We start from the raw sequence: 114,122 nt of genomic DNA, 5'->3' as shown, positions 1-114,122 counted from the left end.
CTCGGCGTCGCGCAGCACGACGCCCGCGGCACCGTCGAGGTCGTCGACGCTGTTGCCCGCGTCGATGCGGCGCGCGAAGTCGAGGATGCCCGACCGGTTGCGGTAGTTGACTTTCAGCACCTCGCCCCGGCCCTGCACGGGGATGCCGGCGTCGGACAGGCGCCACCCACCGGGATAAACCTGCTGCTGGCCGTCGCCGACGAGCAGCAGCCGGTTCGGCCCGTCGCCCGCGACCTCGCGGAGCAATCGCAGGCCGACGAGCGTGATGTCCTGGACCTCGTCGACGACGACCAGCGCATACGGGTTGTCGAGCGGCCGTTCGACCAGCGAAGCGTGCGCCGCGGTGAGCACGTCGTTGTAGTCGTGCACCCCGCGCTCGACGAGATTGTCGCGATACGCCTCGTACAGCGCCCAGACCCGTTCACGGTGCGCGTCACCGAGCGCCAGCCGGCGGCCTCGGCGCGGGACCTTCTTGTACTCCTCGAGAGTCCGCAACCCTCGGCCCTTGATCACGCGGTCGACCTCGGTGCGCCAGTACTCGAAATCCGGTTCGATCTCCTCCAGCGCGGCGTGATGGCGCGCCCGTGCCCGGTTGAACGCGGTGTCGATGCCGCCGCGCTGCACGTTCAGCTCCACCCCGCGACCCGCGAGCAGCCCGCGAACCCACGCGTGCAGGTTCACGAACTCCGCGCGCCCCTCCAGCTCGGGTGCCAGCCGGCGGAACGCCGCCGCGTGCACCGTCGGCAGAGTCCGGACGAACGTGGTGAACAGCAGCGGGCCCACGCTCCGCCGGCCCACGTGACGCATGCGGTGCAACGCGACCACCGTCTTGCCCGTGCCGGCCGGCCCGCTGATCCGGGCGGGGCCGCCGTACTCGCGCGCGACGATGGCGTGCTGCTGCGGGTGCAAGAACGTCATCCAGCTCTCGAACGGCCTCTTCAACGCCGCCGTCAGCTGGCCTTCGGCGACGTCCTGCGCGGCCAGCAGCCCGGCTGCTTCAGGCTCGCGCTCGGGTGGCTTGACCGACAGGGCCGAGTACTCGGGCAACCGCTGGACCACGGCCGACGCCAATTCGGCCACCTGGCGACGGGTCAGTCCGCCGTCGCCCCGGCGGAACACCTTGTCCAGGTCCACCACCGGAAGGGCCCAGTACGGCCCGGCTCCGCGCGGCGACCGGGTGGCACCGCCGATCACCACGAGCGTGATGGCGGTCGGCGCAAGCAGGCGGCCTTGCGAACCGCGGATCGACGCGAACCGCTCTTCGGCGTGCCTCAGCACGGCCTGACCCGACTCGGGCGGCCGGTCCGCGACCACCACGGCGAACACCCCGGCCGGCCCCAGCAGGAACGCGTCGGCGGTTTCCGCCGGCGCGGGCAGATCCGACCGGAGCAGAACGTGCCAGCCTTCCGCCGTGTGCGCCACCAACTCGCCGAACACGTTGCGCCGCAACGAGTCCAATTCCGGAAAGCGCTTCGCCAGCAGCTCCGCCGCCTGACATTGGACCTGCCTCTTCCCGTGCGCGCTCAGCACCATTCGCTCCCCCTCCTGGTCACTGTCCGCGTTCGGATTATTGCCAGGAGAAACAAGGGGCGGGTGATCTTCGACGGCAATCACCCGGATGCAGCAGTCGCCGCGGAAGATCGAAATCAGCACGTCTGACGCGTCCGCCGACGACAAAGGCCGGGCAGCCGCAACGGGCTGCCCGGCCTTCAGCCGAACCGAAAACTACTTGGCCGCGGGAACCCGCAGCAGCAGCGCGTCACCCTGGCCGCCACCGCCGCAGAGCGCGGCGGCGCCCAGGCCGCCGCCGCGGCGGCGCAGTTCGTGGATCAGGTGCACCGCAAGGCGGGCGCCCGAGGCGCCGATCGGGTGGCCCAGGGCGATGGCGCCGCCGTTGACGTTGACCTTCGACGGGTCCAGGCCGAGCTTCTCGCTGGCGACCACACCGACCGCGGCGAACGCCTCGTTGATCTCCACCAGGTCGAGGTCGCCGACGTCGAGCTTGGCCTTCGCCAGAGCCTTGCGGATGGCGTTGGACGGCTGCTCGTGCAGCGACGCGTCGGGGCCGGCGACGACGCCGTGGGCGCCGATCTCGGCCAGCGGGGTGAGGCCCAGCTGGGCGGCCTTTTCGGGGCTGGCGACGATCACGGCCGCGGCACCGTCGGAGATCTGCGACGACGAGCCGGCGGTGATGGTGCCGTCGGAGGCGAAGGCGGGGCGCAGCTTGGCGAGGCCGTCGACGGTGGTGTCGGCGCGGACGCCTTCGTCGGTGGAGAAGACGATCGGGTCGCCCTTGCGCTGCGGGATGGTGACCGGCGCGATCTCCTCGCGGAAGAAGCCGGCCTCGATGGCGGCGGCGGCGCGCTGGTGGGAGCGCGCGGAGAACTCGTCCTGCTGCTCGCGCGTGATGCCGTAACGCGCGTTGTGCTTCTCCGTCGAGGCGCCCATGGCGACCTGGTCGAACGCGCAGAAGAGGCCGTCGTAGGCCATGTGGTCGAGCATGGTCACGTCGCCGTACTTGAAGCCGCCACGGGACTTCGGCAGCAGGTGCGGTGCCTGCGTCATCGACTCCTGGCCGCCCGCCACGACGAGGTCGAACTCGCCGGCGCGGATGAGCTGGTCGGCGAGCGCGATGGCGTCGAGGCCCGAGAGGCACACCTTGTTGATCGTGAGCGCCGGGACGTCCATCGAGATGCCCGCGGCGACGGCGGCCTGGCGCGCCGGGATCTGGCCCGCGCCCGCGGTGAGGACCTGGCCCATGATCGTGTACTCGACCTCGGACGGCGAAACCCCGGCCTGCTCCAGCGCGGCCTTGATGGCGATGCCACCGAGCTGCGCACCGGTGAAGTCCTTCAGCGAGCCGAGCAGCCGCCCGATGGGGGTACGGGCCGCACCCAGGATCACGGAACCGGACACGTCGTCCTCCCAAGAATTAGGAACACCTACAGTCTCACGACTGTACCCGGGCCCACGGCTTCTTGATGGAGCCAGTGTGAGGGGGCGCACGTCTTGGATGGAGTCCGTGGATTTCAGGGGGCTTCACCAGGGTGGTGGCCTTTATCCTGCCCCCATGAACACTGAGTCCATCCAAGCCGTGCTCACCCCGTTCGTGACCGCGATCGACCACGTCGGGATCGCGGTTCCCGACCTCGACGAAGCGATCGCGTTCCACAAGGAGCACTTCGGCCTGGAGGTCGCGCACGAGGAGGTGAACGAGGAGCAGGGCGTCCGCGAAGCGATGCTGCGCGCCCCCGGCACCGCGGGCACCGAAACGATGATCCAGCTCCTCGCGCCCCTGCGCGACGACTCGACCATCGCGAAGTTCCTCGGGCGCAACGGTCCCGGCCTGCAGCAGCTCGCCTTCCGGGTGTCCGATGTGGACGCCGCCGCGGCTGCGTTGAGGGAGCAAGGGCTACGGCTGCTGTACGACGAGGCCAAGCGTGGGACGTCGAACAGCCGGGTGAACTTCGTGCACCCGAAGGACGCTGGTGGGGTGCTGGTGGAGTTGGTGGAGCCGGCGGCGCACTAGGACTCGCGGTTTTCACCGCGCGACTGATCTCGCGCGGTGAAGTCGAGGAAGCCGGGTTCGAACGCCGGCTCGCCTCCGGCGATCCCGGATCGCCGGAGGTCACCGATTCCGAAACCGGCGTCCCCGCGGGATCGGATGCCGGCGACTCGACGGATACGTCCAGGCACGGCCTCGTCCGCGACGACGCTAGGACTCTTTCGCCTTCGCCGACAACGCGTTGGCCAGGAAGACGAGCTCGCCGTCGAACTCGGCCGGGAGGTCGTCGCCGGAGTGGCGGGCCGTGGCGTGGCGGTGGCTGACGGCGCGGGCGAGCAGGCCGGAGGCGCTGTCGAGGTCGGCGACGGCGAGGCGCCCGCCCGTGGCGGCCACGATCACCGCGCGGACCAGGCGCACGAGGTGCTGGAAGCGTTCTCCGAGGGCGTCGCGCACGACGTAGTGCGTGTCGGCCTCGCGCCAGAGCACGTGGGAGAGGCCGAGTGAGCCAGTGAAGCGGCGGTCGAGCTCCGAGACGAGCCGGCGCAGCGACCCGGCGAGGTCACCGGGCACCACGACGGCGGCGGGCTCGATGTTCTCGTCGGGCAGCCGCGCGACCAGGGCCGCCAGCAGGTCGGACTTGCGGCGGAAGTAGTAGTGGACCAGACCCTTCGGCACCCCGGCGCGCTCCGCGATGCGGGACGTCGGGGTGGCGTCGAAGCCGGACTCGGCGAAGAGCGCTTCAGCCGCGCAGAGGATCCGCTCCTTCGCCGAGTCATCTGTCATGTCAGCTCCTTCAGTGCGGCATCGCCGTCCGGTGGGCGGCGGTGGCCATCGGCATCGCGGCGGCGCCGGCGATGATCGTGAGCGCACCGGCGACCCAGGACGTCCAGGACGCCCCGTTGAGTTCGGTGTACCCCATCACCCACGGCGCGATGAACAGCAACACCCCGAGGACGACCTGGATGCCCTCGCCGTAGACGACACCTGGCGCCGCGAGCGATACCAGGCCGTCGATGGCGATCAGCGCACCGAGGATCACCATCGTCCACATCGTCATCGTGTCCGTGCTCAGCCAAAGGGGTGAAAGAGCGGCGACAATACCGATGACGACCTCGGCCCAGTCGTGGGGCCGGGTCCAGGCGCGCGTCGAGACTTCACTCATTCGTGCTCACCTCCGCAGAGAACCTGCTGTTCAGGAAGTTTCCCTACTTCGATCATGCGCCTTGGTTGGCCGGCCGGTCAAGATCTGTGGGTCACAGTTGCGCACAACCGGTTCCGGCGTGGTTTTCGGCCATCGGGCTACTGTGTTCGGCCGCTCGGCGCAGGCTCGTCCGGACACCGTGGGTGCTCACCCGTCCGTGACCCCGTAGCGGCTACGGTAGGGCCATGAGCCTTGGCGAGGAACGGGAGCTTGTGCCGCTGGGAGCCGGCTTCGACGTGGCGAAGCGCGGGTACAGCCGAGCGCAGGTCGACGAACATCTGGAACGGCTCGATGCCGACCTGAAGATGCTCACCGGCGACCGCGACGCCGCCATCGCCCAGGCAGGTGATCTGGCCCGGCAGCTGGAGATCGCGCGCGGTGAGATCGCCGACCTGCGCGGGCAGGTCGACCGGCTGGCGCAGCCGCCGACGAGCGTCGAGGGGTTGTCCGAGCGCCTGCAGCGGATGCTGCGCCTGGCGCAGGACGAGTCCGCCGACACGCGGGCGCGCGCCGAGGCCGAGGCCGGCCACATCCGCGCCAAGGCGGAGACCGACGCCAGCGCCATGCGCGCGCGGTACGAGCAGCTGCTCACCGAGCTCGACCTGCGCCGCAAGGAGATGGAAGCCGAGCACCGCAAGGTCCTCGAGGACGCCCGCGCCGAGGCGAAGTCGATCACCGACAAGGCCGAGGCCGAGCGCAACAAGCTCGACGCGGAGTCCGAGGCCCGCCGCACGCAGGTCGAAGAGGACTTCGAGATCGCCATGGCCGCCCGCCGCACCGAGGCGATGCGCGTGCTGGCCGAGCAGGAGGCCGCGTCGAAGGCCGAAGCCGAGCGCCGCGTGCGCGAAGCCGCCGAGGACGCCGCCGCCATCCGCGCCAAGGTGCTGGAAGAGGAAACAGCCGCCCGCGCCGACATCGAGCGCCGCCAGCGGGAGTCCGTCGCCGACGCGAACAAGCGCAAGCAGGACTCGATCACCGAGGCCAACGCCCGCCTCGCCGAAGCCGCCGACGAGGCCCGCCGCCGCGTCCGCACGGCCACCGACGAGTCCAACCGCCGCATCACGCAGGCCAACGAACGCGTCGAGGCGCTGCGCAACGTCCGCACCAGCCTCGCCGAACAGGTCCGCCAGGCGCGCACCGTGCTCGCCGAGGCCCACCACGTCCTCGGCGAGACGGACACACTGGTGCCGGCGGACATCAAGGCCTCCATCGAGCCGAAGACCCCGGTCGCGGCCGCTGCCCCCGCTGCTTCGACCGGCTCGGGTTCGGGTTCGAGCGCGGGTTCGAGCTCCAGCTCGGCTTCGGCTTCGGCGGAAGGCGACGTCGAGAAAACGGTCCGCCTCCGCACCAGCGACGTCCCCAAGCCGAAGCCCCAGCCCCAACCCGCCTCCGGCCACCCCGGCAAACCCACCGGCGACTGACCTCCGGGCGAAGGCAAGCACCCTCCAGACCCGGCCGAGCCGGGGCCGCGGCGAGCGCCGCGACCCCGGCTCCATCGCTCTCGCGGTTGGGCGCTCACACTGACCGCTCCCGACGGCGAAGACGCGAAGTTCTCCCCTTGAACAGCTCAAACACGCTGCGGGCCAACCCCACACTTGACCGCCGATAACGCGCGGTCTCGACCACCAGCCGCCGGCCCACTCAGCCTGGAGCAAGGCCACCGCTGGCACCCGCCCCCCGGCGGTCCCAGCCGCCGACACCCCAACCCACCTCGGCCGCCACCATTGCCTCTGCGGCTTCCCCGGATGCAGCCACCTCCGCCCTCGGCTGACGAGCCCGCGGCCACCAGGCCCCGCAGGCGACCAAAACGCAAGATCGCACCCACCTCGCCTCGGACCCTCCGGCCACCTCCCCGACGCAGCGGCACGTCCAGCCTCAACAGACAAAGCCGCCGGGACGATCAGGCCCTGAAGGCCACCACAACACGAGACCGCACCCAACCCGCCTCGGACCCTCCGGCCACCTCCCCGAGGCAGCCGCACATCCCGCCTCAACAGACGAAGCCCCGAACGACCAGGCCTTCAGGCGACCACCACGCGAGATCGCCCCCAACTCGCCTCGGACCCTTCGGCCGCCGTCTCGGGGTGCGAACTCAGCCGCCCTCAGCTGACGAAGCCCGCGAACGACCAGGCCCTGAAAACGATCACAACACGAGACCGCACCCAACCCGCCTCAGACCCTCCGGCCACCTCCCCGAGGCAGCGGCATATCCGGACTCAGCAGACAAAGCCCCCGAATCTCCAGGCCCTTCAGGCCGCCACAACACGAGACTCCACCCAACCCGCCTCAGACCTTCGGCCGCCGTCTCGGGGTGCGAACTCAGCCGCCCTCAGCTGACGAAGCCCCCGAATCACCGGGCCTTGAAGGCGACCACAACGCGAGATCGCGCCGGTGTTGGGATCGGGCGGTGCGATCGGCCGCCAGGCCGATCAGACCGCTCGATCCCGGCACCGGCGCAAAGGCGATCTCGCCCGCCCCGGCGAAGCCGGGGCAAAAAACACCAGCGAGCCCGCCGTTCGCCCCGGCGGAGCCGAGGCGAACGGCGGGCGAGCCAACTGGCGAGTAACCTTCCCCCGACAAGAGGGGCGGAGCTGCCCCGATTCGGGATCGCCGGGAGGTTTCGGATGGCTGTCTATCGGACCGTGGTGGTGGGGACGGACGGGTCGGACTCGTCGTTCGCCGCGGTGGATCGGGCGGCGGGGGTGGCCGCGGATGCCGAGGCGAAGCTGGTCGTGGTGTGTGCGTACTACCCCGCCAGCAAGCACGACGTGGAGCAGGCGCAGGACGAGCTGGGCGACGAGGCCTACCAGGTCGTCGGGTCGGCGCCGGCGGAGGACACGTTGCAGAGTGCGCGCGATCGGGCCGCGAAGGCGGGGGCGAAGGACATCCAGACCATCGCCGTGAACGGGGAGCCGGTGCACGCGTTGCGGAAGGTCGTGCACGAGACGTCGGCCGATCTGCTCGTGGTGGGCAACCGCGGCCTCAACACGCTCGCCGGGCGGATCCTCGGCTCGGTGCCGGCGGAGGTGGCGCGCAAGTCGGGTGTCGACGTGCTGATCGTGCACACGACCTGAGCCGTGGCCGAAACCCCTGAGGTGCAGCACCAGCTGGAGAAGCTCCTCCTCGGCGGGCCGCGCAAGTACACCCGGCTCGAAGTGGCCCGAAAGGCCGGGGTGCCCGAGGAACGTTCGCGCCGGCTGTGGCGCGCGCTCGGGTTCGCGGCGGCCGAGGACGACGAGGTGGTGTTCACCGACGCCGACGTCGAGGCCATGCGCACTGCCGACCAGCTCATCGCGTCCGGGCTCGTGGCGCGCAACCTCGAGGTCGCCGTGACGCGCGCGCTCGGCCAGCACCTGTCGCGCCTGGCCGAGTGGCAGGTGCACATGCTGTGGTCGCTCATCGCCGGAAACCCGGGCCTCGACGACAGCCAGGTCACCAAGCTCGTCGCGCGGCTGCTGCCCGAGCTGGAGCAGGTGCAGAACTTCGTGTGGCGCCGTCACCTCGTGGCGTACGCCGGGCGCGCCTTCGCGACCAACGAGGACCTGGAGGCGCGGCCGCAGGTCGTCGGCTTCGTCGACATGGTGGGCTACACCAAGATGACCCGCGAGGTCGACGAGGACGAGCTCAGCCACGTGCTCGACGCGTTCGAGTCACTGGCCGCGGGTGTGGTCGCCGACCACCGCGGCCGGATCGTGAAGATGATCGGCGACGAGGTCTTCTTCGTCACCGACTCCCCCGGCTCGGGCGCCGAGATCGCCCTCACGCTCACCGAACGCGCGTCGGCGTCGGACGACCTGCCCGCGGTCCGCGCGGGGCTGGCTTCGGGGCGGGTGCTGTCCCGCTTCGGCGACGTCTACGGCTCCGTCGTGAACCTCGCAGCGCGGCTCACGTCCGTCGCGCGCCCCGGCACGGTGCTGGTCGACCGCGAGCTGGCGGCCGAGCTGGAGCACCTGCCGGAGTACGACCTGCGGTCCCGCCGGCCCGTCGCCGTGCGCGGGTACAACCGGCTGCGGACGTCGGTGCTGCGGCGGGCCCAGGACGGGCCGTCCGGGAAGTTCGCGGAGGCCCAGGAACGCGCGGCCGAGGCCATGGGCCTGCCCGACACCACCCGCCCCGCCACCGAACCGGACAGTCCCGAAGACCTCACGCTGGGGTCCCGGCGCCGGCGCCGCAGGCGCTGATCAAGCGTCGTAGTCCACCGTCACGCGCTCGCTCGCCGGGTGCGACTGGCACGTCAGCACGAACCCCGCGTCCACCTCGGCCTTCTCCAGCGCGAAGTTCCGCCGCATGTCCACCGCACCGTCGGTGACGCGCGCCCGGCACGTTCCGCACACACCGCCCTTGCAGGCGAACGGCAGGTCCGGCCGGAAATTCTGCGCACCGTCCAGAATGGACGATTCCTGCGGCAGGCTCATCGTCGTCGAACGGCCGTCGAGGATGAGCGTGACCTCCGACGCGGCGCCGGCCACGGCCGGGTCGACGTGCTTGACCGGCTCCGGCGGCACGTCGTCCACGTAGAACAGCTCCTGGTGGACACTCGACTCCGGCACGCCCAGTGCCGTCAGCACCTCCTGCGCGCCGGTGACCATCCCGAACGGCCCGCACAGCCAGAAGTGGGCCACCGACTCCACCGGCACCAGCGAGCCGAACAACACGCGCAGCTTGTCGGCGTCGAGGCGGCCGGTGAACAGCTCGGCCTCGCGCGGTTCCCGCGACAGCACGTGGATGAGCTCCAGCCGCGCCGGGTAGCGGTCCTTCAAGTCGGCCAGCTCGTCGGCGAACATCACCGTGTCCGTGCGGCGGTTGCCGTACAGCACGGTGACGGTGGCGTCCGGCGTCGCGAGCAGCGACGCGACGATCGACAGCACCGGCGTGATGCCCGAGCCGGCCGCGATCAGCACGTGGTGACCGCCCGTGGTCAGATCCGGCGTGAAGGTCCCCGTCGGTGCGGAGACCTCGACGACGTCACCAGGGCGCACGTCCTGCACGAGCCACGACGAGAACACGCCCTCGGGAACCAGGCGCACGCCCACGCGTGGCCGCCGGCCGGCCGGAGCGCAGATCGAGTACGACCGGCGCTCGTCCCGGCCGTCGACGGTGCGGCGCAAGGTCAGCGACTGGCCGGGCGCGAAGGCGAACGTCTCGGCCAGCTCCTCCGGCACGTCGAAGGTCACGGCGACCGCGTCGTCGCACAGCCGCTCGACGTCGGCCACCCGCAGGGAGTGGAAGCCGGTGCGCCGGGAAATCGTGCTGGTCAACTCAGATCTCCTTGACGTGTTCGAACGGTTCCAGGCACGCGCGGCAGCGGCGCAGCGCCCGGCACGCGGTGGCGCTGAACCGCGACTGCTCCACCGTGTCGAGCGACCCGCAGTGCGGGCACGCGATGCGCGACACGGGCGGTGACAACGTGAGCGGCACCGGTCCACTCGCCCGCCGCGGGGCGGCACCCGGCGGCGCGATGCCGGCCTCGGCGAGCTTGCGCCGCCCGTCGGCCGAGATCCAGTCGGAGGTCCACGCCGGTTCGAGCACCGTGCGGATCTCGACGTCGGCGTAGCCGGCGCCCAGCAGCGCGTGCTCCAGGTCGTCGCGCATGGTGTCCATGGCCGGGCAGCCGGTGTAGGTGGGGGTGATGGCCACCGTCACGCGACCGTCCTCTTCGGACACCGACCGCAGCACTCCGAGGTCGGCGAGCGTGAGCATCGGCAGCTCCGGGTCGGTCACCGTGGCGGCCACGGCCAGCGCGGTCACCATGTCGCGTCCGGCATCGCCCGCGCCACGCTCTGCAGCTGCGCCAGCAGGAACCCCATCTGCTCCGTGTGGACGCCGTCGCGCCCGGTCCGGCCGGACACGCCGGCCACGGCACCCGAAGTCGGCCGCTCCAGCGTCGCCGCGGCCAGCACCTGGTCGAGGACGACGTCGAACTCCGGGCGCAAAGTAGCCGCGTCCACCAGCTCCAGCGGGTGCGTCTTGAACAGCTCGTCGACGTACGGCCACACCGCGTCGAGGCCCTCCTGCATGCGCTCGTGCGACAGTTCGGTGCCGTCGCCGAGCCGCACGACCCACTGCGCCGCGTAGTCGCGGTGGTAGGCCAGCTCCTTCACGCCCTTGGCCGCGATCGCCGAGAGCACTGGGTCCACACTGGACTCCGCCGACGTACTCCCTCCTGCGGAGGCGGCATCGGACTCGAGCTGCTGCAGCAACGCCAGCCGCCAGGTCGAGAACACGAGCAGCCGCGCCATCAGGTGGCCGAAGTGGCCCCCACCAAGCTCGGCGAGCCGGACATTGCGGAACTCGTGCTCGGCCCGCAGGAACGCGAGCGTGTCCTCCGAGCGGTCGGTGCCGTCGGCCTTGCCGGCGCGCGCCAACAGCAGGCGGGCCTGGCCGAGCAGGTCGAGGCCGATGTTGGCGATCGCCACCTCGTCCTCGAGCTCCGGCGCGTTCGTGACCCACTCCTGGAGGCGGTGGGAGAACACCAGCGCGTCGTCACCCAGCATCAGGCAGTACGCGGCCAACGCCGAAGCATCCAGCGAAGGCGGAACGGAAGTGTCCACACCGGACAGCGGGTCGGCGAAGCCGGTGCCGAAGGCCCACCGGGCGTCGTTGTCCTCGGTGATGGCCTCGTAGACGTTGTCGAAGGACATCAAGGCCTCACATGTGCGGAACGTTGTCGGGAATGTCGTAGAACGTCGGGTGCCGGTACACCTTGTCGCCGCTGGGCGCGAAGAACGGGTCCTTCTCGTCCGGCGAGGACGCGGTGATGTCCGAAGCGCGCACGACCCAGATCGACACGCCCTCGTTGCGCCGCGTGTAGAGGTCACGGGCGTTGTGCAGCGCCATCTGGTCGTCCGCGGCGTGCAGCGAGCCCACGTGCACGTGGTTCAGGCCGCGCTTGCCCCGCACGAACACCTCGTACAACGGCCAATCGTGCTTCATCGCGAACCTTCCTCTGTTTCCTGGGGCCGAGCCCCAGACCCCGGCCGGGGGGCGAGCCCCCCTGGACCCCCCAACTGCGATTTGGCAGCGTGTGCCACAGCGGCCTCACGCACCCAGGCACCGTCGTCGTGGGCCTGCTTCCGATGCGCAACGCGCTGCTTGTTGCACGGGCCGTTGCCCTGCAACACGTTCTTGAACTCGTCCCAGTCGACGGCACCGAAGTCGTAGTGCTCGCGATCGGCGTTCCAGCGCAGGTCCGGGTCCGGGAACGTGACGCCCAGCGCTTCCGCCTGCGGCACCGACATGTCGACAAAACGCTGCCGCAGCTCGTCGTTGGTGTGCCGCTTGACCTTCCACGCCATGGACTGCGCGGTGTTCGGCGACTCCGCGTCGGGCGGCCCGAACATCATCAGCGACGGCCACCACCAGCGGTTCACGGCCTCCTGCACCATATCGCGCTGCTGCTGCGTGCCGCGCATCATCGTCATCAGCAGCTCGTACCCCTGCCGCTGGTGGAACGACTCTTCCTTGCAGATCCGGATCATCGCCCGCGCGTACGGCCCGTACGACGACCGGCACAGCGGCACCTGGTTGCAGATCGCCGCGCCGTCGACCAGCCAGCCGATCACGCCGACGTCGGCGAAGGTCAGCGTCGGGTAGTTGAAGATCGACGAGTACTTCTGCCGGCCGCTGATCAGCTTGTCGGTGAGGTCCGCGCGGTCCGCGCCCAGCGTGGCCGCCGCCGAGTACAGATAGAGCCCGTGGCCGGCCTCGTCCTGCACCTTCGCGAGCAGGATCGCCTTGCGCCGCAAGGAAGGCGCGCGCGTGATCCAGTTGCCCTCGGGTTGCATGCCGATGATCTCCGAGTGCGCGTGCTGCGCGATCTGGCGGATCATCGTCTTGCGGTAGCCCTCGGGCACCCAGTCGCGCGGCTCGATGCGCTGGTCGCGCTCGATGGTGTGCTCGAAATGGCCGAGCAAGTCTTCTTCGGAAGCGACAGCGGTCACGGCTGCTCCTTCGAAACGAGCGTCAGCACGTCGTACTTCGCCACGGAATCGCCGGTCTGGTTCACGACGTCGGCGTCCCAGCGGACCTCGCCGTACTCCTGGTCGATGCGCGGGGTGATCTGCTTGGCGGTCAGCGTCACGGTGAGCGCGTCGCCTTCCTTGACCGGCGTGAGGAACCGCAGGTTCTCCAGTCCGTAGTTGGCGAGCACCGGGCCCGGCTCCGGCGAGACGAACAGGCCGGCGGCGAACGACACGACCAGGTAGCCGTGGGCGACGATCCCGCCGAACAGCGGGTTCGCCGCCGCGGCGGCCTCGTCGGTGTGGGCGTAGAACGTGTCGCCGGTGAACTCGGCGAAGTGGTCGATGTCGGCGCGGGTCACCGTGCGCGGGCCCGCCACCACGGAGTCGCCGACGCGCAGCTCGGCCAGCGACTTGCGGAACGGGTGGTCACCTTCCACGCGCGGCGCGCCCTCGATCCAGCGGCCGGTGACGGTGCTGAGCACCTTCGGGCTGGCCTGCACGGCCGTGCGCTGCATGTGGTGCAGCACGCCGCGGATGCCGCCCATCTCCTCGCCACCGCCGGCGCGACCGGGACCCCCGTGCACGAGCTGCGGCATCGGCGAGCCGTGGCCCGTCGACTCCTTCGCGTCGTCGGCGTCGAGCACCAGCAGCCGGCCGTGGTACGGCGCGACGCCCAGCACGATCGTCCGCGCGAACTCCGGGTCGCCGGTGACGATCGACCCGGCGAGGCTGCCGCCGCCGCGCGCGGCGAACTCGATGACCTGCTCGATCGAGGTGTAGGGCATCAGCGTGGACACCGGCCCGAACGCCTCGACCTCGTGCGGCTCCGAACGCTGCGGGTCGGCCTTCAGCAGCACCGGCGACATGAACGCGCCGGTCGACTCGTCGGCGCCGACCACGTCGACGTGCTCCAGGTCGCCGTAGACGACGCTGCCGGCGTCGAGCAGGGCCTTGAGCGAGCGGCGGACCTCTTCGCGCTGCTCCAGGCTGGCCAGCGCACCCATGCGCACGCCCTCGGCGGTCGGGTTGCCGACCACGACCTTCGCCAGGCGCGCGCTCGCGGCCTCGGCGACGTCGTCGAGCATCTCTTCCGGCACGAACGCGCGGCGGATCGCGGTGCACTTCTGGCCGGCCTTCACGGTCATCTCCGTGACCAGCTGCTTCACGAACAGATCGAACTCCGGCGTGCTCGGCCGCGCGTCGGGCGCGAGGATCGAGCAGTTCAGCGAGTCGGCCTCCGCGTTGAAGCGCACGGAGTTGCGCACGACCGCCGGGTGCGCGCGCAGCTTCTGCGCGGTGGACGCGGAACCGGTGAACGACACCAGGTCCTGCGCGGTCACGTGGTCGAGCAGGTCGCCGACGCTGCCGGCGATGAACTGCAGCGAGCCCTCGGGCAGGATGCCGGAGTCGATGATCAGCTCGACGAGCTTCGCGGTGAGGTACGCCGTCTGGCTCGCGGGCTTGATCAGGCTCGGCACCCCGGCGAGGAACGCGGGCGCGAACTTCTCCAGCGGCCCCCACACCGGGAAGTTGAACGCGTTGATCTGGATCGCGACGCCGTGCAGCGGCACGGCGATGTGCTGCGCAACGAAGGTGCCACCCTTGCTCAGTGGCTCCACCGCACCGTCGATGTACACGGTGTCGTTGGGCAGCTCACGCTTGCCCTTCGAGGCGTAGCTGAACAGCACGCCGATGCCGCCGTCGACGTCGAACTTCGAGTCGCCCAGCGTTGCGCCGGTGCGCGCCGACACCGCGTAGAGCTCCTCGCGGTGCTCGCGCAGGTGCGACGCGAGGGCCTTGAGCAGGGCCGCACGCTGGTGGAACGTGAGCTCACGCAGGGCGGGACCGCCCACACGGCGGCCGTAGTCGAGCGCGCCGGCGAAGTCGACGCCGGTCGACGAGACGCGCGCGACCTCCTCGCCGGTCGCCGCGTCGTGCAGCGGCGTCCCCTCGTCCGTCGCCGTGTGCCAGCCGCCGGAGACGTAGCTGCGGAGCAAAACCATGGGGCCCGACCCTCTCGCCGTGTCGCGCAGTGTGGCACCCGCGCGGAATTACCAACCGGACGTTCAGTAATTCCATCGTAGCCGCTCCTGGCTCTGATCGGAAGTCCTGCTGCTTGACAGCGAACCTGCCGCACATCTTTACTAACCGCAGGTCTTCATTACCGGCCATTCGGTCAGTTACTCACGGGGAGGTCGCCCGACGTGACGGCGCGCAACGCGGCCCACGCCATGTTCGACACCGACGAGGCGTCGAAGGGCCTGGGCATCGAGCTCGTGGAGGCCGCCGACGGGCGCGCGACCGCCACGATGAAGGTGACGGAGTCGATGGTCAACGGCCACGACATCGCCCACGGCGGCTACCTGTTCCTGCTCGCCGACACCGCGTTCGCCCTCGCGTGCAACACCCACGGACCGGTCACCGTCGCCGCCGGCGCGGAGATCTCCTTCGTCGCGGCCGGCCGCCTCGGCGACCACCTCACCGCCACGGCCACCGAGCGCACCCGCTACGGCCGCAACGGCATCTACGACGTCACCGTGCACCGGGACACCCCCGAAGGGCCCGAAGTCGTCGCCGAGTTCCGCGGCCGCAGCCGCGTCATCGAGAAGAGTCGGGAAACCCGATGAAAGACACCGCCGAAAAGCTCTCCGCGGACGAGCTCGCCGCCCTCCAGCTCGAGCGTCTCCAGTGGACACTGCGGCACGCCTACGCCAACGTGCCCTTCTACACCAAGAAGTTCGACGAGACGGGCGTGCACCCGGACGACTGCAAGGAACTCGCCGACCTCGCGAAGTTCCCGTTCACGACCAAGGCGGACCTGCGCGACAACTACCCGTTCGGCATGTTCGCCGTGCCGCAGCACGAGATCCGGCGTATCCACGCGTCCAGCGGCACCACCGGCAAGCCCACGGTGGTCGGTTACACCGAGCAGGACATCGACACCTGGGCGACCGTGATGGCGCGCTCGATCCGCGCGGCCGGTGGGCGCCCGGGGCACAAGGTGCACGTGGCCTACGGTTACGGCCTGTTCACCGGCGGGCTCGGCGCGCACTACGGCGCGGAAAAGCTCGGCTGCACGGTGATCCCGGCGTCGGGTGGCATGACCGCGCGCCAGGTGCAGCTGATCACCGACTTCCGGCCCGAGATCATCATGGTGACGCCGTCGTACATGCTCACGCTGCTCGACGAGTTCGAGCGCCAGGGCGTGGACCCGCGGGCCAGCTCGCTCAAGGTCGGCATCTTCGGCGCCGAGCCGTGGACCGAGCAGATGCGCGCGGAGATCGAGGAACGCTTCGCGCTCGACGCCGTGGACATCTACGGCCTGTCCGAGGTGATGGGGCCGGGTGTCGCGCAGGAGTGCGTGGAGACCAAGGACGGCCTGCACATCTGGGAGGACCACTTCTTCCCCGAGGTGATCGACCCGTTCAGCGAAGAGGTGCTGCCGTCGGGCGCGCAGGGCGAGCTGCTGTTCACGTCGCTGACGAAGCAGGCACTGCCGATCATCCGCTACCGCACGCGCGACCTCACGCGGCTGATGCCGGGCACGGCGCGGCCCGCGTTCCGGCGCATGGAGAAGGTGACCGGGCGCAGCGACGACCTCATCATCCTGCGCGGCGTCAACGTGTTCCCGACGCAGATCGAGGAGATCGTGCTGCGGACCGACGCCTTGAGCCCGCACTTCCAGCTGGTGCGCTCGACGCGCGGCCGGCTGGACCACCTGACCGTGCGGGTGGAGGCGCGGCACGACGCGTCGGCGGACGCCCGGACGGCCGCGGCGGCGGCGTTGATCGCGGGTGTGAAGGACGGCGTCGGTGTGACGGTGGCCGTCGACATCGTGGAGCCGGACACCCTGGAGCGTTCGGTTGGCAAGATGCGTCGCGTGATCGACGAACGAGACAAGACGTGACCACCTCTCCGGCCCGGCGGGGGCGGCCCGGATACGACCTGGAGTCCTTGTTGCAGGTCGCGGTGAAGCTGTTCAACGAGCGCGGCTACGACGGCACCAGCATGGAAGACCTGTCGCGCAAGCTGGGCATCACGAAGTCCGCCATCTACCACCACGTGCGCAGCAAAGAAGAGCTGCTGCGACTGTCGGTGGACCGGGCGCTCGACGGGCTGTTCGAGGTCGCGGCGTCCACGGAGCAGCTCGACGGGCGCGCGATCGACCGGCTGGAGCACCTCGTGCGCGGCAGTGTGCTGGTGCTCGCCGACCGGCTGCCGTTCGTGACGCTGCTGCTTCGCGTGCGCGGCAACACGAAGGTGGAACGTTCGGCGCTGGCCCGCCGGCGCGAGTTCGACCGGCTGGTGACGGATCTGGTCAAGCAGGCCGAAGCCGAGGGCGACGTGCGCCCCGATATCGACCCCGCCGTGGCCGCGCGGCTGCTGTTCGGCACGGTGAACTCGCTGATCGAGTGGTACCGGCCGCGCCGGGGTTCCTCGGGCGCGGAGCTGGCGGACGCGGTGTGCAAGATGGCGTTCGACGGTCTGCGCGCCTGAGCCGCGGCGCCGGCCGAGGTGACATCTGTCGCCGGAAAGTCCCACCCGGCGGCGATTCACTCCCCCGTCGTGGTCCTCGGCGGCCGGCGCGCCTGCCAGAGCATGGCGGCACGCAGCTGCTCGATCAGGACCTCGTCGTCCTCTTCGCTCGGTTCGGCGCCCAACGGGATCCAGCGTTCGCTGACGAGGGCACCCTGGTCGTAGTTGCTGATGACGATGCCGTCGTAGGACAGGTCCGCCGAGCACTCGCCCGGGCACTCGCCGGCGCAGCAGGATTCGTCCACGCGCACCTGGCGGTGCTGCAAGCGCACGCTGACCCAGCGCCCCGAGGGCTGAGCCGTGCCACCCTCCGCATCGCTCATCTGCTCCTACCCCACCGCGCCCGGCCCCCGTTCGATCCGTCGTCCCAGCGGGCGGCGAAGTTACCGGCCGGTTGTTCCGGTTCAATAACGGCCCAGGTGGACCGTACAAATACCGTCACGCGCAAGAGCGGGACACAGTCTTTACGTGCAGTAAACAACTTGTTGACAGCAAGACGGAGGACGACAAGGCTGGCACGATGAGCACCGGAACCCGGCCCACGCGGCGCCGGCTGGAACCGGCCGAGCGCAGGGCCGAGATCCTCGCGGTGGCGCGGCGCCTGTTCGGGGCCGGCAGCTACGCGTCAGTGTCCACTTCGGACATCGCGGCGGCCGCGGGGGTGGCGAGGCCCCTGATCAACCACTACTTCGGCGGCAAGCGCGAGCTGTACCTCGAGGTCGTGCGGCAGATGATGATCGTGCCCGCGCCCGTGGTCGAGTCGCTGCCCGAAGGCCCCGTGCGGCGCCGGCTGGAGGTCGGCATCGAGCGCTGGATCGACGTGGTCGACCGCAACCGCGACGCGTGGCTCACCGCGATCGGCCCGGAGTCCGCGGGCCGTGACCCCGAGATCGAGCGGATCATGCTGGAGGCGGACGACGTCGCGGCCGACCGCGTGCTGGCCGGCGCCCTGATGACCGACGTCACCGAGGGCCGTGAAGAGCTGCGCGCGATGATCCGGTCGTACGGCGGGATGTTGCGCGCGGCGTCTCGCGAATGGCTGATCCGCGGCACGCTCAACCGCGCCGAGCTGCGGACGTTCCTCGTGGAATCGATCATGGGCCTGCTCGAGGTCACCTACCCGGCCGTGCTCGCGGAGCGGAACGGCGCGCGTAAGCCGCCGGAGTCGTCCCCGTCCACCGCTTGAACGCGTAGATGAAGCTCGACGCCTCGGCGTAACCCAGGCGCAGCGCGACATCCTCGACGGACAACGCACCGGTGTCGAGCATTTCCTCGGCGAGCGTCTGGCGGACCTCGTCCACGAGCTGGCGGTAGCCGGTGCCGGCGTCGGTGAGGCGGCGGCGCAGCGTGCGTGGGCTGACGGCGAGCTGGCGCGCGATCTCGTCCATGCCGGCGTCGACTCCGCCGAGGCGCACCAGGCGTTCGCGCACGAGCTGGGAGATGCCGGACCGTTCGCGGCGGCGAGCCACGAGGGCGTCGCACTGGGCCGCGCACAGGGCCACGGTCTGCTCGTTGGCCTGGGGCAACGGCATCGTGAGGAACGCGGGGTCGAAGCTCGCGCGGTGGCGTTCGGCGCCGAACGCCGGCTCGACGCCGAAAGTGTCCACATAGGACTTCGTGGACGGCGGCGCCGAATGGCGGAACTCCAGGCCCCGTGGGGAAATCCCCGGCAGCAGGTCGCGCATCACGGTGTGGATCGCGGCGAGGTCCCTGAGCACAAGGAAACGCGAGACGTCGGCGGGTACGCGTGAATCGTCGAGCACGAGGCTGATCCCGTCTGCGTCGAGCTCCACGTGGGGGATGCAGAAGGTGAAGCTCAAGTCCAGGTAGCGCAACGCGAACAGCATCGCGTCGCGCATCGTCGGGCTGCTGATGCAGGCGAAGCCGAAGATGCCGAACGTCGTCACGCGGTAGCGGCGGCCGAGGTCGAGCGCGAGGTCGTCACCACCGCCGGCGTGCGTGGCGACGGCGCGCACCACGGCCAGCTCCTGCCGCGCGTCGACCTGGCGGTCCGGGCCGGTCAGCGCCTCTCGCGGGGTGCCGGGCAGCAGGTTCGCGGCGGGCACGCCGTGGTCCTCGGCGAAGGCGAGCATGAGCAGCACGCTGGCGGTGCCGCGGGGGAAATCCCAGTCGCGGACCGCGGGGGCTGCCAGCTCTGCCATGGCCGAAATTATGGATCAGGCTCGTCCGGCCGTGCTCGTTGAGGACGTGTTCTGTCCGCAATGCCCATTACGCTCAGGCCCATGAAGCTGAGCCTGCGAGCCCTCAACCGCGCGACGCTGGAGCGGCAGCTGCTGCTGCGCCGGGCGTCGATGCCGGCGCTGGCGGCCGTCGAGCACCTCGCGGGATTGCAGGCGCAGGCACCGTTCCCGCCGTACTACGCGCTGTGGGCGCGGCTGCACGGCTTCAAGCCGCACGACCTGGCGAAGCTGCTCCTGGACCGCAGCGTGGCGCGGATCGTGCTCATGCGCGGCACCGTGCACCTCGTGACAGCGGCCGACGCGCTGGCGTGGCGCCCGCTCGTGCAGCCGATCATGGACCGCGACCTCCGCACGAACACGCTGCACGCGGCGCGCGTGGCCGGCCTCGACCACGGCGACGTGGCGGCCGTGACGCGCGAACTGCTCGCCGACCGTCCGCACACGAGCGCGCAGCTGGGCGCAGCGCTCGCCGAAAAGTGGCCGGACCGCGACAGCGACGCGTTGATGCACCTGGCGCGATGCCTGCTGCCGCTGGTGCAGATCCCGCCGCGCGGCGTGTGGGGCCACGCCGGGCAGCCGACTTACCAGCTCGCGGACCGCTGGCTGGCCGGCACCGAAGCCGTGTCCTCGGCCGAACAGCTCGTGCGGCGCTACCTCGCGGCGTTCGGCCCGGCGACGGTGGCCGACGTGCAGGCGTGGTCGGGCCTGACGAAGCTCGGTGAGGTGGTCGGCGGGATGGACCTGCGCACCTACGTCGACTACGCCGGCCGCAAGCTCTACGACCTGCCCGACGCCACGCTGCCCGGCGAGGACGTGCCCGCGCCGCCGCGGTTGCTGGCGCCGTTCGACCAGCCGCTGCTCGCCTACGCCGATCGCACCCGGGTGATCCGCGACGAGCACCGCAAGCGCGTGATCAGCCAGAACGGTCTGGTCAAGGGCACGCTGCTCGTCGGCGGGTTCGTGAAGGGCGCCTGGGACCTCAAGACCACCCGCGACACGGCCACGCTGGTGCTCACGCCGTACGAACGGCTGCCGAAGCGCGACGCGGCCGCGTTGGAGAGCTCCGGCAAGCGGCTGCTGACCTGGGCCGAACCCGGGCTGCGCCACGACGTGCGGCTCCTGTCGGCGTAATTCCGCACTGGCCGGAATTCTCGATTTTCTGACCGTTCGTGTCCTTCCACCTCGGCGGACGCGTCGGTAACTTGCTCAGGATGGGTGACACGGCAAGGACGCCGTCGGTGCTGATCGTGGGCACCGGGTTCGGCGGGGTCGGCACGGCGATCGAGCTGAAGCGCGCCGGCTTCCACGACTTCACGATCCTCGAGCGCGCGAGCGAGCCCGGCGGGGTGTGGCGCGAGAACACCTACCCCGGCGCGGCGTGCGACATCCCGTCGCCGCTGTACTCGTTCTCGTACGCCCCCAACCCCCACTGGCCCAAGCGGTTCTCGATGCAGCCCGACATCCACGCCTACCTCAAGCGCGTGGTGGCCGACTACGGCCTCGGCCCGCACATCCGTTACGGCCAGGAGGTCACGGCCGCGACGTTCGACGAGGGCCGCTGGCGCGTCGAGACGGCGGGCGGCGAGACGTTCGAGGCCGACGTGTTCGTGCCGGCCGTCGGGCAGCTGTCGCGGCCGGTGCTGCCCGATATCGCGGGGCGCGACAGCTTCGAGGGTGTCGCGTTCCACTCCGCACAGTGGAACCACGAGGCGGACCTGGACGGCAAGCGCGTCGCCGTGATCGGCACCGGGGCGAGCGCGATCCAGTTCGTGCCCGAGCTGCAGAAACGCGCCGGCGAGCTCACGATCTTCCAGCGCACGGCGCCCTACATCATGGCCAAGAACGACACGCGGTACGCGCGCTGGCAGAAGCGCCTGTTCGAACGTCTCCCGGCGACGCAGCTGCTCGGCCGCCTGCGGATCTTCCTGCTCGCCGAGTACGCGACGTACGCGATGACGCGCCACCCCGTGCTGGCGAAGGCGTTCGAGCTGCGGACGGCACAGCTGCGGCACAAGTACATCAAGGATCGCGCGCTGCGCCGGAAGCTGACGCCGAAGTACCCGTTGGGCTGCAAGCGGATCCTGTTCACCAACGACTACCTGCCCGCGCTCGCGCAGCCGAACGTGGAGGTCGAGACCGGCCGGATCCGCGAGATCACACCGCGGGGCGTGCGCACCGAAGACGGCGTGGAGCACGAAGCCGACGTGATCGTGTACGGCACCGGCTTCAACGCCACCGACTTCCTCGGCTCGATGAAGGTGCTGGGCCTCGACGGGCGCAGCCTCGACGACGCGTGGCGCGGCGGCGCGCGCGCGTACCTGGGCATGACGGTGCCCGGCTTCCCCAACCTGTTCTGCGTCTACGGCCCCAACACCAACCTCGGCGCGGGCTCCATCATCTACATGATCGAGCGGCAGGCGCGCTACATCCGCCAGGCCGTGGAACAGCTCGCGCGGCCCGGGGTGTCCTATGTGGACGTGCGGGCCGAGGTGGAGGAACGCTACGACCGCGAGGTGCAGCAGCGGCTGGGCCACAGCGTGTGGAGCGCGTGCACCAGCTGGTACCGCCAGGCCGATGGGCGCGTGAGCACCAACTGGCCCGGCCTCGTGACAGAGTACGACCGCAGGACCCGGGTGCTCGACCCGGCCGACTTCAGGGTGGTGGCCTCGTCTTGAACAACCCGATCTTGAACAACCCGGTCTTGAACACCGACTACGACGTGCTCGTGATCGGCTCGGGTTTCGGCGGCAGCGTCACGGCGTTGCGGCTCACGGAGAAGGGCTACCGCGTCGGCGTGCTGGAAGCCGGGCGCCGCTTCGCCGACGACGAGTTCGCCAAGACGTCGTGGCGGCTGCGGAAGTACCTGTGGGCCCCGAAACTCGGCCTGTACGGCATCCAGCGGCTCACGTTGCTGAAGAACACCTTCGTGATGAGCGGCACCGGCGTCGGCGGTGGCTCACTCGTCTACGCGAACACGCTGTACGAGCCGCCGGACGCGTTCTACCAGGACAAGCAGTGGGCGCACCTCACGGACTGGAAGGACGAGCTGGCGCCCTACTACGACCAGGCCAAGCGGATGCTGGGCGTGGTCGAGAACCCGCTCACGACGCCGGCCGACGAGGTGCTGCGCGAGGTAGCGGACGACATGGGCATCGGCCACACCTACCGCCGCACGCCCGTCGGCGTGTACTTCGGCTCGGCCCCGGGTGAGGAGTCACCCGATCCGTTCTTCGGCGGCGCCGGCCCCGCGCGGCGCGCCTGCACGCACTGCGGCGAGTGCATGACCGGCTGCCGCGTCGGCGCGAAGAACACGACCGTGAAGAACTACCTCTACCTCGCCGAACAGGCCGGTGCGGAGGTGCACCCGTTGACGACGGTGGTCTCCGTGCGCCCGGTCGACGGCGGCTACGCGGTGGACACCGAACGCACCGGCCGCTGGGTCCGGCGCGGCCGGCGCACCTTCACCGCGCGCGAGGTCGTCTTCTCCGCCGCGGCCCTGGGCACGCAACGGCTTCTGCACCAGCTGCGCGACAACGGCACGCTCCCGGGCCTGTCGCCGCGGCTCGGCTTGTTGGCGCGCACCAACTCCGAGGCGGTGCTCGCCGCGCGTTCGCTGCGCAAGGACACCGACTACACGCGCGGCGTCGCCATCACGTCGTCGATCCACCCGGACGCGGTCACCCACGTCGAGCCCGTGCGCTACGGCAAGGGCAGCAACGTCATGGGCCTCATGGCCACCGTCCTCGTGGACGCCGAACCCGGCAAACGCCGGTGGGCGCTGGGCCTTCGCGAACTGGCGCGGCGCTGGCGGCAGCTGCCGCGCCTGCACAACCCGCGGCACTGGTCGGAACGCATGATCGGCCTACTCGTGATGCAGACGCTCGACAACTCCGTGACCACGTACACGAAACGGGGCCTGCTCGGCCGCCGCATGACCACCCGGCAAGGCACCGGCGAACCCAGCCCCGACTGGATCCCCGCCGGGCACGAGGTGACTCGCCGCGTCGCCGCGAAGATCGGCGGCCTCCCGCAGGGCGCCTGGACCGACCTCGCCAACACCCCGATCACCGGCCACTTCATCGGCGGCTGCGCCATCGGCGACTCCCCCGACACCGGCGTCGTCGACCCCTACCAGCGCGTCTACGGCCACCCCGGCCTCCACATCGTCGACGGCTCGACGATCTCGGCCAACCTGGGCGTGAACCCGTCCCTGACGATCACCGCCCAGGCCGAACGCGCCCTGGCACTGTGGCCGAACAAGGGCGAAGCGGATCCGCGCCCGGCTCTCGGCGAGCCATACCGCCGGATCGCGCCGGTGGCGCCCCACAAGCCGACGGTGCCCTCGACCGCGCCGGGCGCTTTGCACCTCCCGATCGTCGACGTCCGGATCGGGCGCTGACCACTCCCCAGCCACCACACAAACCGCCGTCGATCACCAAACACAACTTGACCAGCGGATTCAACAATCCCTCAACACATCCACCAACCACCACCAGGCACGCTTGCGACGTCGCACGCGCTCACCCCCCTCTGGGCACGTGCACTGGGGGTGTCTTGAAAGGAGCTCCCGCGACGACGCCCTCCCTGCCGTCGCGGGAGTCCTTCCAAGGTCTTGTCCGACAGCGCCCCTAAGGCAGATTCGTGAGCGCGGCTCCCACGGTGTTCGCGAACGCGTACCCGGCGGACGCGTCCCAGTTGATCGACCAGGTCATGGCACCGCGGATCGCCGGGTACGTGGCCGAGGGTTTGAAGCCGGCGCAGCTCGTGCCGCGGGCGAGGCAGTTGAGGGCCGCCACCACGTTCGACGGAGCCTGGTAGCCGCCGCCCGCCGAGCCGGAAGCCGGCAGGCCGAGCGCCACCTGGTCGGCTCGCAGACCACCCTGGAGCTGGATGCACGCCAGCGCCGTCAGGAAGTCGACCGTGGCCTGCGCGTAAACCTGCCCGTTGCAGCCGAGCATGGTGCCCGAGTTGTAGTACTGCATGTTGACGACCGTGAGGATGTCCTTGATCCCCAGCGCGAGCTGGAAGTAGCCGCCCTGCGTGGACTGCATGTCGATCGTCTGCGGCGCCATGGTGATGATCGAGCCGCCGCCGTTGTGGATGCTGCGCAGCGCCTGGCCCATGTAGGTGGCGTTGATGCCGTTCTCGAGGTCGATGTCCACGCCGTCGAAGCCGTAGCTCGAGATCAGCGACTTCACGGAGTTGGCGAAGTTGTTCGCCGACGACGAGTCGCTGACGTTGATCGTGCCGTTCTGGCCGCCGACGGAGATGATCACCTTCTGGCCGCGCGCCTGCACGGTCTTGATGTCGGCGCGGAACTGCGCGTCGGTGTAGCCGCCGAGCTGCGACGACAGGCCGGGGTCGAGCGTGAAGTTCACGGCGCCCGGCGTGCCCGTGGCGTCGGCGAAGGCCACGGCGATGATGTTGTAGCGCGTGGGCACGTCGGCCAGCCGCAGCGCCTTGGCGCCGTTGTAGAAGTTCTGCCAGTAGCCCGTGAGCACGTGCTTGGCCAGGTCACCGGTGGTGGGCGGCTGCGACGTGGTGGGCGTGGTCGGGGTCGTCGACGGCGTGGTGGGCGTCGTCGGCGTGGTCGGGGTCGTGGGCGGCGGGGTGGCGGGACCGTCGAGGTTGACGTCGTCGGCCAGGTAGGCCGGCTGCCCGTACCAGCCGTGCAGGTACACGGTGATGCTCGTGGACGCGCCGGTGGTGAAGTTCACCGAGAGCTGGCTCCAGCCGCTCGTGCCGGGCGTCCAGGTGCTGGTGTCGGCGCCGCCGGTGCCGGAGACGCCCAGGTAGACGTAGCTGCCCTGTACCCAGGCCGACAGCTGGTAGGCGGTGTTCGCCTTCACCGTCACCTGCTGCGAGCACTGGGCGGTGTCGGACGACGAAGGCGCGGCGCTCAGCGCCTTGGTGCCGCCGTGGGCGCCACTGGACACCACGGAGGCGGAACCACTGCAGGTCCAGCCGGAGAGGCTGCCGCTTTCGAAGCCGGGGTTGGCGAGGATGTTGGCCGCCGAGGCGCTGCCACTCAGGGCAACGGTGACACCGAGGCACGTGGCCACGGTGGCGATCAGGGCGCCGACCGCGAGTTTGGGTCTGCGGGACGGACGTGGGGATGGGGACCGTTTGGAGAACACAGCGAGACCTCCACGAAAGAGTGAGGCAGGTCACCACAAAGTGGACTAGACCAATCTCGGTGTCAAGGAACCGTTCGGGCGTCGCTTCGACGGGGCCATACGAAAGTCGCAGCGCGCCGGGCGGCAGAATGCTCGGCACGGGACACCGAGACGGAGCAGGAGCCTGGTTGTGAGCGTGCAGTCGGTCGAGGAACGGATCGCCGAAGAGCTGGGGGTGCGCGAAGGGCAGGTCAAGGCGGCCGTCGATCTCCTCGACGGCGGGTCGACCGTGCCGTTCATCGCCCGGTACCGCAAGGAAGTCACCGGGATGCTCGACGACGCGCAGCTGCGCACGCTCGAGGAACGGCTGCGCTACCTGCGGGAACTCGACGAGCGGCGCGTCGCCGTGCTGGAGTCGATCCGCACGCAGGGCAAGCTCGACGAGGCGCTCGAGGCCCAGATTTTGGCCGCGGACACGAAGTCGCGCCTGGAAGACATCTACCTGCCCTACAAGCCGAAGCGACGGACGAAGGCGCAGATCGCCCGTGAGGCCGGTCTGGAACCGCTGGCCGACGGCCTCATGAACGACCCGAACACCGACCCGCAGGCCGCGGCCGCGGTGTTCGTCGACGCCGACAAGGGCGTGGCCGACGCGCAGGCCGCGCTCGACGGCGCCCGCTCGATCCTCGTGGAGCGCTTCGCGGAAGACGCCGACCTGATCGGCGAGCTGCGCGAGAAGATGTGGACCGAGGGCCACATCGCGTCGAAGGTCCGCGCGGGCAAGGAGGAGGAAGGCGCGAAGTTCGCCGACTACTTCCAGTTCTCCGAGCCGTACACGAAGCTCCCCTCGCACCGCATCCTCGCGATGCTGCGCGGCGAGAAGGAGGAAATCCTCGACCTGTCGATGGAGCCCGAGGAGCCGGCCGCGGAGGACGCCGAGCCGCGCGTGGGCCCGACGCAGTACGAGCAGCGCATCGCGCAGAAGTTCGGCATCACACAGGAGGGCCGGCCCGCCGACAAGTGGCTCGGCGACACCGTGCGCTGGGCCTGGCGCACCAAGATCCTCCTGCACCTGGGCATCGACCTGCGGATGCGGCTGCGTCAGTCGGCCGAGGACGACGCCGTGCGCGTGTTCGCGGCGAACCTGCGCGACCTGCTGCTGGCCGCCCCGGCCGGCACGCGCGCGACGATGGGCCTCGACCCGGGCTTCCGCACCGGTGTGAAGGTGGCCGTGGTCGACGCGACCGGCAAGGTCGTGGACACGCACGTGATCTACCCGCACCAGCCGGCGAACAAGTGGGACCAGTCGATCGCCGAGCTGGCCGCGCTGTCGGCGAAGCACCACGTGGACCTGATCTCGATCGGCAACGGCACCGCGTCGCGCGAGACGGACAAGCTCGCGCAGGAGCTGATCAAGAAGCACCCCGAGCTGAAGCTCACGAAGGCCGTGGTCAGCGAAGCGGGCGCGTCGGTGTACTCCGCGTCGGCGTTCGCGTCGCAGGAACTGCCCGGGATGGACGTGTCGCTGCGTGGCGCGGTCTCGATCGCGCGCCGGCTTCAAGACCCGCTGGCCGAGCTGGTGAAGATCGACCCGAAGTCGATCGGCGTCGGGCAGTACCAGCACGACCTGTCCGAGGTGTCGCTGTCGCGCTCGCTCGACGCCGTGGTGGAGGACTGCGTGAACGCGGTCGGCGTGGACGTGAACACCGCGTCCGCTCCCCTGCTCACCCGCGTTTCGGGCATCACCACCGGGCTCGCGGAGAACATCGTCGCCCACCGCGACACCAACGGTCCGTTCAAGTCGCGCACGGCGTTGAAGGAGGTCGCGCGGCTCGGGCCGAAGGCGTTCGAGCAGTGCGCGGGCTTCCTGCGCATCCCGGACGGCGACGACCCGCTCGACGCGTCCTCGGTGCACCCCGAGGCCTACCCGGTCGTGCGGCGGATCCTCGACCGCACCGGCTCCGGCATCCGCGAGCTGATCGGCAACGCGCGCACGCTGCAGGCGCTCAAGCCGGCCGAGTTCGTGGACGAGACCTTCGGGCTCCCGACCGTCACGGACATCCTGACCGAGCTGGAAAAGCCCGGCCGCGACCCGCGTCCGGCGTTCAAGACGGCCACCTTCGCCGAGGGCGTGGACAAGATCGGTGACCTCAAGCCGGGCATGCGGCTGGAGGGCGTGGTCACGAACGTGGCGGCGTTCGGTGCCTTCATCGACGTCGGCGTGCACCAGGACGGCCTGGCCCACGTTTCGGCGCTGTCGAAGAACTTCGTGAAGGACCCGCGCGACGTCGTGAAGCCCGGCGACATCGTGAAGGTGAAGGTGCTCGACGTCGACGTGCCGCGCAAGCGGATCTCGCTGACGCTGCGCCTGGACGACGAGCCGGGTGCTTCGTCGCAGGACCGTCGTGGTGGCGGGGGCGGCGGCCGTGACCGTGGTCAGGGCGGCGGCGGTGGCGGCCAGGGCGGCGGCGGCCAGCGGCGGGGCCAGCAGGGCAATCGCGGCGGTGGCGGTGGCGGTCGTGACCGCGGGGGCAACTCCGGCGGGAGCGGCGCCATGGCCGACGCGCTGCGGCGCGCCGGATTCGGCAAGTAGCGTCAGCGGGTCCGCGACCAGCGGTTTTCGCCGTCGTGCCACTCGTCGGTGGGCGTGAGCCCGGCGGCGGTGGCCACGGCGGCGGAAGCCCGGTGCCCAGGGTGGATGTGGGCGAAGACGGCGGCCACGGGCTGCCGGGCGAGCCAGGCGACCAGCCCCTGGGCGGCTTCGGTGGCGATGCCCTGGCCTTGCCACGGCGTCCCCACCACCCAGGCGATCTCGGCTCCGGCGGAATTCACGGTCGCCTGGACCGTGCCCGTCAGGCAGCCGTCGCCGCGAAGCCGGATCACCCAGTTCAGCCAGGTCACGGCCGGGTCGGGAGAACCGGCGGTCAGGCGCTGGTAGCGCGAGCGCAGGGCTTCCGGGGTGTCCGGGGTGCCGCCGATGAAGGTGTGCAGCGCCGGATCGGCCAGGACCCGCGCCATCTCGTCGGCGTGTTCCACGAGCAGTGGCAACAGGTCCAGCCGCGCGGTGGTGATGGCCTCGGCTTCGAGACGGGGTGTGGTCACGGCGCGCCGGCGTAGCCGCGCCGGGTTCGCGGACCGGTCAACACGTGAGGTCCGCCGGCTCGTCCCGGCGATCAGCGCGCGCAGGTTGCGTCACTCCGCCATTCCCAGCAACGCGGCCTCGAGCGCCAGCAGGATTTCCGCGGTGGCCTTCGGGTCGCTGAGGGAGCGACCGGTGGCCGACTCGATCCGCCGCAGCCGGTGGCGGACCGTGTTGGGGTGGCAGAACAAAACCGCCGCGGCGCCCGACGCCGATCCCCCGTTGTCCCGCCACGCGGCCAGGGTTTCGAGGAGGACCTTGCTGTGCTCGACGGGCAGGTCGAGGATCGGCCCGAGCACGGCCTGCCGGACTCGCTGCATCGCGTCGGGCGCGCTGACCGCCGCGACGGCGAGGGGAAAGTCGTCGAACATCGTGACGCGTGGGGTGCCGGCGACCGTGCTCGCCAGGGCGATGCGCGCGAACCGCAGCGCGGCCGCCGTCTCCGTCAGCGTCAGGTACGGCGGGCTGACGCCGATCCGGCTGCGGGCCGAGTCCGTCAGGGTCGACGTGAGCGGGCGCAGGTCGGCGTCGTTCTCGAAACGGACGATGCCGATCTGCGCGTCGGGCGTCAGCCGCCAGGCCGACCCGATGCGTCGCGCCCGCAGGCGGTTTTCGATGCCGGGCAACGCTTCCTGGGCCAGTTGCACCGATTCGGCCGCGACCACGACGAACGGCCCGCGCTTGGGCAGGCGAAGCACGTCCGCGACTTCCCAGACGGACGTCTCGTGCAGCGGCCGTCCCTCCAGGAGGGCCCCGACGAGGGCCGACCGCTCGCCTTCGTTCCGCAGCACCAGCGCCATCGTCGCCTCGCGGTGCGCGGCGGCCATCTCCTCGGCGAAGGTGTCGTGGGCGGACCACAGGTCGGAGGCCGCGTCCACCAGCGCCTGGTCGGAGACCTGTTCCTGCGCGCGGGCGTGCAGCACGAGGCTGTGCCAGATCTGGCTGAACAGAACGCGGAACGCCGCCATGACCACCGACAGCGGCACCCCCTGCTCGGCTCGGAGGGCGCCAGTGGTCCGGGCCGCCGCGACGTCGGCGAACCGGTCCTCGTGCAGGGACCGCAGGACGTACTCGAGGTTGCCCTGCACGGATCGCCTCAGGTCGTCGGCCGAGACGACAGTGTGCGTGGAGTAGAACTCGACGCGGGCTTCGATCGCGGACGCGATCTCGTCCGCGAACCCCTCAATGGTGCCCAGCAGCCGTCCGGCGAGTGCCACGAGCTCCGGGTCGGGCCCGCTCGTGGCCTCGCGTCGCGTCACCTGGTCAGCTTAGAGCTACTGGCTCGTCTGGAAACGTTGATTACTCGGTGGCAGGTTCGGACGCGAACGCCGCCCGCGTTGCGCCATGGGGCGCTAGATTCGGGCGGGTGCGCAGGCTGATCGTCGCGGTGGTGCTGCTCGGGCTGGTGTCGGCGGCGTGCTCCCGGTCAGTGGTGCCCGACCAGGGACCGACGGTGGCCCCGGCCGGGTACTCGCTGCCCAAGGGGGCCGAACACGTGGTCAGTCCGGGGATGGATCCGGACCTCACAGTCGAGCTGCCGGTGGGCGGGTTGGTCAAGCTGGACGACGACACTGCCCAGCGCGCCCTGGACGCTCGGATCTGGTCGGTGCTCCGGCTGGCCCAGGTGTACGGCAAGACCTCGATCTACCAGGCGGTCGCGCCGGGCAAAGTGGCCTTGGTGATCGCCGCGCACGGCTACCCGTGCCCGCCGCGCGCGGTGGACTGCGCCGTGGACACCAAGGGGCCGTTGAAGCTGCTGGTGGTCGTCACCCCGACCTAGTGCCTCGTCGAGCACCGTTGATCAGGTGAGGCACCAGCTCTGCTTCAGGCCCCGGCAGCGGCGACGATCAAGTCGATCGTCTCGGCCGGTTTGCTGATCATCGCGACGTGCGAACTGGCGACCTCCACCGTCTGCGCTCCGGCGCGCTTCGCCATGACCCGCTCGGCCTCCGGCGGGATCGTGGCGTCGTCGGCGGCCACGAGGTACCAGCTCGGGATGGTCCGCCAGCCGGGCACGCCGGACGGGGTGGACAGGCAGGACAGCGCGAACCCGCGCTGAGCGACCGCCATGAACGCGGCAAGATCGGCGTCCACGTCGGCGCAGAACAGCCGGTGGAAGGGCCCCAGGTCGATGTACCCGTCGGCGTCGCCCTCGGGCGCGCCCGGGTACGGGCGCCGGACCAGGCGTTCCCCGAGCTCGGACGTCCCGCCGCCGAGCGCGAAGGAGTCGAGCAACGTCTCCCCCTCGTCCGGCGCGAACGCGGCGATGTAGACCAGCGCCCGCACGTTCGGGTTGCCCGTGCTCGCGTTGGTGATCACGCAGCCGCCGTACGAGTGGCCGACCAGCACGACGTCGCCGCCGATCGTCGACACGAAGTCCCGGAGGTAGCCGGCGTCGGCGGCGACTCCGCGCAGGAGGTTGGCCGGCGCGAAGACCGGATACCCGCGTTCGCGCAGGCCGGCGGCCACGGCCTGCCAGCCTGACGCGTCCGCGAAGGCGCCGTGGACCAGGACGACGGTGGGTAGTGCGGGAGCGCTCATGAGGAGCCTCGTTCCTGTGGTCGGGTGAAAAGGGTTGCCTGCTCACCGTGCAGCAGGGCCGGCGCGGAGGCGATGTTCCCGGCCAACCGGAACGAAGCTTTTTGTTGTCCGTGCGGACAACGGGTCCCTAGGCGTTCATCTCGTACGTCCCGGAGAGGTCGCGCACCACTGTCCACACGCGAGCGAAGTGGTCGGCGTCCACGACGGGCTTGCGCAGGGCCGCCAGCGCCAGCTCCTGCTGCTTGTCCGTGGAGCTCGCCTTGCCGTTGAGGTCCACGGCGGCCGCGCTGAAGTCCTGCACCAGCACGGCGAAGAGCTGGTCCACGACGTCGTCGGGCTCGCCCGCGAGCTCGGCCTGCTCCAGGATCAGCTGGCCGTAGACGACGAGGGTGAACAGCTCCGTCAGTGCCAGCCCGAAGTCCAGGTCGGCCTGCTGCGCCTCGTCCGGCGCGGCTTCGGTGAGCAGGCGCACGAGGTGCTCGGCCTGCTCGCGGAACAGCGCAACGTTCGGGAGGTGCGACGCCTTGGCGTAGGCCGTTTTCCAGTCGTGGAAGCGCACCTTCGACAGGCCGCGCGCCGGGCCCTGGCGGAAGAGGAACTCGTCGTCCGCGGCGTCGTCGCGGGTAGGCACCGGGGCGTAGTCCTGGGGCGCGAAGAGGTACGCGGGCATGAACTTCGCGATCAGCGCGAGGTTCACCGCCACCGTGCCCTCCAGCTTGGGCAGGCCGTCGATGTCGTTCTTGGCCATGGCGAGGTAGGTGTCGGCTTCGAAGCCCTTGGCGGCCACGACGTCGGCGACCAGGCCGATCACCTTCTGCGCCTGCGTGGTCACCTTCATCTTGGTAATGGGGTTGAACAGCAGGTAGCGGCGGTCGTCCGGGCCGGCGGAGCGGAAGTAGTCGACGGCGCGGTCGGAGAACAGCTTCATGCCCATCAGCCGCGCGTAGGCCTCCACGAACTCGCGCCGCACGTGTGGGAAGTCGGTGACGGGCTTGCCGTAGAGGACGCGGTTGTGGGCGTGGGTGATGGCCTCGTACAGCGAGTGCGTGGCCATGCCGATGCCGCCGAAGCACAGGTTGAACTTGCCGATGTTCACGGTGTTGAGCGCGGCGCTGAAGGCCTCCGCACCGACGTGGAGGAGGTCCTCGGCGTGGACCGGGTAGTCCTCGAGCCGGAACTCCGCGACGAACATCTGCGAGGGCACGATGTTCTTCACCACGTGGTAGTTCGGGTGCGTCGAGTCGGCGTAGAAGAACACGTACTGGTCCGGGCCCTCGACGCCGTCGATCCGGCCGAAGATCGACACCGTGCGGGCGACATTGCCGTTGCCGATGTAGTACTTCGAGCCGTTGGCGCGGTAGCCGCCCTCGCCGTCGGGCGTGAGCACGAGGTCGGAGGAATAGATGTCGGCGCCGTGGTCCTTTTCGGACAGTCCGAACGCGCCGACGCCGCCCGCGTCCAGCGCGTCGGCCGCCCGCTTGCGCGCGACCTCGTTGCCGCTCTGCCACACCGGGCCGAGCCCGAGGATGGTGACCTGCCACGGGTACCAGTAGTTGAGGCCGTAGAAGCCGAGGATTTCCGACAGCGCGGCCACGCGGCTGGTGTCCCAGCGCTTGTCCGGCGCGCCGTCGGCGGCCGCGGCGGGGGTGAGGAAGGTGGCGAAGAGGCCTTCCTTGCCGGCGAACTCGAGGAAGTCCGCGTAGAAGGTGCGGTTGTGGTAGTCCTCGGTGAGCTTGCGCTTGCCGCGTGACTCGAACCACTCGATCGTGGCCAGCAGCAGGCGCCTGGTCTCCGGGTCGAACGACTGCGGGTCGTAGGCCCGCGGGTTGAGCAGCGGCATGGCTCTCCTCCGTGATTACCGACGGGTAACTTAGCAAGGGGCCGGGGTGCGGGCAAACTCACTCGGCCCTTTGTGCACGTTGAGCTATACTGATCTTGCGGTCCGCTCAGTTCTGCCTCGGATCGTGTTGTCGACTACCCGTTTGTCTAAGACACAGCGCCGCGGCCCCCCGAGGTCTGCGCCGGGCAGGACAACCCTTCTCACGTATGGAGAACCGGGGCGTTTCGAGCGCCCGTACGCACTTATGACCACATTCACTGAACTCGGCCTGCCCAAGTCCCTGGTGGACGCGCTGGCGGCCCAGGGCGTCACCGCGCCGTTCCCGATCCAGGAAGCCACGCTGCCGCACACGCTCGCGGGCCGCGACGTGCTCGGCCGCGGCCGCACGGGCTCCGGCAAGACCTACGGCTTCGCGCTGCCCGTGCTGGCCCGCCTCGCCGCCGGCCCCACGCGCCGGCGCCCCGGCCGCCCGCGCGCGCTGATCCTCGCGCCGACGCGTGAGCTCGCCACCCAGATCGAGGCCACCATCGCGCCGCTGGGCAAGGTGCTGGGCCTGAAGACGACCACGATCTTCGGCGGCGTGAGCGCGTCTCCGCAGATCACGCGCCTGCGCGACGGTGTGGACATCGTCGTCGCCTGCCCCGGCCGCCTGGCCGACCACATGCGCTCCGGCGAGGTGAAGCTCGACCAGATCGAGATCACCGTGCTCGACGAGGCCGACCACATGGCCGACCTGGGCTTCCTGCCCGAGGTGCGGCGCATCATGGACCAGACGCCCGAGCGCGGCCAGCGGCTGCTGTTCTCCGCGACCCTCGACGGCGGCGTCGACGTGCTGGTCAAGCGCTTCATGCACGACCCGGTCACGCACAGTGTCGACTCGGCCCAGTCGCCGGTGTCGACCATGACGCACCACGTGCTGCACCTCGAGGAGACCCACCGCCTGCCGGTGCTCGTCGACCTCACGGCCGCCCCCGGCCGCACGCTGGTGTTCACGCGGACCAAGCACCGTGCGAAGTCGTTGACGCGCAAGCTGGTGGCCAGCGGCGTGCCAGCCGTCGAACTGCACGGCAACCTCGGCCAGAACGCCCGCACGCGCAACCTCGAGGCCTTCTCGACCGGCGCCGCACGCACCCTGGTCGCCACCGACATCGCCGCCCGCGGCATCCACGTGGACGACGTCACCCTCGTCATCCACGCCGACCCGCCGGTCGAGCACAAGGCCTACCTGCACCGCTCCGGCCGCACCGCGCGCGCCGGCGCGTCGGGCACCGTGGTGACGCTGATGACCGACGACCAGATCGCCGACGTCCGCGACCTCACCCGCAAGGCCGGCATCAGGCCCACGACCACGCAGATCGGCCCCGGCCACCCGCTGCTGGCCGAGCTCGCCCCCGGCGAACGCACCTTCGACGCCTCGCCGCGCCGCCCCATCGTCGACAACCGCCCCAAGAAGGTCACCGCCTCCGGCGGCGACGCCTCCGTCCGCAACGGCCGTCGCGGTGGACCGGCCCCGGAGAACCGTGGCGGCCAGGGCTCCCGCGCTGCCGCCTCGCGCCGGGGCGAGTCGGCGGGCCGCGGCGGTTCGAGCCGCGGCAGCCGCGGTGGCGCCGGCCGGGACTCGTTCGGTGAGGGCCGCGGCCGTGGTGGCGCTGGCGCTCGCGAATCGTTCGGCGAAGGTCATGGCCGCGGTGCGGCTGCTCGCGAATCGTTCGGCGAGGGCGGCGGCCGTGGTCGCGGCGGCCGCGAAACGGTTGCTGAGGGTGCCGGGCGCGGTCGCGGCGACGCCGGTCGTTCCGCCGGGTCCCGCAGCGGCGCCGGCCGCGGTGGCTCCGCAGCGGGCCGCACCGGCGGCGGTCGGGGTGCAGCCACCGCCCGCACCCAGGGCGAACCGCGCCGCGGCGGCTCCGGCCAGCCGGGCGCCCGCTCCCAGCAGCCCAGCCGCGCCGGCTCGGCCTCCGGCTCCAGCCGCGGCGCCGCGTCGTTCTCGGCCGGCACCCGCGCGGGCTCTCGCCGCACCGGGCGCTGACCGTCCACTTCAGACCGGCCCGCAGGCTCCCCGCCCGCGGGCCGGTCTTCGTTTCCGCACCACCCGCCCCCGCTCGCCCACCCCAATGCGGCGTTGGGTGCGTCCCCACCGCATCCGATGCGGCGTTCGGTGCGTTCAATGCGCCCCAATGCGGCGTTCGGTGCGTCCAATGCACCCCAATGCGGCATTCGGTAGGTCCCCAGCGCACCCAACGCGGCGTTCGGTGCACCCAGCGCACCCAACGCGAAGTCTCATTTGGTTGCATAGTTGTGACCTTGGCACCTGTGGCCAACCGATCGCTGGCGGCCCGCCTGCTACCTGTCGGGCTTGGTGGCAGGCCAGGCATCATGGGCCTCGTGAATGAGCCCCGTGACGCGGCTTCGCAGCAGGACGGCACGACGAACTACGCCGATCAGCTGCGGCAGCAGGCGGCAGCGTTTCGGTTGTGTGCCGAGAAGGAGGGCGGACACACCACGATGTTCGCGGGGCTTGCCGAGCGTGGCTTGCCTGGTGCCGCCGAGATGGTGGCTCTGTCTGAGCGTGCGGCGCGGATGCTGGGGCAAGTCGCGTCCGTGACGGCCGCGCAGGCACTGGCGTACGACGAGATGATCGAGGCCGGTGGCCCCGAAAACTCTCGCGCCCACGTCGAGTACGAGGCAACAACCCGCCGCCTCCACGCACTGTTGCCTACCGACGACCTCACGGACTGAGGTGCCGGACCGCACCGGGCCGGGTTGGGTCGCGGTGCCACAACCCGTCCCAGCCGTGGGACGGGTCCGGGTTGCCGTCTAGCAGGCAAAACGTCGGTGGGACGGGTGGGACGGGTCGTCGGGAAACCCGTCCCACCCTGCTTTTGGGCCCCCGATTGCGCATACAAGACAGGTGTCTCGCCTACCTGTCCCGGCCAGCCCGAGACGCTTCCTCACGGTTGGTTGGAGATCCGCGCTGACCGGACGGCGGCCGAGGCGAGCGCCATCAGGTGTTCCCAGCCAGTGAGGTGCATGCTCAGCTGGTCGAGACCGTGGTCCGTGATCCGCCAGGACGATCGTCGTCCGTCGGATGATGGCCGGGTGTCGAGGTAGCCAGCTGTGCGCAGGGTGGTCAGTTGCTTGGACAGTACGGGCGGACTCAACCTCAGCGACGCGTGCAGAGCGGAGAACTCGTGCCATTGCTGGTCAACGAGGATTGCCATTATGAGCAGCCGCACCGGCGGGACGAGGACTGGGTCAATTCCGTCGGCGAAGCCTTCGACGCGGACGAATCCCGCCATCAGGCGCCTTCCGTCAACTCGGGGACAAGCGGTGCCTGGCGTAGGCAGTCCGTGCAGGGCATGCCTCGTAGCGTGTCCAGGAGTTCGAGTTCGCCGGGGCCGAACTCCGCGCCGCAGATCGCGATGAGCCGGGGCGGTGTTGCGCCCGAGGGAGGAACGGCGAACAGGTGCACAACGCGGCGTGTTTCTCCGACTGTTCCGGGCAGCGGCCGGGCCAGGAACACGGGCCCGGTCACTGCGCACCGCCCGTGGCGGCCGAGGTTGTGGCGAGAACGCGCGGGGCACGTTGTCCCCTGTGGCGAAGACGTGACCACAGCGAGACCCTGCGGTGTCGAGTTCGTCGGGGCTGCCGCACTGGCAGCGGGAACAACATCCAGGCGGAAACGTAGGTCCAGCAAGCCCTGCACCGCGAGCCGGGCGCCTGCAGCATCGATCCCACGAGGACGACATGGCCGCAGACCGCCCGATAGCAGCCCTCGGAGCCGGTGCGCCGTCCCCGCGCGAACTCCTCATCGGTGATTGCGTGGTCACGTCCGTCACGGGCGCAGAGATGCCAAGCCACGTAGAGCCGGTGCTCGTCGGATGCCACTGTTCGGTCCCTTCCGCCGGCCGCACCGGACCAGCACCCCATCACCTGCTTTGAGCTGATATAAGCGTGTATGATGAAGCTATTTCAGCGAAGGCCATACGCGGGCCGGTGCAGGGCCATTGCGAGGACACGGGAGCAGGCATGGCGGCTAACGAACGCACGCGACGGCCTCGAACGCTGCTTGAGCAGCGGATCTGGCAGCGCAATCAGTCGCTTGCGGAGTTCACGGAGGAAGCAGAGGAGTTCGCACGCCGTTCTGGAGAATCCGGCACGCTCAGCGAACGGAACCTCAAACGTCTGGTCGCCGGGCATCGGACAGACGGCACGCGGATCGGACGCCCACGCCCGGCTACGGCACGGTTGCTCGAACGGATATTCGATACCGGCATCGACGAACTTTTAACCCCGCTCGAATCAACGGCCATCGAGGTAACAGGCGAGCACGAGCTGAACGCTGCCCTCGCCACTTCGCGCCGGGTCACTCCAGATGTGGTCGCCCTCTTGCACGGCCAGCTTGAGGCAGTGCGGCAGCTGGACCGGCGGCTCGGCGCCATCACCGCTTATGACGAGGTTGCGGTCAAGGTCGACCAAGTATCGCGATTGCTCTCGTACAGCTTGGCTGCCGGGACACGCAAAAACCTTGCCGCGCTGCTCGCGGAGTTGAGCGCCCTCGCCGGGTGGCAAGCCCTCGATCGTGGCCAAATCTCCACGGCCTGGGACCACTACGAACGCGCGAAGCAGGCCGCGAGTCAATCCGGTGATCCCGCCCTTGAGACGCACACAGAGGCCGAACGAGCTTTTGTTCTGCTGGATCTCGGGCAAGCGAGCGAGGCCGCCGAAATGCTGGCGACGGCCGAAGACCATGCGCGGAGAATCACCGGCCGCACGCTGCGCGCCTGGCTGGCTGCCGCGCACGGTGAAGCGCTCGCCGCGTGCGAACTACGCTCGGCAAGCCTGCGTGCCTTCGACCGCGCAGAATCGCTGTTGCCGCCCCGTCCAGCGCCTGATAGCGGCCCTTATGTCGTTCTTGATGACGTCCACCTCGCACGCTGGCGTGGGAACGCCCTCGCCCGCATCGGCGAGCCGGAAGCCGTCAATGTCCTCACCGATGCCCTGCATGAGCTGGACCCTACGTTCACCCGCGCTGAGGCTGGACTACGTGTCGATCTGGCGACCGCGCTTACCGCGACAAGGGAACACGACGAAGCACACACCCACGCTGCGAAAGCACGTGCTCTGGCCACAGAAATCGGCTCGGCTCGCCAGCTACGCCGACTCGGACGGTTGCCTGCGGTGCGAGTCTGACGTCAGGCTTGCAGGCCGCGCATCGTGTTGTCCAAGGTCCCGCTGATGTAGTCGGCGCTCCCGGGACCACAGGTGATCACGTCCTCGCCATCGGGGCCGTCCTGGAGAACTGTCAGAACACGCCCCTCGCTGATCGTGTCCACCACGGTCAGCGGAAGACTCGACGACCGCACCCCATCGGTCCTGTTGGCCACGTAGAACTGATGCACGGCACTGCGCGGGGCAGCCATCAGCGCGCGAAGCCGCTCAACCGGGTCGGGCGCGGTGTAGTCGCTCGTCACGTCCAAGTCGTACGAGTCGGCGACCCGGCTCGACCTGAACTCCGATCGCCGCACGGTGATCTCAGTGAGGCCGGCCGGGCGCACGTCGGGCAGTGTGCCGACGGCGGCCTGGCAGACTCGGCCGGTCGAGATCCTCGCCAGCGTCACCTGGTCATCGTCCACAGTGAACAGCAGCCCCGATCGGCCGGTGACGATAGCCAGCGCGGCCGACTTGCGCCCGCTGCGATCGCTGGAGATGCGATAGCACTCGGTATCGGCAGTGGAAACACCCCACAACACGTCCCGGAACTCGCCGGTGAGACGTTTGCGGCGCAAATCGTAGAACCCGGGTTCGGCAAGTGCCTGCCGGATCAGCTCGTCGAACTGGCCTGACACATCGTCTTCGAGCCACCACTCCACAACGCCCAGCACAGGATGTGCCGGACCTACATTCTCCCATTGCCACGCCCTGGCCAGCGCCACGCGCGGCACCGTCACCGGCTCGTCCATGAACATGTCGACGTCCGAAGGTAACTACTTGCCGATCACGGGTGGGGTGGCCTTGCCGTCGTAACCGAACAGCGCGTTCGGGTCCGGTTCCAGCAAATAGGAGGCGGACTTCTTTTCCTTGTCCTCTTCCTTGTTGCCTTTGCCGCCCCCGGCACCCATCGGCATACCGTTCGCGCCGCGAGAACCAGCAGCCCCGGTCCCGCCCCGTCCAGCAGGCGGCTCCTCCATCGGGCCGAGCCGGCCCGCGCCCGTCGACCGCCCTGGCCCGGCGAGACCGCCGGAACGCGAACCTGCCCCGGGCATCCCCGCGCCGCGACCACCAGCGCCCGATTCCCCCGAACCGGGACCACCGCTCGTGAAGCCACCGCCAAATCCGGGACTACCGAATCCGGGGCCAGTGCCCGGGCCATACGACGATGAGCCGCCACCCGGGCCGCCCGGAGTGAACCGTGTCGCGTCACCGCCACCCCGGAGCCCACCAGCCGTCGAGTCTGTGGACGGGACGAAACCGGCTGTATTGGTGCCATCTCCGCCAGGCGTCTGAGCGGCCGGAAGCTGCGCGTGGTTCGACGAACCGGAGCCGCCGCTGTACGGCGAGGTCACCGGGGCGCCGTACTGACCCGGCTGCGAGACCCCACCGTCGATACCACCGGAAGAACCCCGTGGCTGGAACGTGGAATGCTGCGCGCTCGTTGCATTCTGATTCGTTGCGGCAGAAGGGTTGCCCACCGTGAAGTCGCCTTGCGGGTCGGACATCTGGCCGTAGTCAGTCGGCATCCTCTGCGCGTGGCCGTCACTGGTGGACGTAAAGCCTTGGTAGATCTGGTTGTTCTGCTGGATCGCGGCGTTACGCGAGTTGATCTGGTCCTCAACGTCGGTGTCCCACGGTGTCACGACATCGACCAGCCCCCGTTCCGGCGGCGAGTCCGACACCTCCTGAAGCGAGTCCCGAGTGGACTGGAAGGCGTGAGCCTGATCCGTCAACGTGTTCTGGCCCGTGCCCAACGCTGTCGAAGACGCGGTAGCCACATTCGCCAGTGGCTGGAGTCCGCCCCGGGCCGCGTCACCACTCTGCCCGGACCATGCTGACTCCAACCGGGACACGATCGCCCGCGTGTCCGCCTCGATTCCTTGTTGCTCGGAGGCTTGGGACATGCTGATGTGCTGAGCCTCGCCAAGGCTGGCCAAACCAGCACCACCCCGGACCCGACGCACCAGCTCACCAGGCAAGATCATCTTTCCCTGAGCCTGCTGCTGCTCCATCCACGCCTGCACCACACCAGCCGGACCCGACGCCATCACGCGTCCCCCTTCAACGTGGTGACCGCAAGATCCGCCACCTTCCGCGCGTCCTCACACGGATCCCCCGTGCCAACTGCGGAGGTGGCTACCTGGGCATCGGCCTCGAACGCCGCGTCGTCCGAAATCCCAACTGCGACGCCACATCGCCCGTCCGGACGCTCGTCCGACGGCCCGTACGCCACCACCGGATAACCTTGGACGGGCGCCAACTCCTTAAAGAATCCCTGGTCCTTCTTCGCGTAAACGTCCGCGAGTCCGTGCTTCCATGCGTAGACAAGCTGAATACCCACGTGTGAGCCACGTTGGACATCGCTCCAGAAGCAAGCCTTAGCTACGCCAGTGTCCTTCGCTGCGGGGTCACGCGTGGGCGTGCCCGAGAACAGGCTACCGACCTGCGTAGGAGTGAGCGCCATGCATGGATCACCCTGGATCAGCGATGCTGGCAACGGGTTGGCGATTGTCGGAACTTGCGGCCCGGCACTCGACGAGGGAGCAGCGGTGCTCGGCTTAGGCGTCACCGCTCCTCCTGTCGTACCCGAGCACGCGGCAACGACACCCATGGCAGCCACGCCAGCGATCGCCGCGCAGAACCTCGACACCGACAACATCAGAAACGGCCCCCATCACCCTGGATAGTGACGGAATGGGCGGCTTGCTCGTCGTTGGCAGTGTGCATCCCAAGCGCCGTCTCGATCTTGCCGATGATCACTCCGACAAATCGGCTCTGCTGTGAGAGGAAGTCACGGTAGGCGAGTCCGGACTTGTTAGACGCGTCCGTGTTGCGCAGCGACGCCGGATCCTTCCCTGGCGACTCGATCGACCACATCGGCCGACACACTTCCTGCTGCTTGTCGATCCGATCCTTGAGCTTCTGAAGGTTCCCAAGCTCAGTGGTCATGGCGTCCCTGTCTAGCGCGAAGGCACCGCTAGCCGAACCACCAGAAGCGCCGCCGCCCCCTCCGCCGGCCACGACGAACTTGGCAGCGTTGACCGCCGCCTGCTCCTGCCCAGCCACCTTGCAGCCTCCCCTGAACACTGTGGGCACCTCTATCGCACCGATAGTAGCCAATCGGCAACAAACTGTCCGTAGAACGCCGGAGATCACTCCAGTGAGCGGCCGCACATGGTCTGAGCTGGCCATTTAGGTCTACGCGACGGTCGGACGGAGGCATCCAACGGACGCGTTCCACGTCCATCGGATGGACGTGGAACGGACGTTGCCGGCCCCGTAGGGTGCTGGGCGTGGCTGACGAGCATGGAGCATGGAAGACCTTCGGTGAGCGGACCGTCTACGACAACAAGTGGGTCCGGCTGGGCCTGACCGACGTACAGGCACCGAACGGTGAGCGGTGGGAGTACCACGTGGTGCACCTCGCCCCCATCGCCATCGGCTTGATCGTGGACGAGCAAGATCGGGTGCTCATGCTGTGGCGCTACCGGTTCGCCACGGACCAATGGGGCTACGAACTGCTCGGCGGCCTGGTCGAGGACGGCGAAGAACCCGAAGTGACGGCAGCGCGTGAGATCCGGGAAGAGAGCGGCTATCAGCCCCTCGGCGAGGCCGAGCACCTGATCGGCTTCGAGCCGCTGCCCGGGCAGGTGACCGCGCAGACCGACGTGTACCTGTGGCGCAAGGCAGAGAAGGTCGGCGAACCGACGGATACCGAGGAAGTCGGGCGGCTGGAGTGGGTTCCCCTCACCCGGATTCCAGAACTGGCGCTGCGGAAGGAAATCCTCGGCGCGGGAGCCTTGGTACCGCTGCTCTACTACATCGCCTCACGCGGCACCGGGGGCACTGCTGCCGGGCAGGATCAGACCGCTGAGACGTCGTAGCTGCCGATCGGACTTGATCTGCATAGCCACCCGCCGTGCCTGCCGCGCGTGGGCGAGCGCCGCGTCCCGGTCGCCCGCTGCTGCGTAGGCGAACGCCAGGTCGACCAGCATTCCCGTCCTGGCGCGAACGAAGTCCGGTGGCAAGTGCGGTAACGCGTCGGTGAGATGCTGGATGGCATCTGATTCGCCGAGCTTGCTCAACGCGTTGCCGCGCCACCGGTCGAGATGCGCTCCACCCAGGAAGAGAAACGGCAACGCCGGGTCCACGGGATCGGTCGGCAGAAGCGTGCCTGCCGCGTCGAACGCGCGTAACGCCTCATCGCGTCGGCCTGCTGCGGCGAGGCCTTCGCCGTGCGCGGCCGCCATCCATGACCGCAGCAGCGGTGGTGCCGCCCGCTCGGCCAGAGCGCGTGCTTCCGAGAGTTGTCCGACGGCCGCCTCGACCTCGCCGAGGTCGAGCAGGATGAACGCCTGCTGCGCAGTCGAATGGGCGAGCAGGATCGGCGACTCTGCCTCGCGGGCCGCTGACTTGGCAGTTTCGTGGTGCTCCCACGCCTGCCGGATCGCATTGCGGTCGAGCGCTTCCCAACCCGCCAAGGCCGAGGCCTCGGTCAGCACCACTGCCAACGCGTGGCGTTGTCCGCGCAGTGTGCTGAAGCCGAGCAGACGCTGAAGCTGATCGATGTTGCTGCGCAACTGGTCGAGCAGCGGCACCCCGCCGAGCCTTCGATCAACGTGCCGCGCCTGGTCGACCTGGCGCCGGAAGATGTCAACCGACTCAGCGTCGACCGACCGGGCGAGCGCCAGCCGGGACACCAGCTCCTCGGCCTCGTCATCGGTTTCTTCTGGCTCGAATCCGAGTTCTTCGTTGGTGCGGCCGTACACGTCGCGGAAGAGGCGCCGGTACGGCTGGCTGACGGCCTCGTGCCCGTTTTCCCACCGCGACACCTTGACCTTGAGACTTGTCGCCGACATGACGGGCACAGCAAGCGCGTCGGCGCGGCGGAGCAGCATCTTGATGACCTCGTCCGCCTTGTACCCGAGCTGCCTGCGCACGGCCTGGAGTCGCGTTTCAGCCATCGGCCACGCGTCCGGGATAACCGCTTTGACCTGCGTGGTTAATCGAACTTAATGGATCCGTCGTTAACTTCAGCCACCTGCGGAGAGGCGTCTCACTGCCGTTTCCTTGAGGCATGAACGCAGACGGAAACCAGCAAATCCAGCCCACGCCATTGACCATCGGACGCCTATTGCTCGTCCCGGCGGCTCAGCACAACAGCGAGGTCGGCCCTCAGCTCTGCAAGGTGTTCGGTGATCTCGGAGAGCCGACGCTCGATCACCGCCAGCCGTGCCGTTACCGCATCCTCCATGTCTTCCCGGGGCTGGCCCGGGGCCGGCGGAATGCGGCCGTGCAGCACGGCCAGCAGGTGTTGTGGGTGCAGCCCGAGCGCCAAGGACAACGCTTCAAGCGTGCGGTCGCTGCGCTTGCGCTCCACGGTGTGGTTCTGAATTTCCCGGACGATCGCCTGGGAAACCTGCGAGCGTTCGGCCAGCTCGCGCTGCTTCCACCCGAGCGCCTGCACGCGCTCGTTGATGGTCTTCGCGACCGCCGCCCAGTCTTCCGACACCCATTCCTCCGTGGTCCGCCTCAGCGCCGACATTAGCGCTCGACGGGATTCCGCGGCCCGAGATCAAGCCCGCGTCACGCACCCGGGGCATTCCCATGCCTAAGTGCGACTAAATCAGCTCAAATAGTGCAATCAAATCAGCTCCATCGATCGAAAGGCCTCACCCATGCACAAGAACATTCCGGACGCCAATGGACCGGCGTTCTACTCGACGACCGACGCCGCGTGGATTCTCGGTGTCGACCCCAACTCGATCCATCGTGCAATCCGGGTCGGAGAGATGCGCGCCGAACGGCGTCGCGCTCGACTCGTCATCCCCGCTGCCGAGCTGCGGCGCGTGCTCAACGGGGGTGCGTGATGACCGAACACGACTACGCGGAGATGGCCGCTCGGCTCGACCGGTACGCCGACGTGCCGAACGACGTGCTCGCGAATGTGGTGACCAGGGACGGTCTGTGTTTCTGGGCGTTCGACCGGGCGGGCATGCCCGAATTGACCGGCGACGACCCGCCAGATAGGGAGTTGGCCGCCCGGTTGTGCTCGGGATGCCCGGTGATCGACGAGTGCCTTGAACTCGACCTCCGCACCGCCGGGGCGGACACGCTCGGTGTCTGGGGTGCGCTGCCGGACACCGACCGGCGCGCGCTCTACCCGTTGTGGCTGCGCCGCCGGGGAGGTGAGGCGCGATGACGCTCACCCTCACGCCGACACAGATCCTCGCCGGAGCGGGTGTCCTGTTCGCACTGTTCGTGGTGTGGCGCTTCGGCGCGCGGAAGGCGCGCCGGGCCGCCGATGCGGCGCGGACCGGCGCCCGGGCGGTGTCGCTCGCCGGGCGGGTGCTGTTCACGGGCGCGGCGTTCATGGGCGTTCAGTGGCTGGTGATCACGCATCCGGGTAATCCGACGCTGCTGCTCGTCGTGCTCGGTCTGCCGGACCTGATCGCCGCGCACGTCCTGACGCGTGCCCTGACAGTCACGTCACTGGGCGCCACGCGCCGGGGTGGTGGTCGCCGATGACCACGACCGATCAGAAGCCGAAAGGAGTGGCCGCCGCCCGGCGGCTGCCCGCCCCGGCCGCGCCGAGTCGAGCGCAGCGGCTGGCCGACGATGCGGCCGAGGCAGCCGACGTCCGGCGTTGGCAGACGCATCCGGACGTAGTGGCCTTGCAGGTCGAGCGGGTCCGCACGCAGGTAGATCGGCTGTGCTGGGCCGGGATCGTCCTTGGCCTGGCGTTCACCACCGCAAACGTCCAGTGGTTCGCCGCGTCCGGGGCAGCGTTCGGCTCGCTGCCGTGGCTGACGGCGTGGCTGCTCGATCCGACGGTGTGTCTAGTCCTGCTCGCGATCCTGCGAGCCGAGCAGGTGACCGCGCGATACCAGGTCTACACCGGACCGTGGGTGCGGGCGGCGAAGTGGCTGACGCTGGCCGCCACCTATGTCATGAACACCTGGTCATCGTGGGCGGCCGGTTCGCCGGCCGGGGTGGTGCTGCACTCGGTGCCGCCGCTGGTGGTCTTCGTTGCCGCCGAGGCGGTCACCGATCTGCGCGACAAGCTCACCGACGCCGTGCACGTCGCGTTCACGAGCGCTACGAACCCGGCGGGTGGTCATGAACCAGCCGCGCGCCGGCGTGAGCAGCCAGTCAAGCGGCGGTGGTTCGCCGACTATCTCGCCGACGCTCGGCGAGCCTGGTCACCCGAGGTCGTCGTGACCCCGGCGTGGGTGCGAGAGGTCACCGGCTGCTCACGCGGTCTATCGCCTCGGCTCGCGGCCGCCCTCGTCGCCGAGGTGGACAAGTGGGACCGCGATGACCACTGAACCGGAAGGTAGTGCCGAGCTGGCCCGGATGGATTCGCGCGAAGTCGAGCACGTCGGGCCGGTGTTGGACGGCGAGTTGATCGATGACACATTGCCACAGCCGCGTCACCGGACCGTGCGGCGCCGGTTCGCGCGCTGGTGGCAGCACTCGCCCCGGGTGCCGCTGTGGCTCAAGAGCAAACCGCAGGCCGTGCAAGCCGCCAAGGACGGCGTGGTCTGGATGGTCAAGTCACCGTGGCGGTTCCTCGGCGCGGTGGTGCGCGGTGTCGTCGTCGGCGCGCGGTGGTGGCGAGGTTGGGTCAAGGTGCGGGACTACCGCACCGCCGCCGAGGAATCGGACAAGCTCGCGGACAAGTTCACTGAGATCCGTGAACTCACCCTGTTCCGGTGGAAGGTCACCGGCGCCGTGCTCGCCGTCCTCGTGCTGGCGGTCGCGGTCCTCGATCTCGTGTACGGAGCCAAGCCACTGTGGATCGCCGGTGCTGTCGCGTCGTTCGCGCTGGCGATCCTGGGGCGTCGCAAGGACGGGAGCCCTGGACGGAAACCCGCGCTCGCCGGGCCGCGCACGCTCACCTGGACCATGGACCCGCAAGTCCTGGTGGACGCGTTCCGGGACGCGAAACTGATCGGCAAGGACGAAACGCTCCGCCTGGTGCAACGCGCCACCCACGTCGGGAACGGATGGGCCATCACCGTCGACCTGCCCGCAACTCGCAAGGCCGTTGACGTCGTGAAGAACCGGGACGCGCTGGCGTCTGCCCTGGCCGTAGACGAGGTTCAGCTCATCGTGGAACGCGTGCGCGGCAACGGCGGACACGCCGGGCGGGTGTCGATGTGGGTCGCGGATGAGGACCCCTACGCCCGGCCGCCGCTACGGACACCGCTGCTCGGCGTGTCCGCGTGGGACGCGTGGCGTCCGATCCCGTTCGGGCGCGACGCGCGAGACCGGCGGATCGACCTACCGCTGGTCTGGACATCTCTGCTGGTCGGCGCGATCCCTCGGCAGGGCAAGACCTTCGCCGCGCGGCTCGCCGCGGCCGGGCTGGTCCTGGATGCGTGGGTCCGGCTGTACGTGGCGGACTTCAAGGCAGGTAAGGACTGGGACGCCGCCAGCCAGGTGGCGCACCGGTTCATGTCCGGCGACGAACCCGAACACGTCCTCTCCCTCGTGGACTGGCTAGTTGAGCTGGTCGCCGAGGTTCAAGGACGGTTCCGGCGCATGCGCGACCTCGACGACCTCACGTGCCCGGAATCGAAGGTGACACCGGAAATGTCCCGCGACCGCGCGTTGAACATGCCGATCACGGCGCTCTTCATTGATGAGGTCCAAGTACCGTTGGAAGACCGGACACCGGTCGAGGTACAGGGAAAGAAGCTGACGGCGGGCGAGTACATCGGCGAGCTGCTGACCTGGCTGGCCAAGAAGGGACCCGCAGCCGGGATCGTGCTGGTGCTGGCCACGCAGCGGCCGGACTCGAAGACGATCCCCTCCGGGCTGCGAGCCGTCCTCGGTTCGCGGTTCGCGCTGCGGGTGATGGACTGGCGCGACTCCAACATTGTGCTCGGCGAACAGATGAACACGCGAGGATTCGACTCCAGCCGGCTCCTACCGTCGCACAAGGGCGTCGGCATCCTGCGCCCGGACGGCGACACCACAGCCGGAGCCGACGTGCTCGCGATGACCGTCCGGACCTACTACATGCCGAACGAGGACTGGCAGACCATCTGTCGGCAGGGCCGGGCGTTGCGCGAGTCGGCCGGGACGCTCACCGGCCACGCAGCAGGGCAGGACACCACACCAACGCTCGACCGCGCAGCCGTCGCACAAGCTCTCGGCACTGGCAGCCCCACGCTGCAAGCTGTCGAGCCGGAAACGCTGCCTGAACCGCTCGCGCAGGTGGTCGACTTCCTCGGCGACGACCTCGCCGAGCGCGAGTTCATTCCCAGCGCTGAGCTCGTCGATGCGCTCGAAGTCGAGCCGACCGCGTTTGGGAGGCAGATGGGCGAGCTGGGGTGTCGTCCGACCAGGGATTACGTCCAGACGGACAACGACCAGACCAGGCGGGTTCGCGGGTACCTCACCGCTGATATCCGCGCTGCTGTGGACCGTGCGCTTTCGCGAGCATCTGCAGACAGTGAGGCAGGTGTGGATGACGGCTGACCGGGCCACCGACACGAACGGACACCCCACAACAGCCGAACACGCAGAGGAAGACCATGCCGCACTCGTCGAACCGATCGACCCAGAAGGACTGGAGTACTGGCAACGGACGTGCGCCACCTGGCCACCAATGACGGCAGAAGAGATCGAAACCCTTGCCGTTGTACTCCGCAGGATCGACCAGCGCACCACCGAATGAGGAGACGTGGAGGGGTGACGGGGTGACGTCGCTGCACGGGTCTCGGTCGCGAACGTTCACAGCACGCCGAGCCAACTGGCAAGGGGCTCCGCTGTTATGCGCGGGCCACCGTGAGCCGCGTCCGGTCGTCGACTCGCCACGGGAATGAGACCAGAACGTGACCTTCGACCAGATCGTACCCAAAGTGATATCGATAAACGATCTCAACGTTAGCATGACTGGTGCCTGCAATACATTTCGCAACGCTGCCAATGTAGGAAGCAGTCGAAGTTGATTGGCAATAGCCCAAACGAGTGGTGACTCCTTAATCTTGCCGACTGTAACGAACCTCTTCCGAAATCGATCATCTCCTATAGGATCGGGGCCTTGGATCGTAAGGTATGCGGAGGAAAGTGGTGCTGCGCGTTGAGACGGTGCTTGACGCACCTCCATCAGATGATGCAGGGGCTACCACTGCAGACCTGTTTGATTGGCAGGCAGCAGTCGCGGCCGCCGACGCCCTGGCGCTCGTTGCGGTTCATCATCAACAGCCTGAAGATGGGGAACACCTTACGCTTCCATACCTTGTCTGCGAGCACCACGAGGATTACCTAGTGATTCTTCGAAATCATGTGGAACTCGTTTCGGTTAAACATCGCGAGCTCTCAAATGGGGCTTGGACGTGGGCAAAGCTCGCGGACGATGGTGGCCTTGCTCACCTCTATGCAAGGTGGGCAAGTTTTGGCGGCGGCGTCTATTGCAGGCTGGTAACAAACGCGGTACTCGGAAACGGGGAGCCGGCCACACTCCAAGCGGCATGCCAGTACCTTAGTGGACGAGCTTCCAAAAAGCCTGAAAAGTTAGATCTTATCGTAAGAAAGTTTGCGCAAGAACTAGCATTTCACCACAAGATATCTCGTATCCCGGGTGACTGGAAACCATCGGACGATGTCGCCCGCAGGGATATCGATCCGTGCGATGAAATGCTGAGTTCTGTTCGCAATTTTATCACGATGTTGACTATCGATGGTGGCCGCCCGAACCGTCATGATATGGCAGCTGCAGCGCCTGAAAAGTATGTAATTCCCATTTTGCGCATGCTGGGACTTGAAGATTCCTCTGCTCGGGCTTGCTGGAACGCGATTCATGATATCTTTCGTGCGAAGATGCGAAGCCGTGGCCCCATACCACTGGGTGATCTACAGGAAATTGTAGAACATATAACTAAAGCCAATGAAAAGGTTGTTCTGCGTCGAGTTCTTAGTCGTAGAACAGTTTCGACGTCGGCGGTATTTACCACGATTGAGCTGGTGTCAAGTAATCCGCAACCGTACGATTCCATTTCGACTGAACCAGCGCCGACATTGTTGGCCTTGAAGTTGGGTGACGGCGGTTGTACCGACACCACGGTAGCCGCTGCTGAGACTTTTGCTCAAGCTTGGCGAACGGAGCGGCAGAAGCATGCAAGCGATTTTCCTGGCGAAATCATCGACTTCGCAGCGCTTGAACGAAGAATACTCTATACTGCCAGCGAAATTGCTGAGTCGATAGCCGAAAGTGCCGATCCCGGCGTGAAATACGGTGCTCAGATGTGGCGAGAGCTCTCAAAAAGGGTTACACCCGAGCTAATCGGCGCGGACTTTACTTCGGATCCTACAGTTGCACTTGGAGGCGTCTGTGATCTTGCTAGTCGATGCAAGATCTGGTTCGGACCGAAGTTCGACATCCAAACTCTGAAGCGTCAGTTGAGCAATAAGGAAGCCTTGCTCGAACGCACGGTTGATTCTGGCGAGGACAAGGCGTCGGCATGATAGGCGACCAAAGTGACGCGAATGCGCTCGTCGACGCACAGCGGCACCTTGCGTATCATCAGATTCGGGTTCTATTGCTAGTTCGCGCGGTTGCAAAAGTCGCAGGAAATGCAAACAAGCTGGACGGGCTCACTAAGCTCGCAAAACTTGACTTTCTGGTTCGATATCCCGCACTTGCGCAGAAAGTTGTTAGTGCTTCCAAGTCTGACCCCAGAATGTTTCCGACAGTCGACGACAAGCTAGAAGCTGAATCGCCAATGATTCGCTACAAGTACGGCCCGTGGGATCATACCTACTATCCAGTAATCGGCGCGCTGGTGGGTAAGGGTCTCGTCTCGTACGTGAAAAATCGGAAGGGAAGTGTGGCCTTAAGGCCAACCCGAAGTGGCAACTCGCTTGCAAAAAGCCTGGAGGGCGATCAGCTTTGGGTGGATCTCGCAGCGAGGTGCACAGCTGTAGCCGAGCATGCCGGCGGATTCTCGGGGTCACAGCTAAAGGAATTGATATATGAGAATCTTCCCGAGGTCGTTAGCTTGGCTCACGGAGAGGTTATTAGGCGATGAGCGTCAAGTTCCGGATAGATAAGGTCCGCCTTGATACAATTAATGGTCCTGTGGCTTATAACTTTTCCGGGCCATTAACAGTCCTCACAGGGCCGGTTGGATCAGGAAAGAGCACGTTATTTGAATTGATCAAGTACTGTTTCGGAGCCAAGGCGGTTCTTAGTCCAGTAGTAGATCAAAGCATAAATTCTGCATCGGTTGAGATCTCCACTTCGGGGGATAGGCTTCGTCTAACAAGACTGATCTCGGGGAGCAATGTGGACGTTTTTGACCTAGAGGAGCATCGTCAAATCGGAGAATACCCTGTAGCGTCAAAAGACTCGGCGGGCGAGACTATCGGAAAATTTCTCCTTGCCAAGCTCGGGTTACCTGTGGACGCGAAAGCGACGGCGATGAAGGCAAGTCAATCCACAAAGAGCCCGGCAGTAATTTCGTTCAGCGATATCTACAAGTACTTGTATGTTGATCAGCAGCAGATCGATCGAACTATTGCTGGGAATAACGAAAGCTATCTAGAGCCAAAGCGTCGAACCACCTTTGAAATACTATTTGGCCTGACCAGTGAGGAGCTGATTCGAGCCCGCAGCGATCTGCAAGATACAGAGCAGAATCTGCGCAGGGTTGGCAACGATCTTAAGACGGTACTGCAGTTTCTGGAAGATTCGAAGACTGTCAGCCGAGACGCCTCTCAGGCGAAGTTGAACGAACTGCAATCCGTAGCGAACGATAGCCAATCTCGACTAATGGCATTGCAGGAAGGTCTATCGTCGGCCGACGATAGGGTGGATCCAATTCGAGACCTGTTAGAGGCGAGTCAATATCGGGCTGAAGATGCCCGCAAGCAACTGGTCGAGCTTGATACGACGCTTGGTGATCGGAGGTCCCTTCTTGCCTCAGTGCGACAATCAATTAGAAGGCTAGAGCGGACTAGTGATGCCTTTCTTAGGCTGGCGAGTATTGAGTTCTCCACTTGCCCGCGCTGTACACAATCAATCGAAGAGCGAGACATAGAACCCGGCCACTGTCGCCTGTGTACGCAGCCGGAGCCAGAAGTCGATTCGTCGAGCACTACCGCCGGTCATCTTGCTTCTTCTGAGGTCGAACAACTGCGGGTCCAGGCTGACGAACTAGAACAACTTGTTACCACCGCCGAGCACCACCGTGCGAGTCTCACTAGTAGAATTTCCGACCTGGATACTCACATAGTTGAGCTTGCCAACTTGGTCGACGCACGGACTGCTGATTTGGTCAGCCCACGGCTTCAGGAGGCGATTGATCTAAGCGCGTCACTTGCTCGCGCCCAGGCCGAGATAAAGTCGCTTGATGACACTTTACGCCTATGGGACCGCGCCGGCGACCTGGAGCGAAATGTAAAATCTGTTACTGATCAAAGGGACGCCTTGAAGGCTCGTATAGCAGAAATTCAGAAGCAGGTGAAGGAAAAGTTTGAAATCGTCGACTCAATGGCAGAAGACTACAACGACACACTTCAGAGACTCGGTGTACCGAGTGTAACGGCCGGCACTATCGACAAGAAGAACTACCTGCCGATGGCTGACGGAATGCGTTTCGATCAGATTAGTACTGGAGGAATTCGCACTGCACTAATTGTAGCTTACTGGGTTACGTTGATTTCAACCGCACTTCGCGAGCCTGAAACGGGGTATCCTGGCCTTCTCATACTAGACACCCCTCGGAAATCAATCGGACATGGCGAGAATCTGGCGGCAAACCTCTACAGGCTCCTCGACACGTTGGCCGAGGTGTATGGTGATCGCGTGCAATTGATCATCGCAGACAACGATCTGCCAGACCAGTACTCTCGCAGATGGCAAGAAATCTATTTCGACTACGAGAATCCGGTTGTGAGTACGATACCTCACCCAGGCCCAAGCAGGGTTGTGACGCTTGACAAGCTCCAAACTTCGACGGTGTAGCGTTTTTGTAAACTGCGCTGCCGGTTTCGCTGCAGAGTATAGGCCCGCCGGGACTTTGGCTGGACGTGCGCCGTTCTTTGAGACGTGTCTGAATCGGGTGGCCGGTCTGCGGTGGGTGCCGTTTATCAGGTAGGCCACGGCCCTTGCGGACGCCTCGGCTTGTGTGCTGGCCCCGCGCCCGCGGACGGACAGCCGTCATCATCCAGGCAGTTTCAGACGTGTGGTTCGTATGCAACTCGCCCCTCGAGCACAACATGCGTCATGCCGACCTCCCAGGTTCGACGGGTCGCAGTCGTTTCCGATCGAACGTTTGTGCACCCGTTCGCGTGGCCGGGTCCAGATAGAGCAAGGTCTTTCCCAGCGCGGACAACAACATGGGCCGACGTTCGCTGACATCCCCGTGGTCCCACTGCCTGGCGACCTCGGCCGGGTCCTGAGCCTTTATCGGACCGTCAGGGTTCCCGCCAGACAGCTCGTCGCGCTCGGCTCGGAGCTTCCCTAGCCGTGCGCTGATCGGCTTGTTGCCACGGTCGAACGCTTCAACGTCGATCTCCAGCAGCCCCAACCGCTCGGACAGCGCGGTCTGGATCTCCTCGCATTTGGTGATCTCCTCGTGCAGCTCGGTCAGCCGGTTCGCTACCCGTGCCCGCGCTGCTGCAACCGCCGACGCGTGACGCGAGTCCGACTGGCGCGCGATCACCAATAGCCGCAGCTCGTGATCAACGGCGCGCCGGTCGCCGTACACCTTGCCGCATCCGCGCCGCTGCTTGTTGCAGAAGTACACCGCGCTCCGCTCGCCGGTGTCCTTGTGCACCGTGTTCTTTCGGCTTGCTGACAGCTTCGTCCCGCAGTGGCCACACCGCAGGATGCCGGTACCGACGTAGCTCTCGCCGACAACTCGCCCGCGTCGCCGAGCGGCATACATCGCTCGCAGCCGCGCGAACTTGTCCGGATCCACAATCGGCTCGCCCTCGATCCGGCCGACCAGCCTGCCGTCATGCTCGATCAACCCGGCATTCGTGGGCCGCAGCAGGACAGACTTGACCGTGACAGCGATCCACTCACGCCCCAGTGCCGTCCGCAGCCCTGCTGCGTTCCACTCGTTGGCGAGCGTGCCCTGCCCGATCCCCGCCAGCTGCGCGTCCGTGCCATCCCGCAATGCGGCTCGTTCCTGCTCGACCAGCCCGGGAGGCACGTCGGGGCGATCCCCGTCCGTCTCGCCCCGACCAGGCACCCACGTCAGGTCTTTGCCCGGCCACCCGAACCGGCGCGGACCACCTAAGTGGCCGACTCCCTGTTCACGCTTTGTGGCGAACCGGCGCTTAATCCGGCGGGACGTGTCGTCCGACGACCGCGCCGCGTGGGCGACCTCGATCCGCAGAATGAACCGGTCGTCGGGATCGGCCAAGTCCCGTTCGCCGTGCGCCGAGTAGACCTTGAACCCGCGTTCGCCTAGGTCGATCAGCTTTTCCAGGTCACGCGGCTGGCGGAACAGGCGGTCGGTGTGCCAGACCACGATCCCGTCCGACTCGCCCGACTCGACCCGTTCCAACAGCCGCTCCCACCCGGCCCGACGGACGCTGCGCTTCCACGCCGACAGGCCATCCTTCAGCTCCTCGCCGAGGGTCGCACCGACGCGCTCGATCACCTTCCGGTTGTCGGCCCACTGGGTCTCGATCTTCTCCAACTCACCCGTCTCTGGCACCCGCGACAACCGGCCGTAGGAGTCCAGGACGATCGGACGGCCAGCGCGTTGACCAGCGTTAACATCGTGCTTGATCGCCATAACACGAGGCTATGCCAGCAAATGGGACCTCGCCAACGCGGCGTTCGGTGCCTTCAGCGCGCCCCAATGCGGCGTTCGGTGCACCCAGCGCATCGAACGCCACATTGCGGCGATTCGAGGGCCGAGCGGTGCGCGCCGGAGGCAGCCGTCAGAGTTGGCTGAGCAGGGCGAACGCCGGGGGGAACCCCACGAGCACCACGAACGCGGCGACGTTCGTCTTCTTGTACTGCAGCAGCAAAGCCACGAACTCGCGCAGAAAAGCACTCGGCACGAAGTACGAAGCCGTCCGCGCCCCGATCACGTCCAGGCGCAGCCGGAGGCGGCGAGCCAGAATGGCCGTGCGGAAGACGTGGTAGTTGTTCGTCACCGCGAGGATCCGGCCGGAGATCCCCCGCGCGCGGAGCAGTTCAACGCTGAAGCGGAGGTTCTCGTCGGTCGTGGTGGCCTTGTCTTCGAGCACCACCGAGGAGCGAGGCACCCCGGCCTTCTCCAGGTACGCCGCCATGGCCGCGGCTTCCGAGGTGAGCTCGTCGGCCCCCTGGCCGCCGGACACGACCACGACGGCCTCGGGCGAGCGCTGGTAGCACTGGACCCCGCGGTCGAGCCGGCTGGCCAGCAGCGGCGGCACGCGGTCGCCCAGCAAGCCGGACCCCAGCACGATGATCGCGGCGGCGTGGGCGCGGCGGTTCAGCCGGCTGTAGAGCACGGAGTACATGAGCAGCGCCGTGAACACGAACGCCAGGTATGCCGAAAACAGCACCGCCGACAACGCGACCACGATCAGCCACGGCGCCGTGCGGGTGAACGCCACCGCGGCGACCGTGAAGACGTACACCGCCAGGATCGCCAGGCCCGCGAGCAGCGACAGCATGTTCGCCGGCCGGTGTCCCTCGCGGCGCCACATCACGGCGCCGTTGGCGATCAAGGCCCACGGCAGCACCAGCGCGGCCACCACCGCCACCACCGCGACGACGATCAGCACCACGGTCTGCAGCCACACCAGCCCGGCCGTGAGGCTGAAGAGCCACAACCCCGTCAACACCAGAGCGATCGCGAACCACACGGCGTTGCCGAGCCGCCGAGGCTCGCGCAGGAACCGCACGACGAAGATCAGATCGGCGAGCAGCGCCAAGATCGCGGGGGCCATGATCGGACATTGTGGTGGGTGCCGCGGGAACGCGTCGGATCAGCCCCGTCAGAGCGAGGACGTGAGCCCCCGCGCCCGCAGCACGGCGCGCTCCAGCGGCCGGAACACCAGCAGCTCGATGCCGATCCCGACGAGCAGGATCAGGAAGATCGCCGCGATCACCTTCTCGATCGCGTTGAGCGACGAACCCTGGTTCAGGTACGCGCCCAGGCCGACGCCCAGCTGCGGCGACAGCGCGATCAGCTCGGCCGCCATCAGCGAGCGCCACGAGAACGCCCAGCCCTGCTTCAGCCCCGCGAGGAAGCCGGGCAACGCGGCGGGCAGCAGGATGTGCCGGGCCGCGGCCAGGCGGCGCGCGCCCATGACCTGGCCCACGCGCGGCAGGATCGGCGGGATCTGGTCGATACCGGACACGAGGCCGTTGGCGATCGACGGCACCGAACCGAGCAACACGACGAAGTAGATCGCCGCGTCGTTGATGCCGAACCACAGGATCGCGGCCGGCACCCAGGCCACCGACGGCAGGCTCTGCAGCCCCGTGAGCAGCGGTCCGATCGCGGCGCGCACCACACGGACCTTGGCGACGAGCAGACCCAGCGGCGTCCCGATCACCACACCGGCGGCGAAGCCGAGCGCGGCGCGGTGCAGCGACGTCCAGATGAAGCCGAACACCTCGCCGTCGGTGAGGCGGTCCCAGAACTCGTTCCACACGGCCAGCGGCGCGGGCAGCTGCGCCTCCGGCCAGAACGCGGCGGCCCACAGGACCTGCCACACCACCACGAGCAGCACGAGCGCGACCACCGGTGGCAGGAAACCCCACGCGAACCGCCGCCAGAACGACGGGCGGCGCTCGCCCACCGGGGCGTCGAGCGCGTCGAGGCCGGAACCGACGGCGTCCAGCTCGTCGACGGGTCCGTCAGGCTGCGGCATGGGTGCTGATCACCTTTCGCAGGTGGCCGGTGATTTCTTCGGTCAGCTGCTCGGTGTCGGCCAGCGGCACGTCGGTCCACTCGCGCACCACGCGGCCGGGACGCGACGACAGCAGCACCACGCGCTGGCCCAGCCGCACGGCCTCGCGCACGTCGTGGGTCACGAACAGCACCGACGTGCCCGTGCTCCCCCACACGCGCAGCAGCTCGCCCTGCAGCACGTCGCGGGTGATGGCGTCGAGCGCGGCGAACGGCTCGTCCATCAGCAGCAGCGCCTGCTCAGGATCGCCGCCGACGCGGTGGGTGGCGGCGAGCGCGCGGGCCAGCGCGACCCGCTGGCGCATGCCACCGGACAGCTCGTGCGGCCGCTTCCCGCCCACGCCGTTCAGGCGCACCAGGTCCAGCAGCTCGGCGGCCTTGCGACGGCGCTCGGCGCGGCCGAAGCCGGCCAGGCGCAGCGGCAGCTCGACGTTGCGCGCGGCCGTGAGCCACGGCATCAGCGCGGCCTCCTGGAACATGACCGCCGGGCGCGAGGTGTTGAGCGTGATCTCCCCCGCCGACGGCGCGTCGAGGCCGGCCACGAGGTTCAGCAGCGTGCTCTTGCCGCAACCCGAAGCCCCGAGCAGGCACACGAACTCGCCCGGCGCCACCGTCAGGTCCACGCCGTCGAGCGCCACCACGGCACGTCCGGCCGGGCCGAACGCCTTGCCGACGCCGGACAGGCGCACGGCGGCCGTGCCGGTGAACTCGGTCCGTCCACTGGGGAGGGTGATCGTCATCGCGCGCTGCCTCTTTCCTGAATTACCGCCTGAGTTGCCGAGCCGGAATCACTTGGCCAGGGCGGGAGCTTCGACGGCGGGCTGCTTGGCTTCCTGCAGAACTTCGTTGAGCGGGCCGAAGTCGGCGAACCCCTTCAGCGCCACGGCGGACTTCGCGACACCCGCGGTGACGGAGTCCTGTGCCAGCTGCGGGAACTGCTCGGGGATCGGGTCCGTGGTCAGCTCGATGCCGGAGAACGCGCGGTCCAGCACGGCCGGGCTCAGCGAGCTGCCGGCGAGCTTCTTGAGGGCCCCGTTGACGACGGTCTTGGCGTCGGCGGGGTTGGCCTTGGCCCAGTCGATGGCGGCCAGCTCGCCCTTCAGCACCGCGCGCACGGTGTCGGGGTGCTGCTGCAGGAACTCGCTGCGCACGATCACGACGGTGGTCGGGAACCGGCCGTCGGGCCACAGCGACTTCTCGTCGACGAGCACCTTCGCGCCGGCGTCGAGCACGAGCCGCGAGGACCACGGCTCGGGCAGCCAGCCGCCGTCGACGTCGCCCTTGCGGAAGGCGTCGAGCGTCTTCGGGTTGTCCATCGTGGTCACGGTGACCTGGCCGGCGAGCTTCTTCCCGGCCAGGAACTTCTTGAGCGCGACGTCCTGGGTGTTGCCCAGCTGCGGCGTGGTGATCGTCTTGCCCTTGAGCCCCTCGACGCTGGTGATGTCCGGCTTGACCACGAGCTGCGCGCCGCCCGAGACCGCGCCGGAGACCAGCTGGATCGCGCCTTCGGACTTGCTGAACGCCGTGATGGCCGGGCCCGACCCGATGAACGCCATGTCGAGCGACTTGCCGAGCAGCGCGTTGACCTCGTCGGGGCCGGCGTTGAACGTCTGCGTGGTGAGCTTCGTCTTGCCCAGCTGCTGGGTGAAGAAGCCCTTGTCGACGCCGATCAGCGCCGGCGCGTGGGTGACGTTCGGGAAGTAGCCGAGGCGGACCTCGGTCGCGGCGCCTTCGTTCGCGGCCGCCGTCTGGGGACGATCCGCGCGCGAACAGCCCGCGAGTGCACCCACCGCGGTCAGCGCGACGAGCGCGGAGGCGAGCAGACGGGTTCTCGGGAGCTTGCGCACGGGTGGGCCCTTCCAGCGGCGACGGGTCCCGGCGAGGTTCGCACGGTCACTCACCCGGGCGCATCGACATCCGCATGGCGGGAATTCTGCTGAGATCCCCTTGACAGGTCTGCCGTTACTTGCTCAGCAGCAGCGACACGTCGCCGAACTCGTGCCAGAGGTACCTCCGTTCGACGGCCGCGTCGTAGGCGCGTTGCACCAGGTCGGGGCCGACGACAGCCTCGAGCAGCAGCAGGTGCGAAGCCTCGGGCGTGTGCAGGCCGGTGACGAGCCCGTCGACGACCTGCGCCGGGCGCTCCGGGCCCAGCACCAGCGACGTCCAGCCCGACGCAGCGGTGACGGCACCGTCGGTGACGGCCGACTCCAGCGCGCGGACCGCGGTGGTCCCCACGGCGACGACCCGCCCACCCTGCGTGCGCACCCAGTTGACCAGCGCGGCCGTGGTGACGGGCACGCGGAACCGCTCGGCGTAGGGCGGCTCGCCCGCTTCGGGCGACGAGACGCCGGTGTGCAGGAGGATCGGCGCGAAGAGCACGCCGCGGGAGACGAGCCGAGTCACCAGTTCCGCGGTGAAGGGGCGGGCGGCGCTGGGCATTTCCGCCGAGCCGGGGTCGAGGGCGAACACGGTCTGGTAGTCGGTGAGCGGCCAGGTGCGCGGGACGTAGCCGTAGCGGATGGGGCGGCCGACGAGCGCCAGGTACTTCCCGACGCCGCCTTCGACGTCGACGCGGGCCCGCCACAGCCGTCGCTGGCCGGCGATGTGCGGGGCGAGCAGGGTGAGACCGGCCCCTGCGGGCAGGGCGAGGTGCTCGCCTTCGTGGCCGTCGAGCAGCGGGCCGCCGGGGGCGCGGAGCTCGACGACCCAGGTGCAGTCGTCGAGCTCGGTGGAGAAGTGGACGCCGACGACGTGGTCGCCGCGCACGGCGTCGACGGCCGCGGGGAGTGTGGCCGAGGTGTTGACGACGAGCAGGTCACCGGGCCGCAGGTGGTCGCCGATCTCGCGGAAGGTGGCGTGCTCGACGCCGTCCGGACCTGCCGTGAGCAGGCGGACCTCGTCGCGGGCCAGGCCTCGCGCTTCGGGTGGTGCGGTGGCGAGCGAGCCGTCCGGCAGGGAGAACCGTGTGGTCACCGGTGCACCGCCGGGGCGAAGTCGGCGGCGCGGTAGCGGCCGCTGGGCGGGCGTTCGTCGAGCAGCCGGAGGAACGCGGGCACGGCCGTCTCGGGCAGCGGCCGGTCGGAGATGTCCTCACCGGGGAAGGCGAGCTGGTGCATGGCCGTGCGCAGGTCACCGGGGTCGACGGCGTAGACGGCGAGCTCCGGGTTCTCGACGCCGAGGACGGCGGTGGCGTGGTCGAGCGCGGCTTTGGCGGAGCCGTAGGCACCCCAGCCCTCGTAGGGTTCGACGGCGGCGTCGGAGCTGATGTCCACGACGACGCCGTTCGCGGCTTTCAACGCGGGCAGCAACGTCCGGATGAAGGCCAGGGGCGCGAAAACGTTGGTGCGGTAGACGGATTCCAGGGCTTCGAGCGGGTAGTCGGCCAGCGGCGGCAGCGGGCTGACGCCGAGGCTGCTGGCGTTGTTCACGAGCAGGTCGAGCCGCGGCCCGGCGGTCTCGGCCAGGGCGGCGCGGTGCGCGGGGTCCGTGACGTCGCCGGGCACGGCCGTGAAGCCGAGCTCGTCGGCCGTGGCGCGCAACGCTTCTTCACCCCGCGCGGTGCCCAGCACTGTCCACTCGCGACGGACGAGGGCCCCGGCGAGGGCCCGCCCCAGACCGGCTGACGCGCCGGTGATGACGGCGACTGGCATGGTTCCTCCTGGAGTAGATACCAACCAGCGTGCGACCTCTACCTTACTGGAGGTCAACCTTCTTCCCGCCGCGCAGGAGCAAGTACGCCACCAGCGAAACGACGAACCCCGCGTAGTACGCCAGGTCCGCACCGTGCAGCGCGGCGGCGACCGGTCCGGTGTAGACGGTGGTGTTCATGAACGGCACCGCCGCGGCGAACCCGATCAGGAACGCGACGAGTGCGGCCCAGGACCGGGTGGGTTTGCGCAGCTCGGCAAGGATGTCGATCTGCCGGCCTTTCGTTCGGCGCAGCCAGTCGGGCACCACGACGCCCAGGAACGGCGGGATCCAGTAGCTCACGAACAGCAGCACGTTCTCGAACTTCGCCGACAGGTCGCCGCTGTGCATCCAGAGGATGAGCGCGAACGCCAGCACGGTCACCACGACCGCGGAAACGGGCCGGCGCAGCCGCACGCCCACGGTCTGGAGGGCGAGCGAGCCGCTGTAGTCGTTCATGGCGTTGGACGACACGGCGGCCAGCGCGATCACCAGCAGCGCCAGCCCGCCGACCACGCCGCCACCGACCAGCTGGGAGACGCCGGCGGCGGTCTGGTCGCCCAGCGCCGAGCCGAGCGCGAGGCCGATGCCCTCGCCCAGCGCGTACGACGCGACGAGCCCGAGCAGCGTGAACCAGAAGACCCCCGCCGGCTTCGTGTCGGCGGGCAGGTAGCGGCTGAAGTCGGCGGCGTAGGGCGCCCACGAGATGGCGAGGCTGAGCGTGATCGTGGAGAACAGCACGACGGCGCCGGCGTAGTCGCCGCCGGTCGCCGAGTCGGTGAAGGTGATCGGGTGGTCGAGCACGACCTTGACCGCGAGCGCCACGAACGCGACCACGAGCACCGCGCTCATCACGGCCTGCACCCGGTGGATCACGGCGTAACCGAACACGCCGAGCAGACATTGGAGCGCCAGGACCACGACCACGGCGAGCCAGAACGGCAAGCCGGTGAGCTCCGCCAGCGCTTCGCCGCCGAACAGCCCGACCAGCGCGTCCCAGGCGATGCTGCCGAGCCACTGCACCAGCCCGGGCAGCACCACGGTCTTGCCGAACGGCAGCCGCGCGAGCGGTAGCTGGCCCGTGCCGGTCTTCGGGCCCCACGTGGACAGGTAGGCGGGCGGCAGCGAGCCCAGGACCGTGCCGACGAGCGCGACGATGAACCCGGTCGTGAAGCCCAGCCCCATCGTCGACCCGAGCGTGCCCGTGAAGACGGCGGTCATCGTCAGGTTGGGCGCGAACCACACACTCGCGAGCCGCCACGGCCGGCCGAACCGGTTCGCCTCGGGCACGGGCGTGATGCCGTGCGTCTCGATGGCGAAGTCCCCCGCACCGGACGGCATGCGTCCCCCGAAGACCTCCGCGTCGATCCCGCTCATGTACTGGCCCTTCTCCCGTTTTGCCGGGCTCATGATTCCCCGCGCCCGGGCCGGGGGGAAGCTTCCGCGACGAACGTCTCCCCGGCTGGGAGAAGTTCGGGTCGAGGAGATCGGAAGAGACCGAGTTTCCCAGGTTGCTGGTTACCACGACCGCCGTTCCGGAAACCGCGATCCGCTCGAACGGGTTCGACCGCACCGACGCCACCACCCAGCGGAGGTTTCCCGCGGAGTCGAGCCTCGCGACGAAGCCGTCCGCGCCGTAGGTAGTCGGCGCGGTCGCCCTCGGGTGGTCGCTGAAACCGCTTTATCTGTTATGCGCTGCCGCACTCCGCTGGCACGATGATCGAAATGGGGGTTCTGGCGTCGCGGCGGTTTGCCGTGTTCTTCGGGGCGCGGTCGGTGTCGTTGGTGGGCAGTGCGATGACGCCGGTGGCGCTCGCGTTCGCGGTGCTCGACGCGAGCCCGGAGTCGGGTGACCTGGGTATCGTGCTGGCGGCCAACATGGTGCCGATGCTCACGTTGCTGCTGGTCGGCGGGTCGGTGGCCGACCGGTTTCCGCGGGATCTGGTGCTGCGCCTCGCCAACCTGGGCAGCGGCGCGACCCAGCTGGTGGCGGCGGGGGTGCTGCTGACGGGGAACTACTCGCTGCCGTTCCTGGTCTGCACGGAGTTCGCCAACGGGGTGTTCACGGCGTTCACGACGCCGGCGTTGCGCGGGATCGTGCCGCAGCTGGTCGAGCGGGGGTTGTTGCGTCAGGCGAACTCGCTGTTGTCGTCGGCGCGCAACCTCTCGAAGGTGGCGGGGCCGTCGGTTGCCGGGATCCTGGTGGCCACCGTCGGCGGCGGGTGGGCCATCGCGGCGGACGGGGTGTCGTTCGTGGTGGCCGGGCTGGCGTTCAGCTTCCTGCGTCTGCCGCCCGTTGCCGGCTCGTCGCGGGCGGGGATCCTCCACGGCATCCGCGAGGGCTGGCAGGCGTTCCGGCGGATCACGTGGCTGTGGCAGATCGTGGCGGCGTTCACGGTCGTCAACATCGCGCAGACGGGTGTCTGGCAGGTCCTCGGGCCGACCATCGCGCGCGCCACCATCGGTGAGGTGTCGTGGGGCGCGGTGCTGAGCGTGCGGGCCGCGGGCGTGCTGATCACGGGCGTGGTGATGTACCGCGTGGCGGCGCGCCGGCTGCTGACGTTGGGGCAGGTGTGTGCGGCGTTGGCGGCCACGCCGTTGATCGTGCTGGGGACATCGCCGGGGTTCGTGGCGCTGGCCGCGGCGGCTTTGGTGGCGGGCCTTGGCAGCGGGGTCGCGAACGTCGCCTGGGACACGACGGTGCAGGAGAACGTCCCCGAACACCTGCTGTCGCGGATGGCCGCGTACGACGACTTCGGGTCCTATGTGGGGATCCCGATCGGGCAGCTGTCGGCGGGTCCGTTGGCTTCGTCGTTCGGCACCGGGCCGGTGGCGACGGCCGGCGGGGTGGTGCTGGCGGTGGCGGCGGCGGTGCCGTTGTTGTCGCCGGCGGTGCGGAAGATGCGGCACACCCCGGCGGAGGCCGGGTCGAGCGCCTGAGACCACCCCGGACCCGAAGCAGGCCCCCACCCTGCCGCAACCATCGCGGCAAAGCAGGGGCCTGCATCGACCCTCAGTGGCGGATCACACGAGCAACAAGAAGGCCAAGCCGTTCGGCGAGCCGAGGCCCGTGACGTCGTCGTAGCCCTTGGTGGTGTGGATCGTGAGGTTGGGGTAGTCGAACGTGCGGGCGGAGGTGAGCAGGCCGTCCGACGCGTCGACGCTGTTGGCGAAGTCCACGCGTTCCACGGCGCCGTCCACGTGCTTCACGTCGTAGATCGCACCGGTGCGCGACGTGAGCTGGTAGAGCGCCGGGTTGATGAAGCCGTGGTGGAAGTGGTCCAGGCTGTCGGCCACGGCCATCACGCCCGCGAAGACCGGGGACGCCAGGCTGGTTCCGCCGATGCGGTACTGGTCGTAGTACACGCCGTCGGGGAAGGTCTGGGTCTGGCCCACGAGCATGCCGGTGTTGGGGTCGGCCACCGCGGAGATGTCCGGGACGACGCGGCCCTTGGCCTTGCCCTTCTGGTTCTTCGTGGACAGCGCGTCCGGCACGATGCCCTTCTGGTACGCCGGCTGCGCGAAGACGCGGCTGGTGCCGCCGCCCGCGCCGCCGTTGAAGGCGCCCGGGAACGCCGGGGTGTAGGCGCCCGCGGTGAGTGTGGACTTGCCGGTTTCCCAGCCGGTCTCGAAGGTCCGCTTGCCGGACTTGTCGACCGCCAGCGAGGTGCCGCCGACGGCGGTGACCCACGGCGACGAAGCCGCGAAGTCGGGCGAAGGCGTGCCGAGGCGCGCGACCTCGTCACCGTTGTCGCCGGAGGAGAAGTACACGCCGATGCCCTCGAGCGCGGCCTGCACGGCGATCTGGTTGAACGCCTTGATCTCGTCCGCCGGCAGGTCCTCGCCGGTGTCGCTGTAGGAGTTCGACACGATGTCGGCCTTGTGGCCGGCGATCACGTAGTTCAGCGCGGTGTCGAGCGAGAGGTCCTCACAGTCGGACCCGCCGACGTAGAGGATGTTCGCACCCGGCGCGAGGCCGTGGGCGGCTTCGACGTCGAGCGTCTCCTCGCCGTACCAGCCCGAGGCGTCGCACTGGCCCGGGCCCTCGTCGGCCGGGTTGACCGGGAAGACGTGCTGGCTGAACTGGGCCTTCGTCAGCGGGTGCGCCGGGTCGTTGCGCTTCGCGTACTCGGACGCGTCGGCGTAGATGGTCGGCGACGCGAAGGCGTCCACGATCGCGATCGTGGTGCCGCGGCCGTCGGCGCCCACCTTGGCGGCCTGGTCGAGGCCGTACGCCGAACGCAGCTGCGCCGGCTTGTAGCCACACGGCGCGTACGGCAGCTGCTCGCCGTTGTACGCCGGGTCGACCGTGTCGGTCTTCTGGCCGTAGTAGTCGCTGCACGGGCCCGAGTTGCGGAACCCGGCGCCGGGAGGCGCGGTGGCCGGCCCGGAGGACTTGGCGGAAGCGGTGTCGGCACCCGAGGTGTGGTCCGGCTTCAGCAGGCTCGTCGCCTGGTCGACGCCGACGACACCCAGCACGGACGAAGCAAGCGAAGCCGGCACGGACAGGTTCTTGTCCGCCGCCCGCAGCGTCTGGCCCTTCACGGCGTACTTGCCGAGCGTGACGTCGAACGCCTTCTGCACCTGGTCCGCCGTTCCGACGGCCTCCACGTAGGCGCGGTTCGACGGCACGTCGCCGATCTGGAACCCGGCACCGGACAGCCAGGTCTTCACCGCGGACACCGTCTGGTCCGAAGCGGTGAAGCGGTCGCGCACCTGCTGCGGCGACAGGTACTGCCGGTAGCTCTTGGAGTGCGGGTCGGACACGCCCGCCGCCACGGCTTCGGCACCGGCCTCGTCACGCAGGTTCAGGTACACGCGGAAGTCCAGCTTGGACGCCGGTGCGGTGTTCGCGACCTTGGCCCCGGGGTTCGCCCAGAGCGGGTGCGACGCGGGGATGTCGGCCCGGCCCGGGGCCGATGCCGCAGACGCCAGCCCCGGCGTGGCGGCCGCGAGGCCACCCGCCATCGCCAGCGAAAGGAACACGGTGAGACTTCTTCGCACAGGCAACTCCCTCGTGAATCGCGGCGCCCAGGCCGCAAGCGTCCGGCCCGAGACTAGGTCCGCACCGGCCGCCGGGGAAGCGTCCGGCCCGCCGGTGCGGAACCGTTATCTCGAAGTCGCACTCGATCTTCCTTGGTACACAAGGAGGAAGTCCGGTTCGTCCGCACTGTCCCGAGTGGAATGTCGCCTAAAGGAACAAAAGTCCGATTCGAAAGTTCCGCATCGCGGTATCGCGGAGCACGCCGGACCGGGAAACACCACCTACTTCCGTCGGGTGCTCACACCGCCTGCAGGCCCTTCGAGCCCGCGCCGACCACGAAGCTCTTGTCCGTCTTGATCACCAGCTTCGCCGGGTCGTTCACGCTCGTGTCCGACACCACCACGAAGTCGGCCAGCATCTGCGCCGGCGTGGCGGTGACCCGCACGTAGCCGCGTTCTCCCTTGCAGTACTTGATGTGCGGGTTGTTCGCGAGCCACGCGGCCGACGGCGGCGCGGCGTCGTCGCTGTTGGACGTGACCGAGGTGGTCACCAGCTCCGAGCCGACGATCGGATCGCTGTGGTCGAAGTAGTCCTTGCGCAGGTCGGCGGCCCAGTGCCGGTGGACGTCGCCGGTGAGCACCACCGGGTTGGGTACCTTGCGGTCGATCCAGCCTTGCGTGATGCGATCGCGCGAAGCTTGATAGCCGTCCCACGAGTCGGGGTTCTCGCACGTCGCCGAGTTGCCGTCGCCGTCGCGCTGGGCGAAGAACACCTGCTGGCCCAGGAAGTCCCACGTCGCCGGGTGCGTCTCGAACGCCTTGAGCAGCCACTGTTCCTGCGCCGTACCGGTGATCGTGTGCGAGGTGTCGCGGTACGGGCCGCACGCGGTGCCGGTGACCTGCGCGCTGCGGAACTGGCGCGTGTCCATCATGTGGAAGCGCGCGAGGTTGCCCCACAGGAACTGGCGGTACAGCTGGATCGACGAGCCGCTGGGCTTGGCCGTGGACCGGATTGGCATGTGCTCGTAGAACGCCTGGAACCCGTAACCCTTGCGGGCGGCCGAGGCCGGGCTCGTGGTGGAGTTCCAGTTGTTCATCACCTCGTGGTCGTCGAACACGACCAGCCACGGCGCCAGTGCGTGCGCGGCCTGAAGGTCCACATCGGTCTTGTGCTGGCCGTGCCGAGCACGGTACAGAGCCAAAGTCGTGGTGTCCGACGGCACCGCGAGCCGCCGCGGGTTGAGCTCCGCCTTCTTGCGCCCGGACGGCTTTTCGTAGATGTAGTCGCCGAGGAACAGCACGAGGTCCGGATCGTCGCGCACCACACCCTTGTACGAGTGGTACCAGCCTTCCTCCCAGTGCTGGCACGACGTGAAGCAATACTTCAGCTGGTTCACGGCCGCCCCGGCCGCGGGCGCGGTGCGCGTGCGCCCGACCGGCGAGATGTAGCCGGCGGACTTGAAGCGGTAGAAGTACTCGCGCGCCGGCTCGAGGCCCGTCGGCTCGATGTGCACGCTGTGCGCCGACGCGCGCACCGCGTTCACCGAACCGCTTTGCACGATCGAGGAGAACGCCTCGTCGTTCGCGATTTCCCAGTCCACCGCGTACGTGGCGTCGGGCATGCCGCCGAACCCGTCGGCGTTGAGCGGCGCGGGCGCGAGCCGCGTCCACAGCACCACGCTGTCCGGCAACGGGTCGCCCGAGGCGATGCCGAGCTGGAACGGGTCGTGGATCGCCGGGGCGGCGACGGCGGTGCGCGCGTTGGCCCACGAAGGCAGAGCGGTCGTCGCCGCGGCCGCGCTCACGGCGGCGAGTCCGCCCAGCAGCACCGAGCGCCGGTTCACCTGGCCCATGTCAGGGGATCCTTTCGGGGAGTAGGGGTGGTCAGGCCGCGAAGTCGGTGAGGCCGGCACTGCAGCCGGCGAACGTCGGCGGCGAGGTGTTGTGGCCCGTGCAGACCTTGTAGAAGACCCATTTGCCCTTCGCGACGGGCGCGGCCTTGTCCACCGACGTGCCGTTGCCGCCGGAAGCCCAGACGTAGTACGGGCCCGAGCCGTCGGAGAGCCAGTACTGCACGACGCCGGAACTGCCGTCGGCGTTGGTGTCGTAGGCGACGAAGTGCGCGTCGGACGAGCGGAACACGCCCTCGGCGGCGCAGGACGCGGCGCACTGGGCGCTGCCGGTACCGGTGCCGCAGTCGGGTGCGACACGGCCGTCGGAGCCGGTCTGTACGTAGCCGTCGGACACGTAGCCGCCGAGCGCGGGCACGTAGTCCCAGATCGTGGTGGTGCCGAGCGGGCCCGCCACTGAGCTTCCGGTGGTCTGACACTCGATGTTGACGGTCGCGCCGTTGGCCACCGTCTTCACGGCAGTGGCGGCGGCGTTGGGCGCGCGGCGGACGTTGAGCGGATCGCCCGCAGTCTGGACCTTGCCCGGCACCGTGGCTGACGCGGGCACTGCCGCGGTGAGCGCGAACCCGCCGATCGCGGCCAAGACAACCCCGAATCCGGCGAACCGCCGGAGCTTCGAACGCTTCATGGCCATAGCGTGTCGAAGCGTTGTACACGACCCGTACAAATCGCGATTTAGGGGACGCGAGCCGCCGAACGGATCTAGCTAACCTGCGCGAACGCTCCTAGCATGCCCGGTCATGGGGACCTTGCCGCTCAGGCGGGTAAATTGTTGACTTCACTGGCGTTCCGAATTCTCGGACCGTTGGAGGTCATTGCTGAAGGCCGGACCGTCCCACTGGGCGGGCCGAAGCCGAGGTTGCTGCTGGCCGCGCTGGCTCTGCAGCCGAATGTCGTGGTGTCCACCGAAGTGCTGGTCGAAATCCTCTGGCCGGGTACCGCACCTCGCTCCGCGGCAGCCAACATCCGCACCTACGTCCACTCCCTCCGCAGGCGGCTCGCGGAAACGGCACCCGAGCTGGGTGACCGCATCAGCAGCCGCGCGTCGGGATATCTGCTCTCGGCCGCAGACGAAGAACTCGATCACGTCCTGTTCGCCAACCACGCTGCCGAAGCGCGGAAAGCGTTCGAACGCGGAGACGCGGAAGCGGCGCTCGCGTTGCTCGATAAAGCCGACGCCCTTTGGCGCGGCGAAGTGCTCGAAGGCCTGCCGCACGACCACGGCTGGGGCGCGGCCATCGCGCGGCTGGCCGAACTGCGCCTGTCCGTGCAGGAACAGCGGCTGCGGGCCCGCCTCGCGCTGGGGCGCCACGGCGAGGCCATCGCCGAACTCCGTGGCCTCGTCACCGAACACCCGTTGCGCGAAGAGCTGTGGCAGCAGCTCGTGACCGCGCTGCGCGACGGCGGCCGGGTCGCCGAGGCGGTGGAGGCCTACGAGCTGGCCGAGCACACCCTGGAAGCGGAGCTCGGGACGAAACCCGGGCCTCGGCTGCGAGAGCTGCGGGCCACGCTCGTGCCACCCGCCGCGGTGCCCGAGCTGCCCGCGGTACCGGCCGAACTCGCGGTGCCACGACCGCGAACGCTGCCGGAGCTGCCGATCTGCCAGCTCCCGCTCGACCTGCCGGACTTCACGGGCCGCGACGACGTGGTCGACCAGCTGGTCACGCGCCTGCGTGAACACGGCGAGACGGGCCGGCCGACGGTGGTGGTGCTCTCGGGCGCGCCCGGCGTCGGCAAGTCCGCCATCGCGGTCCGGGTGGCCCACGCGGTGCGCGACGCGTTCGGAGACGGGCAGCTCCACGTGGACCTCGCCGGTACGTCGTCGTCGCCGCGGGCGCCGATGGGTGTGCTCGCGGAGTTGTTGCGGGCGCTCGGCATTCCCGATGCGGGCCTGCCACGCGATCTGCCGGAACGTTCGGCGCTGCTGCGCTCGCGCCTGGCCGGCAAACGCATGTGCGTGGTCCTCGACGACGCGGGCAGCGCCGCTCAGGTGCGGCCGCTGCTGCCGGGCACGGGCGCGTGCGCGGTCCTCGTGACGAGCCGGGTGCGGCTGCCCGACCTCGACGGCGCGGTGCCGGTCGACGTCGACCTCCTGCCCGAACCGGAGGCCGCGCGGCTGCTGGAGGGCATCGTCGGCGCCGAGCGCGTGGCGGCGGAGCCCGACAACGCCGCCGCGATCCTGCGCCAGTGCGGGCACCTGCCGCTCGCGATCCGCGTGGCCGGGGCGAAGCTCACCAACCGGCCCAGCTGGTCACTGCGGATCCTCGCCGACCGGCTGCACGACGAGCGGCGCCGGCTCGACGAGCTGCGCGTCGGCGACCTCGCCGTGCGCGCCAGCGTGACGCTGAGCTACGACCTGCTGCCGATGTCGGCGGCCGCGGCGTTCCGCTGGCTGGGTGCGCTGGGGCCGATCCAGTTCCCGGCCTGGGTGGTCGCGGCCGCGCTGGGCCGTCCGTCGGCCGACGACGTGCTCGACGTGCTCGTCGACGCCCACCTGGTGGAGCTCGTCGCGTCCGACGCGACGGGCCAGCCGCGGTACCGGCTGCACGACCTGCTCCGCGTGTACGCGGCGGAGCTGGCCGAGCGGGACGCGCCGGAGAAGACGCGACGCGCGGTGCGGCGGGTGCTCGAGGGTTACCTCGCGCTGGCCGTCGCGGCGGCGGAGCGGATGCCGATCCACTTCTTCGGCCAGTACCGCGACCACGCCGTGCCCTACCCGGAGCTGCCGGACGGGACGGACGAGCTCCTGGCCGACCCGGCCGCGTGGTTCGCCGCGGAGCGCCACTCCGGCGTCGCCGCGGTGACGCTGGCCGCGCAGCTCGGGTTCGACGACCTGGCGTGGCAGCTCACGGCCGCGTTCACGCCGTACTTCGACCTGCGCGGGCACCAGGACGACTGGCACGCCACCCACGAGGTGGCGCTGGCGGCGGCCCGGCGCGCGGGAGCCGTGCGGGGCGAGGCGATCGTGCAGCGCAACCTGGGGCAGATCCACCTGTACCAGGACAGCTACGCCGAAGCCTTCGTGGCGTTCGACGCGGCGCGGGAGCTGTACGAACGCGTCGGCGACGCGCAGGGCACCGGCATCGCGCTCGCCGGGCTCGGCACGATCCTGCGCATCCAGGGCGACAACGACCTCGCGCTGGAGCGCTGCCACGAAGCGTCGAAGCTGTTCGCCGAAGCCGGCGACCGGCACGGCGAGGCCGTGATCCGCATCGCCGTGGGCGCGGGGTGGATGGCGCAGAGGTGCTACGCGCCGGCCAAGCGGTGGTTCACCGACGCGCTCGAGCTGGCCGCCGCGATCGGCGACCGGCACCGCGAGGCCCACGCGCTGCAGCGGCTCGGGCTGCTGCACCAGCACGAGGGCAACCTCGGGCCCGCGCGCGAGTTCGTGACGCGCGCGATCGCCGTGTTCACCGATCTGGGCGACGACCACTGCGTGGGGTACGCCAACCAGAACCTCGGTGAGCTGTGCCTGCACAGCGGCGATTTCGCCCACGCGCAGCTGTTGCTGGTCAACTCGCTGAGCGTGCACCGCCGCAACGGCGACCGGCGGTCGGAGGCCGAGGTGTCGCAGCTGCTCGGCGAGCTGCATTCGGCGCTCAGCCAGCCGGAACGCTCGCGCACGTACTCCGAGCGGGCGCTGGCGATCTGGCGGGAGCTTTCGGCGCGGCCGCAGCAGTCGGCGCTGGAAACGCGGCTGGAGTCGGCTCCGGGTGAGGGGCCGCGGATCGTGTCCGCCTGACCCGTACGCGCGGGCTTGCTTGCGCGGCAAGGGGTCCTGCCGAGACGAGGATGACGTCTCGGCAGGACCCCTTTGTCGTGGAGGAGCGGGAATGGTCCGAAGAGGTCTGGTTCGGCGGGTGACCGTGGTTTTCGCCGCGGTGCTCGCGGTGGTTCCCGTGACACCGGCCGCCGCGGCCGGGTCGTGGCGGGTGGACCTGTCCACGGTGGACGGTGACGACGTGAACGTGTCCTCGGTTTCGGATTTCCTGACGCTGGCCGAGTCCGCGTGGAACCCGGTCACCGCGCGGAGTTCCGGCGTTCTCGTCACGGCCGCGCGCCGCCTGGGGTCCTCGGTGGGCCGGGTGACCGCGCGGGTGGTGGACGACGTCCCGGCCGGCACCGCCGTGGAGGTCGACGTGCGGGGCCGCGATGCCGCCGGCGACTGGACGGAGTGGACCCCGGCGGGCCGGGAGTTCCCGTTCGCCGTTCAGGTGGTCCAGGCCCGGATCTCGCTGTCCGGCACGGCCGACGGCGTGCGACCGACCGTGCGCGCGGTGACGCTCACCGCGTCGGGCGGCACCGCGCGGGCCGCGGTGGTCACCGAACCGCTCACCTACCGGATCTACGCGACGCGCGAAGGCCTCGTCGGCGGCAAGACGTCCAACGGGCACATCATCGCCAAGAGCGACCACTTCGTGTCGTTCCCGTCCACGAAATCGGTGTCCCCCAAGGGAACCGGCTCGTACACGGCGAAGGTCTGCCGCACCGACGGCACGCGCTGCGAGTTCGCGCCGGTGTGGGAGGTCGGCCCCTGGAACACCCACGACGACTACTGGAACCCGTCAGATCAGCGCGCCACCTTCCCCACGCTGCCGCAGGGCACGCCCGAAGCGCAGGCCGCGTTCCAGGACGGCTTCAACGGCGGCAAGGACTCCCGCGGGCGCGCGGTGAAAAACCCGGCGGGCATCGATCTCGCCGACGGCGTCTTCTGGGACGGCCTCGGGCTCACGGGCAGCTCGTGGGTGGACGTGACCTACCTCTGGACGGGCACCGGCGGCCCCGCCGGCGTGATCACCACCGCCGGCGCGCCGCTGAATCTACGCGAAAGCCCCAGCACGTCAGCGGCGATTAAGGGCGTCGCCGCGCCGTACGCGCGTGTGCCGATCGAGTGCTCGGTGACCGGCGAGTCCGTGAGCGGCGCCCTCGGCACCAGCGCGATCTGGGACCGCGTGGGCCCGGATCTGTACGTCTCGGACACGTACGTGAAACCCGGCGCCGCCGGTCCCGTCGCGCCGATATGCCCTTGAGCTGCGACGACAGGCGACCAATACTGGACAATTCGCCAAGCCTGAGGGGGCAGCATGACCACACTCGACACGAAGGACGTGACCCCGTTGCGGCGGGGGTTCGCGGGAACCGTCTTCACCGCGGCCGACGACGGCTACGACGAGGCGCGAAAGGTCTGGAACGGCCAGATCGACCGGCACCCGGCCGTGATCGCGCAGGTGGCCGGCACCGCGGACGTCTCGACGGCGCTGGCGTTCGCCCGCGAGCACGGGCTGCCGGTGAGCGTGCGCGGCGGCGGGCACAGCTTCGGCGGGTTCTCGGTGTGCGACGACGGCCTGGTGATCGACCTGAGCGCCTTGCGCTCGATCACCGTGGACACGCACTCCTCCACCATCCGCTGCGGTGGTGGCACCACGTGGGCCGAGCTCGACGCGGCGGGCCAGCAGGAGGGGCTGGCGGTGCCGGGCGGCACGATCAGCGACACCGGCGTCGGCGGCCTCACGCTCGGCGGCGGCGTCGGCTGGCTGACCGCGCGCCACGGCCTCAGCGTCGACAACCTGATCTCGGCCGAGGTCGTCACGGCCGACGGCACCCCGCTGCACGTGTCGGCGGACGAGAATGCCGACCTGTTCTGGGCCCTGCGCGGCGGGGCCGGCAACTTCGGCGTGGTGACGGCGTTCGAGTTCCGCGCGCACCCGGTCGGCCCGATCATCGAGCTGGGCCTGTTCTTCTGGCCGCTCGCCCAGGGCCGCGAGGCGCTGCGCTTCATCCGCGACACCCTCACGACGCTGCCGCCGACGACGGGCGCCATGCTGGTCGGCCTCAACGCGCCGCCGGCCGATTTCGTGCCGCCCCAAGCGCACTTCGCGCCCGGGTACGCGCTCGTCATCGCCGGGTTCGAGGGGCCGGAACAGCACGCCGAGGTGGTCGCGCAGGTCCGGCGCGGCCTGCCGGCCGCGTTCGAGCTGGTCGCACCGATCCCCTACGTCGGGCTGCAGCAGATGCTCGACGACGCGGCTCCGCGCGGGATGCTGGCGTACGAGAAGGGGCTGTACGTCGACGAACTGAGCGACGAGGTGCTCGACGTGATCGCCGAGTACCTGCCGCGCAAGTCGTCGCCGCTGTCGATCACGCCGATGTTCCTGCTGCGCGAGGCCTTCTGCAACGTGGCCGAGGACGCGACGGCGTTCGGCGGCACGCGCACGCCCAAGATCGCCGTGAACCTCGCGGCGACCACGGCCGACCCGCAGGAGTTCGAGGCGGACCGCGCGTGGGTGCGCGAGTTCTGGACCGCACTCACGCCGTTCGCGTCGAGCGCCAGCGGCTACGTCAACTTCATGACGGAGTACGACGAGAACCGCGTACGCGCGGCCTACGGCGCCGAAAAGTACGACCGCCTGGCGCTGATCAAGGCGAAGTACGACCCCGGCAACGTCTTCCACCTGGGCGCCAACATCCGGCCCGCCGTGGCCGTCTGAACGACAACCGGGCCGAGGTGCCGGCCGCCGGCGGACACGGCGGCCGGCACCTCGTTCGGGAACTCAGTGCCCGGACAGGTCGATCGCCTTGTCGAGCTCGCGGGGCTTCAGCACGCGCAGGATGCCTTCGAGGAGGTAGTAGTCCGCGTACGGCAACGAGATCTCGATCCCGTCCTCGGCCGGGCGGTTGCGCGTGCAGCGGGCCACCACGGCGTCGGCGCGGGTCGACTTCGTCGTGAGGCAGGTGCGGGAAGTCGCCTCCAGCAGGCGCAGGCCGGCCGCACGGTAGTCGGGCCGGCCCGCGGCCGCGGCGAGGTCGATGAGGCCGCACGCCATCACGACGCCGGCGGACGCGTCCTTGATGTCGTTCGGCGCCTGCGGCGCGGTGTAGTCCCAGACCGGCACGTTGTCCGGGGTCAGGGCCTTCAGCGCGAAGTCGGCGAGCCGCCGTGCGGTGGTGAGGAACGAGCGGTCTCCGGTGCGGCGGTACATCGTGGTGAATCCGTAGATGCCCCACGACTGCCCGCGTGACCAGCAGGAAGCCGGGCTGTAGCCCTGCACGGTGTTGGGGCCGATCTCGGCGCCGGTGGCCGGGTCGAAGTCGAACACGTGGGGCGTGGAGCCGTCGGGGCGCAGGAACACGCGCTGCGCCGTCTTCGCGTGCTCGACGGCGATGTCGAGGTACTGGCTGTCGCCGGTCTGCTTGGTCGCGAAGTCGAGCAGGTCGAGGTTCATGATCGTGTCCATGATGATCCGGCCCGCGTCCTTCGGGTCGGTCAGCGAACCCCAGGCCCGGATGAAGTGGCCCTTGGCGTTGTAGCGCTTGATCAGCGACGAGGCCGCCTGGATCGCGCCGGCGCGCCACTTGTCGTCGCCGGTGATGCGCCACGCGGTGACCCACGACGGGTAGAACAGGAATCCGAGGTCGTGCGTGCTGGTGTCGTTCTGGCGCGGCGCGAGTTTGTCGGCCGATGCGAGTGCGAGCGTGCGGAATTGTTCGTCACCGGTGTGCAGGTATGCCATCCAGAGCGTGCCGGGCCAGAATCCGCCGACCCAGTCACCATTCTGCGAAAAGGCCCATTTCTCGAACTTGGTCCCGGTGGGAAACGAGGTGACACCCGGCGCGACCGCGCGCAGCTTCTGCACCGCGTAGTCTGCCGCTGAGCGGAACACCTTCTCCTGGCTCGCGATGTCGGACACCCCTTGCTCGGCCGCCGCCGCAACGGTGCTGGTCGCGGTCACCGCCACGGCGGCACCGGCCGCGGTGGTCAGCAGGGTACGCCGGGAAACACTCACGATTGCCCGCCATTTCACAGTCGTGGAAACACCAGTGGGGAAATGCCTCACGAGAAGGCCGCCTGAGTTTTACATGACGGTCATGTGGTTGTACACCCGCCAAAGCGTGCTTTCACGGTTGTGAATTGTTCATGGATGTGAACTCGCTATTCCACGCTCCGGACCGGAGTGAACCACGGGCTCACCCCGGTCCGGACCACTCAGTGGTGGTGGTGCGCGTGGACCACCGCGTGCCCCTTGCCCCGGCCGATCATCCACTTGTTGACCGGCACCGTGATCACGAAGGCGACGACGAGCGAGAACAGCAGCGACAGCCAGAACAGCGCCGTCGCCAGGCCCGCGTCCATCGCGCCCGGGACCACGACGATCACGAGGTTGTCGACGATCTCCATCACCGCGATCGACACGGTGTCGGCGGCCAGCGCGACCTTGAACGCCGCCGAGAAGGCCAGGCCCGACTTCAGGACTCCGCGCATCGTCAGGCCGTAGCCGAAGACGAACGCGAGCACGATAGACAGCACCACGGTGGCCGCGTTGTGCAGCCCGAACGCGGTACCGAGAACCATGCCGAGCACCTCACCGATGGCACAGCCGGTGAGGCAGTGCAGCGTCGCCTGGATCGCGGTGGACCAGGACGCGCCGTGCTGGTGGTCAGTCATGTCCTCCACTATACCCCCTTAGGGTATCTCAACCTGCGCTCAGCCGCCGAGGAGCGACTTCATCGTGGTGATCTCGGCCTCCTGGGTGTCGACGATCCGCTGGGCCATGGCCTTCGCGTCCGCACTGCTCCCCTGGGTCAGCTCGGTGCGCGCCATCGCGACGGCACCGGAGTGGTGCTGGATCATCAGCTCGAGCCACTTGCGGTCGTAGGCCGCGTCACGCAGCTGGTCGAGACCCGCGGTGTCGACCATGCCGGGCATCCGGCCGTGGTCCATCCCGGACATCCGGCCGTGGTCCGTGCCGCCCATCGTCGAAGGCGCCGGCGCGCCCCAGGCCTTCAGCCACGCCGTGAGCTGGTCGATCTCGGGCTGCTGGGCCTGCTGGATCTGCTGGGCCAGCTTGACCACGCGCTGGTCGCCGGTGTGCTGCGGCACCGGCACGGACATCTCCACGGCCTGGCGGTGGTGCGGGACCATGTCCTGCGCGAACGTGACGTCCGCGGCGTTGTGGTCAGCGGGCGGGGTGGCCGGTTGCGACGAGCAGCCGACGAGCACGGCGGCGATCGCGGGCGCCACGATGCCCGCCAGGAACTTGCGATTCATGACGTTTTCTTTCCTCACTGGGTACGACGGAGTTCGGACACGATGGAGCGCGTGCCCGATCAGATCCGCAGTACGCAGGAGGCGGTGAGGAGGTCCCGGCCCGTTCGCGAAGGCGGCGCCCGGGCGAACCCGCCGGTCCCGCCTTCGACCGAACCGGGCACCGCACGCTCACGACGCCGGCGCAGCCAGGCCAATACGAGCAGCAGCCCCGCCGCGGCCAGCAGCACCGCGAGGCACAGGTGCAGCAGCGCGTGGCCACCGTCGCTCGCGGGCGGAGCGGCAATCGGATCCCCGGACGTCGACATCACCGGCACCGGCACCACCGCCACCGGGTCTGTCACCACCACGGGCGCGTCCATCGGCGAATGCGCGACGGACACCGCCGGCATCCCGCCCATCCCGCCACCGTGCGGCGCCGGGACGTGGTGCATCGCGAGCACACCGAAGACCAGCGCGCCGAGCAACAGCCAGCGCGCCGGGGCCGGAAGCGGGAACCCGCGCAGCGGTCGAGTCATCGGGAGCAGTCTAACCACATACCCCAAACGGGTATATACCCAAGATCACCGTTGAACTCACTTCCGTAACCCTTTGCACACGACCGGTTGACCACCGTGAACACGCTCCCTTACGTTCACTCCAGGTCGCCGGCGGTGCGCAGACCGTGAAACCGAAGGACTGGTGGGATGCGAAGGCCGACCAAGACGCTCGTGCTGGGCGTCGCGCTGCTGCTCACGGCGGTGGTGGGACTCGGCAGCTGTTCGTCGGCACTCAGGACGTCGGCGGCCGACGACCGGACTTCGGTCCGGATCGCCTTCGTGCCGAAGGTCGCGGGCATCGCGTACTTCGACGCCATGAACGCGGGCGGCCGGGAAGCCGCCGAACAGCTCGGCGCGCAGTGGATCACGCGCGGCCCCGCGACGGTCGACCCGGCGGCCCAGACCGCCATCCTGCACGACCTCGTGAACCAGCACGTCGACGTGATCGCCGTGGCGCCCAACGACCCCGCGGCCCTCGCGCCCGCGATCGCCGACGCCCGCGCCAAGGGCGTCCACGTGCTCACCACCGACACCGACGCACCGCAATCGCAGCGCGAGGTGTTCGTGAACCAGGCCTCCCCCGAGGGCGTCGGCACCGCGCTCGTCGACTCGCTCATGGCGAAAACGGGCGGCAGCGGCAAGTTCGCCATCGTCTCGTGCGGGCGGACCGCGGCGAACCTCAACGCGTGGATCTCCGTCGAGCAGACCTACGCGGCCGAGCGATACCCGAAGGCGCAGCTGGTGGAGACCGTCTACGCCGGTGAGGACACGACAACCGCGACCGAGCTCGCGAAGCAGGTCCTCGACCGCCACCCCGATCTGACGGGCCTGATCGGCGAGTGCACCACGTCGGCGCCGGGCGTCGCGCAGGCGGTGCGGGACCAGCAGAAGATCGGCCGCGTCTACACCGTCGGCACGGGCACCCCGCAGACGATGAAGCCGTACCTGCTCGACGGTTCCTGCTCGATGTCGGTGCTGTGGAACGTCGAATCGCTGGGTTACCTCACCGCGTGGGCGGCGGAGCAGCTGGTGCAGGGCCGTTCGTTCGGCCCCAGCAACAACGTGAGCCTCGAACTGCCCGCGGTGAAGTACGACGGGCGCTCGAAGACCATGCTGCTCGGCGACCCACTGCTGATCACGCAGGACAACGTGGACCAGTTCAAATACTGACGGCCGGGACCCCCGCAGCGGGAGCCCCGGCCGTGCAGTGCGTTGCGACGAGCAGTGCCTTGCGGTGAAACGGGAACTCAGCGCACGTCGATGGTGACCGTGGCCGTGGTGACGCGGGCGGGCAGCTTCGTCGTGTCGATCTTCAAGTACTCCCCGTCGTCCTGCCGGCCGTTGGGCAGGATCTTGGCGTGGAGCGCGTACGGCGGCGCAGTGTTCGAAAGGCCGTCGATGCCGAAGTCGTTGTCGTTGCTGACCACGAGGGTGCGGCCGCCGTCGGTGGTCGCGACGCCCTCCACCTTGTCGTGGCCGAAAAAGCCGCCGGTCGGGTCGAACCCGGTCACCAGCGCACCGAGGTCCACGTACAGCTTCTTCGCCACCGGCGTGATCCCCACCTTGGCGAGATCCGCAGTGGCCTCCTCGGTGGTGTCCTTGCCGACGTAGGCGTCGATGCTCGACTGCTTGTCGCCCACGAGCAGCCCGCCCTTGGCGGAGTCGTAGGCGGCACCGGCCACCTTCGCCTTCGGCCCGACGTCGGTCGCGCCGCGCAGGTCGATCTCGTAGATCTTCTTGAACGCACCGGGTTCGAAGTTGCCGTCGCGTTCGTCCACGAGGAACTTCGTCGACGACAGCGCGGTGATCTCGCTGACCGCCGTGCCCGTGTCGTCCGGGTCCTGCAGCAGGTACAGGTACTCGTGCGTCGCGCGCGTGCGCAGGTCGACCGTGACGATCCGCAGGGTGGTCACGTTGCCGGGCTTCTTCGTGAGGTCCGGCTGCTGCAGGGCCGACTGCATGATGCCCACGAGCGTCTTGCCGTCCGGCGTGAGCGCGAGGCCTTCCATGCCCTTGTTGGGCACGCGGTACTTCAGCTCCTGAGGCAGCGAGCCGTCGAACGGCGAGAGCCGCTCGATCGCGCGGCCGTCGGCGCGGAAGTGCGTGATGAAGGGACCGTACTCATCGGACACCCAGAACGTGCCGTCGCGTTCGGCGACGAGACCCTCGGAGTCGTAGCCGTTGGGAGTGGCCGGCAACGGCTTCCCGTCGAGGCCCACGATCGTCTCGCCGGTGTCGGCGGCCGTGCTGACCTGCCCGTTGTACGGCGAACCGTCCTTGGCGCGCAACGGGATCCGCTTCTCGAGCACGGCCTTGCCGTCCTTGAGGCGGAACTTGCCGATGGCCGGGTCGAACGCGGGCAGCGGCTCCACCTTGGCCCCGTCCGGCGCGTCGACGTTCGGGCCGCGGTCGGTGAGGCCGTAGAACTCGTCGCGCGAGCCCGGCACCGGCGTGAGCGCGGAACCGTAGGCACCACCGGTGAGCTTCACGCCGCCGATGGTCGCCAGCGGCGGCAGGGAGGTCGGGTAGAGCTGCACCGCGTCCGACACGGAGTACGTGAAGGTGTCGCGACCGTGGAAGCCCGGCGCGGGCGTGTAGCTGAACGACCCGCTGGGGTCGAGGGTCAGGGATCCGTGTGCCGGCGCGGTGTGGCGCACGATGGCGCCGCTCGCGCCGCCGCGGCTGTCGTTGCCGAGTACGCCGTCGCCGTGGACCTGCAGCGACCGGCCGGCTCGGGTCCCGTAGTGGTCGTCGCGGGCGGCGAACTCGGCGTGCCCTCCGCCTCCGTGCGCCGACGCCGTGCCGGTGGCCAGCAGCGGCAGGGCGAGGATCCCCGCGGCGACCCCGATTCTCACGCGCTTCATCCGTTTTCTCCTCCTCCGGCGTCACACGACGCCGGAGGAGGAGTCTGGTTAACGGAGTTGGACAACCGCCGTCTTCGAGGCGACGCCCGCGTTAACGGCCTCGTCTCACATGCGCGGCCGCCGCTCCGCCGCCGATCACGAGCACCAGCACGGCGACGCTCCACCTGCGTTGTTTCTCCACGCGGTGGCCGGCGTCGGCCACCGCCGGTTGCGGAGTCGCGACAGGACGGAACTTCGTCGGCGGCGCGACCGAGGTCGAGGCGACGATCGGGGCGGGCGAAGTCGCGTTCGGCGGCGGGGGCACTGCCGGCGACTGTTCCGCGAGCGCCGGTGGTGGAGGTGGTGGTGGTTCTTCCGCCGTCTGCGAAGGTTTCACCGAGTCCGACGACGGTGGGGGATCCACTCGCGCGGGCGGCGGAGGCGGTGGGGGTGGCGGAGGCGGCGCGGTTGCCCCGGCGAGGCACCCGGCCGCGTCGGAGGTGTAGAGCTCGGGTCCGGTGCTGATCTCCTGCGCCCCGCCGGAACCATCGCGCGGCAGCCGGTAGGTCACGCTTCGGTGGCCGATGCGGTTCGCCGTCGCGTAGAGGGCACCGTCCGGTCCGAACACGACCGAGCCGTACGCCGTGGCGAGCGGGAACTTCAGGCCCGGCACGATCGCGACGCGGCCGTCGCGCGGGTTGATCGTGACCACCGAGCCGTGGCCCGCTGCCGTGACCGAGACACCGTAGAGCAAGCCGTCCGCCGAGTTGTAGGCGAAGTCGTCGACGCCGGCGGACAGGACGACGGGCCGAAGGACCTGGTGCGCGACCACGTCGAGGTAGTGGGGACTGGCCGGGTCGACGTCCACTGTGTACAGACTGTTGGCGTGCAGCAGGTACCACGAGTTGCCGGCCATGGCGCCGCCCGTGGAACCCGTCGCCCAGCTCCAGATGCCGTGGCGCGCGCCGGCGCGGAACACCCCGCCGAGGTCGGTCACGTGGCCCGCTGCGTCGATCCGCACCGCGTGGGCGCCGTCGTGGAAGTGGCCCGAGGTCGGACCGTCGGCCACGCCGTAGACCACGCCCTGCGAGGCGGAGTAGGCCATCGCGTTGATCGTGTAGCCGGGGTTGCCGAGCGACTGCCGCTGCCCGGTCGGCAACGTAAGCCGGACAAACGACGACGAGTGCGAGTTCTGGCTCTCCACCTGGAGAACCGGGCACGTCGCCGGCGCGGCCGGGTGGGTCCGGCCGGGTGGTTCGAGCCACCCCGACGCCACGAGCAGCGCCGACACGGCGGCCGCGGCGGCCACCACCGGGAGGAAACGGGGAATGCGCACCGCGGTCAGCCCAGTCGCGCCAGTGCCGAGCTGAACGCGTCGGGCTGGATGCTCGCGCCGCCGGCGAACGGGTTCTGCAGCTGGAAGATCGCGTAGAGCAGCAACGCGATCGTGCCGGCCAGCGTCGACACGATCACGAGGTGCGCCGCCATGCGCGTGCCGCCGAAGAGGTTGGGCAGCAGCACGGAAATCAGGCTGCCGAGGATCAACGCGAACCACACCACGGAGCCGACCCCGCTCGTGGCGGCGTCGGTGAGGCGCGCCTGCCGGGCCTGGTAGACCTGCCACAGGTCGTTGGCGGCCTCGGTCTTGCGGTCGTTCTCCCAGTCGTCGGTCGCCTGCGCGCCGGCGATGGTGCGGCGCATCTGGTCGAGCTGCGTCCAGCCGGTGTCCGGGATCGTGCCGCCGTCGGCCAGGCGCGGCCATTCCTGGCGCTGCACGGTAGTGGCGTACGCGGTGGCCAGCTGTTGCACGCGTTGGCCGGTGTCACCGGGCAGCGCTTCGGCGGCCCAGGTCATGGAAACGAGGCTGTCGGCCTCCGTGTAGGAACCGTCGCGCGCGGTGCCCACGGCGTCGAAGAGCGAGATCAGCACGAACGCCACCAGAACCGCGTGGAGCCCGCCGACAATGGTGAACACCTGACCGGCCGCATCGTTGTTGTCACGACGACCTTCATCCCAGCCGAACCGCCTCACCAGATAGCCGATACCGCCGCCGACGACAGCCGCTCCGACCACCCAGAAGATCCCGGTCAGGTAGACGCTCATCTGACCCCTTTCACACTCGAAGCCCACTGGATCCACCATTGTTCGGCGAATTCCCGGAAGTGGGCCCGCTCAAGTTAGTCATCTGATTCCCAGGCGACAAGAAGCGACAGTTCGGTTCATTCGAGTGGCCCTGCGACGCGCCCGATGATCACTGGAACGGAGCAGTTGAAAGTTGGAACACCTGCTCTGGATATGCCCGTTCACCTGGGGTACACCGGCGATCTTCGGTCGAACTTCCCGTCCGGGTGAGTCCTGTCGACCGAGGGTGACGAACGCGGTACCGATCAAGATCGTCTGAAACTGGCGCGCCTACAACAGCAACTGGAATGTCCGATTACCCGTTCTGGCAAACAGGTGAACCGGCCCGGTTACCCGATCGTGGGATTGTCGGGCGAGGCCGGCTTGCTATGTTGATTCCGCGGTGCCGACCCGAATGAATTGCAGCAGGATAACGAACTCTAATTCGTGCTGGAAACTTTCTCACACGTCCGAAATCCGACGATAGGTGGTTTTCGCTGTGACCGTCACGGACCCCGTGGACTCCGCGAATCAGGAACAACCGCAACTGAGCCTGGGCCGGGCCGCGGCCCGCACGCTCGCGACGACGACCAAGTCCGTTCCGCAGATGCAGGGCATCACCACGCGGTGGCTGCTCAAGGTGCTGCCGTGGGTGGAGGTTTCGGGCGGCGCGTACCGCGTGAACCGCCGGCTGAGCTACGCGGTGGGCGACGGCCGCGTCACGTTCACCACCACCGGCGCCGAGGTCCGCGTGATCCCGCCGGAGCTGGGTGAACTGCCGGCGCTGCGCGGTTTCGACGACGAAGAGGTGCTCATCGAGCTGGCCGGCCGGTTCGTGCAGCACGAGTACTCCCCCGGCGACGCGCTCGTGGAGTTCGGCCACCAGGCCGACCAGATCTTCCTCGTGGCGCACGGCAAGATCAGCAAACTCGGCACCGGCGCGTACGGCGACCAGACGGTGCTCGGCACACTGGCCGACGGCGACTACTTCGGCGATGCCGTGCTCACCAACGCCGACGGGATCTGGGAGTACACGGCGAAGGCCGTGACCGCGTGCACCGTACTTTCCCTGTCCCGCAGCGAGTTCCAGGGCGTGCTCGACCGCTCCGACGCGCTGCGCGAGCACCTCGACGCCGTCGCCGCCGGTTCGGCCGGGCCGGCCAACGACCACGGCGAGGCGGTGATCGACGTCGCGTCCGGGCACGACGGCGAACCACAGCTGCCCGGCACGTTCGTGGACTACGACAGCTCGCCGCGCGAGTACGAGCTGAGCGTGGCGCAGACCGTGCTGCGTGTGCACAGCCGCGTCGCCGACCTCTACAACCAGCCGATGAACCAGATCGAGCAGCAGCTGCGGCTCACGGTCGAGGCCCTGCGCGAGCGGCAGGAGCACGAGCTGGTCAACAACCGCGACTTCGGTCTGCTGCACAACGCGGACTACTCCCAGCGCGTGTCGACCCGCACCGGCCCGCCGACGCCGGACGACTTCGACGACCTGCTTTCCCTGGTGTGGAAGGATCCCGCGGTCTTCCTGGCGCACCCGAAGACGATCGCGGCGTTCGGCCGCGAGTGCAGCCGGCGCGGCGTGTACCCCGACGCCGTGGACCTCGGCGGGCACCAGGTGCCGGCGTGGCGCGGCGTGCCCGTGTTGCCGTGCAACAAGATTCCGGTCACCGACACGCGCACCAGCTCCGTGCTGCTCCTGCGCACCGGAGAGCAGTCGCAGGGTGTCGTCGGTCTGCACCAGACCGGGCTGCCCGACGAGTACCAGCCGGGCCTGAACGTGCGGTTCATGGGCATCAGTGAGCAGGCGATCATGTCGTACCTGGTCAGCGCCTACTACTCCGCCGCCGTGCTGGTGCCCGACGCGCTGGCCGTGCTGGAGAACGCCGAGATCGGGCGCGGTGACTGAGCATGGCCCCGCCCGCCACCCCGCCGCGCCCGCCCGAGGCCGCCCCCGTGCGGCCCGGGTCGGCGCCACTGCCCCCGTCGGCGTTCGGGCCGACGGGCCTGGGCACGAGCGCGCTGCGGATCGTGCCGAGGCCCGCGTCCCAGAGACCTCCCGAAGCTGAGCCCACCAAGCGAGGAACCGCATGACCGTGACCGAAGAGCCGCCGCTTTCCCTTTCCACGCGCGCGGCCCGGACCCTGGCCACCACCACCAAGTCGCTGCCGCAGATGCGCGGCATCACCCCGCGGTGGCTGCTGTCGCAGCTGCCGTGGGTGGAGGTGCCGGCCGGTTCGTACCGCGTGAACCGCCGGCTGACCTACACCGTCGGCGACGGCCGGGTGAGCTTCTTCAACACCGGCGCGCGGGTGCAGGTGGTCCCCGCGGAGCTGGCGGAACTGCCGCTGCTGCGCGGCTTCGCCGACGCCGACGCGCTGTCCGCGCTGGCCGAGCGCTTCGAACAGCGCGAGTACGAGCCGGGTGAGACCATCGTGACGGCGGGTTCGCCGCTCGACTCGGTGGTGCTGGTGGCGTTCGGCAAGGTTTCGCGCACCGCACCCGGTTCGTACGGCGAGGAGGCGAACCTCGGCACCCTCACCGCCGGCGACCACTTCGGCGGCGAGCTGCTGGGCGGTTCGGCGGGTGACTGGAAGTTCACCGCTCGCGCGGCCACTCGCTGCATCGTGCTGGCGCTGCCGGCGGAGGCGTTCGAGCGGCTCAACGGGCGCGCCGAAAGCCTGCGCGCGCACATCGCCGAGGTGCTGGCCGGCCCGCGGCGCGAGCACAACAAGGCAGGCGAGGCGAGCATCGACCTGTCCGCCGGGCACGACGGCGAGGTCGCGCTGCCGGGTACCTACGTCGACTACGACCCGGCGCCGCGGGAGTACGAGCTCGCGGTGGCGCAGACGATCCTGCGCACGCACAACCGCGTGACCGATCTGTACAACCAGCCGATGAACCAGCTGGAGCAGCAGCTGCGGCTGACCGTGGAGGCGTTGCGGGAGCGGCAGGAGCACGAGCTGGTGAACAGCACGGACTTCGGGCTGTTGCACAACGCGGACCTCGGCCAGCGCGTGACCACACGCAGCGGCCCGCCGACGCCCGACGACCTCGACGAGCTGCTGTGCCGGCGGCGCAAGTCGCGGTTGTTCCTGGCGCACCCCAAGGCGATCGCCGCGTTCGGGCGCGAGTGCACGGCGCGGGGCCTGTACCCGGCGAACGCGGTGCTCGACGGGCGCCGGGTGACGACGTGGCGCGGGGTGCCGCTGCTGCCGTGCGACAAGATCCCGATCTCGCCGCAGGGCACCACGTCGATCCTCGTCATGCGCACCGGCGAGGAGGACGCGGGTGTGATCGGGCTGCGGCCGGCGGCGTTGCCGGACGAGTACCAGCCGGGGCTGAACGTGCGGTTCATGGGCATCAGCGACCGGGCCGTGACTTCGTACCTGGTCAGTGCGTACCACTCGGCCGCGGTGCTGGTGCCAGACGCGCTGGGAGTGCTCGACGACGTCGAGATCGGGCGCTGAGCTTCGTTTTTCCGTTCGGAGGGGATGTATGACCACAGTGGACGCCCGGGCGCGGACGGTGCCGGAGGTGCTGGCGTGGAGCCGGGACCTGTGGGAGCCGGCGATGCGCGCGGCGGTCGACCGGCTGCCCGACTCGATGCGCCGCATCGCCGGCTACCACTTCGGCTGGTGGGACGCGTCGGGCGCCGCGTCGGCCGTCCCGGCCGGCAAAGCCCTGCGGCCGGCGCTGGTGCTGCTGTCCGCGGAGGCCGCGGGCGGCGATCCGGCCGACGCGATCGCCGCCGCGGTGGCGGTGGAGCTGGTGCACAACTTCTCGCTGCTCCACGACGACGTCATGGACGGCGACGAGACCCGCCGCCACCGGGCGACCGCGTGGACCGTGTTCGGCACCAGCCCCGCCATCCTCGCGGGGGACGCGTTGCTGACGTTGGCCTTCGACGTCCTGGCCACGGACGGCCCCGCCGCTGCTCGCGTCCTGAGCACGGCGGTGCTGGACCTGCTCCACGGCCAGAACGAGGACCTCGCCTTCGAACGACGGGCGTCGGTCGACCGGGCCTCGTGCATCCGCATGGCCGAAGGCAAGACGGGCGCCTTGCTCGGCGCCGCCTGCACCCTGGGCGTCCTGGTCGTCGGCGGCCGCGGCACGCACGTCTCGGAACTCGGCGCCTTCGGCCGCTCCCTCGGCCTGGCCTTCCAACACGTCGACGACCTCCTCGGCATCTGGGGCGACCCGGCCGTGACGGGGAAACCGGTGTACTCGGACCTGCAGAACCGGAAGAAGTCCCTGCCGGTCGTGGCGGCCCTCGCTTCGGAGACGGCGGCCGCCGGGGAGCTGGCGGAGCTGTACCGGCAGGAGGCGCCGCTGTCCCCGGCCGAACTGGCCCGGGCCGCGGTCTTGGTCGAGTCGGCGGGCGGACGTTCGTGGAGCTCCGCGGAAGCCGAGCGGTTGCTGGCTTCGGCTTTGTCGTCCCTGGCCGCCACGGCGCCCGCCCCGCGCCCCGCGGCGGAACTGACCTTGCTGGCCCACCACATCACCCGCCGCGACCACTGACCGGCGGCGGCCCGCCCCGGCGTGCTCGTGCCACTCCCCCGAGGCACGAGCACGCCGTTCCTGCGCGTCGCCGCGGTGTTCGACAGCGATGTCGAAGACTTCTTCCTCGCGCACTTCGCCATGAGCGGCGCGTCGACCGAAGTCGCTCGCGCCCGAGGGCCCACCGGGCTGCCCACGGGGCTCGACATCACCACCCGGATCACCACGTCGCCCGTGATCAGCATCGCGAAGATCCGTGGTCGGCTACGTCAACCGAGCCGTGCCCGACGCCGAACTCGACGAGTACGTCGACGCCCTCGCGAGGCGCATCGCGTCGTTCGGCCGGCAGCCCATCGCCGCGGCCAAGACCCTCGTCAACCGGACGACCCTGAACAGCCCGGCGACCTCGAGAACCGGTTCGGGTACCACCTCGGCGTGCGGCCGGAAGAAGCAGAGCGAGCGTGACCGAAAGCGCCGACGTTTCGCTCCGGCTGGGTTGCGAAGTGATATTCTGCCCACTATGGCACTACTGCAAAATGCCACCGAGGAGCTGACCGACGACCCCGCCTGCTCCATCGAGCGAAGCCTGGAAGTGCTCGGCGAACGGTGGACCTTCCTGATCCTGCGCCAGCTCTTCCGCGGCCAGACGCGGTTCAGCGAGCTGCGCGAGTCACTGGGCATCGGCCCCAATCTGCTCAGCGCGCGACTGCGCACGCTGACCGCCGCCGGGGTCGTGGAAACCGCGCCGTACCAGGAAATCGGGGCGCGTCCGCGGCAGAGTTACCACCTCACCGAGGCCGGGAGGGAGCTGCGGGTCGTGCTCCTCGGGCTGCAGCAGTGGGGTGACGTGCACCGGCCGCGGCCGGCCGGGCCTTCGGCCGTACGGCGGTCGAAGACGACGGGAAAGGCCGTGCGAGTGGCGTTCGTCGACGAGGACGGGGTCGAGGTGCCCGTCGACGACGTGGAGATCCTCGCGCGGTGAGTCCCCTGGGCGAGCTCTCATCGCCTGAGTACTAAATCTGTATTCAGAGTGATAGTGTGGCGCCCGGAAGGGAGCCACCATGGACATCAAAGGATCTGTCGCGCTGGTCACCGGAGCCAACCGCGGCATCGGCCACGCCTTCGCCCGCGCGCTCGTCGAGCACGGCGCCGCGAAGGTCTACGCGGGTGCACGAGACCCGGCGACGGTCACCGACCCCGACCTGACGCCGCTGCGCCTGGACGTCACCAGCGCCGAGGACATCGCGGCCGCCGCGGCCGCGGCGGGCGACGCCACGATCGTGATCAACAATGCCGGCATCCTCGGCAACGTCGGCGAACTGCTTGCCGGCTCACTGGACACCGCCCGGCAGGTTCTGGAGGTCAACTTCTTCGGCACCTGGGCGGTCTCGCGGGCGTTCGCGCCCGTCCTCGCCCGCAACGGCGGCGGCGCGCTGGTCAACATGCTCTCCGTGGCGTCTTGGAAGGGCAACGCGAGAACCGCCGCCTACTCGGCGTCCAAGGCGGCCCAGTGGTCGCTGACCGACGCGCTGCGCGAAGGTCTGCGCGACCAGGGCACGCTGGTGGTGGGCGCGCACGCCGGGTACGTGGACACCGACGGCGCCGCGTGGCTGGACGCCCCGAAGATCGAGCCGGCGCAGGTCGCGGCGAAGACCATGCAGGCGTTGCTGGACGACCGCGTCGAGGTCCTGGCCGACGACGCGGCGCGCCGCCTCAAGGCCACCCTTTCCCAGCCTCTCGACTGAGGACCGGCTACTTACCCGGCCGAGTCAAGCCGTCGTCGCCGGCACCGCGCGACAGGACCACCTCGTCGGTATTCGCCAGCGCCTCCGTGCCGCGTGGGGTGGGCGGAGCGGAGGTCAAGTCGCGCAGGCGGATCGGCGGGCCGAGGTCGATCAGCGTCGGGAGGTACTCCGCCTTGGACACGGCCCAGTGGCCGTCCGTCTGCGTGAAGGTGAAGCGGGCGGCCGTGCCTTCTTCGGTGGAGCCGCGCGGGTCGTCGTGGCGGGCGATCTCGTTGCCGAGGCCGTAGGCGACCCACTTGCCTTCGACCTTTTCAAACGGCTGGACCACGTGGGCGTGGTGCCCGACGATCAGGTCGACGTCGGGGGAGGCCAGCAGCTTGCGGGCCAGCGAAGCCTGGTCGTCTGTCACCGAGTGCTGGTACTCGATCCCCCAGTGCAGGCTGGCGATCACGACCTCGGCGCCGGCCGCGCGGGCGGCGTGGGCGGCCGCGAGGATGTCGTCGGCGTCGATTTCGTTGGCCAGCCAGGGTTTGCCGGCGGGGACCTTGATGCCGTTGAAGCCGAAGGCGAACGACAGTTGCGCCACCTTCACGCCGTGGACGTCGAGGATCAGCGGCTGCGAAGCCTCGGCCTCCGAGCGCGCGGAGCCCGTGTGCTTGAGGCCCACCTCGTCCAGCTTGTCCAACGTCCGCGTGATGCCGGCCGCGCCCTTGTCCAGCGTGTGGTTCGAAGCCGTGGAGCAGGTGTCGTAGCCGGTGTCCTTGATGGCGTCGGCGATCTGCGGCGGCGCGCTGAACGACGGGTACCCGGTGTACGGCCCGCCCTCGGGCGCGAGTGGCGTCTCTAGGTGGCAGATGGCCAGGTCGGCCCCGGACACGAGCGGCTTGACGCCCGCGAGGATCTGGCGGTAGTCGATCTGCCCGCCGCCATCGGCCTCGGCCTGGTCGGTGAGCGCGGGGTGGATCAGCACGTCGCCCGTCGCCACGACCGTGAACGACGTCGGCGCGGCCGAAGAAGGCAAGCCGGCGGGCGCCGAAGGAGCCGGCAACGCGGCCTGCGGTGCCCCGCTGCACCCCGCCAGCACCAGCACGGCACCGGCCCACCCGAGGATCGAGCGGCGGATGTGCGTCATGTTCGCCCCCTTTGTCCAGCTGCCGTCGACATCCTGCCGCATGTCGACCGGACAAGACGCAACGCCCGCCATGACGGACCGTAATCGAACCCAAGTCAACAAGAAAACCCACCAGCAACCGAAATAGCAGCACGATCAGGGCGGAGCAACAAACCCTGGTCAGCCGGGAAAAAATACGATAATTAGCGCCCAACCACCAGTAGGAAAATCACTCTCCGTAGGTATCCATCCGCTAACTGCGGCAGAACCTGTGGTTGACGTCACCCGATCCAGTGTCTTGTAATACGAGTTACGCGGAGTTCACGCCCACGCAACAGTCGTCCTCGGCCCCCATGGGAGCACTCGATGTCCACATACCCGCACAGGTCACGTACCTGGAGCGTTGTTGGTTGTTGTTTGATTGCCGGTGCAGTGTTGGCCGGATGCTCCTCCGGCAAGGACACCGCCGCGCCCGCGCAGCAGGCGCCGACGAACGGCAAGATCACGCTCTACTACCTGCAGAAGCAGGGTGATCAGCAGTACTTCGTGGAGCAGGCGCAGGGCGCCCAGGAGAAGGCCAAGGAGCTGGGTGTCGACCTCAAGGTCGTCAACCTCGGCCAGGACGCCAACAAGGCCATCACCGAGCTCGACGCCGCGGTCGCGCAGGGGGCCAACGGCGTCGCCATCGTGGTGCCCGACCAGGCCATCGGCCCGGAGGTCATCGACAAGGCGAAGTCCGCCGGCATCCCGCTGATCTCCTCCGACGACGTGATCAAGGACGGCACCGGCAAGGCCGCCCCGTTCGTCGGCTTCAACGGCACGCAGATGGGCACCTCGGTCGGCCAGGAGGCCGCGAAGCTGTTCAAGGCCGCCGGCTGGTCCGCCGCCGACACCAAGGTGATCAGCGCCTACAAGCAGGACCTCACAGTCTGCACCGACCGCGTCAACGGCGCCAAGGCCGCGTTCGAGAAGGACGCCGGCGCGCAGGTCGACGTGATCGACGTGGGCACCGACAACTCCCCCGTCGACGCCCAGAACCGCTCCGGCGCCGTGATCAGCTCCAACCCCGGCGTGAAGCACTGGGTCGTGTGGGGCTGCAACGACGAGAACGAGACCGGGGTCGTCACCGCGCTCGCCAACTCGGGCGTCGCCGCGAACAACATCATCGGCGTGGGCCTCGGCGCCTACCTCGACTGCAAGGACTGGGCCGCGGGCAAGGACACCGGCAACAAGTCCTCGCTCTACATCTCGGGCGCCGAGGTGGGCCGCACCGCGATCCAGGTCCTCGTCGACAAGGTCAAGAACGGCAAGGACCTCCCGCTCGAGACCATCGCCAAGACCCAGATGGTGAACAAGGACACCTTCAAGGCGGCCGGCGTCAACTGCACCTGACCCGACCACGGCCCGGGGGTGTCCACACGCGACACTCCCGGGCTCCCCCGTGAAGGAAGGCTCACCATGGCCAGTTCCACGGCGCTCATCGCCGAGGGCATCGGCAAGCGCTTCTCCGGCGTCACCGCGCTCGACGACGTGACGCTGGAGTTCCACTCCGGCGAGGTGCTCGCGCTCATGGGCGAGAACGGCGCCGGCAAGTCGACGCTGTTGCGTGTGCTCTCGGGCGACCACGAGCCCAGCGACGGCACGCTGCGGGTCGACGGCGAGCCGGTGGTGTTCGACAACCCGCGCGCCGCGATGGCCGCGGGCGTGCGCGTGATCTACCAGGAACCGGAGATCATCCCGCACGTCTCGGTGGCGGAGAACGTGTTCGTGGGCGAGCTGCCCTCGCGCGCCCGCGTGTTCAGCCGCCGCACGCTCAACCAGCGCACGCACGAAGCGCTCGTCGAGTACGGCTTCGAAGGCGTGCTCGACCCGGCCACGCCCGGTAGCAAGCTCTCGGCCGCGCAGCGCCAGCTCGTCGAGATCCTGCGCGTGCTCACCGCAGCCACCCCGCCGCGCGTCATCGCCTTCGACGAGCCCACCTCATCGCTCTCGGAGCACGAGGTCGACGCGCTGTTCCGGCTCATCCGCCGCCTGCGCGACTCCGGCGTGGCCGTGGTCTACGTGTCACACCGCATGAAGGAGATCTTCCAGCTCGCCGACCGCGTGGCCGTGCTGCGCGACGGCAAGCTCGTCGGCGTGCAGCAGGCGGCGGAGTCCGACGAGAACCAGCTGGTGCGCATGATGATCGGCCGCGACCTCTCGGCGCTGGAGCGGCGCGAGACCGCCGAGACCGGCGAGGTCGTGCTGCGGCTGGAGGGCGTGACCACCGACGACGTCACCGACGTCTCGTTCGAGGTCCGCGCCGGTGAGGTCGTGTGCCTGGCCGGGCTGGTCGGCGCCGGACGTTCCGAGCTGGCGCGCGCGATCGTCGGCGACCTGCCCGTGCGGTCGGGAAAGCTGGAACTCGACGGGAAACCGTTCAAGGCCCGCACGCCCGGCGACGCGGTGAAGGCGGGCATCGGCTTCGCGCCCGAGGAACGCAAGACCGACGCGTTGCTGATGCAGCGTTCCGTGCGCGACAACGTCTCCATCGCCGTGCTCGACCGCCTGCGCCGCTTCCGCGTGATCCGGCGGGCGAAGGAGCGCGAGCTCGTGGCGGAGTACATCCGCGAGCTGCGCGTGCGCACGCCGTCGATGGAGCAGGAGGTGCGCAAGCTTTCGGGCGGCAACCAGCAGAAGGCCGTGCTCGCGCGCTGGCTCGCCCGCCGGCCCCAGCTGCTGATCCTCGACGAGCCCACCCGTGGCGTCGACGTCGGCGCGAAAGCCGAGATCTACCGCATCATCGACGGTCTCGCCGCCGAAGGCATCGCTCTGCTGGTGATCTCGTCCGACCTGCCTGAAGTCCTCTCGCTGGCCGACCGCATCGTCGTGATGCGCGCCGGGCACGTCGCGGGCCAGCTGAACCGCGACGAAGCGACCGAAGAAGCCGTACTGACCCTGGCCATCCCGGCGACGGAGCCGGCCGCCGAAGACATCCAGGAGGTGGGGGCGTGAGCACCCCGACCCGGCCCAGCCCCGCGCAGGAGCAGCCGACCGAACACCCCGACCCGCACCGCGTGTCCACCGCGCGCAAGGTGCTCAACGGCATCGGCGTGCAGAACAGCAGCCTGATCATCACGCTCGTGGTGCTCGTCGTGCTGCTCTCGACGCTGAACGACAACTTCTTCCGCACCAACAACCTGCTGCTCATCGGCAGCGCGATCACCATCATGGGCCTGCTGTCGCTGGTGCAGACGCTGGTGATCATCCTCGGCGCGCTCGACATCTCGGTCGGCTCGATGGCCGGGCTCGCGTCGGTGATCTCGGCGATGGCGTTCACGTCCACCGGCAGCTCGATCGTCGGCATCCTCGCCGCGGTCGGCACCGGGATCGCGTGTGGTCTGGTCAACGGCCTGATCATCATCTTCGGCCGCGTGAACCCGGTCGTCGCCACCCTGGCCACGCTCGCCACGTACAAGGGCATCGCGCAGGTCGTGTCCGACGGCAAGGCCCAGGGCTACACCGGCGCCGACGACCTGTTCATCTTCCTGGCCAAGGGCAGCGTGCTCGGGCTGCCGACGCTGGTGTGGGTGTTCCTGATCGTCGCGGCGGTGCTGCACTTCCTGCTGAAGTACACCGACATCGGCCGCAACGTGTTCGCCATCGGCGGCAACGACACGGCCGCGCGCCTGGCGGGCATCAACATCAACCGCTACATCATCGGCGTCTACGCGCTCGTCGGCGTGGTCGCGGCCATCGCGGGTGTGCTGATCACCGCCCGCACGGGCTCGGGTCAGCCGACGTCCGGGTCCGAGGGCTTGGAGCTGCAGGCCGTCACGGGCGCGGCGCTCGGCGGCACGATGCTCAAGGGTGGCAAGGGATCCATCGTCTCCACGGTGCTGGCGGTGTTCATCCTCGGTGTGCTCGACAACGGCATGTCGGGCCTGGGCATCAACCAGTTCTGGCAGAACGTGGCCCACGGCGCGCTGCTCGTGGTCGCCGTCGTGCTGCAGCAGCTGCGCAGCGGGGAGCGCCGCGTCGGTCTGCCCGCCTGACGTGGGTGCCGACGGGGCCGGCCTGCACGCCCGCATCGTCGACGCGCTGGGCCGGCTGATCGTCGAAGGGGCGCTGCCCACCGGCGAGCCGATCGTGCCCGAGGACATCGGGCGCCGGTTCAAGGCCTCCCGGACGGTGGTCCGGGAGGCCTTGCGGGTCCTGGAGTCGAAGGGGCTCGTGGCGGCGCGGCCGCGCGTCGGCACGTGGCCGCAGCCGCCGGAATCGTGGGACGCGATCGACCCCGACGTGATCGGCTGGCGGGTCCGCGGGCCGGATTCGATTCGGCAGCTGCACGACCTGATGGAGCTGCGCCACCTCGTGGAGCCACAGGCCGCGCGGCTGGCGGCGCGGCACCGCGCGCCGGACGAGCTCTCCGCGCTGGCGGCGGCGTACGGGCTGATGACCGACGCCGTGGAACGCGAGGACACCGGGGCGTTCACCGAGGCCGACACGCTGTTCCACGCCGCGCTGGTGCGGGCCGCGGGCAACGCGTTGCTCACCCAGCTGCAAGTGCCGGTCGTCGCCGCCCTGCGCGCCGCGCCCGAGCCGACGGCGGGCACGCTCGTGGCGCATTCGCGCGTGCTCACCACGGTGCTCGCGAAGAACGCCGACGGAGCCGAGAACGCGACGCGCCGGCTGCTGGAAACCGTTGCGGCGTACCACTCACCGGCACCTTGACACGCCCAGTGGTCCACACCATAGTCCGTGATCGACCGGCCACCGATCACGATGGCCTCCGCCGCCATGAGCTGCTTGAGGAGGACGCACCCATGCATTTCCCGGGAATCCGCGGTTTCGCCGTGCTCGCGGCGGCGGTGACGGCCGGTGGGCTGGCGCCGGCCGTGGCGAGTGCGGCACCGGCGGCGCCGGCCGCGCAGTGCGCCGTGGCCGACGCGATGGTGAAGGCCGGTGACTACTGGGTCGCCCACGGGACGAACCTCGCGCCGGCCGACTGGCAGAACGCGACGTTCCACGTGGGCAACCTCGCCGTGGTCCGCACCACCGGCGTGTCCAACCACCAGACGCTGCCGTGGGGCGAGGCGAACAACTACCTGCTGCCGACCACGCCGGGCCAGCCGTTCGCGGCCGAAGACGAGGCCGCCGGCGAGGCGTACCTCGACCTGTACACCTACTTCCACCCCGACCCGCCGATCCTGGCCGACCTGCGTTCGCGCCTGGCCGACGAGGTCGCGAGCGTGCAGGCCGGGCACACGGGCTACTGGGACCACGTGAGCGCGCTGAACATGGCGATGCCCTCGTTCGCCCGCATCGGCGTGATGGACTCCTCGGAGCCGACGCTCGCCGCGATGCAGAAGCTGTTCCAGCACACGGAAAAGAGCCTGTTCGACGAGTTCTCCGGCTTGTGGCGCACCGATGCGCACTCGCCGTCGTACTGGTCGCAGGGCAACGGCTGGGCGCTGGCGGCCCTGACGAAGGTGCTGCAGGTGCTGCCCGCGAACGACCCGCGGCGCCCGGAGTACCTGCGCGTGTTCAAGAAGATGGCGACGACGCTGAGCGTGCTGCAGCGGCCGGACGGCTTCTGGAACGCCAATCTGCTGAACCCGTTCGGCGGCCCGGAGAGCAGCGGCACCTCGCTGATCACCTACGGCCTCGCGTGGGGGGTCAACGCCGGGGTCCTCGACAGCCGCTGGTTCGAGCCGGTGGTCGACCGCGCGTGGAAGTCCTTGTCCACCAAGGCGGAGACCGCCGACGGCTTCGTGGGTTACGTCCAGCCGAAGACCGACGGACCCGGTTCGGCCAAGGCCACGGACACCTCGGCCGCCGGTGTCGGGGCCTTCCTCCTGGCCGGTCAGCAGGTCGCGGACCTCACCCCGGGGTGCGCGCTGCCGCCCGCCAGCTGAACCGAGGAAACGTGAAGCGCCGCCACTCTCGTCGTGGCGGCCCTTCCGTCTACTTGAGACAGTCTTGGGGGTCGCCGCGGGTCAAGGCGGGGTCGGTTTGCTCGAACGTGCGTGCCACGCCCGGGCCGGAGGTCCGCGTCTCGAAGCGCACGGTCACGCGGCCGTGGCCGGCGCCCTGGACCCAGCCCGTGCCGAACTCCGGGTGCACCACGTCGTCGCCCGGGCGCCAGCCGCTCGACGACACCGGGGCCGACCCACCCGGTGACGGCACCACCGCCACCACGGGCTCGGCCGAGGCCCCCGGCACGGCCAGGGTGAACAACGCGTCTTGGTGCGGCACGGAAAGCCCGCTGAACGCCACGCCGACCAGCCGCACGCCGCCGAACTCCTGCGGATCCAGCAGCAACCGCTCGGCGGTGGCGGCGAGCTGGTTGAGGTCGTCGGTGGGCGAGGCCGTGGTCTCCGAGCGGGTCACCGTGCTCATGTCCGTGTGCCGCAGCTTGATCACGACCGTGCGCGCCACCCGGCCCGCCTTCACCAGCCGCGAGTGCGCGCCCGCCGCGATCTTGCGGACTTCCGCGCGCAGCCGGGTGAGGTCCACGATGTCGACGTCGAACGTCGTCTCCGCGCTGACCTGCTTGGCCTCCCCGCGTTCGGCCACGGGCCGGTCGTCCGTGCCGCCGGCCAGCTTGCGCAGCTCCCGGCCGACGACCCCGCCCAGCGTCGCCACCGCGTCCGGCTCCGACAACGCCGCCAGCTCGCCCAGCGTCAGCACCCCGATCGTTCGCAGCTTCGCCTCCGCCACGGGCCCGATCCCCCACAGCGCCCGCACCGGCAACGGCGCCAGGAACTCCCGTTCGGTGCCCGGCGGAACCACGAGCAGGCCGTCGGGTTTGGCGCGGTCCGAGCCGATCTTCGCGACCTGTTTGCCCGTGCCCGCCCCGATCGAGGCCGTGAGCCCGGTTTCCGCCCGAATCCGCGCCCGCAGGTCCTCCGCGAACCGCGTCACCTCCGCCACCGACGCGCCGGCCAGCGAAGGCGGCTCCGCGAACGCCTCGTCCAGCGAAATCCGCTCCAGCACCGGTGCGACGTCGGCGACGATGTCGAAGACCTGCTTGCTCAACGTCTCGTACAACCGGAACCTCGGCGGCAGGATCACCGCCCCCGGCGGCAGCAACCGGCGCGCCTGCGACATCGGCATCGCCGACCGCGCGCCGTACACCCGCGATTCGTAACTCGCCCCGGCGACGACCCCACGCGGCCCGGTCCCGCCGACCACGACAGCTCGGCCCCGCAGCGTCGGGCGCGTGAGCTGCTCGACCGAGGCGTAGAAGGCGTCCAGGTCGAGGTGGACGACCCAGCGGGTCACGTCAGCTCCCGCCGGTGGCGTCCAGCAGCCGGTGCAACGCCGTCGTGTAGGACTCGAACGCCGCGCGGCCCTTGGCGGTCAGCTTCACGAGCGTGACGGGCGTGCGGTGCTCGTAGGCCTTGGTGATCTCCACGTACTCGGCGTCTTCGAGCTTGCGCAGGTGCGTGGAGAGGTTGCCGGCCGTCATGTCGAGGAGCTGCTGCAGCCGCGGGAAGGTGATCTGGTCGCCCTGGTGCAGCCCGGCGAGCGCGACCGTGACGCGCAGCCTGGCCTGGGCGTGGATCACCGGGTCGAGCTCCGGCAGGCTCGCCTCCGTCACGTGCCGGCCCGCCCGCCCGTGCGCGCGGGCCGGCAACGCAGGTCACGCACGAAGTACACGAGCGCCGCGACGAGGAACCCGCCGCCGCCGGCCAGGCACAGCACGAGGAAGTTGCCCGGAACACCGACGAGCACGCTCGCGCCACCCGACACGATGATCCACACCCCGAAGCCGTACTGCAGCTTGTCCTGCCACAACATCCCGCCGGCGAGGTAGAGCATGCCGGTGAGCAGCAGTGAGGAGCCCGACCACAGCAGGGAAATCGTGTGCGGGTCGAGCGCGCCCTTGTTCATGATGCTGATGTTGATCAGCGACAGCGCGGCGAACGAGATCATCCAGCTCCAGCCGTACATCGCGCCGGTGCGCCGAGACGGGCCGCGGATGCCCCGGCTGATGCGGCCGCCGTAGTAGGCGGAGTACGCGATGGCCGCCACGAACAGCACCCCGACCACGATCGCCGCGACCCACCCGGGCATGAGCGGCCTCGCGTGACTGTCGTCGGACAGGTACACCAGGCCCCAGCCGACCAGCCACGTGAAGGCCCAGACGCCGAGCAGACGCGCCGGGCTGGCCCCCAGCTCCCGGCGCGTCCGCTCGTTCTGCCGGGCGATGAGGTTCAGCGACTCGGCGGCCGACATCGGCTGCTCTTCGTCGTCATCCACCTTGTTTCGCCCTCCCACCGTGCTGACCCCACATGCAGCACGGAAGTTAACACGTCAACCGACTTTGGCCGTGTCCAACCGGAACCGCCGCACCACCACGAGCGCAGGGATGACGAGCCACGCCGCGAGCACCGCCACCGCGAGGCCGAGACCGTTCGCACCGCCCACCGGCATCGTGCCGACGCGGCCGAGCCAGTAGGTCGGGACGAAGTGCGCGATCGTGGTCATCCAGGCCGGCATGATCGACAGCGGCATCCACAACCCGCCGAACACCCCGAGCGGCAGCATCAGCGCGCCGGTCATCGCGCCCACCGTGTCGCCCTTGCCGAACAGCCCGAGCAGCAGGCCCAGCACGGCGAACGGCAGGGCCCCGAGCCACAGCGCCACCGCGGTGAGCACCCATTGCGTGGCCGTCAGGTCGACCCCGCGCAGGGCGCCGGCCACGAAGATCACCACGAGCACCGGCAAAGCCATCGCCATGGCGGAGGCGATCTTCACGAACACGTAGTCCGGCGCGCGCATCGGCGTGAGACGAAGCTGCCGCTGCCAGCCGTCGGTGCGTTCGGTGGCCACGCGCGTGCCGGTGAACAACGCGCCGCTCAAGGCGCCGTACGCGCCCATGTTGATCATCGTGGTGGTGCTCGCCTTCAGCCCGTCCGGGCCGACGTAGTCGCCGAACAGGCCGCCGAAGAGCAGGAACATGCCCAGCGGCACGGCGATCGTGAACAGCGCGAACTGCGGGCTGCGCACGATGCGCAGGATCTCCAGGCGCAGGTAAACGAGGTTCATCGCAGGGCTCCTTCCGGCTCGTCGGTGTGCTCGTCGCCCGTCAGCGCGAGGAACGCTTCTTCCAGGCCGACGGCGGTGATCTCGATGTCGCTCGCGTCCGGGAAGGTGGTGAGCAGGGCGCGGATCGCCAGGTCGGAGTCGGCACACGCCAGCTCGGCGCGGCCGCCCTGAAGGCGTGCGGTCGTGACCCCGGCGAGCGCGGCCAGCTCGGCCTCGCTCGCGCCCGGCACCACGGCCCGCAGCACACGTCCGGACACGGCGGCGCGGACCTCGGCGACCGAGCCGTCGGCGACGACGCGGCCGTGGCGCACGAGCACCACGCGGTCGGCGAAATCCTCGGCCTCGGCCAGGTAGTGCGTGGCGAACAGCACCGTGCGGCCGCCCGCGCTGAACTCGTGCATCGAGGCCCAGAACGAGCGCCGGCCGTCCACGTCCATGGCGGCGGTCGGCTCGTCGAGCACCAGCAGCTCGGGGTCGCCGGCCAGGGCCAGCGCGTAGCGCACGCGCTGCAGCTGGCCGCCGGAAAGCTTGCCGCAGCGGCGGTTCGCGAAATCCGTGATGCCGGCGCGTTCGAAGACCTCCGCGGCCGGCAGCGGGTCGCGGTACATCGAGCGCATCAGCCCGACGAGCTCGGCCGGCGTGGTGTCGCGCAGCAGGAAGCCGTTCTGCACCATCGCGGCCATGCGCCCGGCGTCGACGGCCGCCCGCGCGTCGCCGCCGAACACCCGCACCTCGCCCTCGTCGGGCCGCGTGAGCCCGAGCAGCATGTCGATGGTGGTCGACTTGCCGGCGCCGTTGGGGCCGAGCAGCGCCACGACCTCGCCGCGGCTGACCTCGATGCTCAGCCCCTCGACAGCGTGCACCGGCCCGAACCGTTTCGTCAGGCCTCTCAGACTGAACGCCTCACTCATCCCGTCCCCCATCGACTTTGCGTTGCAAACCTGCTGGGGAACTTTGTAACACAAACCTCGTTGCAATGAAAAGCCCTACGAAGGACGAAGTTGTTTGATCAAGCCCCTGAAACGCCGAAACGCCGGGCGGGGATGGTCCCCACCCGGCGCTTCGAGCCGGTGTTTCAGCTGGTCAGAGGTGACCCAGCAGCGGCAGCACGTCGGCCTTGGCCTTCGCCTGCGCGGACGCCGACGGGGCCGGTTGCGGCTGCGGCGCGCACTCGACATCGGCCGTGCGACCCGGCTTGCGGGCCGGCAGGGCGCCGGTCGCCAGGTAGTCCGCGATCTTGGTGTCCACGCACGCGTTGCCGCGCGGCGTGATGGCGTGGCTCGTGCCACCCGGCTCCGCGATCAGCGACGCGCCCGGGAAGCGGCTGCGGACCTCGAGGCTGCCCTCGTACGGCGTGGCCGCGTCGAGCGTCTCGTCGATCATCAGCACGCTCTGCACACCCTTGCCGTCGACCTGCACGGGCTTGCTCGCCTTGGCGGGCCAGTAGACGCAGGGGGCGTTGAACCAGGCGTTCTGCCAGGTGAAGTACGGCGCCTTGAGGAACGTCTTCCAGTTGTCGAGGCGCCACTGGTTCCAGTTCGTCGGCCACTGCACATCGGTGCACTGCACGCCGAGGTACACGGCGTAACCGTTGTCGCTGTCGGACTCGAACAGGGCCTTGACCAGCGACGGGTCGTTCTTCGTGACGATCGCCGACAGCGCGTCGGCCACGTCGAGCCAGGTCAGCTGGTAGTAGCTGGCCTGCTGGATCACGTCGGTCAGCTCGTCGGGCCCGATCTGGCCGCCCGCGGGCTTGAGCGAGAGCTTCACCAGCTCACGGTCGACGGTCGCCTTCACCGAGGCCTGCGTCTTGCCCAGGTGGTAGGTGCTGTCGTACTTGGCGAGCCACCCGAACCAGATGTTGAGGTTGCGGTCGAACGCCACGTCCTGGTTCAGGTTCGCCTGGTACCAGACGTTGCGCGGGTCCACCGTCGAGTCGAGCACCATGCGGCGCACGCGCTGCGGGAACATCGTGCCGTAGACCTGGCCGAGGTAGGTGCCGTAGGAGTAGCCGTAGAAGTTGATCTGGTCGGCACCCAGGGCCGCGCGGATGGAGTCCATGTCGCGCACCGAGTCGGTGGTCTTCAGGTTGTCGAGCAGCGCCTTCGGGTTCTTCTTGGCGCAGTCCTCGGCGTAGCCCTTGGCGCGGTTGAGCCACGTCTTCTCGAGGCTCGGCGTCAGCGGGACATACGAGGGCCGGTCGAAGCTCGTGTAGCCGTTGTCGCACGACAGCGCGGGCTTGCTCGAACCGACGCCGCGCGGGTCGAAGCCGATCCAGTCGTAGGCGTCACCCGCGTGGTTGGGCACGTTGGCGCCGACGCGCGAGAGCGTCAGGCCCGAGCCGCCGGGGCCACCGGGGTTGGTGAGCATGACGCCCTGGTACTGCGCGTCCGGGGTCTTGTGCTTGATGCGGCTGACGGCGAGCTGCGCCTTCTGGCCACCCGGGTTGCTGTAGTCCAGGGGCACGGTCACGAAACCGCACTCGGCGCCGGCCGCCTTGAGGCCGGCGTTGTCGCACTGCCCCCACGCCACGGGCGGCGGGGTGTAGGCGGCGGGGGCGGTGGCCGGCGCCGCTGACGCGACGGGCACGGTGACCAGCGAGGCCAGCGTCGCGACGGCGACTGCCGCGAAGACAGCACGTCTCACGGGAGTTCCTTCTCTGTCGGGGTTCTCGTCTGTCGGGTCCGCCAGACGTTAGTCGTCTTGGCGGCGTGCGGCCGGGTGTTCTGGCCGCTCTGCCCGATAGTCCCTACGAAAGGTGGACGCTCTAATCGGTTTGGCCGCCGTCCGCTGCCACCGCTACCGTGTCCGGCATGACCATCTTCCAGCGCTTGCGGCAGCTCTAGCCCCGGCGTGACTCTTCACGGCCGCGCGTTCGCGGCCGTCTTCCCTGCGCGCCGGGTCCTCCCCCTTTTGACGGAAAGGACCTGCGTCTTTCATGCGCGAACACATCGTGATGGTCGGCAGCACCGCGCCGAGCCACATCTACCCGTCCCTGGGCGTCATCGCCGAGCTCGTGCGGCGCGGGCACCGGGTGAGCTACGTGGTGGGCTCACCCCTCGAGTCGCTGGTCGCCCCCACGGGCGCCCACGTCGTCACCCACCCGACCCTCCTGCCCCTCGGCGAGGCCGGCGTGTGGCCCGACGACCCGGCCGACGCCATGCGCGTCTTCCTGGACGAGGCGATCGCCGTGCACCCACTGCTCCTGTCGACGTTCGACGCCGACCGTCCCGACCTGGTCCTCTACGACATCGGCGGCCTCGGCGCCCCGCTGCTGGCGTCCCGGTACGGGGTGGCGGCCGTGCAGCTCTCGCCGACGCTCGTGGCGTGGGAGGGCTACGACGAGGACATGAGTTCGGTGCTGGACCCGATCAAGGCCTCACCGTCCGGTGTGGACTACGCCCGCACGATGACCGCGTGGCTGCGGGAGAACGGCGAGACCGAGAAGGCGTGGACCTGGCTTTCGCACCCGCCTCAGGTGCTGTCGCTCATCCCGCGCGCGATGCAGCCCCACGCCTCGCGCGTCGGGCCGCACGTGCAGTTCGTCGGCCCGTGCCTGTCACCGGATCGGCTGGCCGAGACGTGGACCCCGCCGTCGTCGGGGAAGCCGGTGCTGCTGGTGTCGTTCGGAACAGCGTTCACCGACCAGCTGCCGGTGTACCGGGCCTGCGTCGAGGCCTTCGCCGACTCGCCTTGGCACGTCGTGATGTCTGTCGGCGCTTTTGTGTCCGCTTCGGACCTGGGCCCGCTGCCACCGTCGTTCGAGGTGCAGTCCCGCGTCCCCCAGCTGGCGGTGTTGTCGGCGGCCTCGGCGTTCATCACCCACGCCGGGATGGGCAGCTGCACGGAAGCGCTGTGGTACAGCGTCCCCACGGTGGCCGTCCCCCAGGCCGCCGACCAGTTCGGCAACGCGGCGCAGCTGGAAACGCTGGGCGTGGGGCGGCACCTGTCGGCTGCGGACGTGACCGCCGCGTCGTTGCGTTCGGCGGTGGACGAGGTCGCCGGATCCGCCGAGGTGGCGGCGCGGCTGTCGTCGCTGTCCACGGAAATCCACGCCCACGGCGGCATTCCGGCGGCGGCTGATGCGGTGGAGGCGTTCTTGAAGTGAGGGTCGGGGAACGGTTCGTCCGGGAACCCCACCGCACTCAGGCTCTGATCTCGTTCAAGTAGTTGTAGATCGTGTAACGGGTCACGTCCAGGTGGGTGGCCAGGTGGTCGACCGCGTCCTTGATGAGGAAGAACCCCGCCTCGTCGAGTTCGCGCACGACGGCGGCCTTGTGGCGCTTCTTCATGAGGTCCACGGGGATGCCGGCCTTGCCGATGGCGCGTTCGACCAGGAAGTGCTGCAGGCTGTCGACGTCGGGTGGGAACGTCTCGGGCCGCGCGGCGGCCGTGTCGGAGGACGGCGACGTTTCGCTGTTCACGCACAGGCAGCCGACCGCCACGCCGGCGGCGTCGCGGAGGAAGAGGGTGGACGAGCGGATCGCGCGGCCGTCCGGGCCGTGGGTGCGGTAGTTGGTCAGGTCCTGCGTGGTGCCGCGGCGGACGAGGCCCAGCAGGAGGTCGGTCATGGGCCCGCCCACGGTGCGGCCGGTGACGTCGCCCGCGATGGCGACGATGGAGTCCGGCAGGCGGGACAGGTCGTGGAGCAGGACCTCGTTGCCGGGGCCCAGCATGGCGGCCAGCCCGTCGACGGCGGGGATCAGGGCAGTGAGCAACGCGTGCGTCGCGCCGCCCGAGACCACAGACGGAAAGGTCACCGTGGTGCGCGGGTGCAGGAGACTGTCCACAGCGGACCGGACGGCCTCCGCGGCGGAGACCGGCGTTGAAGCGTGCGGGGAAAGGCGGACGTGTTCCGGCCGCACCGTCGCCGCGATGCCGGCCGCCGACAGAGCCGCGCCCACCTGTTCCGCCGGGTGGCCGGGCAGCTCGAACGCCAGGATCCCCGCCCGACGGTCCACAGCGGACACGATCGTCGCGCCGAGCGACAGCAGCACTTCCTCCAGCGCGTCCACGCGTTCGCCGATCCGGCCGGCGATCGCTCCGACACCGGCTTCCTCCACCAGCTCCAGGGCCGCCGCGAAGGCGCCGGACGTGATGGGGCTGAGGTTGGAGATCGACCAGCCGGCGGCGGTCGTGTCGGCGGGGTGGATCTCGTCGTCGAACAGGCCGGGGTCGCGCGCGCCCGTCCAGCCGGACAGGATCGGGTCCATGCGCTCCAGCGCGCGGTCGGACAGCACCGCGAAGCCCGTGCCCCAGCCGGCCCGCAGCCACTTCTGGCCGCCGACCACGAGCACGTCCGCGACCTCCCACGGCGCCTCGATCACACCGAAGCCCTGGATCCCGTCGACGACCAGCAGCCGGTCGCCCACCACCTCGCGCAGCGCGGCGAGGTCGGCGCGGTAGCCGGTGCGGAAGTCGACGGCACTCACCGACACCACCGTCGTCTCAGGCGTCAAGGCCTCGGCCACCCGCGAGGGAGTCACAAAACCCGCAGGCAGCCGACGCAGGTGCACGCGCCCAGCCTGCGAAGCCCGCGCCCACGGATACGTGTTCGCCGGGAACTCACCCGCCGAGACCAGCACCTCGCCGCGGGAGTTGAACGCCGCCTGGAACAACCCGAGGCTGGTGTGCGGCAGCAGCACGGTGTGGTCGGTGTCGCTGCCGCACAGCCGCGCCGCGGCCGCCTTCGCGCGCGTCTCCTGGCGCATCAGCTCGTCCACAGTGGACGGTCCGGCCTTCGTCGCCGCTTCCAGCAGGTTCGCCGTGGTGTCGAGCACCGCGTGCGACGGCGGCCCGAACCGGGCGAAGTCGAGGTAGCCGGCGGGCTCGTCGAACTGCAGCAGGTACCGGGGCGAGATCCGCGTCACGAGAGGACCCGCGCGAGGAACTGGCGGGTGCGTTCGTGCTCCGGGTTCTTCAGCACAGTCTCGGGCGGGCCCGTCTCGACCACCGCGCCGTCGGCGAGGAACACCACCTCGTCGGCCGCCTCGGCGGCGAAGGCCATCTCGTGCGTCACGACCACCATCGTCATCCCCTCCCGCGCCAACGTACCCATCACCGCCAGCACCTCCCCCACCAGCTCCGGGTCGAGCGCCGACGTCGGCTCGTCGAACAACATCAGCTTCGGCTTCATCGCCAACGAACGCGCGATCGCCACGCGCTGCTGCTGCCCGCCGGAAAGCTGCGCCGGGTACGCGTCCGCGCGGTGGGCCAGCCCCACGCGGTCCAGCAGTTCGAGCGCTTCCGCGCGGGCCTGCGACGGGTTCGTCCCGAGCACGCGCACGGGCCCCTCGACCACGTTCTCCAGCGCCGTCCGGTGCCCGAACAGGTTGAACCGCTGGAACACCATGCCGATGTCGCGACGCTGGCGAGCGACGTCCTTTTCGCGCAGTTCGTACAGCTTCCCGCCGCGCAGCTTGAAGCCGATCGGCTCGCCGTCGACCCAGACCTGCCCGGCGTCGATGGTCTCGAGGTGGTTGAGGCACCGCAGAAAAGTGCTCTTGCCCGCCCCCGACGGCCCGAGCAAGCACACCACCTGACCTCGGTGCACCTCCAGGTCGATGCCCTTGAGCACCTCGGTGTTCCCGTAGCTCTTGCGCACGCCGACCGCACGCAGCAGTGGCCCTGAAGGTTCAGACACGGGCACTCCTCACCAACGGCATCCCCCGCAACGCCTTCCCCACCCTCGCCGCGGGCCCGCGATCGGCCGCGCCGAACGAGCGTTCCAGGTAGTGCTGCCCGACGCCGGCCACGGTCACCACGACCATGTACCAGATCGCGGCGGCGATGAGCGTTTCCATGACCAGCAGGTTGTTGGACGAGATGTTGTTGGCCGCGTGGATCAGCTCCGTCACGCCGATCACCGACGCCATCGACGTGCCCTTGAGCATGTTGATGAAGTCGTTGCCGGTCGGCGGGATGATCACGCGCATGGCCTGCGGCAGCACCACGCGCCGCAGGGTCGCGCCCGGTGTCATGCCGATGGACTTCGCGGCCTCGGTCTGCCCGACGTCCACACTGGTCAGCCCCGCGCGCACGATCTCGGCCATGTAGGCGCTCTCGTTCAACGCCAGGCCGAGCAGAGCCGCGGTGAACGCGCTGATCAGCACGTTCGTCTGCTCGTGGACGAGGTAACCGCCGAAGGGCAGCGGGATCGAGATCGTCGGGAAGATCAGCGCGAGGTTGTACCAGATCAGGATCTGCAGCAGCACCGGAAGCCCGCGGAACAGCCAGATGTACGCGGCCGCGAACCACTTCGCCACCGGGTTGGCGCTGCGGCGCAACAGGGCGATCAGGATGCCGAGCACGATGGCCACGGCCTGCGAGATCACCGCGAGCACCACGGTGTTGAGCAGCCCGACGGCCATCACCCGGTAGAACACGAAGTCGGGCACCGAGCCCCACTCGATCTGGGCCTGCGCGAGCGCGAACCCGAGCAGCACGAGCAGGGCGACGATGACCACCGCGCTGACCCAGCGGCCCCAGTGCTTCAGCCGGACGATCGGCAGCGGTTCAGCTCCCGCCATTGACGGCCGCCTCCTTGACCGCGCCCTGCTCCACGCCCCAGGCCTGCAGGATCTTGCCGTACGTGCCGTCGGCGACGAGCTCCTGCAGCGCCTGCTTCACGGCGTCGCGCAGCTTCGTGTTGGTCTTGGTGAAGCCGATGCCGTATGGCCCGCCCTCGATCGGCGCGCCGGGCACGACCTCGAAGAACTTGCCGTCGCCCGCGGTGCGCGAGATGTAGACGGCGCTGGGCAGGTCGTTGAGGATCGCGGCGACGCGGCCGGTGCGCAGCTGGTTCTGGTTCTGCGTGTCGGAGTCGGTGGCCGTGACGGTGATCGCCGGCTTGCCCGCCTGCGTGCACTTCGTGCTCTGCGCGGCGGCGAACTTCTGGTGGCTCGTGCCCTGCACCACGGCGACGTTCTTGCCGCACAACGTGTCCGGGCCCGTGATGCCGTCGGGGTTGCCCTTGCGGACCATGATCGTGATGCCGGAGGAGAAGTAGTCGACGAAGTCGATCTGCTGCTGGCGTTCCTTGGTGTCGTTCATCGCGGCCATGGTCAGGTCCACGCGGCCGGACTGCAGGCTCGTGATCAGCGAGCCGAAGGCCATGTCCTGGTAGGACACCGTGACGCCGAGCTTCGCGCCGATCGCCTTCGCCAGGTCCACCTCGTAGCCGATCGGCGTCTTGCCGTCGCTCGAGTAGAAGTTGTTGGGCGCCGACTGGATGTTCGACGCGAGGTGCAGCGCCTTGGCCTGCGCGACGGCGGGCGGCAGGGCGGCGGTGAGCTGCGCGTCCGGCTTCACGGCCGCGATGAGCGCGGTGTTGTCCGGGATGGGCGAGGCTCCCCCGCCGGCCGGCTGCTGCGTGCCGCCGGCGCCGTCGGGACCACCTCCGCAGGCCGCGGTGACGAGGGCGAGCGCACCGGTCAGCAGGGCGGCCTGCCAGGCGCGGGTACGGGACGGCGACGGCATCGGGGACCTCCAGGGCATCGTGATGGCCGGAACGGTACAACTGGTTGTTGAAGAGGTCAACAGGCAGTTGAAGTTCGCTGGTCCGCTAAGGTTCGATCATGCGCATCGGAGTGCTCGGAGCCGCGGGCATCGTCCCGGAAGCCCTGCTCAAGCCGGCCCGGGAGAACCCGGACGTCGACATCGCGGCCATCGCGGCGCGCGACATCTCGCGCGCCCACGAGTTCGCCACGAAGCACCGCATCCCCGAGGTGCACGCGAGCTACGAAGAGCTGCTCGCCGACCCGTCGATCGACGCCGTGTACAACCCGACGCCCAACGGTCTCCACGGCCGCTGGACCCTCGCCGCCCTGGCCGCCGGCAAGCACGTGCTGTGCGAGAAACCCTTCACCGCCAACGCTTCCGAGGCCCGCCTCGTCGCCGACGCGGCCGAAGCGGCCGGGCTCGTGGTGATGGAGGCCTTCCACTACCGCTACCACCCGTTCACGCGGCGCATGGAGGAACTGCTGGCGTCCGGCGAGCTGGGCGAGGTGCAGCACATCGAGACCGCGGTGTGCTTCCCGCTGCCGCGCTTCAAGGACATCCGCTACAACCTGTCCCTCGCGGGCGGCGCGACCATGGACGCGGGCTGCTACGCCGTCCACATGGCGCGCGTTCTGGGCGGCGCGACCCCGACGGTTGTCGACGCCCGCGCCAAGCTGCGTTCCCCGGAAATCGACCGCGCCATGACCGCGTCCCTGCGCTTCCCCTCCGGCGCGACGGCCCGGGTGCGCGCTTCACTCTGGTCGTCGGACGTCCTGCGCATCAGCGCCCGCGTGGTCTGCAGCGGCGGTGAGCTGCGGGCGATCAACCCGCTGTCACCGCAGTTCTGGCACCGCCTGTCCGTCCGGCGCGGCGATTCCCGCTCAGTGGAACGCTTCTCCCACCGGCCTTCGTACGCCTACCAACTGGAAGCCTTCGCGGACGCGGTGTTGCGCGACGTGCCAGTGCCGACGTCGCCCGCCGACGCCGTCGAAACCATGACCGTCGTCGACGCGATCTACGAAGCCGCCGGCCTGCGCCCGCGCGTCCCCACGTCCTGACGCACCTTCATCAACGCGAACCCCAGCAGGTTGAGCCCCCGCCACGCGCGGGGCTCGCCCACCCGCTTGTCGTCCGGCGCCAGCCCGATCCCCCACACCCGATCCACCGGGCTCGCCTCGACCAGCACGCGCTCCCCCGTGTTCGCCAGGAACTCGGCCAGCCCGGCGTTCTGCCCGAACTTCGCCGCGTTCCCTTCCACGACGATGTCGAACCGGTTGGCGTTCCACAGTTCGTCGTTGAAGCCTCTTACTTCGCGGCCCAGCGCCTTCGCCGCCCCCGGATGCCGCGCCTGGTGAATCCGCTCCGCCGCGGCTTCGTCTCCGAACAGGATCGCCTTCCGCCACATCATGTAGTGCTCGGCGGTCGCGAACATCCGCCCGCCCACCTCGAACCCCGCCGGCCACCACTGACTCAGGCAGCCCGCCCCGATCCGCCCACCGGGCTCGGGCCGGTGCCCCCAGAACGGTAAGTACTTGAAACGCCGCCCCCGGTCCAAGGCACGACAGAGCTCATCGAACGTCCGCGGCTGTGGTCCCATACGGACAGTGTGAACGAGTGCGGGGAGTTTTGCCCGGGGTTTTCGCAGGTTGGCGCACTGGAGGCGGGGCGGTTGGGGGATCGGGGGCGGCTGGATGGGGGATGGAGGGTTGTCGGTGAGCGGGATTTGGGTGGGGGTTGTTGGTGGGGTTCGGTGGCTGTGGGGTTGCCGGGCGCGTGCTTGATTCGGTGTGGCGCTCGCAGTTCGGGCCCATCGTGACGATGCGACTCGGCTTGCTCCGGCGGCGACGTTTGGCTCATGGCAGCAGCGCGATTTGACCTATCCCTGTTTCGCGAAGCGGCCGAGCCCGGCAACTCAAGGCCACCCAATCTCGCCTCGCGAAGAGAACAACCACGCCACCCAGCCAAGCCTGGCGGAGCGAGACAGCCCGACAACACGACGCCGCCCAGCCTCGCCTCGCCTCGCCTCGCGAAGCAAGACACCTCACATCGCGTCTCGGCTTGCCTCGACAACGCGCGTTGGCTCACTCCCACACGAAACCCGACCCACTCCGACCGCCCGATCGAGCCACCAACAACACAACGCCGCCCAGCCCCGCCTCGCGAAGCAACCCACCCCACAACCCACCGCCACGGGGCCTCCGAAACAGAACCCTCCTCCCCACTCCCCCTTGGTTCCCCACCACACAAGCCACACCTTCCCCCACAACAAAACGCAACGGGCCCTCCCAACTGCGGAAGACCTCCCACCCCCTCCCCTTCCCCACCCGGCTCCCCGGCAAGAAGCCTCAGCGCGGTTCGGGGCTGGTTGTCAAGGTACTCTTTCCAGCCTTGACAACCAGCCCCGAACCGTAGCCATAATTGTCGGCTTCGGGGAGCTCTCGCCAAGTGCTTTTGTCTTTTCGCCGTTAGGCGAATCTTGGACCCACAAGAGAAAAGAGCCGCCTAACGGCGGAAAAGATATGCACATATCACCACCCCGATTTTTCTATCGTTCTACGGTGCTCACTTTGTGTCAAGGCTGGAAAGAGTACCTTGACACAAAGCGACCACCGTAGAGAAGGTAAAGAATCGGGGGGCCGCCGGGGGAAAGGATGTTGAAGGAGTTTTCGCTGCCGTTTGGGTGGGGTGTTGCCGATGCAACGGCGTCCGCGCGGCCGAGCAGATGGCTGGGACCGTCAGCCTTCAGCCTCGTCCTCGAACCAGTCGCCGATGTTCTTCCAGGCGAACTCCAGCAGCCAAGACTCGTCACCGGCAAGCCACCCGCCACCAGCAATGATGACCTTGTCGCGGGAAACAGTCAGCGTCTGATAATGGCGGGAAGGGGAACCGTCGCGGTATTCAACTTGGTAAGTCCCATTGGGTCTGTACCAGACTTGCCAATAGGTGTTCTCGACACCACCATCAAGAATCAAGTGGCCGCCGCGCGGCAAGACCTCCATGACGGCGGCGACGTTGTCCCCGGTCGGGTTCTCCACGTTGAGGCCCGTGGATGTCTGCATCGTGACCAAGGTGATCACCTCTCCGGTAGGCGAGCCGAAGGATATCGTCACGACGAGCGTTGACTGCGTCACGACAACCACAACCCAACCCCCACCCGGCCGAGGCTGCCTCGCCAGCTAGCGTGGCCCGTATGGAGATCGACCTCAGCACCCGCGGCGAAGAGTTCCGGGCTTTCTGGACCGAGCGGAGGCTCGCCTCCCTCACGACAGTCCGGCCGGATGGCACGCCGCACGTCGTGGCTGTGGGGGTCACCGTCGACTTCGAGGCCGGTGTGGCCAGGGTCATCACGTTTTCCGACTCCCACAAGGCGCGCCTGGCCGAGGCGGCGGGTGAAGGCGGCGTGGCGGCGGCGGTCTGTCAGCTCGACGGGCCCGTGTGGTCCACGCTGGAAGGGCGAATGGTCCTCCGCGACGACCCGGAGGCCGTCAAGGACGCGGAGGATCGGTACGCCGCGCGGTACCGGCAGCCGAAGCCCAACCCCAAGCGGGTTGTGTTGGAGATCCGGATCAGGCGGGTCATCGGCAACGCCTAGGCACGGGCGTGCACCAGCCAGGTGTACTCCGCGATCAGGGCGGCAAGATCCGTGTCCTCGCCGGCGGCGGCCAACTGCTGGTGCCCGACGAGCATTGCCAGGCCGAGGGCGGTGAGGGTGCGGGCGAGGGCGGCGTCCCCCACCAGGCCCTTCACGGCGCGCCCCACGGTTCGGAGGCGGGCGTCGTCCACGCGTTTCTGGGCGGCTCGCACGGCTTCGTCGTTCGCGGCCCAGGCGCGGATCGCCGCTTCGGCCTTGTGGTGCAGGCCGAGGGTGAGCTCCATCAACGCCGCGAAATCGGCGGCGGGGCCGGACTGGCCGAACGAGCCCGAGGCAAGGATCAAAACCTGCCGGTTCTCCCAAAAGCCCAACAAGTCCTCGACGAAAGCCGACCAGCCGCCGAAGTGGTGGTAAAAGGAGCCGCTGGTCACGCCCAAATCGCGGCACAGACGGCCGACGTTCAGGCCGGCGAAACCGTCGCCGGCCAACACCGCCAAAGCCGACTCGAAGTACTGTTCCCGGGTCACCGCGGCCATCAGACGTTGCGGTCCCGATCCCGCCAATAAGGCTCGCGCAGAGAACGCTTCAGGATTTTCCCCGTGGCGTTGCGGGGCAATGCTTCGAGGACGTCGACGCTGCTCGGGCACTTGAAGTGGGCCAGGCGCTCGCGGCAGAACTCCAGCAGCTTGTTCACGTCGAGGACCTCGCCCGGCACCGGCGCGATCACGGCCTTCACCTGCTCGCCCCACCGATCGTCCGGCACGCCGATCACGGCGACCTCCGCGACGCCGGGGAACTCGGCCACCACGCGTTCCACCTCGGGCGAATAGACGTTCTCACCGCCGGTGATGATCATGTCCTTCACGCGGTCTTCCAGAAACACGAACCCGCCGTCGTCGACGCGGCCGACGTCGCCCGTGCGCACCCAGCCGTCGACGATCGTCTCGGCGGAGGCCTCGGGTTTGCCCAGGTAGCCGGACATCCGCTGGTCCGTGCGGATCCACACCTCGCCCGAGTCGGCGTCCTCCAGGGTCGCCGGGTCGACGATCCGCACCTCGACGCCGGGCACGGGGGTGCCGGCCGAAGCCAGACGCTCGGGGCGGGACGCGTCGCGGTGGGCGGCGCCGTCGAGCGTGGTGACGGCGCCGGAAAGCTCCGTCATGCCGTACACCTGCACGAACTCCATGTCCGGCCACGCGGCCAGCGCCGTGCGCAGCAGCGGAAGCGGCATCGGGGAAGCGCCGTAGCCGAGGTACTTCAGGCGCGAGAAGCCGGCGATCGCCTGCTCGCCCGCCTGCACGATCGCGCCGACCACCGCCGGCACGAGGAACGCGTGCGTCGCCCCCGCGGCCAGGGCGCCGAACAACGACGGGGCGTCCGGCTCGCGGGTCATGATCGTCGGCAGGCCGGTGAGGAAACCCAGGATGGCGTAACAGGTTCCGCCGACGTGGAACAGCGGCATGGCCACGAGGTTCTTGTCGCCGTCCGCCATGGGGAACGCCGTGCCCACCGCGATGCCGTGCGTCAGCACGCTGCGGTGAGTCAGCACGGCACCCTTCGGAAAGCCCGTGGTGCCACTGGTGTACATCACGAGCACACCGTCGTCCTCGGCGACCGGCGGCAAGTCCACAGAGGACGCATCACCGGCCGAGACAAGCGCCTCGAACGCGTCGGATTCCCCGCCCACGACAACGAACCGCCGCAGAGCCGGCAGCCGGTCGCGGATTCCCTCCAGAACGGGCAGCAGCTCCGCCCCGACGAAAACGATCTCCGCACCGGAATCCGCGAGAATGTAAGCCAGTTCGTCCGGCGAGAGCCGCCAGTTCGCGATCGCGTTGGCCGCCCCCAGGGCCGCCACGGCGAAGGACACCTCGAGGCACGCCGGGTGGTTCTTGTCCACGAACGCCACCCGGTCGCCGCGCCCGACGCCTTCGGCCGCCAGAGCCGCGGACAGCCGCCGCACGCGGTCGTCGAACTGGGCCCAGGTCCGCGTGACGCCGCCGAAGGTCACCGCCGGCTCGTCGCCCCGCTCGCGCGCCCAGTGTTCGAGAACGTCTCCCAGCAGGCGGAAGTCGGGACGGTCGTCGACAGCCACGTGTGGCTCCCTTCGCAGGCACCAGCGCCATAGAGTGCTCTATGGTGCGACGCCGAAACCCCGGCCGTCAACACCCCGGCCAGGGGAAACCCGCTCAGGCGAACAGCGCCAGCACCCCTTCGGCGCTGCGCACCACCACGTGCGCAGCCGCGCGCTCGGCCGGCGGGCGGTCCTGCCGTTCGGCCTCGTGCCGCCACCGCAGCACGGCGTCGGCGCCGGCGGCGTAGACCTCCCGGGGATCGGACTCGAAGTCGAGGCCCAGCCGTTCCTCCGGCGTGGTCCCCTGCGCCCCCAGCAGCCGCACGGCCTCGTCCGCCGGTTCGCCGGACAGCGCGGTCCGGCCGCCGCGGATGTCGGCGATCAGGCGCAGCTCCGTGAAGTCGTGGGCGGTCGCCGCGAAGCGCTCCACCCGCGCCTCCAGCCGGTCGCTGCCCGGCCGCGGTTCGTTCTGCAGCACGGCTTCCAGCCGCACCACCGCCGTCCGCGCCTTCAACGCTTCCGCGCGCGCCGCGAAGCACCCCGCGACGGTGTCCCGCAGCTCGCCCAGACCACTGCGCCGCACGAGCTCCGTGGACAGCTTCACGCGGCTGTCGCTGCCCGTGCGGATCAACGTCAGCGCCAGCTTCACCCCGAACAACCCGAACCGCGAAACCAGCGACCGCCGCGTGTCCACCGAAACGGGACCGGGGAACGCGGGATCGGTGAACGCGTCCACCGACAGCAGGTAGCGCTCCAGCTCCTCGCGCGGCACGGCGGCGAACGCGGCCAACAGCTCGAACTCGTCGTCGGTGAACGCCCGGGCGCCGTACGCGAGCTGCGCGGCCACCGCGATCACGCCCTGCGCCCCGCTGCACAACGGGTCCTCGCGCCACGCCCGGCGGGCCAGCTGCTTGGCCGTGAGCAGCGCGTCGATGCGGCCCGCGCCCGTCTCGTCGGCGCGCGCGAGCACCAGGACCGTGTCGACGGCCGTCTGCCGCGCGAACGCCGAGCGCGCGGCCGGGTGCGCGCTCGCCAGCTCGTCGGGCTCGAGGTGGCGCAGCAGCCGCACGGTCGCGTCGGTCAGCACCGCGGCGGACGGGTCGTCGACGAGCGTCAGGTCGCGCAACGACCGCGTCTCGCCGAGCGCCGCCGCGAGCGTCGACTTGCCCGTGCCCGGCGCGCCGGTGATGCCGACGCGCAGCGGTTCGTCGAGGTGGTTCAGAGCTTCGTGCAGCGACGCGGCCGCGCGCGGGCTGTCGCGGTACAGACCGCAGGCTTCGGCCAGCAGGCCGCGGACGTCCTCGGTCACGCCGGCAGCTCCCTCGGTGCTCGGCCGGCGAGCACACCCAGCTCGCCGGCGCGCTGGTGCAGACCGGCGAGGCGCTCGATCTCGCGGCGCAGCTTGACCATCCGCCGTTCCCGCTCGGCCGAGCCGGCGATGATCGTCTCGCGTTCGCGCGCGAGCTGGTCGGCCAGCTCCTCGGCCAGCGCGGTGAAGTGGTCGCGCAGTTTCCGCTGCACGCCGCGGATCGCGTCTCGGCATTCCTTGGAGAACCGCAGGAAGACGTCGTCGACGTGGCGCTGCGCGGTCATCTTCGCCACGGCCTGGCGGCGCTGCAGCCGCATGCCGCCCTCGTCGCTGATCGTCTTCGCCGCGAAGGCCGCGCCCGCACCGAGCGAGACGGGGTTGATCAGCGGCAGACCCGCGAGGCTCGTGACGAGGCCGAACATCAGCACACCGCCGTAGGACCCGCGCAGACCCGTGAACAGCTTCTGCCCGATCTTGAACCCCTCGATGCGCGGCTGGCGGACGTCGGCGATCAGCTCGGCGCCCGACTCCCCGAGCCGCAGGTCGTGCAGGTCGTACTGCGCCCCGAACGCCGCGGCGACGGCCTGCGCGATCCACTCCGCGCGATCGGCGGTGAAGTTGTAGTTCGTCTCCACGGCCTCGGCGAGCGTCTTGTCGAGCCACGGCCCGAACTCGTCCCACACCTTCACCGGGTCACCCTTGTCGAAGGTCTCGTCGATGGTCTCGACGATCTTGCGGGTGCGCTCGCGCAGGTCGTACTCGGCGTCGGACTGCAGGTCGGCGATCTCGTCGGCGAGCAGGTTCTGCCAGCGGGTGTTGCGCTTGCGCAGCTCGTCGGCCTTGCGCTGCGCGCGGTGCAGCAGGGTCGTCTGGTCCACGCCCGCGTCCTGCCCGGCGAGCTCCGCGCGGGCCCGCAGCGTCTCCACGAGCTCCGCGGCCGCCGCGCGCACGCTCAGGGCGGCCAGCACGGCGCTCGTGTGCTCCGGCGGCCGCG

At 69.3% G+C, this 114,122-nt stretch carries 104 protein-coding genes (2 of these 104 only partly in view); 45 read left to right on the top strand and 59 right to left on the bottom strand.

What is annotated here, in order from left to right; translation table 11 throughout:
• Window positions 1–1,533 carry the 5' portion of a UvrD-helicase domain-containing protein gene (locus tag ACQPXB_RS09305; RefSeq protein WP_432850881.1) on the bottom strand. 411 nt of this gene lie to the left of the window's left edge, so only the first 1,533 of its 1,944 coding nucleotides appear in the window; its start codon is at window positions 1,531–1,533; the stop codon falls past the left edge of the window.
• A 192-nt stretch (window positions 1,534–1,725) separates the two neighbouring features.
• Window positions 1,726–2,916, bottom strand: a complete 1,191-nt coding sequence (locus ACQPXB_RS09300; protein WP_366579154.1) for an acetyl-CoA C-acetyltransferase — start codon at window positions 2,914–2,916, stop codon at window positions 1,726–1,728.
• A 154-nt stretch (window positions 2,917–3,070) separates the two neighbouring features.
• Between ACQPXB_RS09300 and mce the strand changes: the two genes are divergently transcribed.
• On the top strand, window positions 3,071–3,529 hold the full coding sequence (gene mce / locus ACQPXB_RS09295) for a methylmalonyl-CoA epimerase (RefSeq protein ID WP_366579152.1): 459 nt from the start codon (window positions 3,071–3,073) through the stop codon (window positions 3,527–3,529).
• A 186-nt stretch (window positions 3,530–3,715) separates the two neighbouring features.
• On the opposite strand, the gene ACQPXB_RS09290 is transcribed toward mce, so the two are convergent.
• Both ACQPXB_RS09290 and ACQPXB_RS09285 read right to left on the bottom strand, forming a co-directional pair.
• On the bottom strand, window positions 3,716–4,288 hold the full coding sequence (locus ACQPXB_RS09290) for a TetR/AcrR family transcriptional regulator (RefSeq protein ID WP_386948719.1): 573 nt from the start codon (window positions 4,286–4,288) through the stop codon (window positions 3,716–3,718).
• Window positions 4,289–4,298: 10 nt separating this feature from the next.
• Entirely contained in the window at window positions 4,299–4,667 is a 369-nt protein-coding gene (locus ACQPXB_RS09285) for an SPW repeat protein (protein WP_366579148.1), read from the bottom strand.
• A gap of 251 nt (window positions 4,668–4,918) precedes the next feature.
• On the opposite strand from ACQPXB_RS09285, the gene ACQPXB_RS09280 reads away from it, so the two are divergent.
• The 3 genes from ACQPXB_RS09280 (at window position 4,919) to ACQPXB_RS09270 (ending at window position 8,887) form a co-directional block, all read left to right on the top strand.
• Window positions 4,919–6,127, top strand: a complete 1,209-nt coding sequence (locus ACQPXB_RS09280) for a chromosome segregation protein (protein WP_432856509.1) — start codon at window positions 4,919–4,921, stop codon at window positions 6,125–6,127.
• Between the two features lie 1,203 nt (window positions 6,128–7,330).
• The gene (locus ACQPXB_RS09275) at window positions 7,331–7,780 is read left to right on the top strand and encodes a universal stress protein (RefSeq protein ID WP_364055653.1); all 450 of its coding nucleotides are present in this window, start codon (window positions 7,331–7,333) and stop codon (window positions 7,778–7,780) included.
• A 3-nt stretch (window positions 7,781–7,783) separates the two neighbouring features.
• On the top strand, window positions 7,784–8,887 hold the full coding sequence (locus ACQPXB_RS09270) for an adenylate/guanylate cyclase domain-containing protein (protein ID WP_432850878.1): 1,104 nt from the start codon (window positions 7,784–7,786) through the stop codon (window positions 8,885–8,887).
• On the opposite strand, the gene paaE is transcribed toward ACQPXB_RS09270, so the two are convergent.
• Genes paaE through paaZ form a run of 6 tightly spaced genes read right to left on the bottom strand, consistent with a single transcriptional unit; the run spans window position 8,888 to window position 14,670 of the window.
• Window positions 8,888–9,964: a 1,2-phenylacetyl-CoA epoxidase subunit PaaE gene (gene paaE, locus ACQPXB_RS09265; protein ID WP_432850876.1), complete on the bottom strand. Its 1,077-nt coding sequence runs from the start codon at window positions 9,962–9,964 to the stop codon at window positions 8,888–8,890. It abuts the gene before it with no gap.
• A 1-nt stretch (window position 9,965) separates the two neighbouring features.
• Window positions 9,966–10,457 carry a 1,2-phenylacetyl-CoA epoxidase subunit PaaD gene (gene paaD / locus ACQPXB_RS09260; RefSeq protein WP_366579142.1) on the bottom strand — a complete coding sequence of 164 codons (492 nt, stop codon included), beginning with the start codon at window positions 10,455–10,457 and terminating at the stop codon, window positions 9,966–9,968.
• Entirely contained in the window at window positions 10,451–11,347 is an 897-nt protein-coding gene (gene paaC / locus ACQPXB_RS09255; protein ID WP_366579140.1) for a 1,2-phenylacetyl-CoA epoxidase subunit PaaC, read from the bottom strand. Before paaC ends, paaD begins: the two co-directional genes overlap by 7 nt.
• Before the next feature lie 7 nt (window positions 11,348–11,354).
• On the bottom strand, window positions 11,355–11,639 hold the full coding sequence (gene paaB / locus ACQPXB_RS09250) for a 1,2-phenylacetyl-CoA epoxidase subunit PaaB (protein WP_366579138.1): 285 nt from the start codon (window positions 11,637–11,639) through the stop codon (window positions 11,355–11,357).
• The gene (gene paaA / locus ACQPXB_RS09245) at window positions 11,636–12,646 is read right to left on the bottom strand and encodes a 1,2-phenylacetyl-CoA epoxidase subunit PaaA (RefSeq protein WP_366579137.1); all 1,011 of its coding nucleotides are present in this window, start codon (window positions 12,644–12,646) and stop codon (window positions 11,636–11,638) included. The genes paaB and paaA overlap by 4 nt, the downstream gene beginning before the upstream one ends.
• Complete coding sequence (gene paaZ / locus ACQPXB_RS09240) at window positions 12,643–14,670, bottom strand: phenylacetic acid degradation bifunctional protein PaaZ (protein ID WP_432850872.1); 2,028 nt, start codon at window positions 14,668–14,670, stop codon at window positions 12,643–12,645. Before paaZ ends, paaA begins: the two co-directional genes overlap by 4 nt.
• A 228-nt stretch (window positions 14,671–14,898) precedes the next feature.
• Between paaZ and paaI the strand changes: the two genes are divergently transcribed.
• From paaI to ACQPXB_RS09225, 3 genes are read left to right on the top strand one after another with little or no spacing between them, the layout of a single operon-like run.
• Window positions 14,899–15,294 carry a hydroxyphenylacetyl-CoA thioesterase PaaI gene (paaI, locus tag ACQPXB_RS09235; protein WP_366579359.1) on the top strand — a complete coding sequence of 132 codons (396 nt, stop codon included), beginning with the start codon at window positions 14,899–14,901 and terminating at the stop codon, window positions 15,292–15,294.
• Window positions 15,291–16,574: a phenylacetate--CoA ligase PaaK gene (gene paaK / locus ACQPXB_RS09230; RefSeq protein WP_432850870.1), complete on the top strand. Its 1,284-nt coding sequence runs from the start codon at window positions 15,291–15,293 to the stop codon at window positions 16,572–16,574. Before paaI ends, paaK begins: the two co-directional genes overlap by 4 nt.
• A complete protein-coding gene (locus tag ACQPXB_RS09225; RefSeq protein ID WP_386948737.1) occupies window positions 16,571–17,164 on the top strand; it encodes a TetR/AcrR family transcriptional regulator in 594 nt (197 codons plus the stop codon). The genes paaK and ACQPXB_RS09225 overlap by 4 nt, the downstream gene beginning before the upstream one ends.
• A 56-nt stretch (window positions 17,165–17,220) precedes the next feature.
• On the opposite strand, the gene ACQPXB_RS09220 is transcribed toward ACQPXB_RS09225, so the two are convergent.
• Window positions 17,221–17,526, bottom strand: a complete 306-nt coding sequence (locus tag ACQPXB_RS09220; protein ID WP_366579130.1) for a hypothetical protein — start codon at window positions 17,524–17,526, stop codon at window positions 17,221–17,223.
• Window positions 17,527–17,723: 197 nt separating this feature from the next.
• Between ACQPXB_RS09220 and ACQPXB_RS09215 the strand changes: the two genes are divergently transcribed.
• Complete coding sequence (locus ACQPXB_RS09215; protein WP_366579128.1) at window positions 17,724–18,389, top strand: TetR/AcrR family transcriptional regulator; 666 nt, start codon at window positions 17,724–17,726, stop codon at window positions 18,387–18,389.
• Here the strand turns inward: ACQPXB_RS09215 and ACQPXB_RS09210 are convergent.
• A complete protein-coding gene (locus ACQPXB_RS09210; RefSeq protein ID WP_432850867.1) occupies window positions 18,316–19,365 on the bottom strand; it encodes an AraC family transcriptional regulator in 1,050 nt (349 codons plus the stop codon). The two genes, ACQPXB_RS09215 and ACQPXB_RS09210, sit on opposite strands and share 74 nt — an antisense overlap.
• Window positions 19,366–19,446: 81 nt before the next feature.
• On the opposite strand from ACQPXB_RS09210, the gene ACQPXB_RS09205 reads away from it, so the two are divergent.
• From ACQPXB_RS09205 to ACQPXB_RS09195, 3 genes are all read left to right on the top strand, one after another.
• A complete protein-coding gene (locus tag ACQPXB_RS09205) occupies window positions 19,447–20,535 on the top strand; it encodes a winged helix DNA-binding domain-containing protein (RefSeq protein ID WP_432850865.1) in 1,089 nt (362 codons plus the stop codon).
• Between the two features lie 80 nt (window positions 20,536–20,615).
• Window positions 20,616–22,079: a flavin-containing monooxygenase gene (locus ACQPXB_RS09200; protein WP_432850863.1), complete on the top strand. Its 1,464-nt coding sequence runs from the start codon at window positions 20,616–20,618 to the stop codon at window positions 22,077–22,079.
• The gene (locus ACQPXB_RS09195; RefSeq protein ID WP_432850861.1) at window positions 22,076–23,803 is read left to right on the top strand and encodes a GMC oxidoreductase; all 1,728 of its coding nucleotides are present in this window, start codon (window positions 22,076–22,078) and stop codon (window positions 23,801–23,803) included. The genes ACQPXB_RS09200 and ACQPXB_RS09195 overlap by 4 nt, the downstream gene beginning before the upstream one ends.
• 229 nt (window positions 23,804–24,032) lie before the next feature.
• Here ACQPXB_RS09195 and ACQPXB_RS09190 read toward each other — a convergent pair whose 3' ends face one another.
• A complete protein-coding gene (locus ACQPXB_RS09190; protein WP_432856506.1) occupies window positions 24,033–25,475 on the bottom strand; it encodes a chitinase in 1,443 nt (480 codons plus the stop codon).
• A 235-nt stretch (window positions 25,476–25,710) separates the two neighbouring features.
• On the opposite strand from ACQPXB_RS09190, the gene ACQPXB_RS09185 reads away from it, so the two are divergent.
• Window positions 25,711–28,113: a Tex family protein gene (locus ACQPXB_RS09185; protein ID WP_386948755.1), complete on the top strand. Its 2,403-nt coding sequence runs from the start codon at window positions 25,711–25,713 to the stop codon at window positions 28,111–28,113.
• Window positions 28,114–28,115: 2 nt separating this feature from the next.
• Here ACQPXB_RS09185 and ACQPXB_RS09180 read toward each other — a convergent pair whose 3' ends face one another.
• Together ACQPXB_RS09180 and ACQPXB_RS09175 are read right to left on the bottom strand one after the other, a co-directional pair.
• Entirely contained in the window at window positions 28,116–28,622 is a 507-nt protein-coding gene (locus ACQPXB_RS09180) for a GNAT family N-acetyltransferase (RefSeq protein ID WP_432850858.1), read from the bottom strand.
• A gap of 90 nt (window positions 28,623–28,712) precedes the next feature.
• On the bottom strand, window positions 28,713–29,918 hold the full coding sequence (locus ACQPXB_RS09175; RefSeq protein WP_432850856.1) for a PucR family transcriptional regulator: 1,206 nt from the start codon (window positions 29,916–29,918) through the stop codon (window positions 28,713–28,715).
• A gap of 107 nt (window positions 29,919–30,025) precedes the next feature.
• Between ACQPXB_RS09175 and ACQPXB_RS09170 the strand changes: the two genes are divergently transcribed.
• The gene (locus tag ACQPXB_RS09170) at window positions 30,026–30,439 is read left to right on the top strand and encodes a hypothetical protein (RefSeq protein ID WP_432850854.1); all 414 of its coding nucleotides are present in this window, start codon (window positions 30,026–30,028) and stop codon (window positions 30,437–30,439) included.
• Window positions 30,440–30,483: 44 nt separating this feature from the next.
• On the opposite strand, the gene ACQPXB_RS09165 is transcribed toward ACQPXB_RS09170, so the two are convergent.
• Both ACQPXB_RS09165 and ACQPXB_RS09160 read right to left on the bottom strand, forming a co-directional pair.
• The gene (locus tag ACQPXB_RS09165) at window positions 30,484–31,200 is read right to left on the bottom strand and encodes an alpha/beta fold hydrolase (protein WP_386948764.1); all 717 of its coding nucleotides are present in this window, start codon (window positions 31,198–31,200) and stop codon (window positions 30,484–30,486) included.
• A gap of 127 nt (window positions 31,201–31,327) precedes the next feature.
• Window positions 31,328–33,040, bottom strand: a complete 1,713-nt coding sequence (locus ACQPXB_RS09160; protein ID WP_432850852.1) for an acyl-CoA dehydrogenase — start codon at window positions 33,038–33,040, stop codon at window positions 31,328–31,330.
• 244 nt (window positions 33,041–33,284) lie between these two features.
• Here ACQPXB_RS09160 and ACQPXB_RS09155 point away from each other — a divergent pair, with 244 nt between their 5' ends.
• On the top strand, window positions 33,285–35,066 hold the full coding sequence (locus ACQPXB_RS09155) for a DEAD/DEAH box helicase (RefSeq protein ID WP_386948769.1): 1,782 nt from the start codon (window positions 33,285–33,287) through the stop codon (window positions 35,064–35,066).
• Between the two features lie 284 nt (window positions 35,067–35,350).
• A complete protein-coding gene (locus ACQPXB_RS09150) occupies window positions 35,351–35,776 on the top strand; it encodes a hypothetical protein (protein WP_432850850.1) in 426 nt (141 codons plus the stop codon).
• 212 nt (window positions 35,777–35,988) lie between these two features.
• On the opposite strand, the gene ACQPXB_RS09145 is transcribed toward ACQPXB_RS09150, so the two are convergent.
• On the bottom strand, window positions 35,989–36,336 hold the full coding sequence (locus tag ACQPXB_RS09145; RefSeq protein ID WP_432850848.1) for a transcriptional regulator: 348 nt from the start codon (window positions 36,334–36,336) through the stop codon (window positions 35,989–35,991).
• A gap of 730 nt (window positions 36,337–37,066) precedes the next feature.
• Here ACQPXB_RS09145 and ACQPXB_RS09140 point away from each other — a divergent pair.
• The gene (locus ACQPXB_RS09140; protein ID WP_432850846.1) at window positions 37,067–38,230 is read left to right on the top strand and encodes a hypothetical protein; all 1,164 of its coding nucleotides are present in this window, start codon (window positions 37,067–37,069) and stop codon (window positions 38,228–38,230) included.
• Between the two features lie 2 nt (window positions 38,231–38,232).
• Here ACQPXB_RS09140 and ACQPXB_RS09135 read toward each other — a convergent pair whose 3' ends face one another.
• Genes ACQPXB_RS09135 through ACQPXB_RS09120 form a run of 4 tightly spaced genes read right to left on the bottom strand, consistent with a single transcriptional unit; the run spans window position 38,233 to window position 41,317 of the window.
• Complete coding sequence (locus tag ACQPXB_RS09135) at window positions 38,233–39,006, bottom strand: ESX secretion-associated protein EspG (RefSeq protein WP_432850844.1); 774 nt, start codon at window positions 39,004–39,006, stop codon at window positions 38,233–38,235.
• A gap of 18 nt (window positions 39,007–39,024) precedes the next feature.
• Window positions 39,025–40,263 (bottom strand): hypothetical protein, encoded by a 1,239-nt coding sequence (locus tag ACQPXB_RS09130; RefSeq protein ID WP_432850842.1) that lies wholly within the window; start codon window positions 40,261–40,263, stop codon window positions 39,025–39,027.
• 35 nt (window positions 40,264–40,298) lie between these two features.
• Window positions 40,299–40,862, bottom strand: coding sequence for a DUF3558 domain-containing protein (locus ACQPXB_RS09125; protein ID WP_432850840.1), 564 nt, complete (start codon window positions 40,860–40,862; stop codon window positions 40,299–40,301).
• A gap of 47 nt (window positions 40,863–40,909) precedes the next feature.
• Window positions 40,910–41,317, bottom strand: a complete 408-nt coding sequence (locus ACQPXB_RS09120) for a hypothetical protein (protein ID WP_432850838.1) — start codon at window positions 41,315–41,317, stop codon at window positions 40,910–40,912.
• Between the two features lie 227 nt (window positions 41,318–41,544).
• On the opposite strand from ACQPXB_RS09120, the gene ACQPXB_RS09115 reads away from it, so the two are divergent.
• A complete protein-coding gene (locus tag ACQPXB_RS09115; protein WP_432850836.1) occupies window positions 41,545–42,135 on the top strand; it encodes an NUDIX hydrolase in 591 nt (196 codons plus the stop codon).
• Here ACQPXB_RS09115 and ACQPXB_RS09110 read toward each other — a convergent pair.
• Together ACQPXB_RS09110 and ACQPXB_RS09105 are read right to left on the bottom strand one after the other, a co-directional pair.
• Window positions 42,079–43,215, bottom strand: a complete 1,137-nt coding sequence (locus tag ACQPXB_RS09110; protein WP_432850834.1) for a tetratricopeptide repeat protein — start codon at window positions 43,213–43,215, stop codon at window positions 42,079–42,081. The two genes, ACQPXB_RS09115 and ACQPXB_RS09110, sit on opposite strands and share 57 nt — an antisense overlap.
• 167 nt (window positions 43,216–43,382) lie before the next feature.
• Window positions 43,383–43,763, bottom strand: coding sequence for a helix-turn-helix domain-containing protein (locus ACQPXB_RS09105; protein ID WP_432850832.1), 381 nt, complete (start codon window positions 43,761–43,763; stop codon window positions 43,383–43,385).
• A gap of 166 nt (window positions 43,764–43,929) precedes the next feature.
• Between ACQPXB_RS09105 and ACQPXB_RS09100 the strand changes: the two genes are divergently transcribed.
• The 9 genes from ACQPXB_RS09100 to ACQPXB_RS09060 all read left to right on the top strand — a co-directional run bounded on the left by ACQPXB_RS09100 (window position 43,930) and on the right by ACQPXB_RS09060 (window position 52,229).
• Window positions 43,930–44,121 carry a helix-turn-helix domain-containing protein gene (locus ACQPXB_RS09100; RefSeq protein WP_432850830.1) on the top strand — a complete coding sequence of 64 codons (192 nt, stop codon included), beginning with the start codon at window positions 43,930–43,932 and terminating at the stop codon, window positions 44,119–44,121.
• Window positions 44,121–44,453 (top strand): WhiB family transcriptional regulator, encoded by a 333-nt coding sequence (locus ACQPXB_RS09095; protein WP_432850828.1) that lies wholly within the window; start codon window positions 44,121–44,123, stop codon window positions 44,451–44,453. The genes ACQPXB_RS09100 and ACQPXB_RS09095 overlap by 1 nt, the downstream gene beginning before the upstream one ends.
• A complete protein-coding gene (locus tag ACQPXB_RS09090; RefSeq protein ID WP_432850826.1) occupies window positions 44,450–44,779 on the top strand; it encodes a hypothetical protein in 330 nt (109 codons plus the stop codon). Before ACQPXB_RS09095 ends, ACQPXB_RS09090 begins: the two co-directional genes overlap by 4 nt.
• Window positions 44,776–45,579: a hypothetical protein gene (locus ACQPXB_RS09085; RefSeq protein ID WP_432850824.1), complete on the top strand. Its 804-nt coding sequence runs from the start codon at window positions 44,776–44,778 to the stop codon at window positions 45,577–45,579. Before ACQPXB_RS09090 ends, ACQPXB_RS09085 begins: the two co-directional genes overlap by 4 nt.
• Before the next feature lie 28 nt (window positions 45,580–45,607).
• Window positions 45,608–47,740, top strand: a complete 2,133-nt coding sequence (locus tag ACQPXB_RS09080) for an FtsK/SpoIIIE domain-containing protein (protein ID WP_432856503.1) — start codon at window positions 45,608–45,610, stop codon at window positions 47,738–47,740.
• A complete protein-coding gene (locus tag ACQPXB_RS09075; protein WP_432850822.1) occupies window positions 47,730–47,939 on the top strand; it encodes a hypothetical protein in 210 nt (69 codons plus the stop codon). The genes ACQPXB_RS09080 and ACQPXB_RS09075 overlap by 11 nt, the downstream gene beginning before the upstream one ends.
• 395 nt (window positions 47,940–48,334) lie before the next feature.
• On the top strand, window positions 48,335–49,729 hold the full coding sequence (locus ACQPXB_RS09070; RefSeq protein WP_432850820.1) for a hypothetical protein: 1,395 nt from the start codon (window positions 48,335–48,337) through the stop codon (window positions 49,727–49,729).
• On the top strand, window positions 49,726–50,292 hold the full coding sequence (locus tag ACQPXB_RS09065; RefSeq protein WP_432850818.1) for a hypothetical protein: 567 nt from the start codon (window positions 49,726–49,728) through the stop codon (window positions 50,290–50,292). The genes ACQPXB_RS09070 and ACQPXB_RS09065 overlap by 4 nt, the downstream gene beginning before the upstream one ends.
• Window positions 50,289–52,229, top strand: coding sequence for an AAA family ATPase (locus ACQPXB_RS09060; RefSeq protein ID WP_432850816.1), 1,941 nt, complete (start codon window positions 50,289–50,291; stop codon window positions 52,227–52,229). The genes ACQPXB_RS09065 and ACQPXB_RS09060 overlap by 4 nt, the downstream gene beginning before the upstream one ends.
• A gap of 259 nt (window positions 52,230–52,488) precedes the next feature.
• On the opposite strand, the gene ACQPXB_RS09055 is transcribed toward ACQPXB_RS09060, so the two are convergent.
• The 8 genes from ACQPXB_RS09055 to ACQPXB_RS09020 form a co-directional block, all read right to left on the bottom strand.
• Complete coding sequence (locus ACQPXB_RS09055; RefSeq protein WP_432850814.1) at window positions 52,489–54,015, bottom strand: recombinase family protein; 1,527 nt, start codon at window positions 54,013–54,015, stop codon at window positions 52,489–52,491.
• Between the two features lie 148 nt (window positions 54,016–54,163).
• Entirely contained in the window at window positions 54,164–55,162 is a 999-nt protein-coding gene (locus ACQPXB_RS09050) for a YdcF family protein (protein ID WP_366579107.1), read from the bottom strand.
• A gap of 48 nt (window positions 55,163–55,210) precedes the next feature.
• Window positions 55,211–56,092: an ABC transporter permease gene (locus ACQPXB_RS09045; protein WP_366579105.1), complete on the bottom strand. Its 882-nt coding sequence runs from the start codon at window positions 56,090–56,092 to the stop codon at window positions 55,211–55,213.
• Complete coding sequence (locus ACQPXB_RS09040; protein ID WP_432850811.1) at window positions 56,079–56,870, bottom strand: ABC transporter ATP-binding protein; 792 nt, start codon at window positions 56,868–56,870, stop codon at window positions 56,079–56,081. Before ACQPXB_RS09040 ends, ACQPXB_RS09045 begins: the two co-directional genes overlap by 14 nt.
• A 48-nt stretch (window positions 56,871–56,918) precedes the next feature.
• A complete protein-coding gene (locus ACQPXB_RS09035) occupies window positions 56,919–57,977 on the bottom strand; it encodes an ABC transporter substrate-binding protein (RefSeq protein WP_432856500.1) in 1,059 nt (352 codons plus the stop codon).
• Window positions 57,978–58,092: 115 nt separating this feature from the next.
• Entirely contained in the window at window positions 58,093–59,106 is a 1,014-nt protein-coding gene (locus tag ACQPXB_RS09030) for an S-adenosylmethionine:tRNA ribosyltransferase-isomerase (RefSeq protein ID WP_432850809.1), read from the bottom strand.
• Window positions 59,103–59,783, bottom strand: a complete 681-nt coding sequence (locus tag ACQPXB_RS09025) for an SDR family NAD(P)-dependent oxidoreductase (RefSeq protein ID WP_432850807.1) — start codon at window positions 59,781–59,783, stop codon at window positions 59,103–59,105. Before ACQPXB_RS09025 ends, ACQPXB_RS09030 begins: the two co-directional genes overlap by 4 nt.
• A 43-nt stretch (window positions 59,784–59,826) precedes the next feature.
• The gene (locus tag ACQPXB_RS09020) at window positions 59,827–61,230 is read right to left on the bottom strand and encodes a purine-cytosine permease family protein (protein ID WP_366579098.1); all 1,404 of its coding nucleotides are present in this window, start codon (window positions 61,228–61,230) and stop codon (window positions 59,827–59,829) included.
• A gap of 315 nt (window positions 61,231–61,545) precedes the next feature.
• Here ACQPXB_RS09020 and ACQPXB_RS09015 point away from each other — a divergent pair, with 315 nt between their 5' ends.
• Window positions 61,546–62,760 carry an MFS transporter gene (locus ACQPXB_RS09015; protein ID WP_432850805.1) on the top strand — a complete coding sequence of 405 codons (1,215 nt, stop codon included), beginning with the start codon at window positions 61,546–61,548 and terminating at the stop codon, window positions 62,758–62,760.
• 84 nt (window positions 62,761–62,844) lie between these two features.
• Here the strand turns inward: ACQPXB_RS09015 and ACQPXB_RS09010 are convergent, their stop codons facing one another.
• The 3 genes from ACQPXB_RS09010 to ACQPXB_RS09000 all read right to left on the bottom strand — a co-directional run bounded on the left by ACQPXB_RS09010 (window position 62,845) and on the right by ACQPXB_RS09000 (window position 67,341).
• Window positions 62,845–64,824 carry a S53 family peptidase gene (locus ACQPXB_RS09010; RefSeq protein WP_432850803.1) on the bottom strand — a complete coding sequence of 660 codons (1,980 nt, stop codon included), beginning with the start codon at window positions 64,822–64,824 and terminating at the stop codon, window positions 62,845–62,847.
• A 278-nt stretch (window positions 64,825–65,102) separates the two neighbouring features.
• On the bottom strand, window positions 65,103–66,656 hold the full coding sequence (locus ACQPXB_RS09005) for an alkaline phosphatase D family protein (protein WP_366579092.1): 1,554 nt from the start codon (window positions 66,654–66,656) through the stop codon (window positions 65,103–65,105).
• A gap of 31 nt (window positions 66,657–66,687) precedes the next feature.
• Window positions 66,688–67,341: a hypothetical protein gene (locus tag ACQPXB_RS09000; RefSeq protein WP_386948792.1), complete on the bottom strand. Its 654-nt coding sequence runs from the start codon at window positions 67,339–67,341 to the stop codon at window positions 66,688–66,690.
• Between the two features lie 102 nt (window positions 67,342–67,443).
• Between ACQPXB_RS09000 and ACQPXB_RS08995 the strand changes: the two genes are divergently transcribed.
• The 3 genes from ACQPXB_RS08995 (at window position 67,444) to ACQPXB_RS08985 (ending at window position 73,201) form a co-directional block, all read left to right on the top strand.
• Window positions 67,444–70,455, top strand: coding sequence for an AfsR/SARP family transcriptional regulator (locus ACQPXB_RS08995; RefSeq protein WP_432850800.1), 3,012 nt, complete (start codon window positions 67,444–67,446; stop codon window positions 70,453–70,455).
• Between the two features lie 118 nt (window positions 70,456–70,573).
• Entirely contained in the window at window positions 70,574–71,743 is a 1,170-nt protein-coding gene (locus tag ACQPXB_RS08990; protein WP_432850798.1) for a hypothetical protein, read from the top strand.
• Between the two features lie 54 nt (window positions 71,744–71,797).
• Window positions 71,798–73,201: an FAD-binding oxidoreductase gene (locus ACQPXB_RS08985; protein ID WP_366579087.1), complete on the top strand. Its 1,404-nt coding sequence runs from the start codon at window positions 71,798–71,800 to the stop codon at window positions 73,199–73,201.
• A gap of 63 nt (window positions 73,202–73,264) precedes the next feature.
• On the opposite strand, the gene ACQPXB_RS08980 is transcribed toward ACQPXB_RS08985, so the two are convergent.
• The 4 genes from ACQPXB_RS08980 to ACQPXB_RS08965 all read right to left on the bottom strand — a co-directional run bounded on the left by ACQPXB_RS08980 (window position 73,265) and on the right by ACQPXB_RS08965 (window position 76,274).
• Window positions 73,265–74,497 (bottom strand): glycoside hydrolase family 88 protein, encoded by a 1,233-nt coding sequence (locus ACQPXB_RS08980; protein WP_432850796.1) that lies wholly within the window; start codon window positions 74,495–74,497, stop codon window positions 73,265–73,267.
• Window positions 74,498–74,697: 200 nt separating this feature from the next.
• Window positions 74,698–75,156 carry a DUF4396 domain-containing protein gene (locus ACQPXB_RS08975; RefSeq protein WP_366579083.1) on the bottom strand — a complete coding sequence of 153 codons (459 nt, stop codon included), beginning with the start codon at window positions 75,154–75,156 and terminating at the stop codon, window positions 74,698–74,700.
• 39 nt (window positions 75,157–75,195) lie between these two features.
• Window positions 75,196–75,759: a DUF305 domain-containing protein gene (locus ACQPXB_RS08970; protein ID WP_432850794.1), complete on the bottom strand. Its 564-nt coding sequence runs from the start codon at window positions 75,757–75,759 to the stop codon at window positions 75,196–75,198.
• 59 nt (window positions 75,760–75,818) lie between these two features.
• Complete coding sequence (locus tag ACQPXB_RS08965) at window positions 75,819–76,274, bottom strand: hypothetical protein (RefSeq protein WP_432850793.1); 456 nt, start codon at window positions 76,272–76,274, stop codon at window positions 75,819–75,821.
• 168 nt (window positions 76,275–76,442) lie between these two features.
• On the opposite strand from ACQPXB_RS08965, the gene ACQPXB_RS08960 reads away from it, so the two are divergent.
• Window positions 76,443–77,465 carry an autoinducer 2 ABC transporter substrate-binding protein gene (locus ACQPXB_RS08960; protein ID WP_366579078.1) on the top strand — a complete coding sequence of 341 codons (1,023 nt, stop codon included), beginning with the start codon at window positions 76,443–76,445 and terminating at the stop codon, window positions 77,463–77,465.
• Between the two features lie 77 nt (window positions 77,466–77,542).
• Here ACQPXB_RS08960 and ACQPXB_RS08955 read toward each other — a convergent pair whose 3' ends face one another.
• The 3 genes from ACQPXB_RS08955 to ACQPXB_RS08945 form a co-directional block, all read right to left on the bottom strand.
• Window positions 77,543–79,159: an esterase-like activity of phytase family protein gene (locus ACQPXB_RS08955; RefSeq protein ID WP_432850791.1), complete on the bottom strand. Its 1,617-nt coding sequence runs from the start codon at window positions 79,157–79,159 to the stop codon at window positions 77,543–77,545.
• A 91-nt stretch (window positions 79,160–79,250) separates the two neighbouring features.
• Complete coding sequence (locus ACQPXB_RS08950; protein ID WP_432850790.1) at window positions 79,251–80,474, bottom strand: DUF6923 family protein; 1,224 nt, start codon at window positions 80,472–80,474, stop codon at window positions 79,251–79,253.
• 5 nt (window positions 80,475–80,479) lie between these two features.
• Entirely contained in the window at window positions 80,480–81,241 is a 762-nt protein-coding gene (locus ACQPXB_RS08945) for a hypothetical protein (protein WP_366579074.1), read from the bottom strand.
• A 517-nt stretch (window positions 81,242–81,758) separates the two neighbouring features.
• Between ACQPXB_RS08945 and ACQPXB_RS08940 the strand changes: the two genes are divergently transcribed.
• The 6 genes from ACQPXB_RS08940 to ACQPXB_RS08915 all read left to right on the top strand — a co-directional run bounded on the left by ACQPXB_RS08940 (window position 81,759) and on the right by ACQPXB_RS08915 (window position 87,507).
• Window positions 81,759–83,171, top strand: coding sequence for a family 2B encapsulin nanocompartment shell protein (locus tag ACQPXB_RS08940; protein ID WP_432850787.1), 1,413 nt, complete (start codon window positions 81,759–81,761; stop codon window positions 83,169–83,171).
• 181 nt (window positions 83,172–83,352) lie between these two features.
• A complete protein-coding gene (locus ACQPXB_RS08935) occupies window positions 83,353–84,732 on the top strand; it encodes a family 2B encapsulin nanocompartment shell protein (protein WP_432850785.1) in 1,380 nt (459 codons plus the stop codon).
• A 28-nt stretch (window positions 84,733–84,760) separates the two neighbouring features.
• Window positions 84,761–85,783, top strand: a complete 1,023-nt coding sequence (locus tag ACQPXB_RS08930; RefSeq protein ID WP_366579070.1) for a family 2 encapsulin nanocompartment cargo protein polyprenyl transferase — start codon at window positions 84,761–84,763, stop codon at window positions 85,781–85,783.
• 75 nt (window positions 85,784–85,858) lie between these two features.
• Window positions 85,859–86,227: a hypothetical protein gene (locus tag ACQPXB_RS08925; protein WP_432850783.1), complete on the top strand. Its 369-nt coding sequence runs from the start codon at window positions 85,859–85,861 to the stop codon at window positions 86,225–86,227.
• 55 nt (window positions 86,228–86,282) lie between these two features.
• On the top strand, window positions 86,283–86,744 hold the full coding sequence (locus ACQPXB_RS08920; RefSeq protein ID WP_432850781.1) for a winged helix-turn-helix transcriptional regulator: 462 nt from the start codon (window positions 86,283–86,285) through the stop codon (window positions 86,742–86,744).
• 79 nt (window positions 86,745–86,823) lie between these two features.
• Window positions 86,824–87,507, top strand: a complete 684-nt coding sequence (locus ACQPXB_RS08915) for an SDR family oxidoreductase (RefSeq protein WP_432850779.1) — start codon at window positions 86,824–86,826, stop codon at window positions 87,505–87,507.
• A gap of 7 nt (window positions 87,508–87,514) precedes the next feature.
• On the opposite strand, the gene ACQPXB_RS08910 is transcribed toward ACQPXB_RS08915, so the two are convergent.
• Complete coding sequence (locus tag ACQPXB_RS08910; RefSeq protein ID WP_432850777.1) at window positions 87,515–88,639, bottom strand: CapA family protein; 1,125 nt, start codon at window positions 88,637–88,639, stop codon at window positions 87,515–87,517.
• Between the two features lie 411 nt (window positions 88,640–89,050).
• Between ACQPXB_RS08910 and ACQPXB_RS08905 the strand changes: the two genes are divergently transcribed.
• From ACQPXB_RS08905 to ACQPXB_RS08885, 5 genes are all read left to right on the top strand, one after another.
• Complete coding sequence (locus ACQPXB_RS08905; RefSeq protein ID WP_386948830.1) at window positions 89,051–90,010, top strand: substrate-binding domain-containing protein; 960 nt, start codon at window positions 89,051–89,053, stop codon at window positions 90,008–90,010.
• A gap of 66 nt (window positions 90,011–90,076) precedes the next feature.
• Window positions 90,077–91,612: a sugar ABC transporter ATP-binding protein gene (locus ACQPXB_RS08900; RefSeq protein ID WP_366579059.1), complete on the top strand. Its 1,536-nt coding sequence runs from the start codon at window positions 90,077–90,079 to the stop codon at window positions 91,610–91,612.
• Window positions 91,609–92,652, top strand: coding sequence for an ABC transporter permease (locus ACQPXB_RS08895; protein WP_366579057.1), 1,044 nt, complete (start codon window positions 91,609–91,611; stop codon window positions 92,650–92,652). Before ACQPXB_RS08900 ends, ACQPXB_RS08895 begins: the two co-directional genes overlap by 4 nt.
• A 1-nt stretch (window position 92,653) precedes the next feature.
• Entirely contained in the window at window positions 92,654–93,331 is a 678-nt protein-coding gene (locus tag ACQPXB_RS08890; protein ID WP_366579055.1) for a FadR/GntR family transcriptional regulator, read from the top strand.
• A gap of 92 nt (window positions 93,332–93,423) precedes the next feature.
• Window positions 93,424–94,515, top strand: a complete 1,092-nt coding sequence (locus ACQPXB_RS08885; RefSeq protein ID WP_432850774.1) for a glycoside hydrolase family 88 protein — start codon at window positions 93,424–93,426, stop codon at window positions 94,513–94,515.
• 49 nt (window positions 94,516–94,564) lie between these two features.
• Here ACQPXB_RS08885 and ACQPXB_RS08880 read toward each other — a convergent pair whose 3' ends face one another.
• From ACQPXB_RS08880 to ACQPXB_RS08855, 6 genes are all read right to left on the bottom strand, one after another.
• Entirely contained in the window at window positions 94,565–95,884 is a 1,320-nt protein-coding gene (locus tag ACQPXB_RS08880; protein WP_432850772.1) for a DNA polymerase IV, read from the bottom strand.
• Between the two features lies 1 nt (window position 95,885).
• Entirely contained in the window at window positions 95,886–96,203 is a 318-nt protein-coding gene (locus ACQPXB_RS08875) for a transcriptional regulator (protein ID WP_432850770.1), read from the bottom strand.
• A complete protein-coding gene (locus ACQPXB_RS08870) occupies window positions 96,200–96,865 on the bottom strand; it encodes a hypothetical protein (RefSeq protein ID WP_432850768.1) in 666 nt (221 codons plus the stop codon). The genes ACQPXB_RS08875 and ACQPXB_RS08870 overlap by 4 nt, the downstream gene beginning before the upstream one ends.
• A gap of 54 nt (window positions 96,866–96,919) precedes the next feature.
• Window positions 96,920–97,654 (bottom strand): ABC transporter permease, encoded by a 735-nt coding sequence (locus ACQPXB_RS08865; protein ID WP_366579049.1) that lies wholly within the window; start codon window positions 97,652–97,654, stop codon window positions 96,920–96,922.
• A complete protein-coding gene (locus ACQPXB_RS08860; protein ID WP_366579047.1) occupies window positions 97,651–98,565 on the bottom strand; it encodes an ABC transporter ATP-binding protein in 915 nt (304 codons plus the stop codon). Before ACQPXB_RS08860 ends, ACQPXB_RS08865 begins: the two co-directional genes overlap by 4 nt.
• A gap of 172 nt (window positions 98,566–98,737) precedes the next feature.
• Window positions 98,738–100,300, bottom strand: coding sequence for an alpha/beta hydrolase (locus ACQPXB_RS08855; RefSeq protein WP_432850765.1), 1,563 nt, complete (start codon window positions 100,298–100,300; stop codon window positions 98,738–98,740).
• Window positions 100,301–100,592: 292 nt separating this feature from the next.
• Here ACQPXB_RS08855 and ACQPXB_RS08850 point away from each other — a divergent pair, with 292 nt between their 5' ends.
• On the top strand, window positions 100,593–101,762 hold the full coding sequence (locus ACQPXB_RS08850) for a macrolide family glycosyltransferase (RefSeq protein ID WP_432850763.1): 1,170 nt from the start codon (window positions 100,593–100,595) through the stop codon (window positions 101,760–101,762).
• A gap of 37 nt (window positions 101,763–101,799) precedes the next feature.
• Here ACQPXB_RS08850 and ACQPXB_RS08845 read toward each other — a convergent pair whose 3' ends face one another.
• From ACQPXB_RS08845 to ACQPXB_RS08830, 4 genes are read right to left on the bottom strand one after another with little or no spacing between them, the layout of a single operon-like run.
• Window positions 101,800–103,524, bottom strand: a complete 1,725-nt coding sequence (locus tag ACQPXB_RS08845) for an aminotransferase class V-fold PLP-dependent enzyme (RefSeq protein ID WP_432850761.1) — start codon at window positions 103,522–103,524, stop codon at window positions 101,800–101,802.
• Entirely contained in the window at window positions 103,521–104,297 is a 777-nt protein-coding gene (locus ACQPXB_RS08840; protein ID WP_366579040.1) for an amino acid ABC transporter ATP-binding protein, read from the bottom strand. Before ACQPXB_RS08840 ends, ACQPXB_RS08845 begins: the two co-directional genes overlap by 4 nt.
• The gene (locus tag ACQPXB_RS08835; RefSeq protein ID WP_366579038.1) at window positions 104,290–105,183 is read right to left on the bottom strand and encodes an amino acid ABC transporter permease; all 894 of its coding nucleotides are present in this window, start codon (window positions 105,181–105,183) and stop codon (window positions 104,290–104,292) included. The genes ACQPXB_RS08840 and ACQPXB_RS08835 overlap by 8 nt, the downstream gene beginning before the upstream one ends.
• Window positions 105,170–106,132, bottom strand: coding sequence for an ABC transporter substrate-binding protein (locus tag ACQPXB_RS08830; RefSeq protein ID WP_432850758.1), 963 nt, complete (start codon window positions 106,130–106,132; stop codon window positions 105,170–105,172). Before ACQPXB_RS08830 ends, ACQPXB_RS08835 begins: the two co-directional genes overlap by 14 nt.
• 98 nt (window positions 106,133–106,230) lie before the next feature.
• Between ACQPXB_RS08830 and ACQPXB_RS08825 the strand changes: the two genes are divergently transcribed.
• Entirely contained in the window at window positions 106,231–107,211 is a 981-nt protein-coding gene (locus tag ACQPXB_RS08825; protein WP_366579035.1) for a Gfo/Idh/MocA family protein, read from the top strand.
• Here ACQPXB_RS08825 and ACQPXB_RS08820 read toward each other — a convergent pair.
• On the bottom strand, window positions 107,169–107,750 hold the full coding sequence (locus tag ACQPXB_RS08820) for an NADAR family protein (protein WP_366579034.1): 582 nt from the start codon (window positions 107,748–107,750) through the stop codon (window positions 107,169–107,171). The genes ACQPXB_RS08825 and ACQPXB_RS08820 overlap by 43 nt on opposite strands.
• 1,138 nt (window positions 107,751–108,888) lie before the next feature.
• Window positions 108,889–109,293 carry a hypothetical protein gene (locus tag ACQPXB_RS08815; protein ID WP_432850756.1) on the bottom strand — a complete coding sequence of 135 codons (405 nt, stop codon included), beginning with the start codon at window positions 109,291–109,293 and terminating at the stop codon, window positions 108,889–108,891.
• A 50-nt stretch (window positions 109,294–109,343) separates the two neighbouring features.
• On the opposite strand from ACQPXB_RS08815, the gene ACQPXB_RS08810 reads away from it, so the two are divergent.
• Entirely contained in the window at window positions 109,344–109,745 is a 402-nt protein-coding gene (locus ACQPXB_RS08810) for a TIGR03618 family F420-dependent PPOX class oxidoreductase (RefSeq protein ID WP_366579031.1), read from the top strand.
• On the opposite strand, the gene ACQPXB_RS08805 is transcribed toward ACQPXB_RS08810, so the two are convergent.
• The 4 genes from ACQPXB_RS08805 to ACQPXB_RS08790 all read right to left on the bottom strand — a co-directional run.
• Complete coding sequence (locus ACQPXB_RS08805; protein ID WP_366579029.1) at window positions 109,742–110,281, bottom strand: TetR/AcrR family transcriptional regulator; 540 nt, start codon at window positions 110,279–110,281, stop codon at window positions 109,742–109,744. The genes ACQPXB_RS08810 and ACQPXB_RS08805 overlap by 4 nt on opposite strands.
• The gene (locus ACQPXB_RS08800) at window positions 110,281–111,840 is read right to left on the bottom strand and encodes a long-chain-fatty-acid--CoA ligase (protein ID WP_432850753.1); all 1,560 of its coding nucleotides are present in this window, start codon (window positions 111,838–111,840) and stop codon (window positions 110,281–110,283) included. Before ACQPXB_RS08800 ends, ACQPXB_RS08805 begins: the two co-directional genes overlap by 1 nt.
• A gap of 94 nt (window positions 111,841–111,934) precedes the next feature.
• Window positions 111,935–113,128 carry a GTPase gene (locus ACQPXB_RS08795; protein ID WP_366579026.1) on the bottom strand — a complete coding sequence of 398 codons (1,194 nt, stop codon included), beginning with the start codon at window positions 113,126–113,128 and terminating at the stop codon, window positions 111,935–111,937.
• On the bottom strand, window positions 113,125–114,122 hold the 3' portion of the coding sequence (locus tag ACQPXB_RS08790; RefSeq protein ID WP_366579025.1) for an isoniazid inducible protein IniA. The gene runs 775 nt beyond the window's last position; 998 of the gene's 1,773 nt are visible here — the last part of the coding sequence; the start codon falls outside the window, past its right edge — the gene reads right to left on this strand; it ends in the stop codon at window positions 113,125–113,127. The genes ACQPXB_RS08795 and ACQPXB_RS08790 overlap by 4 nt, the downstream gene beginning before the upstream one ends.

The organism is Amycolatopsis sp. CA-161197, from assembly GCF_050942255.1.
GTDB lineage: Bacteria > Actinomycetota > Actinomycetes > Mycobacteriales > Pseudonocardiaceae > Amycolatopsis.
Note: the sequence above shows the minus strand (reverse complement) of the source record. Positions and strands in the feature narration are given on the sequence as shown.

Coding starts and splice junctions, on each gene's coding strand:
- mce (WP_366579152.1), top strand. CDS start 3,071: ATGAACACTGAGTCCATCCAAGCCGTGCTCACCCCGTTCGTGACCGCG.
- ACQPXB_RS09290 (WP_386948719.1), bottom strand. CDS start 4,288: ATGACAGATGACTCGGCGAAGGAGCGGATCCTCTGCGCGGCTGAAGCG.
- ACQPXB_RS09285 (WP_366579148.1), bottom strand. CDS start 4,667: ATGAGTGAAGTCTCGACGCGCGCCTGGACCCGGCCCCACGACTGGGCC.
- ACQPXB_RS09275 (WP_364055653.1), top strand. CDS start 7,331: ATGGCTGTCTATCGGACCGTGGTGGTGGGGACGGACGGGTCGGACTCG.
- paaD (WP_366579142.1), bottom strand. CDS start 10,457: ATGGTGACCGCGCTGGCCGTGGCCGCCACGGTGACCGACCCGGAGCTG.
- paaC (WP_366579140.1), bottom strand. CDS start 11,347: ATGTCCTTCGACAACGTCTACGAGGCCATCACCGAGGACAACGACGCC.
- paaB (WP_366579138.1), bottom strand. CDS start 11,639: ATGAAGCACGATTGGCCGTTGTACGAGGTGTTCGTGCGGGGCAAGCGC.
- paaZ (WP_432850872.1), bottom strand. CDS start 14,670: ATGGTTTTGCTCCGCAGCTACGTCTCCGGCGGCTGGCACACGGCGACG.
- paaI (WP_366579359.1), top strand. CDS start 14,899: ATGTTCGACACCGACGAGGCGTCGAAGGGCCTGGGCATCGAGCTCGTG.
- paaK (WP_432850870.1), top strand. CDS start 15,291: ATGAAAGACACCGCCGAAAAGCTCTCCGCGGACGAGCTCGCCGCCCTC.
- ACQPXB_RS09220 (WP_366579130.1), bottom strand. CDS start 17,526: ATGAGCGATGCGGAGGGTGGCACGGCTCAGCCCTCGGGGCGCTGGGTC.
- ACQPXB_RS09215 (WP_366579128.1), top strand. CDS start 17,724: ATGAGCACCGGAACCCGGCCCACGCGGCGCCGGCTGGAACCGGCCGAG.
- ACQPXB_RS09210 (WP_432850867.1), bottom strand. CDS start 19,365: ATGGCAGAGCTGGCAGCCCCCGCGGTCCGCGACTGGGATTTCCCCCGC.
- ACQPXB_RS09205 (WP_432850865.1), top strand. CDS start 19,447: ATGAAGCTGAGCCTGCGAGCCCTCAACCGCGCGACGCTGGAGCGGCAG.
- ACQPXB_RS09200 (WP_432850863.1), top strand. CDS start 20,616: ATGGGTGACACGGCAAGGACGCCGTCGGTGCTGATCGTGGGCACCGGG.
- ACQPXB_RS09165 (WP_386948764.1), bottom strand. CDS start 31,200: ATGAGCGCTCCCGCACTACCCACCGTCGTCCTGGTCCACGGCGCCTTC.
- ACQPXB_RS09160 (WP_432850852.1), bottom strand. CDS start 33,040: ATGCCGCTGCTCAACCCGCGGGCCTACGACCCGCAGTCGTTCGACCCG.
- ACQPXB_RS09155 (WP_386948769.1), top strand. CDS start 33,285: ATGACCACATTCACTGAACTCGGCCTGCCCAAGTCCCTGGTGGACGCG.
- ACQPXB_RS09145 (WP_432850848.1), bottom strand. CDS start 36,336: ATGGCGGGATTCGTCCGCGTCGAAGGCTTCGCCGACGGAATTGACCCA.
- ACQPXB_RS09140 (WP_432850846.1), top strand. CDS start 37,067: ATGGCGGCTAACGAACGCACGCGACGGCCTCGAACGCTGCTTGAGCAG.
- ACQPXB_RS09135 (WP_432850844.1), bottom strand. CDS start 39,006: ATGTTCATGGACGAGCCGGTGACGGTGCCGCGCGTGGCGCTGGCCAGG.
- ACQPXB_RS09130 (WP_432850842.1), bottom strand. CDS start 40,263: ATGGAGCAGCAGCAGGCTCAGGGAAAGATGATCTTGCCTGGTGAGCTG.
- ACQPXB_RS09125 (WP_432850840.1), bottom strand. CDS start 40,862: ATGGGTGTCGTTGCCGCGTGCTCGGGTACGACAGGAGGAGCGGTGACG.
- ACQPXB_RS09110 (WP_432850834.1), bottom strand. CDS start 43,215: ATGGCTGAAACGCGACTCCAGGCCGTGCGCAGGCAGCTCGGGTACAAG.
- ACQPXB_RS09100 (WP_432850830.1), top strand. CDS start 43,930: ATGCACAAGAACATTCCGGACGCCAATGGACCGGCGTTCTACTCGACG.
- ACQPXB_RS09095 (WP_432850828.1), top strand. CDS start 44,121: ATGACCGAACACGACTACGCGGAGATGGCCGCTCGGCTCGACCGGTAC.
- ACQPXB_RS09090 (WP_432850826.1), top strand. CDS start 44,450: ATGACGCTCACCCTCACGCCGACACAGATCCTCGCCGGAGCGGGTGTC.
- ACQPXB_RS09085 (WP_432850824.1), top strand. CDS start 44,776: ATGACCACGACCGATCAGAAGCCGAAAGGAGTGGCCGCCGCCCGGCGG.
- ACQPXB_RS09080 (WP_432856503.1), top strand. CDS start 45,608: ATGGATTCGCGCGAAGTCGAGCACGTCGGGCCGGTGTTGGACGGCGAG.
- ACQPXB_RS09075 (WP_432850822.1), top strand. CDS start 47,730: ATGACGGCTGACCGGGCCACCGACACGAACGGACACCCCACAACAGCC.
- ACQPXB_RS09065 (WP_432850818.1), top strand. CDS start 49,726: ATGATAGGCGACCAAAGTGACGCGAATGCGCTCGTCGACGCACAGCGG.
- ACQPXB_RS09060 (WP_432850816.1), top strand. CDS start 50,289: ATGAGCGTCAAGTTCCGGATAGATAAGGTCCGCCTTGATACAATTAAT.
- ACQPXB_RS09055 (WP_432850814.1), bottom strand. CDS start 54,015: ATGGCGATCAAGCACGATGTTAACGCTGGTCAACGCGCTGGCCGTCCG.
- ACQPXB_RS09050 (WP_366579107.1), bottom strand. CDS start 55,162: ATGGCCCCCGCGATCTTGGCGCTGCTCGCCGATCTGATCTTCGTCGTG.
- ACQPXB_RS09045 (WP_366579105.1), bottom strand. CDS start 56,092: ATGCCGCAGCCTGACGGACCCGTCGACGAGCTGGACGCCGTCGGTTCC.
- ACQPXB_RS09040 (WP_432850811.1), bottom strand. CDS start 56,870: ATGACGATCACCCTCCCCAGTGGACGGACCGAGTTCACCGGCACGGCC.
- ACQPXB_RS09025 (WP_432850807.1), bottom strand. CDS start 59,783: ATGCCAGTCGCCGTCATCACCGGCGCGTCAGCCGGTCTGGGGCGGGCC.
- ACQPXB_RS09020 (WP_366579098.1), bottom strand. CDS start 61,230: ATGAGCCCGGCAAAACGGGAGAAGGGCCAGTACATGAGCGGGATCGAC.
- ACQPXB_RS09015 (WP_432850805.1), top strand. CDS start 61,546: ATGGGGGTTCTGGCGTCGCGGCGGTTTGCCGTGTTCTTCGGGGCGCGG.
- ACQPXB_RS09005 (WP_366579092.1), bottom strand. CDS start 66,656: ATGGGCCAGGTGAACCGGCGCTCGGTGCTGCTGGGCGGACTCGCCGCC.
- ACQPXB_RS09000 (WP_386948792.1), bottom strand. CDS start 67,341: ATGAAGCGTTCGAAGCTCCGGCGGTTCGCCGGATTCGGGGTTGTCTTG.
- ACQPXB_RS08995 (WP_432850800.1), top strand. CDS start 67,444: ATGCCCGGTCATGGGGACCTTGCCGCTCAGGCGGGTAAATTGTTGACT.
- ACQPXB_RS08985 (WP_366579087.1), top strand. CDS start 71,798: ATGACCACACTCGACACGAAGGACGTGACCCCGTTGCGGCGGGGGTTC.
- ACQPXB_RS08975 (WP_366579083.1), bottom strand. CDS start 75,156: ATGACTGACCACCAGCACGGCGCGTCCTGGTCCACCGCGATCCAGGCG.
- ACQPXB_RS08970 (WP_432850794.1), bottom strand. CDS start 75,759: ATGAATCGCAAGTTCCTGGCGGGCATCGTGGCGCCCGCGATCGCCGCC.
- ACQPXB_RS08965 (WP_432850793.1), bottom strand. CDS start 76,274: ATGACTCGACCGCTGCGCGGGTTCCCGCTTCCGGCCCCGGCGCGCTGG.
- ACQPXB_RS08960 (WP_366579078.1), top strand. CDS start 76,443: ATGCGAAGGCCGACCAAGACGCTCGTGCTGGGCGTCGCGCTGCTGCTC.
- ACQPXB_RS08955 (WP_432850791.1), bottom strand. CDS start 79,159: ATGAAGCGCGTGAGAATCGGGGTCGCCGCGGGGATCCTCGCCCTGCCG.
- ACQPXB_RS08945 (WP_366579074.1), bottom strand. CDS start 81,241: ATGAGCGTCTACCTGACCGGGATCTTCTGGGTGGTCGGAGCGGCTGTC.
- ACQPXB_RS08935 (WP_432850785.1), top strand. CDS start 83,353: ATGACCGTGACCGAAGAGCCGCCGCTTTCCCTTTCCACGCGCGCGGCC.
- ACQPXB_RS08930 (WP_366579070.1), top strand. CDS start 84,761: ATGACCACAGTGGACGCCCGGGCGCGGACGGTGCCGGAGGTGCTGGCG.
- ACQPXB_RS08920 (WP_432850781.1), top strand. CDS start 86,283: ATGGCACTACTGCAAAATGCCACCGAGGAGCTGACCGACGACCCCGCC.
- ACQPXB_RS08915 (WP_432850779.1), top strand. CDS start 86,824: ATGGACATCAAAGGATCTGTCGCGCTGGTCACCGGAGCCAACCGCGGC.
- ACQPXB_RS08910 (WP_432850777.1), bottom strand. CDS start 88,639: ATGACGCACATCCGCCGCTCGATCCTCGGGTGGGCCGGTGCCGTGCTG.
- ACQPXB_RS08900 (WP_366579059.1), top strand. CDS start 90,077: ATGGCCAGTTCCACGGCGCTCATCGCCGAGGGCATCGGCAAGCGCTTC.
- ACQPXB_RS08885 (WP_432850774.1), top strand. CDS start 93,424: ATGCATTTCCCGGGAATCCGCGGTTTCGCCGTGCTCGCGGCGGCGGTG.
- ACQPXB_RS08865 (WP_366579049.1), bottom strand. CDS start 97,654: ATGAACCTCGTTTACCTGCGCCTGGAGATCCTGCGCATCGTGCGCAGC.
- ACQPXB_RS08860 (WP_366579047.1), bottom strand. CDS start 98,565: ATGAGTGAGGCGTTCAGTCTGAGAGGCCTGACGAAACGGTTCGGGCCG.
- ACQPXB_RS08850 (WP_432850763.1), top strand. CDS start 100,593: ATGCGCGAACACATCGTGATGGTCGGCAGCACCGCGCCGAGCCACATC.
- ACQPXB_RS08835 (WP_366579038.1), bottom strand. CDS start 105,183: ATGGCGGGAGCTGAACCGCTGCCGATCGTCCGGCTGAAGCACTGGGGC.
- ACQPXB_RS08830 (WP_432850758.1), bottom strand. CDS start 106,132: ATGCCGTCGCCGTCCCGTACCCGCGCCTGGCAGGCCGCCCTGCTGACC.
- ACQPXB_RS08825 (WP_366579035.1), top strand. CDS start 106,231: ATGCGCATCGGAGTGCTCGGAGCCGCGGGCATCGTCCCGGAAGCCCTG.
- ACQPXB_RS08820 (WP_366579034.1), bottom strand. CDS start 107,750: ATGGGACCACAGCCGCGGACGTTCGATGAGCTCTGTCGTGCCTTGGAC.
- ACQPXB_RS08810 (WP_366579031.1), top strand. CDS start 109,344: ATGGAGATCGACCTCAGCACCCGCGGCGAAGAGTTCCGGGCTTTCTGG.
- ACQPXB_RS08805 (WP_366579029.1), bottom strand. CDS start 110,281: ATGGCCGCGGTGACCCGGGAACAGTACTTCGAGTCGGCTTTGGCGGTG.